This is a genomic window from Nocardia sp. NPDC058499 (assembly GCF_042719915.1).
Lineage (GTDB): Bacteria > Actinomycetota > Actinomycetes > Mycobacteriales > Mycobacteriaceae > Nocardia.
In genome coordinates, this window is the sequence record NZ_JBHXMZ010000014.1 from 1 (window position 1) to 113,287 (window position 113,287).

Sequence of the window (113,287 nt, forward strand, 5' to 3'; positions counted from 1 at the left end):
GCCCGGTCCCATTCCGAACCCGGAAGCTAAGCCTGCCAGCGCCGATGGTACTGCACTCGACAGGGTGTGGGAGAGTAGGACACCGCCGGAACATACTTTCACGAAAGGGGACCCAGTTACTGGGTCCCCTTTCGGCGTTTCTGTACGGGATTTCGACCCGTTAGACTTGGGGTGAGTACATGCTCACCGTTATCGATTCACCTGATTTTCATTTGAGAGAGGGATCCGCCGTGCCGGAACAGAGCGATGGCCGGAAACCGTTCCGGCGTAATTCTTCCGGAGCGGGGAACGGGTTCCGGCGGGCTGGTGAGGGCGCAGACGCGCCTCGTTCCGGCGGCGAGAAACCCGGTGACGGCCGGTCGGCCGGCGGTGGACGGGGAAATTTCCGGCGTGAGGGCGGTTCGTCCGGCGCGGCCCGAGGGGATCGTGGCGGCAGGCCCGGAGCGGCCGGCGGTAGCGGGGGCGAGGACAACCGTGGCTCTTTCCGCTCCGATCGCGGTTTTCGGGCCGATCGGGGCCGCGCGGAACGGCCGGGTCCGGCGGGGGAACGTGGCAGCAGGTCCGGTGGGGAGAAGCCCGACCGCGGGTCTGGGGAGCGAAGCGATTACCGGCCTTCGGAACGCACCGATAATGGCGGTGGCGACCGAGGGCGGCGTGACTTCGGCGGACGCGGTGGACCACGTTCCGGTTCCGATGATCGCCGGTTCGGTGCCCGTGGCGGGGCCGACCGTGCCGACCGCGGAGCCGGCCGTAATTATGAGACGGGCGCGTCGTCGGGCCCGTCCCGGGACAGTGGTCCGGGCGGTCCGCGCCGTCGGGGCGGTGAGGGCGCAGCCCGGGGAGCCGATCGGCGGCCACCGCGTCCGGACGAGCCGGACCTGCCCGAAAATGTCCAGGCAGGCGATCTGGATTCCACCATCCGGCGCGATCTGCTGAGTCTGGACAAGGGCAACGCGGAAACCGTGGCACGCCATCTGGCCATGGCGGCGCAACTACTCGACGACGATCCCCGCCTGGCCCTGGCGCATGCGCGGGCTGCCCGGCAGCGGGCGGGCCGGATCGCGGTGGTCCGGGAGACGGCCGGTGTGGTGGCGTATCACGCCGGTGAGTGGGCCGAGGCACTGTCGGAGCTGCGTGCTGCGCGGCGGATGGCGGGCGGCGCCGGACTACTCGCGGTTATGGCCGACTGTGAACGCGGTCTGGGCCGGCCGGAGCGCGCGATCGAGATCGGCCGCAGCGACGAGGCCCGGTCGCTGACCGGTGACGACGCGATCGAGCTGCGTATCGTGGTCGCGGGTGCGCGGATGGACCTGGGCGAATACGACCAGGCCGTGGTCACCCTGCAGACTTCCGACCTCGATCCGGCTCGCACCGGGTCCGGGCCCGCGCGGTTGTTCTACGCCTACGCCGACGCACTGGTCGCGGCCGGGCGCACCGAGGAAGGGCTCACCTGGTTCTTCAATGCTGCAGCCGCTGACCTCGATGGCGAAACCGATGCCGAAGAACGTGCCGCCGAGTTGACCGGGGGCTCCTGACAACGGCTGGGCCGGGACGACGGCGTAGCAGTGCGCTGCCGAAGCAGAAGTCATGAGGGCCGACACAGGACTCCCTCGCCCCAGTCGGGTCTGATTCGCGAAAAGGCCGCCGAGAGGGGTTGTGCCGATGCGCGCCCGCAGCACTGTGCTCATCCACCGAGATTTCCGCAGCCGGGAATCGGCCGACGCATGCCGGAACGAGCAGCTGCGTGCGCAGTGCCTCTGAATGTTCCGGAACGGAATCGGCCGATAGGCAGGGCGACCATCCGGGGCTCTTCCGCCTCGGTCCGGATCAAGCCGGTGTGATGGACCAGTTGAGTTCTGTGCGCAGATCGGCGGGGTCCATATGGGGGTTCGGCTCGGTGACGTAGACCTCCCACCGGGTGCCGGCCGGGATCAAGTCTTGGGAAGTGATCCAGGAGCGCAGCCGGTCCCAGCTCTGGTCCAATCCGTCGAACGATCCGTGGTGCACGAGGCGAGCTGTTCGCCCGGACGGGAGCACGCCGGCCACGACCTCCGCTTCCGGCTGGATCGGGCGGTCGACCGGGAAGCCGACGGTGATTTCCATGGATCGGTCGCCGACGGTGCCGTAGAGCGCGAGGGCGGGACCGGTGATATTCACAGCCTGGGTGTCGAGTACAGCGGCGAGACGTCCGAATGAGGTATCGAAGAAAGTGGTGATCTCGTCCGGGGACACTCGGCCGTGGACCACCGCGAGTTTCGCTTCGGCGACGTCTACAAGATCCGGTTCGGTGCCTCGCGCAAGGGATTCGTGGACCACATGTCCTCCACAGTGGGTGTGGCGGTCGCGCGGGTCGCGACCGCGGGTATCGCTGTTACGACGCTGCTCTCCGCGCAAACTCATCGCTGTGCGGGTCGCCGGATTCGCGACCCGCGATCATTCTCCCGTCCGTGCGTCCGTGCGTCCGTGCGTCCGTGCGTCCGTGCGTCCGTGCGTCCGTGCGTGGAGTGCCCGTCGGACGCAAGAGGGGGACGACGTAGGGTCCGAGTGTGCGGGATGTGAGTGGAACGCGGTTGCGGGACGGGTACGAGGCGCTGCTGCTGGATCTGGACGGGACGCTGTATCGCGGGTCCGAGGTGATCGAGGGCGGTCCGGCCGAACTTGCCGGTGGGGGGCAGCGGCTGGTCTACGTCACCAATAATGCGAGCCGGGCGGCGGGCTCGGTGGCCGCTCATCTCGCCGAAATGGGATACCCGGCTGCGGAAGCCGATGTGGTGACCAGTGCGCAGGCGGCGGTGCGGCTGCTCGCCGGCCGGGTCGAGCAGGGGGCGGAGGTGCTGGTGGTCGGTACCGACGATCTGGCGGCCGAGGTGAAGGCGGTGGGGTTGCAGCCGGTGCGGCGGGCCACGGAAACCGTGGCGGCGGTGGTGCAGGGACATTCCCCGCAGACCGCGTGGCCCGATCTGGCCGAGGCGTCGTACGCGCTGCGGGCGGGCGCGGTGTGGGTGGCCGCGAACACCGACCGGACTCTGCCGAACGAACGGGGCCTGGCACCCGGTAACGGGGCCATGGTCGCGGCATTGCGGGCCGCTTCGGACCGGGAACCGGTGGTGGCGGGCAAACCCTATGCTCCGTTGCTGGAGAACGCCCTGGACCGGGCCGGGACCCGGGCCGCGCTGGTGGTGGGGGACCGGCTCGACACCGATATCGACGGCGCCGAGAACGTGGCGGTGGACTCACTGCTGGTGCTGACCGGCGTCAGCACCATCGAGGAACTGACCGGGTCGCCCACCGACCGGTGGCCGACCTATATTGCCGGCAGCCTGGCAGCGCTGAACAGTGCGCCGGTGCCCTGCGATATCGGCGACCTCACCGCCGTCCGGCGAGAACTGGATGCCCGGCCGGGCCGGGCCCTGAGGGTACGCGCGCCCCGTTCGGAAATCCGATAGCGTTGACCTCACGATGACTACCCCGACTCCTCGCCCGAACACCCCTGGTGCCGCCCGGGTGCCGCTGCCCGGTCAGCATCTGCCCGGGGTGGCCGGCCACGGCGACCTCGCCGACCCGGACAAGATTCGCACCGAAGTTCGTGAACTGCTCGCCGAACTCGCTGACCGGCCGGCCGGCGGCGCACCGGGGGACGAATCCGCCGGAACCGACCTGGCCCGCCGCGCGCATATCCTGGAGCAGGCACACGAGGTGCTGGTCCAGGCTCTGGCGACGGTGGACAAGATCTGAGGTGGCCAGGCGGGCGCGGGTGGACGCGGAACTGGTCCGCCGCGGGTTGGCGCGGTCACGCGAGCATGCCGTGGAACTGGTCGGTGCCGGGCGGGTACTGATCAACGGTGCGGTGGCGGTGAAACCGGCGACAGCGGTGGAAACCGGGACACCCTTGGTGGTCAAGGAACAGGTCGACGAGGTGGCCTGGGCGTCGCGCGGGGCACATAAACTGCTGGGCGCGCTGGAGGCTTTCGAACCGCGGGGGCTGGCGATCGCGGACCGGCGTTGTCTGGACGCCGGGGCGTCCACCGGCGGGTTCACCGATGTGCTGCTCAGTCGTGGGGCGCGGGAAGTGGTGGCCGCCGATGTCGGCTACGGGCAGCTGGTGTGGCGGTTGCGGACCGACGAGCGCGTACATGTGCTCGACCGGACCAATGTTCGCTCGCTGACACCCGACGGTATCGGCGGGCCGGTGGACCTGGTGGTCGCCGATCTGTCGTTCATTTCGCTGGCCCTGGTCCTGCCCGCGCTGGCGGCGTGCACGGCGCCCGGCGCCGATCTGGTGCCCATGGTGAAACCGCAGTTCGAGGTCGGTAAGGAACGGGTGGGGTCGGGCGGCGTGGTTCGTGACCCGCAGTTGCGGGCGGAGGCGGTATGCGCGGTGGCCGCCACGGCCGCCGAACTCGGGTTGCGGACGGTGGGTGTGGTGGCCAGCCCGCTACCGGGGCCCTCCGGGAATGTCGAATACTTTCTGTGGTTGCGCCGGGAGGATATACCCGGCGATTCGGCAGGCGAGGTGGCGAAGATGGTGCGGCTGGCGGTCGAAGAAGGCCCGCAATGAGTGCGGATACTCCCCGGACCAGGGAGATCCTGCTGGTATCGCATCCGGGTCGCGCCGAGATCAGTGAAACGGCGCATCGGGTGGCGAAGATCTGCGCGGAAGCGGGGATCGGGTTGCGGGTGCTCGCCGACGAGGCCTACAGCACCCGGTTCGAGTCCGGCGCCGAACCGGTCACCGAATCCGGGGGCTATCCGGTGCAGGTGGTCGCGCACGAGCCGGACGCGGCGCTGGGCTGCGAGATGGTGCTCGCGCTCGGCGGTGACGGCACGCTGCTGCGGGCCGCGGAACTGGCCCGGCACGTCACCGTCGCGGTGCTCGGGATCAATCTGGGCCGTATCGGTTTTCTCACCGAAGCCGAGGCCGAACACCTCGACGAGGCGCTCGCCCAGGTGGTGCGCCGCGACTACCGGGTCGAGGAACGGATGACCATCGATGTCAGCGTCCGGCTCGACGACGAGATCATCGAGCGCGGCTGGGCGTTGAACGAGGCCAGTATCGAGAACGCCGCGCGGATGGGCGTTCTGGAAGTGGTGCTGGAAGTCGACGGGCGGCCGGTGTCGTCGTATGGCTGCGACGGAATTCTTGTCGCGACCCCCACCGGTTCCACCGCCTACGCTTTCTCTGCCGGTGGGCCGGTGGTGTGGCCGGAACTGGAAGCGCTGCTGGTGATTCCGAGCAATGCGCATGCCCTGTTCGCCCGGCCCCTGGTGACCAGCCCGGACTCCCGGATCGCGGTCGAATCCGTTGCCACCGGCCCTGATGCGATAGTTTTCCTGGATGGCAGGCGCACCCTCGCATTGCCGCGAGGCGGCCGGGTCGAAGCGATCCGTGGTGCCGAGCCGGTGCGGTGGGTGCGGCTGGATTCCGCGCCGTTCGCGGACCGGATGGTGCGCAAGTTCGAGCTGCCGGTAACTGGTTGGCGGGGCCGGCGGCGAACGGAGGGCACACGTGCTGACAGAGATACGAATTGACGGATTGGGCGTTATCTCCACGGCCACCGCGCAATTCCATGAAGGGCTGACGGTGCTCACCGGGGAAACCGGGGCGGGCAAAACGATGGTGGTCACCAGCCTGCACCTGCTCAGCGGGGCGCGGGCGGATGCCGGCCGGGTGCGGCTCGGTGCGAATCGTGCCGTGGTGGAGGGCCGGTTCACCCTCGACGAAGTGAACGCGACCGCGCGCGGTGACGCGGAGCAGGTCCTGGAAGCAGCGGCAGCCGTTGCGGACGAGGACGGTACGGTGATCGCGATCCGGTCGGTGGGCAGTGACGGCCGGTCCCGGGCGCATCTGGGGGGGCGCGGGGTGCCGGCGTCGGTACTGGCGGATTTCACCGCACCGTTGCTGACCGTGCACGGGCAGAACGACCAGCTACGGTTGCAACGGCCCGAACAGCAGTTGCGGGCGCTGGACCAATTCGCGGACGCGGCGGTGGGGCCGCTGCTACGCGAATACACCGAGCAGCGGCGGGCCTGGCTGGACGCGCGCAACGCGCTACTGGAACGTACGGCGCGCAGCCGGGATATGGCGGTCGAAGCGGAACGTCTCACCCAGGCGCTTGCCGAAATCGACGGCATCGCACCCGAACCGGGCGAGGACGAGCGTCTGGTCGCGGAGATCCGCCGGCTCAGTGATCTGGATTCGTTGCGGGAGGCGGCGGCCACCGCGCACGAGGCGCTGGCCGGGCCGGAGGACGATCCGGGGGAGAATGCCGGCGCGCTGGATGCGCTGGGGGTCGCGCGGTCGCGGGTGGAAGGTTCCGAGGATCCGGCGCTGTCGGCCCTGGGGCCGCGGCTGGCCGATGCGATCGCGGTGGTGGTGGACCTGACCACGGAATTGAGCGGGTACCTGTCGGATCTGCCGTCGGACCCCGGTGCGCTGGATTCCATGCTGACCCGGCAGGCCGAACTGAAATCGCTGACCCGCAAGTATGCGCCCGATATCGACGGGGTGCTCGCCTGGGCCGACGATGCGCGGACGAAGCTGGAATCGCTGGATGTATCCGAGGAGGCGCTGGCGGCGCTGGCTGCGGAGGCCGAGGCGGGCGCGGATCGAGTGCGGGCCGTGGCGGTCAAACTGTCGCAGGCACGTACTACGGCGGCCGGTGAGCTGGCCGCGGCGGTGAGCGAGGAACTCGGCGGGCTGGCGATGGGGAAGGCGCGGCTGGACGTCGAGGTCCGCCCGGTACCAGCCGGGCCGCAGGATTCGGCGCCGCTGCTGATCGACGGCACCGAACTCCATGCCGGGCCCGGCGGGGTGGACGAGGTGGAGTTACGGCTGGCGGCGCATTCCGGGGCGCAGTCGCTGCCGTTGAACAAGAGCGCCTCCGGCGGTGAGCTTTCCCGCGTGATGCTGGCGCTCGAGGTGGTGCTGGCGGGTAACGAGCACGGGGTGACCATGGTGTTCGACGAGGTCGACGCCGGTGTCGGCGGCCGGGCCGCGGTCGAGATCGGGCGGCGGCTGTCCCGGCTGGCCCGCACCCATCAGGTGATCGTGGTGACCCATTTGGCGCAGGTCGCGGCGTTCGCCGATACACATCTGGTGGTGAACAAATCCGACGACGGTGAGGGTGCCGTGGATTCGGGGGTCCGGGCGCTGACCCAGGACGAGCGGATCGTGGAACTCGCCCGGATGCTGGCGGGGCTCGACGACACCGAAACGGGTCGCGCGCACGCCTGGGAACTGCTCAATATCGCCCGCGCCGAACGGATGGCGGCGAGCTGATATACTCGGCCGCACGGGTGTCAGGATTCGCGTTGCGCAGTACAGGGTGCGGCAGGGCGGAAGTTCTTGCGGGTGATCAGGTGTCGTTCTGGTGCGTCGCAGCCCGGTGGGTCGATCACTCACCGTGCCCGCAGCCGCCGAGGCTGAACCGCGGAGGATTGCCGGGGCGGAGGCACGATTAGTCGGATTTGCCTATTTCCCGCCGGGCGCACCCGGGCCGGGCTTACTCCGCCACGACAGCGATATCCGCTACACGCCCGTCGAAGGCGGCTGGTACCGATTCGTCCAACGGTTCTGAATCTTCGGGGCGTTTAGTAGTGGGTGCGGTGGTGATGCCCGGCCCGGGTCAGTGGCCGGTCAGCGGACGGCTTTGCGGGCGCCGGCGATGAACTGGTTGATGAGGCCTTTCAGGCCGATCTCCAACGCCTTGGCGGGGACGGGCAGGGAGGGGTCGGAGGTCATGGTGTAGGTGACGCGGGTGCCGTTGCCGGCGTCGGCGAAGGTGATGACGCCGGTATGGCTTTTCACCGGAGCGCCCTTGACGATCTTGTACTCCATCCGCTCGTTCGGTACCAGGGCGGTGATCTCCTCGACCACGCCGACCGGTCCGGCACCGATCTTGTGCTGGGCGCCCACACCCTCGCGTTCGGTCTCGCCCGGTCGTACGAGCGTGACGTTCACGGCGAGGTAGGGGCTGATGCTCTCGCGGTCGGCGAACAGCCGGTACACGGTCGCCCGCGGGGCGGCGATCACGGTGTCGACGGTGGTGCTGGCCATGGCGTCTCCTCTTCGAATAGCTGTGCCCGGCAGCATACGGCGCGCCCGGTGCGGCTTCCGCGTCCAGCCGACCCGGTGCGCGCGCCCCGCGAGTAGCTGTCCGATTGCTCGAGTGAGCGAATGGAGGGCCGGTCAGCGGCGTGTCTCCACCGAAGGTTGAGGGTTTACCGACATCATCGCTACATGAGGATGCTGGCGCTGCTGTCGAAGAACTCCGAGACACTGCCCGGCCGGACCGGGACCGCCCGGGTCGACCGGGATACCCGGCGGCTACTCGCGCGGATCGGGCCTGGTGATATAGCCGTTCTCGATGAAATGGATATCGATCAGTCCCTCGCCGACAAGCTCGTCGCCGCGGGGGTTTCGGCGGTGGTGAACACCTCACCGTCGATCTCCGGCCGATACCCGAACGTCGGACCCGAAGTTCTGGTCGCAGGAGGTGTGCTGCTGCTCGACACCGTGAGCTCGGATGCCTTCGGCCGGATCAAGGACGGCGCGCGGGTGCGGATCGAGGACGGCGTCGTCTACGCCGATCGGTTCACCCGTAAGGAACCCGAGGTGCTGGTCGAATGCCTCGAACTGGATGAGGACGCGATCGCGGAACGGATGCGGGAAGCGCGTAACGGGCTCGCCGAGCATCTGGAATCGTTCGCCGGTGACGCGCTGGAATTCATCCGGACCGAATCCTCGCTGCTCATGGACGGTATCGGCGTGCCGAAACCGGATCTGGTGCTGAACGGCAGACAGGTAGTGGTGGTCGGGGTGGGGCCGGGTCATGCCGAGGAGCTGAAGAAACTCAAGCCGTTCATCAAGGAATACTCGCCGGTCCTGATCGGTGTGGGTGGCGGTGCCGAGACACTGCGGCGGTCGGGGTACCGGCCGGATCTGATCGTCGGCAATCCCGACGAACTGACCGCCAAAACGCTGACCTGTGGCGCCGAGTTGATCATCCCGGCAGACCTCGACGGCCGGGCCGAGGGATTGGAGCGGGTGAAGGAACTGGGTCTGGGGGCGATCACCTTTCCGGGCTCGGGGTCGCCCGCCGATCTGGCCCTGCTGCTCGCCCACCATCACGGTGCGGCGCTGATCGTGACGGCGGGTGCGAGCGCCTCACTGGAGGAGTTCTTCGATCGCGGCCGCCGCGACAGCAACCCGGCGACCTTCCTGACGCGGTTGAAGGTCGGGGAATCGATCATGGATGCCTCTGCGGTGGCGACGCTGTACCGCAACCGTTTCTCGGGTGTGCTGGCGGCGCTGCTGGTGCTGGCGGTGCTCGGGGCGGCGATCGTCGCGATCCTGGCGGTCGGGCACGGCAGTGAGATGCTCGCGGGGGCGCAGGACATGCTCACCCGGGCCGAGCTCTGGGGCCGGGAGGTGCTGGGCCGGTCCGGATAGTTCGGCCGCGGCGTGACTCGACACATCGCGACGGGGCCGCGGCCGAGACCGTACCGCCGATGACTACCATCGCCCGGCACGGCGGCAGGGGTTCTCGTGTACGTGTCGATGGGTCGCTCTCGGCCTGGTAACGGCCTCTGTGTGGGTCCGCGAACAACGTGGCAGGCCGGTCAGGGTTCCGGAAGTGGCCGGGGCGGTCGGCCCGGAGTCTTCTCGAACGTGACCGGTTGGGGTGACCTGCGGGAGGGGGACTGCCCACGCGTCGACATGACGTTCCGGCCGGCCGGGGGCCCTGGCGGACTTGTCCTGATCGGTGTTCCCGGCCGTTCTTCTGGGGGACGCACTTGGGCTGGCGGGCCGGCGAGCAGCGGGGCGCGGGGTGTGGTGCGCAACTCTTCAGCATTCGGATGCGCCCGGGTGGTGCGTCGCGGAAACTTCGGTGCGGGACTGCGGGTGTGGAGGAAGTGGCCGGTGGTGCCGCCGGGGCGGAAGTGGAACCGCGGACGTGCCGTTGTTGCAGTGTCCGGGTGGACCGGGTGGGCGATCGGGTGGTTAACGGGGAGTGGCGGTCGTTCACCGGGCGGGTTTCGTGTTACTGTGAAGACCCGTGGGTCATACACGGATTCAGGCGCGCACAGCCACCAAACACATCTTCGTGAGCGGTGGTGTCGCCTCTTCACTCGGTAAGGGTCTCACCGCCTCCAGCCTCGGTCAGTTGCTGACCTCGCGGGGGCTACGAGTCACCATGCAGAAGCTCGACCCCTATTTGAACGTCGATCCCGGCACCATGAATCCGTTCCAGCACGGCGAGGTGTTCGTGACCGAGGACGGCGCCGAGACCGATCTCGATGTGGGGCATTACGAGCGGTTTCTCGATCGCGACCTGTCGAAGGACGCCAACGTCACCACCGGGCAGGTCTACTCGTCGGTGATCGCCAAGGAACGGCGCGGCGAATACCTCGGCGATACGGTGCAGGTGATCCCGCATATCACCGACGAGATCAAGGCGCGCGTCCTGGCGATGCGCGGGCCCGACCTGCAGGGGCAGGAACCGGATGTGGTGATCACCGAGATCGGCGGAACGGTCGGCGATATCGAATCGCAGCCGTTCCTCGAGGCCGCCCGGCAGATCCGGCACGATGTCGGCCGCGACAATGTCTTCTTCCTGCACGTTTCGCTGGTGCCGTATCTGGCACCGTCCGGTGAGCTCAAAACCAAACCCACCCAGCATTCGGTGGCGGCGCTGCGCAGTATCGGTATCCAGCCCGACGCGCTGATCCTGCGCTGTGATCGCGAGGTGTCGGCGGGGCTGAAGAGCAAGATCGCGCTGATGTGCGATGTGGAGGTCGACGCGTGTATCTCCACACCGGATGCGCCGTCGATCTACGACATCCCGAAGGTGCTGCACCGGGAAGGGCTCGACGCGTACGTGGTGCGCAAGCTCGGCTTGCCGTTCCGTGATGTCGACTGGACTGTCTGGGGCGATCTGCTCGACCGCGTGCATGCGCCGCGGGAAACGGTGGAGGTCGCGCTGGTCGGCAAGTACGTCGACCTGCCGGATGCGTATCTGTCGGTCACCGAGGCGCTGCGGGCGGGTGGTTTCGCGCACCGCGCGAAGGTGAAACTGCGCTGGGTGCAGTCCGATGATTGCGAAACCCCGGCCGGGGCGCAGGCCGCGCTGCGTGATGTGGACGCGGTGCTTATTCCGGGCGGGTTCGGGATCCGCGGGATCGAGGGCAAGGTCGGTGCGATCCACCACGCCCGGACCCGGAAACTGCCGTTGCTCGGGTTGTGTCTGGGATTGCAGTGCATGGTGATCGAGGCCGCGCGTTCGGTGGGACTCGACGATGCCAATTCCGCCGAATTCGAACCCGAGACCGAACACCCGGTGATTTCCACGATGGCCGATCAGGAACAGGCTGTGGCAGGCGAGGCCGACCTGGGTGGCACCATGCGGCTCGGCGCCTACCCCGCGGTACTGGAGAAGGGGTCGGTGGTGGCCCGGGCCTACCGCGAGAACGAGGTCTCCGAACGGCACCGGCACCGGTACGAGGTGAACAACAGCTACCGCGACAAGATCGCCACCAGCGGGCTCCGGTTCAGCGGGACCTCGCCGGACGGGCATCTGGTGGAGTTCGTCGAACTTCCCGGGGACGTCCACCCGTTCTTCGTGGGCACGCAGGCGCATCCGGAGCTGAAGAGCCGGCCCACCCGGCCGCATCCGCTGTTCGCCGAGCTGATCGCCGCCGCGCTACGGTACAAACTGGCCGAACGGCTTCCCGTGGACATTCCCGGTGAGCAGGAAGAGCAGGAAATGGCTGCCGCCGAGCAGGCCTCGTGACCGGCGCGCAGCCGGCGCCGGGCAGCCACGCCTTCCGCACCGTGGACAGTCGGCTGGTCTACAACGGGGCCATTGTGGCGCTGCGGCTGGATCAGGTGGAGATGCCAGGCGGGCGGGTCGTGGAACGCGAGGTGGTCGAGCATCACGGCGCGGTCGCGGTGGTCGCGGTGGACGACGACGGGCAGGTCGTGCTGATCCGCCAGTACCGGCATCCGCTCGGGGAGCGGCTGCTCGAACTGCCGGCCGGGTTGATCGATATCGCCGGGGAGGATCCGCTCGCGGCGGCGCAGCGCGAACTGGCCGAGGAAACCGGGCTGGCCGCGCGGGAGTGGTCGGTGCTGGTGGATGTGGCGCTGTCGCCGGGGTTCACCGACGAAGCGTTGCGGGTGTATCTGGCGCGCGGGCTGACCGAGACCGACCGGCCCGCACCCGAACACGAGGAAGCCGATCTGGAACTGGTGCGGATGCCGCTCGGCGCGGCTGTCCGCGCGGCGCTGGCCGGTGAAATCGTGAACGCGACGGCGGTCGCCGGACTGCTCGCGCTGAGCGCCGCCGACGCCGCGGACCTGCCGCTACGCCCGGCCGACGCGCCGTGGCCGGGGCTGCCGAGCGCGCTGTTACGGCGCCAGGCGGCGCAACGGAACACGGACTGAGGGCGGGTATGCGGTGCGCGAGGCCGATATCTACCTGGACCATCTCGCGGTGGAGCGGGGTGCCGCCCGCAGCACACTATCGGCGTACCGGCGCGACCTCGGGCGGTACCGGGAATACCTGAAAGACCGGGGTATTGCCGACCTCGATGCGGTCCGCGAAACCGATATCGGGGAATTCGGGATCGCCCTGCGCGCGGGCGACGACAGGCATCCGCCGCTGGCACCGGGATCGGTCGCGCGGGCATTGATCGCGGTTCGCGGGCTGCATCGATTCGCTGCCGCCGAGGGCCTGGTCGGTACCGATGTCGCCCATGCGGTGAAACCGCCGATGGTGGGGCAGCGGCTGCCGAAGGCGCTGCCCGTGGACCAAGTGCTGCGGTTGCTGGAGTCGGTGGGCGCGGATACGGCGGCCGGCGGGGACGCGGGCGCCCGTGGGCTCCGCGATCGCGCACTGCTGGAACTGCTGTATTCGACGGGTGCGCGGATCTCGGAAACCGTCGGCCTCGATCTGGACGACCTCGACCTCGAGGGGCGCGCCGTCGTGCTGCGGGGGAAGGGCGGTAAACAGCGGATCGTCCCGGTGGGGCGGCCCGCCCTGGCGGCCGTGGACGCCTACCTGGTGCGCGGACGGCCCGTATTGGCGTCGAACGGTCGTGCCGGGGTGCGGGCCCCGGGGGCGGCGGCCGCGTTGTTCCTCAACGTCCGCGGCGGCCGGTTGTCCCGGCAGAGTGCCTGGCAGGTGTTGCAGCGCGCCGCGGAACGTGCCGGGATCACGGCCACGGTTTCCCCGCACACCCTGCGGCATTCGTTCGCCACCCACCTGCTCGACGGCGGCGCCGATGTGCGGGTGGTGCAGGAACTGCTGGGTCACGCGTCGGTCACCACCACCCAGATCTACACAATGGTCACCGTGGGGACCTTGCGCGAAGTCTGGGCCACCGCCCACCCCAGGGCACGATGAGCGGCTCCCGGTTCGCCGGCGCCGCAATATCACAGAACACGCCGGTTGACACACTGGGCGCCGGAGTGCTGTCAACGGGTAGCGTCTAGAAGGAGCCGGACCGTGGCGAAAGCGAGACCGTGCCTTGATCGGCCTCGTTACGCTCTACGAGGTGACGGGCAGGAACGTATAAGGAGCAGCGGATCGTGACGACAGCCGGAGCGGCGGAACCGCCCAAGGGCACCGAGAACGATGAGCGCGCCACATCCGTGTGGGGGGCGGGCCCCGAACCTCCGCCCGCCGACGCCGCACTGGGTCCCACGGGCCGTCCGCTACGCCCGGTGCCGGATCCGACCGAACCGTCGCATCAGGGCAATGCGCTCATCGTGGCGATGTGTAACCAGAAGGGCGGGGTCGGTAAGACCACCTCGACCATCAACCTGGGTGCCGCGCTGGCCGAATACGGCCGCCGGGTGCTGCTGGTGGATCTCGATCCGCAGGGTGCGTTGTCGGCGGGTCTGGGAGTGGCACACCACGACCTGGATCTGACCGTGCACAACCTGCTGATCGGCGCACCGGTCGGAGTCGACGATGTGCTCGTGCAGACCAAGGTCGAGAACCTGGATCTGCTGCCGAGCAATATCGATCTGTCCGCGGCGGAGATCCAGCTGGTGAACGAGGTCGGCCGGGAGCAGTCGCTGGGGCGGGCGCTGGAACCGATCCGCGACCGCTACGACTACATCCTCATCGACTGCCAGCCTTCGCTCGGCCTGCTCACGGTGAATGCCCTCGCGTGTTCGGACGGCGTGATCATTCCGATGGAATGCGAGTACTTCTCGCTGCGCGGGCTGGCTCTGCTCAACGATACGGTGGAGAAGGTGCGGGACCGGTTGAACCCGCGGCTGAGCCTCTACGGCATCGTGGTCACCATGTTCGATGCCCGGCTGTTGCATTCCCGTCAGGTGATGGCGCGCGTGGTGGAGGTGTTCGGGGAACTGGTGTACGACACCGCGATCGCGCGGACCGTCCGGTTCCCGGATGCGAGTGTGGCCGGTGAACCGATCACCACCTGGGCGCCGAAATCCAGTGGTGCCGAGGCCTATCGCGCGATGGCACGGGAAGTCATCCACCGGTCGGGTCGGTGAGCGCGGCAGCACCCGCACCTGCACCGTCGAGTACCAGCGAACCCGGCGACACCTCGGCCGCGGATAGTGAGAAAACCGGGTTCCATCTGCGGCTCAGTAATTTCGAGGGCCCGTTCGACCTGCTGTTGCAGTTGATCTCGCAGCGCCGTCTCGATGTGACGGAGGTGGCGCTGCATCAGGTCACCGACGAATTCATCGCCTACACCAAGGCACTCACCGCGGGGCTGGCCCAGCCCGGGAATTCGCTGCGCACCGATAAGATCCTGGATCAGACCACCGAGTTCCTGGTGGTCGCCGCGACCCTGCTGGACCTGAAGGCGGCGCGGCTGCTGCCCTCGGGAGAAGTGACCGATCCCGACGATCTGGAACTGCTCGAGGCGCGGGATCTGCTGTTCGCCCGATTACTGCAATACCGGGCGTTCAAACAGGTCGCCGAACTGCTCGGCGAACTCGAGGCGGCCGCACTGCGCCGGTATCCGCGGGCGGTGGGTTTGGAGGAACGGTTCGCCGGCTTGCTGCCGGAGGTCCAGCTCGGGGTGGATGCGGCCGGATTCGCGGAGATCGCCGCGGCGGCGTTCCGGCCGCGGCCGGTGCCGACGGTGGGCCTGGACCATCTGCACGCGCACACCATATCGGTCGCCGAACAGGCCACGCTGGTACTGGAACGCCTGCGCGCCCGCGGTGAGGGCGTCTGGACCACATTCGCCGATCTGGTGTCGGATTGCGCGGCGCCGATCCAGATCGTGGCGCGATTCCTGGCGCTGCTCGAGCTGTACCGGGGCAAATCGATCGAATTCGATCAGCCCGATCCGCTGGGCCCGCTCGCGGTCCGCTGGATCGGCGACGAGGCCGAGTCGGCGCCGGTCGCCATCGAGGAGGACTACGGATGAACGAGCCGAGCCCGGAGACGGCAGCGGAGCATGAGCACGGCAGGCCCGCGGCCGTCCCCGGCGAATCGGGCCCGGAGGCGGCCGTGCGCAACCTCGCCGGGCCTTCGGTCACCGGCGCCGAGCCGCCGGCCGGAGTGCACCGTGACCACGAAGAGGATTTCGCCGTCCGCAGTGGGGGAAGCACATGAGCGAGGTGGGCCGGGGAGCCGGGGCGCAGCACAACGAGGCGAAGTCTGCACCCGCCGGTAGCAGGCAGAGCGGGAGTGAGCTGGGCCCGGCTCCCGTCGCTCACCGTAGTCATGGCGGGTCGCCGCGCGGCAACGGAGGGCAGGGCGCGAGCGAGCCCGGCCGGGGTGTCGACGTACAGCCTGTCCCTGCGTGGCGAGACGAGAGTGTGACCGAATTCGCGTCCGAGTCGATGGACGACGCCGAATTCCGGGCGGCGCTCGAGGCGATCCTGCTCGTGGTGGACACCCCCGCGCCGGTAGAACAGCTGGCGAGCGCGTTGGACGAGCCCGCGAACCGGGTGGAACAAACACTGCGGGAGATGTCGGCCGAGCTGGCCGCACAGCGCAGTGGGATCGATCTGCGTTTCGCCGGGGACGGGTGGCGCTTCTATACTCGCAGCGAGTACGCACCATATGTGGAGCGTATGTTGCTCGACGGCGCCCGGTCGAAGTTGACCCGGGCGGCACTGGAGACGCTGGCGGTGGTGGCATATCGGCAGCCGGTGACCCGGGCTCGGGTCAGCGCGGTGCGCGGTGTCAATGTCGACGGTGTGATGCGCACCCTGCTGGCCAGGGGGCTGATCACCGAGGCGGGCGCCGACCCGGAAACCAACGGCACGCTCTACGGCACCACCGAACTGTTCCTGGAACGTATCGGGCTGGCGTCGCTGAACGATCTGCCGGAACTGGCGCCGCTGCTGCCGGGCGTCGACCTGATCGATGAGATCAACGACAGTCTGGAGACGGACCCCCGTTACACCAGACTGCGCAAACCCGCCGAGGACGATCTGAACCTCGGCGCCGAGGATTGACAGGAAATCGTGAATACACCCGCTCGCCGAGATGGCACACCGGATCGTAGACAACGCGGAGATCAGCCCGCCCGGGCCGGTCGCGGACGCGGCGCACCCCGCGGGGCTGGGGAGGCCCGCCGTGGCGGTGAATCCCCCCGTAACGGCCGTGGCAGTGAACCGCCGCGGACCGGCCGCAGTGGTGGAACCCGCAGTACGGAACGTGGCGCACGCAGTGACCAGGTGCGGACCGGGCGCACCGCAGGTGCGGATGCGCCGCCGGGGCGTCGCGGTACCGGCACCGGCCGGGGCGGTTTCGCAGCCGCCGGTGGGAGCGGCGCCGGTGGGCGTCGCGGTGCCGGCGCCCCGGGTCGTACCGGCTCCGCCCCGGCCCCCCGTGGCGGCTCGGCCCAGGCCGGGCGCGGCACGGCCACCGGACGTGGCGGTGCTGCGGCGTCGGGGCGTGGTTCGGGTCCGGCCGGGCGTGGCGGCCCCGCTGTCGCAGGGCGGAGCAGTTCCGCGGCCGCAGGGCGTAGTGGCCCGGCTACCGGACGTGGCGGTCCGGCCGGTGGCTCGCGGACCGGTGGACGTCCGGGTAGCGGCGCTCCGACCCGCAAGAGCCCGCCCGCGCGGTCCGGTGGCGCACCGCAGCTGAACAACGCCAAACCCGCCCGCCATCAGTATGTGGAAGCGGAGGAACCCGGCCACGAGAAGATGCCCTGGGGTGAAGGTGAGCGCCTGCAGAAGGTGCTGGCCAAGGCCGGTGTCGCCTCGCGGCGCGCGGCCGAGGAGATGATCGACCAGGGGCGGGTCGAGGTGGACGGCATCATCGTGCGCGAACAGGGCCTGCGCATCGACCCCGAGAACGCCGTGGTGCGGGTGGACGGTATCCGCGTGGTGGTGCGCGAGGAGTTGGTGCATCTGGCGCTGAACAAGCCCAAGGGCTGGCAGTCCACCATGTCCGACGATCTGGGCCGACCCTGTGTGGGCGATATCGTCGCCGAGCGGATCGCCGCCGGGCAGCGGTTGTTCCATGTGGGCCGGTTGGATGCTGATACCGAGGGACTGTTGCTGGTCACCAACGACGGCGACCTCGCGCACCGGCTGATGCATCCCTCCTACCAGGTGTCCAAAACCTACCTCGCGACCGTCCAGGGCGAAGTGCACCGTTCCATCGGCAAGATTCTGCGCGACGGTGTGGAACTCGAGGACGGCCCGGCCAGTGTCGACAAATTCCAGGTCCTGGAAGTCGACGCGGGACGATCCCTGGTGAAGGTGGTGTTGCACGAGGGGCGCAAACATATCGTGCGGCGGTTGCTGGATGCGGTCGGTCACCCGGTGACCCGGCTGGTCCGCACGCATATCGGCCCGGTGGTCCTGGCCGATCAACGGCCGGGCACCCTGCGGGTTCTGGGCCGGGACGAAATCGGCAAACTCTACGAGGCGGTGTCATTGTGAACGGGGCCGAGGTGTTCGGTATGGAAGCTCCGGTCGGGGTCGTCGCAGATCCGGCGGGCGATCGGTCGCTGGTGGTGGCGATGGACGGGCCCTCGGGCACCGGTAAGTCCAGCGTTTCGCGGCGGCTGGCGACCCGGCTGTCGGCTCGTTACCTCGATACCGGCGCCATGTACCGGGTCGCGACCCTGCAGGTGCTGCGTGCCGGGATCGACCCGGCCGATTCCGCCGCCGTGATCGCGGCGGTCACCGATATGCCGTTGCGGATCGGTACCGATCCCGAGAGCGAATTGATCGAACTCGACGGTGACGATGTGCGTGCGGAGATCCGCGGCCCGGAGGTCACCGCCGCGGTTTCGGCGGTTTCGGCGGTACCGGAGGTCCGCGAGCAATTGGTGGCGTTGCAGCGCGAGATCGCGGTGAGCGCGGGGCGCGTCGTCGTCGAGGGCCGGGATATCGGCACCACCGTGCTGCCCGACGCCGATGCCAAGATCTACCTGACCGCTTCTGCGCAGGCACGGGCGCATCGGCGTAATCAGCAGAACATCGCCGAGGGCCGCGGGGACGACTACGCCGGCGTACTCGCCGATGTCGAACGCCGTGACCGCCTCGACTCGACCCGGGCGGTATCGCCGCTGCGGCGCGCCGAGGACGCGGTGCAGGTCGACACCAGCGAATTGACAATGGACGAAACGATCGACGAGCTGTACCGGGAAGTCGCCCGGCAGCTGGACCGGTCGCACGAGCGGTCGGCGCTACGCCGCCGGGGTGCGGCCGGATGAGCGGGGAGACGATGAGCGACGTACTCGCCGGCGACGGTGTGTGGAATGACGAAACCGACTGGGAGATCACCGATCTGGCCGGTGATCCGGAGGCCGCCGACCAGGCGCCGATGCCCACCCTGGCCGTGGTCGGCCGCCCGAACGTCGGGAAATCGACGCTGGTCAACCGGATTCTGGGGCGCCGCGAAGCGGTGGTCGAGGATGTGCCCGGGGTGACCCGTGACCGGGTTTCCTACGAGGCGAGCTGGGCGGGTCGCCGGTTCTGGGTGCAGGACACCGGCGGCTGGGAACCGGACGCCAAGGGATTGCAGCAGTCCGTGGCCCGGCAGGCCGAACTCGCGATGAACACCGCCGACGCGATCCTGCTCGTGGTGGACGGCGTGGTCGGCGCCACCGCCGGCGACGAGGCCGCGGTGAAGGTGCTGCGGCGCGCGAAAACGCCGGTGATCCTGGTCGCGAACAAGGTCGACGATCAGCGGGCCGAAGCCGATGCCTCCGCACTGTGGTCGCTCGGGCTGGGTGAGCCGCGGATGGTGTCGGCGGCGCACGGCCGCGGCACCGGCGATCTGCTCGACGATGTGCTCGAAGTGCTGCCCGAGACCCCGCGTGAGGGAAGCGGCGGCACCGGCGGGCCCCGCCGGGTGGCGCTGGTCGGGAAACCGAACGTCGGCAAATCCAGCCTGCTGAACAAGCTCGCCGGTGACGAACGGTCGGTGGTGCACGATATCGCCGGCACCACCGTCGACCCGGTGGACTCGCTGGTGGAACTGGGCGGCAAGGTGTGGCGGTTCGTCGATACCGCCGGTCTGCGCCGCAAGGTCGCCAATGCCAGCGGAACCGAGTTCTACGCGTCGCTGCGCACCAAATCGGCGCTGGAGGCCTCCGAGGTCGCGATCATGCTGGTCGACGCCTCCCAGCCGATCACCGAACAGGATCTGCGGGTGATCAGCCTGGTCGCCGATTCCGGGCGGGCGCTGGTACTGGCGTTCAACAAATGGGATCTGGTGGACGAGGACCGCCGCCTGCAACTCGATCGCGAGGTGGACCGCGACCTGAACCGTGTGCCGTGGGCGCAGCGGGTGAACATCTCCGCGCATACCGGCCGGGCGGTACAGAAACTGGTGCCGGCCATGGAAACCGCGCTCGAATCCTGGGACAAACGGATCCCGACCGGCCGGTTGAACACCTGGCTGAAAGAAGTGATCGCCGCGACCCCGCCGCCCATGCGCGGTGGCCGGCTGCCGCGGGTGCTGTTCGCCACCCAGGCGACCACCCGGCCGCCGACCTTCGTCCTGTTCACCACCGGCTTCCTGGAGGCCGGTTACCGCCGGTTCCTGGAACGGCGGCTGCGCGAAGAATTCGGGTTCGACGGGTCGCCGGTGCGCATCTCGGTGCGAGTCCGGGAGAAGCGTCCCAGGAAATGAGTCCGAGTGTGCTGCAGCGTCTGCAGCACGGTTAGCGGATCTCTCGCGTGCAGTGTGGTTTATCCCCTCGGCGTATCGACCCCGAGGGGACACACGCATGCCCTGCTGCGCCCCACGCCGGACGAGGTGCTTCCGCGGTCACCGATGGCGTGTCGGCAGTGCCTCGGCGGTGGTGAGGTGGTGGCGGGTGGGCACGTTGCGCGAGGCGCGTAGTTCGGCGCGGGTTCGGGGGCGGGGTTTCGGTTCGCGGCCGCAGCCGCAGGGTTCGTAGCCGTCGTAGCGTAGTCCGGTGGCCAGGACCGCGGCCACTACCGACCAGCCCGCGCTGTCGTGCCGGCGTGGGGCAGCGAAATCGTGGCCGGCGTTGTGCATTCCGGTCGAGCACCGGGGGCAGCGGGGCGGGCCTGCGCTGCGGTGTGACGTGGGAACCCATCGCTTCTGCGAGATCCGGCATGGCGGGCATACGTAGTGGGTGCGGTAGCGGTGGTCCCTGTCGTCGCACATGGAGTGACGGTAGCGTGGCCGGATAGTGGGCCGCACCGCGATATGGTCCGGCCGTTCGGGGAGTGCTGTACGCCGAGCGAGGAGAGCTGATGGTCGGTCGTCGTAGCCGGGCGGTGTCGGTATATCTTCGGCTGTCCCGTAAGCGTGGGATGGACACTGCCGAGAAGGCGCGGGTGGCGATGGCCGAGCCGCCGGGAGATCACGCGCCGCCACGAGGACTGCGGCGGCGCTACTCGATCGCCTGCCGTACCGTCGGCGGTTTTCCGAGTTACACGGTGATGCCGCGGGCGGGCCGGGAATCCGGTGCCGCGGTGATCTATCTGCACGGTGGCAGCTTCTTCCGGGAGATCAGCTGGTGGCATTGGCGGTTCATCGGACGGCTGGCGGCGGCAGGGCATCGGGTGGAGGTGCCCATCTACCCACTGGCTCCGCGCCACACCTACCGGGACGCGCGCCCCTACCTGACCGAGGTCTACCGGGATGTGCTGAGCGAATTCGATCCCGCGCGGGTGGTGGTCGCCGGGGATTCGGCCGGCGGGACCCTCGCGCTCACGCTGGCCCAGTCCCTGCCGGAGACTGGTCTGCCTGCGCCCGCACGGTTGATCCTGCTCTCGCCGTGCCTGGATATGCGGTTGTCGAACCCCGAGATCGACCGGGTCGAAGCCGTGGATCCGTGGCTGGCGCGCCCCGGCCTGCTGGAGGCGGGGCGGGTCTGGGCCGGCGGGGATGCTCTCGGTCTCCCCGAGTTGAGCCCGATCAACGGCCCGCTGGACGGATTACCGCCGACCGATCTCTACATGGGTACCCACGACATCCTGCACCCCGACGCGCGGCTGTTCGCCGAACGTGCCGGTTCGGCAGTACGTTTCACCGAGGTGGCCGGTGCCTTCCACGTCTATCCGCTCGTTCCGGTCCCCGAGGCGGGGCCCGCGATACGGGCGATCCTGGCCGCAGTGGCACATTGTGACGGGCGTTCGGCGGCCCCGGAGCCGGAACCGCGACCCCGCCACGGGAACTCGTGAACGGCCTGTGAACGACCATGGAAATCGGCTGTTTCGACCGTGACGGTGCATCGCGCGGCAAAGGGCGGTACCGTACCCCGGCGTGACTACTTGTCTGCCATCGAATCACCCGAGGCGGGAGCCGTAATGACTGTCGAGCCGCCGATCGAGGACGATGTCACGCAACTGGCCCAGCGCGTCGAACACGCCCGCAACCGACTGGCCTACCAGTTCGATCCCGCGCTCACCGAGGCGCTGTCGGAAACAGAGCTGCATGCCGAACGTGAACTCGCCGAGCGTATCCGCGAGCAAGAGCGCGGACAACGCTGGAAGGAGATCCAGGCTGTCGCCGCGGCGAACGACCGGGCCAGACAGACCACCGAGCAGATCGAGAAGGCGGATATGCGCGACCTCTTGCTCGCCCGTAAAGCCATCGCCGCGCAGCGCCGGGAATCCAGCCCGCACGCCAAACTGGCCTCGCTGTACCGGCATCGGTCCTGGTCGTTGCGCGCACTGGCCGGTGTGGTCGCTGCGGGCATGTTGTGGTCGGCGGTCAACGTCCAGCAGAACATCGCACCCACCGGCCCCAGCGATCCCCTGTTCTGGTTCAGCTACCTGCTGGAGGGGATGATCAGCGTCTGCCTGATCATCATCATGATCGGCACCAACAAGGTGGCCGAATGGGGCGTGGTCAACAACCGAAAGCAGACCGCGGCCGCCGAGATCGCGCTGCTGGCCCTGACCGTCGGGCTCAACACCTATCCGTATCTGCGAGTGGGTGACTGGTACGACGTGGGCGTGCACGCCGTGGCGCCGGTGATGATCGGTGTCGCGCTGCTCATCCACGACGCGGCCAGCGCCCGCTACGGGATGGCGATTCTGCGGGCCACCGAACAGGTCTGCGGGTTGCCCGATCCGGCCGCGCAGATCCGCAACAGCCTGCCGCGGGTCACGATGAAACTCGACCCCAATGCGGGTGAGGCGCGGGCACTGCCGACCGGCGATACCGCCGCGACGCAACCGGCGGCGCTCGAATCCGGTGCGAAGAATGCCGGTGCGGGGTCGTCGGCCTTTCGCTCGGAGGGCAAATCCGGTGACGCCGGGAAGAAGCGGGCGGGCGATCTCGCCGACGTGACCTCCGGCCTGATCGGGCGTACGAGTTCCCTGCTGGACGAGATGGCCACGAATTCACCTTTGTTCGACGAGCCCACGGCCAAGAACTCCGAGGTCACCGACAAACTGCCGATCAGCAATTCGACGAGCGCCGCCGTCAGGAAACTGGACCGGGCCAAGCAGGCCGGCGCGGCGGGGAACGGCTCGGGCGAATCGGGTGCCAAGGGCAAATTGTCCGGTGACAAGGAGACCGACGAGTTCCTCGAGGTCGTGCGGTCCTCCGACGGCTACGACACCGGTCAGTTCCGGGTCGCCGACATCCTGGAACAGGAACTCGCCGAACTCCAGGCAGAACGGCGTAAGGCCCGGTCCGGGCGGGCCCGCAGCGGCTCCACCAACGGGGCCTGAGCGCCGCTCACCGGCTCGCGCCGCGGGGTCGTCGCGTCGTGGGTTGCGCGCTACCGTGAGGGTGACGGTGAGGAGGCACGATGTCGGAGCGCAAACCCGCGGGAGTCGACTTCGAATCCTGGGTCGACCGGAAGATCCGCGAGGCCACCGAGCGGGGCGAATTCCAGAACCTCCCCGGCGCCGGGAAACCGCTGCCCGGTGCGGGGAGCCGGTACCACGACGAAAATGCCTGGTTGCGGGATTACCTCCGGCGTGAAGGGGTGAGCGGGGATGTGGCCCTGCCACCGTCGCTGCAGCTACGCCGGGAGGTGGAGCGGTTGCCCGAAACGGTGCGTGAGCTCACCACCGAAGCGCAGGTGCGCGCCGCCGTTGCCGAGCTCAACCGGCGGATCGTGGACTGGTTGCGGGTGCCGACCGGCCCGCAGGTGCCGGTCGCCCCGGCCGACGCCGAGGAAGTGGTCGCGGGCTGGCGTGCCGCGGACGGACCCGGCGGAGGGCAGCCCGGTGCGCAACCGCCCGCGCAGCAACCGCAGCGGAACCGGGTGCGCGGGCCGGGGCCCCGGCGCCCGTGGTGGCGCCGGATCCGCCGGGACAGCTGAGGCGATCCCACCCGGAGCGCCGCCCCGGTGCGGTTGTATGGGGGTATGGATTCACGCACGCTCGCCGACCGGATCGAGATCACCGATCTGCTCACTCGCTACGCCACCGCCGTCGACGACAAGGACTGGCCACTGTACCGCTCGGTGTTCACCACCGACGCGCAGATCGACTACAGCACGGCCGGCGGGCCCACCGGGGATGTGGACACGGTCGTCGCCGGGCTCACCGAACAATTGGGGCTGTTCTCCCGGACCCAGCATTTCATCTCCAATATCGCGGTGGAACTGGACGGTGACACCGCGAAGGTCCGCGCCATGTTCTTCAATCCGATGATCGTCTCTCCGGGTAAGCAGTTCACCTGCGGTGGCTGGTACAACCACGATCTGGTGCGCACCCCGGACGGCTGGCGCAGTACCCGGCTGGTCGAGGACGCGGCCTGGTTCGACGGGCTGGAGGCCGCTTTCACCTGACCGGTGATCCGAGGCACTCGATCCGTGGGTTACCGCCGGATTGAAGGCTCCGGAGCCGGGTACGCGGGCGATATCCGACCGAGCAACCGAGATTCGGAGGTGGATATCGTGGCCGAGCACAAGAGCGCACGCGAGGGCATCGAAGGTGCCGTCGAGGGCGCGAAGGGCAAGGTCAAGGAGGCCGCGGGAGCGGTTCTCGACAACGACTCCTTGCGCACCGAGGGCAAGGCACAGCAGGACAAGGGCGAATCGCAGCGCGCTGCCGCCGAGAAGGAGAACGAGGCGCAGCAGGAACGTCTCGAGGCCGCCGATGCCGAACAGCGTCAGCGGGCCCAGCAGGACCCGGGCCACGGGCAGACGGTGGCGCCGACGCCGCGCGACGTCTGAGCCGGTAGGGCCCGGCGGGGCGTCGCTTCGCCGGGCCGGAGTGAACTACGGCGACCTCACAGAGGTCGCCGTAGTTGCGCGGGGTGGATTTGTGAGGTCGCCGACCGACGCGCCGACAGTGTCGTCGCAGGTAGGCACTGGCAGCATCGTCGCAGGTAGCGGGTCGCAGACAGTAGTGGTGGGCTCCGATCTGCATCCCCCGCCCCGCGACATCTACCGATCGCGGCTCCGAGTGCGAGTCCGGCTGAGTGATTCGCCGGCTCCGGTCATCTCCTACCCGATCACGCCACATCTGAGCCGATTCGGTGGCATCGTCCGGTGGGGTCATCCGGTCTGCTCGCCGCGCCGGTGTGTTTATGCGCTACAGGTACCTGTCGCGGTCCTGGTCGGCGCCGCTCTGGCTCTTTCCTGCAGTGGCATGGCAGAACGGACGAGCGAGGGGCGACCGCTGCCTGCTCGGACAGCTGGGCGGAAACCGTCAACCGGATACGGCTGTCCGGCCGCGGGCTGCTGTGCTGCCCGCGCCGGGTTGTAGTTCGTAGACGGCGAAAGCCTTACCGATCACCGGCTGGGCGACATTGCGCACCCGGATACCGCCCGGGGTGCTGCCACGCTCGGTACCGGCATGGGCGTGGCCGTGTACGGCCAGATCGGCTCCGTGGGTGTCGATGGGTTCCCCCAGGAGGTACGAGCCCAGGAACGGGTAGATCTCGCGTGGCTCCCCGTGCAGGGTGTCGCTGACGGGGGAGTAGTGCGTGAGTACGACCGTGATATCGGTATCGAGTTCGGCCAGCGCGGTATCCAGTGCCGTCGCCAGCTCGATGGTGTGGCCCGCGAATTCGCGCATCAGCCGCTCCCCGAACACGCTCGCGCATTTACCGGCGAAACCCCCACCGAAGCCCTTGGTGCCGGCGATACCGAGGGTCGTGCCGTCGATATCGAGTGTGGTGGCGGTGCCCTCCAGGACGGTGATCCCGCATGATTCCAGTAGACCGGTCATTTCGGCCGCGGCATCACTGTGATGATCGTGGTTGCCCAGGACCGCCACCACCGGGACCCCGACCTCGGCGAATTCGCGCGCGACGACCTCCGCTTCGGCCGGGGTCCCGTGCTTGGTCAGATCGCCGGCCAGCAGCAGCACATCGGCCAGCGCCGGTAGTTCGCGCAGTGCGGGCCGCAACAGTCCGCGCGAGTCGGTTCCCAGATGGACGTCTCCGACAGCGGCGATACGCATCGGCACTCTCCCTTCCGATATCAGGTACCGAGGTCTTCGCTGCTGCCCGGCCGGGCCGCCGCGGTGACGTGCACATCATTGTGAATCGGCAGGTCAGGGGCGATATCGTGCACCACTTCCTCGAGCATCAGCCGCCGCTGCGCGGTACTCACCTCGCCGTCGAGAACGACCACATCGCCACGGATCCGGACCTGCACTCCCTGTTCGGCCGTGCGCGGATCCTCGGCCAGCGCCCGATGGAGTTCGGCGGCGAGATACTCCGGCGGCCGTGGCCGGGAGGAATGCGGGTTACCGGACATCTACTGCGCCTTTCCGGTGGTATGCGAAGGTGCGGTGGTTTCGGCGATACCGAGATCATCGATCAATCCGAGGAACGCTTTCGCGTACGGCGAATGCTCGGTCTGGGCGCGCACTGCGGGCCAATCCACCTGTTCGCGCAGATCGCGGGAGATCCGCAGCAGCGGGCTCAGATCGAGCCGGTGCGCGTCGAAGACGAGCAGTTTGTCGATCAGCAGATCGGTGGCGTCGACCACGGGCGCCACGGCGGGACCCACCCGCATGACCTCGGCCCGGCCCAGCAGCGCGTCGTCGACCTCCCGGTTGTTGGGCCGGTGGATGATATCGATCAGGGTGTCGCCGTCGTAGGCCTTCGTCAGCCAATCCTCGGCCGCATCCACCATCCGCAACCCCGCGCGTGCCAGTTCGCTGCGCGCCCGGGCGCTGTCCTCGGGCTTGACGAACAGATCGACATCGTGGTCGGAGGGCGGTCCGCCCCGCGCGTACACGGCGCAACCACCCGCCACGGCGAAAGGTATGCCCTCTTGTTTCAGGGCGTTCGCGGCCCGGGTCAAAGCGTGCAGCAACTGCTCCTCCGTCGGAACCATATTCGGCGGCTACCCGGGCATCGCGTTGCTAATCAACCGGCGAACGGCCGATCGCCCGTTGATCCCGCAGGCTGTCGCCGTTGGCGGGATGCCCGGTCGCCGGAACTGCCGGCAGTTCAGCCCAGCGACGCGATCAGCACGATCGCCACCACTGCGAACACCGCGACGAGCGCGATCACAGCGACCACCGCGGCCACCCCGGTCGGTGGGAAACGGTGGCTGGTCCGCGGTTCGGGCGCCGAAAGCCCCGAGGTCTGTGCGGTATCGGGCGGGGTGGAACCCGAGGGCACCCCGCCACCGGGTTCCAGGTCCGGAGTCGCGGCCGGATCGGGGTCCATCGAATTCATGAGCGCTTCCCCACTTTCGGTTGTCGCCGGGCGCGCCCGGCGGGGTCGGGTCGCCGTCCGCCCGGTCCGCGGACAACTACCGGTGTGAGGGCCGGTGAGACGGCGGCGAGGATCGTTCGTCACACCATGCGCGGCGCGTACCCGTTACCCCGCCACCCAATCGGGTCGCGCCGGGAAGCGTCAGCGGCGGTCGCAGCGGCGGTGCCGGCGGTGGCTCGTATCGCACAGTGGATAGGTTCGCGACCGTTTGCACAGGCAGAGCGCGACGAGAAAACGGTCCGCGTGGATTACCGCGCCGTCGGCGGTCACCAGTTCTACCGGGCCGTCGACCAGCGCGGGCCCGTCCTCGGTGAAAACGATCCGGGTCGGTTCGGTTACCTCATCGTGTTCGGTCGGCACGGATCACCACCAACTCCTCGTGCTGCTGACCGGGCCGGATCAGGCCGTGGTCGCGCAGCCAGCTGCTGCGGCGGGCCAGTACCGGGCCGAAGGGGATCACCGTCCGCGCGACCACGGTCGCCTTCAGGCCGCCGCTGCGGAGCTGGCGCAGGCTGGTCGCGGTCCCGGAGAGGGCCGAGTGGACCATCAGGGCCGTGCCGCCCGTGGTCAGCAGGCGCGGCATCATGGCGCACAGCGGATCGAGCAGGGAGCGCCCGTGCCGGCCGGCGTCCCAGGCGCGGGCCGCCCGGCAGGCGGGCCGCGGTTCGTCGCTCGGCACATACGGCGGGTTGGCGACGATGACATCGAATGTCCGGCCGGAGACCACCTCGGTGATATCCCCGCACAACAGCTCCAGCCGCACACCGTGCAGCCGGCTGTTCAGCCAGGCCGAGGTGACCGCGGCCCGGGAAAGGTCCACCGCGGTAACCGCCGCCGCACCCGTGCGGGCGGCGTGGATCGCCAGTGCCCCCGTCCCGGTGCAGGCGTCGAGCACCCTGGCCCCGGCGGGTAGCGCCGCTTCGGTCATCGCGCGGGCCAGCAGCCAGGTATCGGGCTGCGGCCGGTACACCCCGGGCGTACGAACCAGCATCGGGCTCACCCGGCCTCGGGGCGCAGCGAACTGTCACCCGCCCGCCAGCAACTCAGCATCGCCTCGGTGCAGCGGGTTTCGAGCAGTTCGGTCGCCTGGATACCGAAGACCACCGATTCGGCGAGTTCGGGTTCGCGGGCGAGCAGATCGGCGAGTACATCGCGTCGTACGACCTGTTCGTGCACGGCATCCGCGGTGACGTGTTCGGTGTAGAACCGCACACAGTCCGGATGCGCCGAGAACCGCTGGAGTGCCTCGACGATGACCCGTGAGGCGGGGGAGGAGCTGATCTCCACCGCCGCGAAATGCCCCACCAGGGCGCCACGCAGCGACCGGTGGAGCCCGAACAGCGACATCATGTCGACCAGCGTCAGCATGGGGGCCGGTACGACGTCGAGATAGTGCAGGTAGCCGTCGGCCAGGCCGGCGCCGCGCAGCAGGTCGGCGTAGAGGCGGGCGTGGATCCGGTCGCCGTGTCCGCCGCCGAATTCGTCGAACTCGACCGCCACCAGCGCGGCCTTGGCGCGGCCGCGCAGCCGCGGAATCACCCAGGCGACCGGATCGGCTTCCTTGTGGTGGTAGATCGAGCGCTGGACGAAATATTCGCGCGCCTGTTCCCAGGTGCCCTCGTCGCGCAGCCAGGCGGGGGTACCGCCGGCTGCGGGCGCGGTCAGCAGCCGATCCAGTTCCGCGGCCACATCGTGGCCGCCGGGGACCTCGGCGCGTAACGCGTCGGAGAACCGGCGTTCCAGGTCCCGTCGCAACCCGAGCAGGCCACTGTCCCACTCCCATTCGGGGTCCACCTCGCGGAACCCCTGATAGTGCAGTTCGTAGCAGGTGTGCAGGGCCAGCTGGAGATCGTCGCCGAAGGGGTCCAGCTCCGGCGGCGCCTGGGGTACGGGGCTGCCGGGTGCGGCCGGCAGCAGCGCCACCAGATCGGCGGACAGCGGCCCCCGGGGCGCGGGCAGGCGTATTCCCCGGGCGAGGGTGGCCGGGGCGGCGAGTGTTTCGACCATGGATTCACCTTTCGTGGCGACGATGTCGTCGTCCGTGCGCACCGCGGGGGATCAGCGGTGGATCAACCGGCCGGGTACTGCGTGGTGCGCAGCAGCCGGGCCAGATGGGCGGCGTTACGCGCCGCCGTGGAGTTCGTCGATGCGACGGCGTCGGGTGTGCGCTCGAGGTCCAGATAGTCCACCCCGCTCATCGCCTCGCCGTTCCAGTAGGTCGCGCCCTGGGCGGGGACGGTGAAGCCGATATCGTTGAGCCCCTGGAAGACGTCGGCGACGATCTTGTGCGCGCCGTCCTCGTTCCCCACCACGGCCGCGACCGCGACCTTGCCGAACATCGCGGGCCGCCCCGCGTCATCGGTTTCGGAGAGTTCGGCGTCGAGCCGTTCCAATGCCCGCTGTGCCACCGAGGACATGTGCCCGAGCCAGGTGGGAGTGCAGAACAGCAGGATATCGGCGCCCGCGACCCGGGCGCGGATATCCGGCCACTGGTCGCCGTCGCCCTCGTCGGCGCTCACACCCGGCCGGATATCGTGGTCGACCAGCCGGATCACCTCGCCGGTCACCTCGTGTGCGGTGAGCTCGTCGAGCAATTGCCGGGCGATCCGGTCGCTACTGGATTCGGCCGGTGATTTCTTCAGCGTGCACACCAGTGCGACTGCGCTCAGAGAAGCCATCGTCGTATGAACCTCCGCTCCTGCCGTGGTGCCCGAGCCGGGGCCGGCTCCCGTTGCCCCCGCAATAGCCGCCCCGGCGCGCGGTAAACGTCTCCGGTCGCGACCGTGACCGCGCCCGGTGTACAGGGTCGGCGACTCGTGCCAGAATGAGAGCGGTTGAAACACACAGCCGAACCCGGTGCGGCGTATGTCGGCAGTCGGGCTCTCCGGATGAGCGCTCCGCTCGTCCGGTCGCTGGTCCCGACCGGGTATGCCAACCGGAAATCCCCTACGCAACGGACGGGATTCATATGTCGGTAACCACCGCCCTGCACCAGATCGAGCAACACCGGGGAAACGATCCGCGCACCGCAGCCGCCGGCCGCATGTGGTCGCGCCGCAGTACCGAATATCCCGACTGCCTGATCGCCCGGGTCGAGGGTGAACTCGACGCGGTCGGGCTCGACGACTTCCGTGCGCTGCTCGGGCACAGTCGACTCGACGGTTGCCGGGTGGTCGTGCTGGATCTGCGCGCTACGACGTTTCTGTGTATCCGTGCCGCATCGGCGCTGTCCGGTGCGAAGAGCGACGCCTGGCGCCACGGGGTCGAATTACGTCTGGTCAGCGGTCGCCACGATATCGAGCGAGCGCTCCAGATCACGGGCGTCCGCCACCAATTCCGCTATTTTCCGACACTGCGCACGGCGCTGACAGGCTGAAACCGGGATACCGACCACCGCCGGAGGGACCGGCGGTGGTCGGCGTATGTGCGGAGGTCGCCCGGCCGGATCGCGGCAAGGTGTGACGCAATACGAGAGCGGATTCCGCCGGCCGGACCATAGGGCTCGATCCACGCTCGGAAGGATTCCCGAAGTGGGGTGCCACCCGTTTCTGGTTCGCCGAACAACGATGGGAATCAGGGGCGCGCCCAGACGTCCGGCTGCCCGCCCGATCCGCTGGAGCCGGAAACCGAGCGACCTCGCCGCAACTGCGCTCCGAACTGTGCACGCTCGACCCCGTCACATCGGCTCTGCGCACTGAATTCGACCATATTGTGCCGACCGTGCACGAGCGCATGGATCGGATTCAGCGCAGGCTCGCGGTTTCGGCCCCCTGATGCGGGGTACCAGCGCATGTGACAATCAGGCCGAGACAGATGCCGCGGCGTCGCCGCTGGGTCAATGCCACTTGTGGCCCCGGAGGCGCCCCCGGCCCGCGGGCGGGCCGTAGGAACGAGGTGGTGGTGGTGCGCATGGTGGACAGCGTCTCCGACTCTGTGGAAACGACTTCACGGGATACGACGACCGTCGGCGTGCGGGTACCGGCCGAGCACGAGCAGTTGGTGATGCTGCGCGCGCTGGCCGAGACGGTGGCGCTGATAGCCGATTTCGGTTTGGACGAGGTGACCGATATCCGATTGGCCCTGGACGAGGTGGCCACCTCGTTGATCGCGGGCGCCGTTGCCGAGTCGACACTGAGCTGCGACTTCGATTATGACGAGCACCGGATGACTGTGCGCGTAACCTCGACAGCGGCGACCGAATCGCTCCTCGATCAGGAAGGGTTCGGCTGGCATATAGTGCGGACCCTCACGCGTGGGGTCGGCGTCGTGCAGCATCCCTACGACGTGGCGAGGGGTGGATACCCGACCGATGTCGAATTCAGCTGGTACCGAGGGGGCGCCGATGGCGCATGAGGCACCGCGTATCGATCCGGGGCCTTCACGTCGCCATCGTGGCACCGACAGCTACGACGATATCGAGCCGTTGTTCGGCGAAATGGCCGCCGCGCCCGAGAATTCGGCGCAGCGGGCGGCGCTGCGCGCGGAAATACTCGACCGATGCCTGCCGCTGGCCGAACATATCGCCCGGAAGTTCTCCGGTCGCGGCGAGGCCTACGACGATCTGCTGCAGGTGGCCCGGCTGGGTCTGCTGAATGCCGTCGAACGCTTCGATGTCGCCCGCGGCTCGTCGTTCCTGTCGTTCGCCGTGCCGACGATCATGGGCGAGGTGCGCCGCCATTTCCGGGACAACACCTGGTCGGTGCGGGTGCCTCGGCGGGTCAAGGAGATCCAGCTGAGCTTGGGACCCACGATCGAGATCCTGTCCCAGCGGCTCGGCCGGGTGCCGCGGGCCCGGGAGATCGCCGACGAACTCGAGATCGATCTGGTGGAGGTGACCCAGGCGCTGATCGCGGGTAACGCCTACCAGACCTCCTCGCTGGACGCCCCCGCCGGTGAGGACGGCGAATCCGCCGCGCCGGCGCTGGTGGATTCGCTGGGGAGCGAGGAAGCCTCGTACGGCTGGCTGGAGGACTATCTGGCTGTCGAACCGTTACTGGGCGAGCTCTCCGATCGGGAACGCCAGGTGCTGCGGATGCGTTTCTTCGAATCCAAAACGCAGTCCCAGATCGCCGAGCGACTCGGTGTCTCGCAGATGCATATCTCCCGGATACTGTCGCGGACCCTGGGGTGGCTGCGGGAGGAAGCGCTGCGCGATTGACGCGCCTCGGTACGCCGGCGACGGGCCCCCCTCGTCCGGTTCCGGGTGGTCCGCGAGCGGATCAGTGCCGCACCGCTGCGGAATCCGTCGTGCGGGCATGCACACCGCGCAGGTAGGCGGCCTGCCCCGCGTGCTGCAGGTCGTCGGCGATCACGCTGATCAGTCGCACGCCCATGGTCACCGGCGGATTCCAGGCCTCGTCCACGACTTCGTCCAGGTCGCTGTCGGTGAGGTTGCCGACGAAGCGCAGGGTGTGGGCGTGGACGGCATCGTAGTAGCCGGTGAGCAGCTCCGCCGGGGCCTGGATCCTGGAGACATCGGCCGGGGTATCCCCGTAACCGGTCGCGGCGCGGTCGATGGGGAGGTCGAAACGTTCGAACCAGCCGCGCCCGGTCCAGAAGGATTCGCCGCCGGTCAGTTCCGCCAGATGTTCGTCCTGGACCCGGGTGAGATGCCAGATCAGCCAGGCGATCGAATTGGCTTCCGGGTCGGGCCGGTAGTTCAGGGCCTCGTCGTCGAGTCCGTCGACCGCTTCGTGCACGACCTCGCGGATCCGTTCGAAGGCATCGGTGAGCATATCGGCGCTGTTCATGGATTCTCCGTCGCTCGGTGGGGGAGCGGCGCTGCGCTGCGGCGGGCCGCTTCCCGCGGTCGGCTCTGATTCTGTTTCCGGAAGCAGTACCACCGCCGGGCGCCGGCAAACCGGCCGGTCGCGCGCCGACGGTGCAGTGCTGCGTGCGCCGGGTCGCCGCCGTTACGCAAAAGTGGAACGTGTTCTTGTCCTGGGGGGCGGTTGGTGCCAAGGTGAGCTCATGGATCTGCAGGCACTCGAAGAAATCCGCACTCTCAAGTATCGGTACTTCCGGACTCTGGACCTGAAACAGTGGGACGATTTCGCCGCCACCCTGGACCCGGAGATCGAGGCCCGCTACGGCACGCATGTGATGGGCAAGGAACTGATCTTCGACAGCCGCGAGGAGGTGGTCGATTTCATGCGCAAGAACACCGGTCCGAGCATCGTGACCACCCATGTCGCCCACCATCCGGAGATCGTCGTCGACGGTGACACCGCGACCGGCAGCTGGCTGTTCGAGGATACGGTGATCGCCACCGAGTTCAATGTCCTGATCCGGGGTTCCGGGTACTACACCGACCGGTATCGCAAAGGTGCGGACGGTATCTGGCGGATCGCCGCCACGTCCTACGTCCGGATCTACGAATCCTCGCAATCGCTGGCCGATACGCCCAGTCATACCCTGATCAGCAATATGTGGGCGCCGGCCGGCGAAAAGTAGGGCTCACGGTACGAGGACCGCGCGTCCGCGGATACGCCCCTGTTCCAGCAGTGCGTAGGCGTGGGCGCCGTCCTCCAGCGGGAACTGTTGCGTACGGGCCTCGATCCTGCCCGCCCGGGCGAGGGCGATGCTGTCGATGAGATCGCGTTTGGTGCCGCCGTAGGATTTGCGGACGGTCGCGCCCCACGGCAGCCCGGGGCCGCCCGCGGGACCGGCGGTTATTCCGGGATCTCCGTCGCCCAAGCCGATCATCCGGTACGCGCCGTTGGGGCCGACGCTACGCACCGAGAGCTGGGCGGTGGCGTCCACCCCGACGAAATCGAATACCGCCTCCGCGCCGCGGCCGCCGGTCAGCTCCAGGATCCGGTCGGCGGTATCGTCCCCGGCCGTCAGGACCTCGTGTGCTCCGCATTCGACGGCCAGATCCCGTTTGGCGGCGTCGGTATCCACCGCGACGATCCGGGTCGCGGTGAGGGCGCGCAGGATCTGGATCCCGACATGGCCAAGGCCACCGGCGCCGATCACCACCGCGGTTGACCCCGGATACAACTGATCGCGGGCGCCGCGGATGGCGTGATAGCTGGTGAGGGCGGCATCGGCCAGCGGCGCCGCGGCCACGAAATCCATATCGCCTATGGGCACGAACGAACTCGCGGGGACGGCCACGTATTCGGCCATACCGCCGTCGGGGCCCAGGCCGGGGCACGGCGGCATGGCGACCCGGCCCGCCGCGCGGCATACGTTCTCGTTACCGCTCGCGCACTCCGGGCAGTTCCCGCACGACCAGCACAGATACACAATCCCGCGTTCCCCGGTCGTATACCCCTCGACCCGGTCGCCCAGTGCGGCGATCGTGCCCGCGATTTCGTGGCCGAGGATCAGCGGTTCGTCGCGGACCTTGAACGGCAGGTGCAGGACGTGCAGGTCGGAGTGGCAGATTCCGGAGGCGCCGACCCGGATCAGTAGTTCACCGGGGCCGGGTTCGGGTATCGGTACATCGCGTATCTCGAGCCGGCCGGGTTCGGTGAGTTGCAATGCGCGCATGGGGTTTCCTTCGGTTCCGGCCGTTGTGACGTGCCTCACAAAGTAGGCCCGACAGCCGGTCGCTGACAAGGGTCGATATTTCTTGACACGCGTCAAATATGACCCTACGGTTCGAGTGACCGGCATCACTGCCGGACGGTCTCCGTCGGGCGACCGAACACGCAGGAGGTCCTATGCCGAACCCCACCGTCGCGGTCATCGGGGCCGGAATCAGCGGTTTGACCACCGGGAAAATGCTCGGCGACTACGGGATCGCCTATAGCTGTTTCGAATCCTCGGACCGGATCGGCGGTAACTGGGCGTTCGGGAATCCGAACGGGCATTCCAGCGCATACCGCTCGCTGCATATCGATACCTCGAAGTACCAGCTGTCGTTCCGGGACTATCCGATGCCGGATTCCTATCCCGATTTCCCGCACCACAGCCTGATCAAGGAATACCTCGAGGGCTATGCCGCCGCCTTCGACCTGAAGCGGTCCATCGAATTCGGCAACGGTGTCCGGCACGCCCGCCCCGTCGGCGACGGCTGGGAAATCGCGACCGAGCGCGGCGAGAATCGGGAGTTCGACCTCTTGGTCGTCGCGAACGGCCACCACTGGGATCCGCGGTTCCCCGACTTCCCGGGCGAATTCAGCGGGCAGGCCATCCACTCCCACGCCTATATCGATCCGCGGACCCCGCTGGACCTCTACGGTAAGCGCATCCTGATCGTCGGTATCGGTAACAGCGCCGCCGATATCGCCGTCGAACTGTCCTCCCGGGCGATGGACAACGACGTCTGGCTGTCCACCCGGTCGAGCGCGTGGGTGGTACCGAAATATTTCGCCGGCACCCCGGCGGATCGCTATTTCCGCACCGTGCCCTATGTTCCGCTGTCCTGGCAGCGCAAACTCGTCCAGACGTTCACGCCCTATATCTCGGGTGACCCGGTGAAATACGGATTGCCCGCACCGAACCACAAATTCTTCGAGGCCCACCCCACCCAATCCGTGGAGCTGCCGCTGCGGCTGGGTTCCGGCGATGTGGTGGCCAAACCCGATGTGCGCCGGCTCGACGGCGATACCGTGCATTTCGCCGACGGGACGCACAAGGATTTCGACGTCATCATCTACTGCACCGGCTACAACATCACCTTCCCGTTCTTCGACCCCGAATTCATCAGCGCCCCGGACAACCGGATCGACCTGTACAAACGCATATTCAAACCCGGTGTGGACCGGCTCGCGTTCGCCGGTTTCGCACAGCCGTTCCCCACCCTGTTCCCGTTCGTGGAATGCCAGGCCCGGCTGATCGCCGCCTACGCGGCCGGGTACTACCGGCCGCCGGCGGAAGACACGATGCGGCGGGGCATCGAGGAGGACCGGCAGCGCTTCACCGGGCATATCGTGGACCGCCCCCGGCATACCCAGCAGCTCGACTACTTCGTCTACGAACGCGATCTGCGGCTCGCCGAAATACCCGCCGGTCTGCGCCGCGCCCGCGCGCACGCGGGGCACCCGGCCGGGCAGGCCGGCTGATGGTCCGCTCGCGTACCGACCGGCGCGGACCCCCGCGCGGCGAACAGCGCCGCGAAGCACTGCTGGTGGCGCTGGACGAACTGCTGCGCGATAACGGGGGCCGGCTCGAGGCCGTCGATATCGCCGAGATCTCCCGGCGGGCCGGACTGACCCGCTCGGCCTTCTACTTCTACTTCGAGAACAAGGCCGCCGCCGTGGGGGCCGCCCTCGAGGACATCTACCAAGAAGTGTTCGCGGTCAACGATATCCTCGTCGGCGCGGGAGACCCGGCGGACCGTATCGAACGCACGATCCGCGGGCTGGTGGATTTCTGGGACCGCCACCGGTATCTCTACAGCGCCGTTCTGGACGCGCGCAGTGCCTCGGCGGCGGTCCGCGAGATCTGGGAATCCGAACGCCAGGCATTCATCCCCTCGATAGCGGCCATGATCGACGACGAACGCCGGGCGGGCCGCGCCCCCGCCGGTGGTGACGCGGAAACGCTCGCCGATGTGCTGCTCCTGCTCAACGAGCGTCTGCTCGAGCGCCTCACCCTGGGGGCCGAGCTCGACCGGGAACGGTATATCGAATCAGTGGTCACAGTATGGCTGCGCTCGATCTACGCACCCGCAACCCGTCACCGCGAGGAACCACCATGACTGTGCACCACATCTCTGAGCCTGCCGCCGGACCCGCCGAACTGACCTTCCGCTCGGGCGGCGACCGGTGTCACGCCTGGCACTTCGCCGCCCGCTCGGCCGAGCTCACAAGCCCGGCCGGGCGACCGGTCGCGGTGATGGCGCACGGTTTCGGCGGGACGAAGGATTCCGGTCTCGCACCGTTCGCCCGCGCCTACGCCGCCGCCGGAATCGACGTACTCGCCTTCGACTTCCGGTACTTCGGTGCCAGCGGCGGCGACCCCCGGCAGCGGGTCCGGATGGCCGATCAGCTCGCCGACTACCGGGCAGCGGTTACCGCGGCCGCCGAACTTCCGGGGGTCGATGCGAGCCGGATCGTGCTGTGGGGGGTCTCGCTGTCCGGCGGCCATGTCTTCGCCGCGGCCGCGGCCGCCCGGGCCACCCCGGAAAAATCGGCCACCGCGCGGGCCGCACTCGCGGCGGTCGTCTCGCTCACCCCGCTGGTGGACGGCCGCGCCGCGGCCGCGCTGGCCATGCGATCCGGCGGCGTCGCGGCAACACTGCGGGGTGCCGGAACCGCCGTGCGCCGGCAGCTGGACGCAGTGACCGGCGGACCGGGCCTCATCCCGCTGGTCGGCCGGCCCGGGGAGGCGGCGGCACTGGCGCTGGAGGGCTGGTACGAGTCCTACCGCGCCCTGGCCGGGCCCACCTGGCGTAACGAAATCGACGCGAGTGTGCTGCCGCAGCTGGCCGGCTACCGCCCGGCCCGGGCGGCCGCCGGTTTGCAGCTGCCGGTCCTGGTTCAGATCGCCGATTTCGACCGCGGTGCGCCCCCGTACGCCGCGGCGAAAGCCGCCTTCGCCGCCCGGGCCGAGGTCCGGCACTATCCCTGCGACCATTTCGGGGTCTGGCCGGGCAACCCCTTCTTCGAGCCGGCCGTGGGGCATCAGCTGATGTTCCTGCGCCGCCACTTGGCGCCCGACCGGCCGGAACCGGCTTCGGCATAGCGGGCGACAGTGTCCGGCCGTGCGGCAGATGACTCCGGCGAGTCCGGACCGGCACATCTGCGGCCCGGGCCGGCGGCGACGGCATCTCGCATGAGGGCAACGGAACCTGCGGTAGCGTCACGCGTACCCCGCGTGATGTGAGACACGACAAATTGCAGGCAGGTAACGCCAGATGTGAATGGCCTTACGGTCATGAGGATTCGGCATATCGTCGTGCGGGTAATACACGGGACCGGCGGTGGTTTCGCGGCTGCCGGCCCGCGAGTGAGACACAGGAGCAGAATGAGTGCCAAAACCGAACTCGTCCGCGAACTGAACGGGCCCACCGCAGCCTCGGAGATGCTCTCCGACCAGGAGATCGAGGATCTGCTCGGACTGTTCCGCAGCGCCCAGCAACAGGAGAAGGAACTGCTCATCGAGGCGGTCAACGGTATGATCCGCTTCTTCCCGCCACCGTTCAAAACGATCACGCGCCGGATCATGTTCGGGGATCTACTCGAGAAATGAGCGATCTGGTCACCCGCGCGCAGATGATCCTGCTCGCGCGCACACTCCATGTTCCCGTCGAACGGATCGCCTATCTCGAACGGCTCGGCGCCGATCACCTGCACGAACTCGAGCAGCGGATTTCCGGGCGGATCTTCGAGTACCACGGCGAAATGTTCAAACGGATCGGCCGCCTGATCCCGATCATCCCGCTGCAGGTATCGCTGCCCTTGGTCCAGCGCATCGTGCCACCCATGATGACCGGACGCGCGGCCGGTGCCGTCGGCGTCGAGTACCCCGATGCCGCCGCCGATACGCTCACGATGCTCAAAACCGAGTACGCGGCGGACTGCACACCGTATGTGGATCCCAAGGCGCTCGGCGAACTGGGCGATATCATGGCGGCCGAGCCGCTGGTCGCGATCGTGAACGAGGTCCTGCGCCGTAAGGATCACATCACCGCCGGGCCGTTCCTCGAGTACGCCTCACCGAAGATGGTCGAAGCCGTCGAACGGGGAACCCTCGATGACGAGGGCATCATCTTCTCCGCCGCCTACGCCTACTCCGCCTCCGCCGTCAGCAACATACTGCGCCAGTTGCTGGATGGTGGATCGCAGCGGATTCCGCGGATGATGGAGAACGTCCTGGCCGGTTCGCCGGAACTGCAGGAGGCCGCGGTCTCGGTGATGTCGCGCGCCGAAGCGGATGTGGTCTTCCGGATCGGCGATATCCTGTTGTCCCTGGCCACACCGGAATCTCTGGGCAAACTCGCGGCGCACACCATCCAGCGGGGCGCGGCGCCGGAACTGATGACCTTCGTCTCCAAATTCAGCCGGCCCGGGCTGCAGCGGATGGCGATGAACCCGATTTTCGCCAATACCGCCGCGCTCATCGCCATCGTCGAATCGTTGATCGTCGCGTTCAAACCCGGCCCGTGGAAAGGGCTGCTGCTGCTGGCCGAACGAAGCCATCCCGATGTGCAGCGGTACGTCGCCGGGCTGGTAGCCCGGATGCCGGTGGCGCAGATCTCGGAACTGCCCTCCGTGGCCAACGCCGACGATCTATGGCCCGAACTGCTGCGTTTGCTGGCCGTTGCCGAGGAGCCCGCGCAGCGGCGCATCGGCGTGGTGTGGGCGCAGCTGCCGGCGGAGCGGCGCGCGGGACTGCACCGGCGGATAGCCGAGCTCGAGTTGGACGGCCGGCTGGCCGGGATCGTCGAAGAGGTCCCCAACGTGTCGGTGGAGGAGGTGTTCTACCAGCGTCGGCGGCGCATCCGGCGACGTGGCGCGGCCTCCGACAGCTGGAGTGTGGCCTGATCGGTGGGTCGTATCCGCCGCGGATTTCCGTCCGGAATCGGCGCGTCTACGGCGAATGCGGCCCATGAATCATCGAACTTCAGTACCGTCGAATAGTTCTCTTGATCTTCGCTCTGGATTTGCTGGCCCCGCCGGATCGGCGGCGGATCGAGAAAAGAGGTCGGTACGAGATGAGCAACGGATATTTCTTTCACCGGATACGCCGGATGGCCGCACTCACCGGTGTCGCGGCGGCGGTGCTGGCGCCGGCGGCACCCGCCTTCGCCGAGCCGCTGTGGCCCAACGGGCCCAACGTCCCCGGGGTGCCGGCGATCATCCCGGCCGAGGCCCCGTGCTCACCCGCGGCGCGGGCCTGCCTGCGGCTGTCGACGAACGAGGTCTGGCTGATGGACAACGGCAAGGTGGTCTACGGGCCGACGCCGATGTCGCACGGAATGGACGGCTACGAGACCCCGCCCGGTGTATTCGACGTGGACTTCAAACGCCCCTACCACTGGAGCACCATGCATCACGCGCCGATGCACTACGCGGTGTTCTTCAACGGCGATATCGCCTTCCACATCGGGCCGACGGAAGCCGAGTCGCACGGCTGCATCCGGTTGACCGAGCCGGGCGCGATCGCGGTCTACCACTATCTGAACCCGGGCGATGTGGTCGAAGTGGTCCCCTGACCGGAGTGCGGACGCCGGCCGGGCCGCAAGTGTCCGACCCGGTCATCGATGTGCTCGCGCGATTTCGTACGCTTGGCCGATGTGGATCATCGTGGCTGTATCAGTAATCAGTTGCCTGCTCATCGCCGTCGGCTTCGCGCTCGGCCTGCCGGACTGACACCGATTCGGCCGGCCCGAAACGCTACCGGTTCGCTACGGGCGGACCGGTAGCTGTCGTTCCGGCATCGAATACCGCGGTCAGTCCCGAACGGGCGGCGCTTCGCCCTCGGCTTCGGGTTCGGGCCGGGCGACGGCCACCGGGCGCAGCCGGGCCCAGGTCAAGAAGGCGACGGCCACAACGAGCATGCCCAGGCCCGCCCACAGGTTCACGTTGATACCGCCGGTTTTGGCTTCCTCGGCGGCGGTGTCGTGGACGAGACCGGTAACCACCAGGATGATGCCGTAGAGGCCGAGCAGGCCGCCGACGATGGTGCGGATATCGAAGAGCACGGTCGTTGTCCTATCCGGTCACGATATTGAGGATGATCACGAGTATCAGCGCGATACCCGCCAGCAGCACCGGCCGCTGATACCAGGGCAGGGTGGCGGCTTCCGGATCGGTACGCATTTCGCGCGGTGTCTCCGAATACACCAGCCCCACGAGTTCGGCGGCGGGTTTCGGTGCGGTCACCATGGTGACGGCCACGCTGACGAGGATATCCACCACGAAGGCGGCGCCGGCCGCGACGAAGCTGACGCCCTGGCCCGACAGCGAGAACACGCCCGTCTCGTTCAGCACGAAGATGGTGACCGCGACCGCGGTGCCGGCCACCAGGCCCGTCCAGCCGGCCGTCGGGGTCATCCGTTTCCAGAACATGCCGAGGATGAAGGTCGCGAACAGGGGCGCGTTGAAGAAGCTGAAAAGGGTCTGCAGGTAGTCCATGATGTTGCTGAACCCGCCCGCGATGAACGCGGTGAAAATCGCCGCGACGGTGGCGCCCACGGTCGCCAGCCGGCCGACCGTCAGGTAATACTTATCGGACCGGTCCTTGACCACGTACTGCTGCCACAGGTCGATACTGAACACCGTGTTGAAGGCCGACACATTGGCTGCCATCCCGGCCATGAACGCCGCCAGCAGACCGGCCAGCCCCACACCCAGCAGGCCGTTGGGTAGCACTTCCTTCATCAAGTACAGCAACGCATCGTTGTAGGTGACATCGCTGTCGACATCCGGGTTCGCGGTGACGGCCTGTTTGTACTCGGCCATCTGCGGTACCAGCACGGCGCTGATCATGCCCGGAATGATCACGATCAGCGGGATCAGGATCTTCGGGTAGGCGCCGATGATCGGGGTGCGGCGGGCGGCGGCGATGGAATGCGTTGCCAGCGCCCGCTGCACCTCGACGAAGTTGGTGGTCCAATAGCCGAAGGAGAGCACGAAGCCCAGGCCGAAGACGATGCCGAGGATGGACAGGAAATCGTTGGCGAAACCGGACAGGGCGTTACCCGGCCAGGAATCCAGCTGTTCGGGGCCGCCGGGGGACGTGGCCACCTTGTCCTCCAACCCGGACCAGCCGCCCACCCGGTGCAGGCCGATCAGGGTGAGCGGCAGCAGGGCGGCCACGATGACGAAGAACTGCAGTACCTCGTTGTAGATCGCCGCCGACAGGCCACCGAGGGTGATGTAGGACAGTACGATCACCGCCGCCGCGATCACCGCGACCCACAACGGCCAGCCGAGCAGCACATTGAGGATGGTGCCGAGCAGATAAAGGTTGACCCCGGCGATGAGTACCTGGGCGATCGCGAAACTGAGCGCGTTCACCAGATGCGCGCCGGTGCCGAAGCGACGGCGCATGAACTCCGGCACACTGCGCACCTTCGAGCCGTAGTAGAACGGCATCATCACCACGCCCAGGAAGAGCATGGCCGGTACCGCGCCGATCCAGAAGTAATGGAAGGCGGGGAAACCGTATTCGGCGCCGTTGGCCGACATACCCATGATCTCGACCGCACCCAGATTGGCCGAGATGAACGCCAGGCCCGTCACCCAGGCGGGCAGCGACCGCCCGGACAGGAAGAAGTCCATACTCGACGAGACGCGTTTGCGGGCCAGTAGGCCGATACCGAGGACGAAAACGAAATAGAGCGCGACTATCGCGTAGTCGACAGCTTGGGCGTCGAGTCGCAGCACCTCACCTTCCGCGAAAGTGGAGACGACTTCCTGGGAATCTTCGAACTGCGGCATACGACGTTCTCCTCGAAGCGGCCACGGGCAACCGCGTGCGGTTCACCGCATCGGCACCACCGATGGCCGGCCGCACTACCAGATCGGCTCTGGTGCATAAAACGTACCGCGCGTGCCGGTGGCTCGGGCTGTGTTGATCAAAGCCGGGCGTGTCAGTCGGGCGCCGTACTCCGGTGGGCCGGTTCGGCCTCGGCTGATATGCATAAATGCGTACGCATGCGTGCGGGCGCAGCCTCTCGTGCACGGTGCCGCGGGTTGCTACCATTGGCGACGGCGCATCCAAACACGTTGTGCGCCAGGGGTTTAGACCATCCCTGGCGCCGACGTGGTGTGCGTGGGTTTCGTGGTCACCGAAGTAGGGGTTGCCGTGATTGTACGCGTGCAGAGTGCCGAATTGTCCGGCGTGCAGCGCTTCGTCCTCCGGTTGATCGGTGACTGGGGTGCGGGTTCCGAGCGTATCGGCGGAATCGCCCTGCTCGGTTGTCCGTTGCCCCGGCCACGCCGCCGCTCCACCACGACGGCCGACCTGCTGATCTGGACCCCGTACGGGTGCACGCTGGTGTTACTGGCGGATTTCGGGTCGGTCCAGCACGGCGTTCTGGACACGCCGCCGGCCGGCCGGTGGCAGGTCGGTGAGCGTGCCGCGGATCTGCGCACAGGAGCCGGGGCCGTCAATCCGCTGCAGCGGGCCCGGCGGCAAAGAGCCGAGCTGACAACGATATTCCGCCGGGCCGGTGTGCCCGAGCAGATCGATGTGCTCGTGGTCCTGATCCCGAAAACCGGGTCACGCATCACCTGGACCCGGCCGCCGCAGGAGGCAGGCGAAGAAACGATCATGGCCCGCATCGGGCAATCGACGGGATTCACCGAGTATTTCCAGCGCTCGCCCGACCGGCCGGTGCGCGTGCGCGCCACCGATATCGCCCAGGCGTTCGCGGCGCTCGGAGTTGCGCTGTCCACGCCGGACCCCGAGGAGATGGCGGCCGAAGGTTTCGTGATGACGGCGGCCGACACCCTGACCGGTACGCCCACGCCGGCGGATTCGGCGGCCCGGTTGTGGAAAACGGGGCTTCCGCTGTTCGGAGGATCCCGCCGCCGAGCGGCCCAGCCGGACATCGCGTTTCCTGGACTTGTTACCGGCGGAGACGAGCGGGTGGGATACGCCGGCGCCGTGCCCAGTTCCGGGACAGCCGGGATCTTCGAAAAACGGGCACCGCACGACACCGCCCCGAATTATCCGGCCGATCGGGAGCCGGCTTCCGATCGGCCGGATGCGTTGCCGGACGCATCCGGTGCGCGGCCCCGTATGGGTATGGCCTTCGTTCCGCAACAGGACCATTCGGATGCGTCCGTGGGCGAGTTCTCTACGACCGGCTTCGACGGGTCGGATACGGACGCGGATGTCGAGCCGAGCGGTCCGGCGGGGCAGCCGCTGTCGGCTTCGGACGACCGGCCGGGATCGGAGGAACAGCCGGAGATTCCAGGCGAAACCGGCTCGGGCCGGTTGCCCGGGAAAACACCGAGCCATCCTGGCATTACGGCTGTGAAGGTGCACTCGCAGCGGCAGGCGGACGCTGCCGCGACGACCGACCGGCAGAGTGGGGAGGGATCTGCGGCAGACCCTGCGGAGGAGGTCGCTCGAACAACCGGCCGGGGAGGGGGACGCAGCGATCGGACCCCTGGAGCGGTGCGACGTCGACGGCGGAACGGCCGCCGGTGGATCGGGCTTCGGATCACACGTCGGGGCCCGGGGTATCCGCGGCAGCCGACACCCGTTCCGGGCGGCAGGCGGGCATGGTGCCGGTGCGCGGCCTACGCGGACTACTTACCCGGACCACAGCGGCAGGAGTGGAAGATGCGCTGCGCCCGGGTGTACGCGGTGCGTCGGCGCGCGAGGAGGAGTCGCCGGTTTCGGCCGGGAAGTCTCGAATCGGTGGGGAAACAGCCCGTCCGGGGGTGACGTCCGGAGGCCCGGCCGAACGACCGGCGACCCGGACTCCTGGGCGCGGGGGGCGAAGCTCCACACGTGTCGCGGTAGGTGTCCGGCGTGGGCGTGCCGGTATTCGGCAGGCTACGGACCGTAGGCGGGTCCACGGCATGGTTGTGCATTCGGCAGGCGGTCGACGGCGGCCGGACCATGAGCAAGCGGTAGTGGGCCTGCGGGCGCCGGGACACCGGGTGCCAGGGACCGAAGCCGGGCAATCGGGGGAGAAGGCGGGCGGTGGCCGTGGTGCGCGATATGCGGCGGCACTCGGGGCGGCGGGGGCGGTGCTGGCGTTGGTGGCCGGCACTGTGTTCGCGGCGTCCGGGTTTGCCCGGTTCGAGGTGGCGGAGTACGGCGCCCTCTGCCACAACAGGGGCGGTACGACGGTCGCCGCGCCGTACGCGGTGGCGGGGCCCAGCCCTGTGCATCTGGCCGGGAAACTTTCCGAGATCACCACGTTCGGGCCGTCGGCGGTGTGGCATCCCGTCGACGCGCGGTCGGTGCAGCTGGTGGCCTGCGTATCGGAGGGGCGGCTCGGGGAGCTCGTACGGACCTGCCAGTATCCGCCCGCGCCCGGTCATCCGGTCGGCCGGACGCTGAACCTGTTCGCGATGGCGTACCGGCTCAGCGTGTACGAGGCCCGAACCGGGAACCGGCTGGCGGCGATCGACCTCACCGGTGAACAGTTCGCGCACGACCCGGCGGTGACGGAATCGGACGAATGCCGGGCGGCCACCGGCGCGCCGGAGGAGGGACTGCCGGGGCGGCGGTACAGCCGGTTGTCGCATCAGCAGATCCAGCGTGCACTCGCCCCGTTCGTGACTCCGGCGGCTCCCCATGTCCAGGCGGCTCGCTGATCGGTCGAGGGCCGGACATCGAGCAGCCCGGCCCGGCAGTGCCGGCGTACCCGCGGCCGTCGCCGCCGTCGACACCGGCCTCCGGCCGGCCGGTGGGCGCTCGGTTCAGGAGGTTTCGGGGCGATCGAGAACCTCGCGCAGGACGGCGGCGAATGCCTCGGGCTCGCCGGCCATTCCGAATTCGCCGCCGGCGAAGCCCGCGTGTCCGCCCGGGAAGACGACGGCCTCGTCGCCGAGGGCGGCGGCGAAGGCGATGGCGGCGCGGGCACACAGTTCGCCGGCCGAGGCGCGGCCCGTACCGAGCACGATCCGGGTGGGGGCGGCGGCGAGTGCCGCGGGATCGTGTTCGTGGCCGCAGCAGGACAGCAGATGCGGGCCCACCATCGGGTCGTTGCGGGAGCCGTCGTCGGCAGCGGGGAGACCGAACTGGGCGGGGTCGGGGGCGGGCCGGTCGGTGTAGTCGGCGGACAGCGGGCCACGGTGCGAGATCAGGGTGATGAATTTCGCCATGGCGGGGCCGAGCCCGGCCCGCTGGTAGGTGGCGGTGATATCGGTGGAGACGGCGAGTATCCGGTTACGGTCGGGCAGGAACTGGACAGTCGGTGGTTCGTGTGCGACCAGGGTGCGTACCAGTTCACCGTGCCGGGCCACGAGTGTGAGCGCGTTGACCGCGCCGCCGCTGCTGCCCAGGATATCGACCGGTCCGGCCGCGAGCGCTTCGATGATGCGGCGGATATCGTCCGCGTGTTCCTCGGGTGTGCCGGAGGTGGTGCCGTCGTCGCGGATGCTGCGGCCGATACCGCGCGGGTCGTAGGTCGCCACGGGCCGGTCGGTGAAGTATTCCGCCAGGGTGCCGAAGCCGGTCGCTTCCATCGGGGAGCCCACCATCAGTAGTGGGGTGAGCTCACGTCCGTGCAGCTCGCCGCGAATATCGTAGGTGAGGGTCGCGCCGGAGGCGGCCAGTGTGCGGGTTTCGATATCGGTCATCGCAGTCCTTCGGGAGGTCGGGGGACATATCTGCAGACGGTGCGGGCGGCGCGAATTGATCGGTGGGTCGCTGGGGTGCGGACTACGCTCGGACTTGCCGTCCACTGCCGCGCCGTGATCGGTACGGCCGACCCCAGGAGATGCACCACCGTGGCCAAAGGTTCGATTCTCATCACCGGCGCCAGTTCTGGTCTGGGTGCCGAGATGGCGCGCCAGTTCGCCGCGCTCGGCTACGACCTGGCGCTGTGTGCCCGCCGGACCGGACGACTCGACGAACTCGCCACCGAGATCGCGGGCGCGTATCCGGCGGTGCGGGTCCGGACGGCTGCCCTGGACGTTACCGATTTCGATGCCGTGGCGCGGGTGTTCGACGAGTTCGCGGCCGAGTTCGGACGTCTGGACCGGGTGATCGTCAACGCCGGCCTCGGCAAGGGCGTGCCCTTCGGGAAGGGCGGTGACCGGCCGAACCGGCAGACCGCGATCACCAATTTCCTCGGTGCCATGGCGCAGATGGAAGCCGCCATGAAGATCTTCCGGGCGCAGGGCGGCGGTCACCTGGTGGTGATCTCGTCGATTTCCGCGCTGCGCGGGATGCCCAAGACGATGACCAGCTATGCGGCGAGTAAGGCCGGTGTGGCGGCTATGGCCGAAGGTATTGCCGCGGAAGGGGTTCCGGGGGTGGATGTCTCCATCATCTTCCCGGGCTATATCGCCTCGGAGATGAACGAGAAGGCCGCCCACCCGCCGAAATTCCTGGTCGATACCCAGACCGGTGTGCGTTCGATGGTGTCGGCGATCGAGAAGCGCCGGTTCAAGGCCTACACCCCGGCGTGGCCGTGGGTTCCGTTCGGTTACGCCATGAAGGTGCTGCCCCTGCCGATCGTGCGCCGGATCGCCGGTATCTGAACCGGCGCCGGTCGGCAAGGGGCAGCTCGCCCGCAGACCGGCCGTGCTACCCGCGTGTAGTTCGCGGGACTGCGGTTCGATTTCGGCGGTGTGCAGACCGGGCGGTGCTCCGGTACCGCTGTCCGCCGTCGTCGACTCGGCACGTCGATCCGTGGCGGTCCTGGCCGCCGGAGCGGCACCGATGCGGACACCAGGCCCTGGGTGCCGGTGCCGCCGGAGCGGTGCTAACGCGGTTCGCTGGTGACCTCGACAGCGTTGACGGCGGCCGACAGTTCGGCGAGTGCCTGGACGATTTCGGTCAGCCGTTCCGCGCCCACCTGTTTCGCGAGGCGGGCGGCGAATTCGGCGTGCCGTGGGCCGATGCGGTCGATCGCCGCCTGGCCTGCCGCGGTGACGGCCACCAGTTTCGCGCGCCGGTGTGCCGGATTGGGCCGGTATTCGGCGAGGCCGCGGTCCACGAGTAGATCCGCGATCCGCTGGACGCTCTGGCGGGTCACGCCCATGGTGCGGGCGATACCGGCCACCGGTAGCGGTTCGTGCAGGACCGCACCGAGAACCTGCCACCATGCGGCGGTGAGGCCGGCGGGCTCGGCCAGCTTTTCGGCCAGGGCGAGGAACTGGCCGTTGAGCCGGAACGAGGTGATGGCGGCGGTGCTGAACAACTGCTGTTCGGAGTTCTCCATTGCGGGCGCCGGGGTCAGACTGCGGCCTGCCGGGCTTCGTATTCCGCCAGGACCGCGTAACCGGCCGGGTCGCCTTCGCCGAACAGCCGGTACCAGCCGTCGAGTACGGCGGGTTCGTAGATATCCAGGGCGGCGAGTACTTCGCGGGCGAATTCGAACGGTGCGGTCGAGTTGGCGGTGATGACGCCGCGGTCGGTGACGGCCGGTTCATCGGTGTAATGGTTGCCGCCGGCGTAACCGCTGGCAGCCAGATATTCGGCGACGTTGCTGGTGTGTGCACGGTCGTCGAGCAACCCGGCCGCGGCGAGTCCGAATGTCGCGCCGCAGATCGCCGCGACCGGTACTCCGGCGGCGGTGAACTCGCGGGCTTTGTCCGCGAAGGCGCCCAGATCGCCGCTGTCCCAGCCGTCGGCGCCGGGCAGGATGAGCATGGCGCTGTCGGCGGGGGACAGATCGGCCAGGGCGAGGGCGGGCAGGATCCGCATTCCGCCCATCGTGGTGACCGGTTCGGTGCCGGCGCCGACCGTGCGGATGCGGTACCGGCCGGGTTCGCGGTGCCAGTTGCCGTTGTTGATGTGTGCGGTGGCCGCGCCCACTTCCCAGTCCGCGAGGGTGTCGTACACGGCCAGGTGGACGGTCTTCGGAGGCATGACAATATTCTGTCAAAATGACAGTATGTTGTCAACATGGTCAGAGGCCCGGGGCTCCGCCGATCACCTTGTCGTTTTCGAAGGCGGCGATCTCCTGCGCCGAATACCCGAGTTCGCGCAGCACCGCGTCGTTGTCCTGTCCCAGCAATGGAGCGTGCGCGCGGTGATAGCGCGCCGGACCGGCGGAGAAGCGGGCGGGGACCGTGCTGTGGCGTGCGGTGGGATTGATCGGATGAGGGACCGGTTCGAAGAAGTTCCGGTGGCCGAGCTGGGGGATCTCGGTCTGCCGGTGCGGTTGCCGGACCTCGGCGACCGGAACACCCGCCGCCCAGAGCACGTCGACGATCTCGCCGGCCGGGCGTCCGGCGCACCACGCGGACAGGTGCTTATCGATATCGTCGTGATGGGCGCGGCGGCCCGCGGCCGTACGAAACTCGGGTGCCGATGTCCAGCCGGGCTCACCCAATGCCGCGGTGAGTGCCGCCCACTGCTCGTCGGTCGCGACGGCCAGGGCGACCCAGTTGTCGGGCCGGCCGAATTCGTCGACCCCGGCCGCGCGGTACAGATTCTGCGGCGCCGCATGCGGCCCACGATTGCCGTCGCGTTCCAGCAGTGTGCCGTAGGCGGAGTATTCGATGACCTGTTCGGCGGTGATGTTCAGCGCCGCGTCCACCATGGCCGCTTCCACGAGAACGCCCGCGCCGGTGCACCTGCGGTGTTCCAGGGCGAGCAGCACACCGACCAGCGCGTGCACGCCGGCGTTCGGGTCGCCGAGGCTGTAGGGCTCGACGGGGTTCTGATCGGGATAACCGGTGCGCCAGGTCAGCCCGGAGGCATCCTCGATCACGTAGGCGAAGGCCGGATTGTCCCGCCACGGCCCGTCGAGCCCGAAACCCGGCATGCGGACCATGATCGCGTCGGGTCGCAGGGTGCGGACGGTGTCGTAGTCGAGGCCGATCTGTTCGATCACCCGCGGGGTGTAGTTCTCCACGAGCACATCGCAGGACGCGACGAGGCGGCGCAGGATTTCGCGGCCGGCGTCGGTGCGGAAATCGACGGTGATGCCGCGTTTATTCGTATTGAGGCCGGAGAAGATCCCGGATTTCTCCCACCACCGGTCCTCGTCGACCGGGACACCCGCGATGAGCCGGGTGCCGTCGGGGCGCTGGGCCGATTCCACATGGATCACTTCGGCGCCCTGCAGCGCCAGGTAGTGGGTGCACGACGGGCCCGCCCAGAAGGTGGTCATATCGAGTACGCGCAGACCCGCGAACGGAAGCGGCTGCGCGGCGCCGGTGGGTGACCGGCGGGCAGCGGAGTCGGCAGTATGCCTGCGGGCAGTATCTGCGATCTGTCGATAGTGGTCGGTGTGTTCGCCGAGAGCGGGCGCCGGTTCGGGGGAACGCAGCAGTGCGGGGGCGGTTCGGAACGGCGGGCCCGGTTGGACGAATCCGGCCCGGGGGTTCGCGGTGAAGAACTCCCGGGCCCGGTGCTGGTCGATCTCGGCGACATCGGCGCCGCTGACCACGGGACTGTTGGGAATCCGGAATGCCGTGGCCAGTTCCCGTATTTCGGCCACTGTATGCTCGGCGAACCAGGCGGCGATCTCGCCGGCCTTCTCGTTGGTGCGTTCGGTGATCGCGGGGGTGGGATCCTCGTCGATCCATTCCGGATGACCCACCATGACGCACAGATCGAACCACTGCTGCGCGGTACCGCAGCCCACCGCGATGAGTCCGTCGGCGGCGGTGGCGACGCCGGGCCGGCTCAGCCGGCGCTGAGTGCGGAAGGGCCGGTTCACGGTGTCGTAGAAGGAAACCGGATAGTACGACAGGCCCAGGATCTGGGTTTCCAGCATCGACAGATCGACGAGTTCACCGGTTCCGGTGCGCAGGGCGCGGTGCCGGGCGGTCAAGGTCGCGGCCGCCGCATGGGCACCGGCGAACCATTCGCCCACCTCGCCGCCGATATGAATCGGCGCACGCTCCGGTGCGCCGCGGCCCAGCCCGACGAGTCCCCCGGACCAGGCCTGCAGGGTGAATTCGGTGGCCGGCCGCCCGGCCCACGGGCCGTCGAGACCGAACGGGGTGATCGCGGTGACCACGAGGTGGGGGTGGCGCTCCCGCAGCTCCGCCGGTGCGAAACGCGGATCGTCGCCGGGATCACCGCCGGGCGACCAGACGACGGCGTCGGCGTCGGTGAGCAGCGCGTCGAGCAGTTCGCGGTCCTGCGCGCGAGACGGATCGACGACGACGCTGTGCCCGGCCCCGGCGAGAAACTGGAACAGCGCGCCGTCGACGCCCGGCGCCGGTGTCGCGTCCGAGGATGTCCGGCGGCGGAGGGTAACTCCCTGCGGCGGCTCCGCGAAGATGATTCGGGCACCGGCGTCGGCGAGCAGCTTCGTACAGTAGACGCCGGCGATACCACCGGCCAGTGTGACGACGGTGTACCCGGCGAGCACCCCGTTCCCGGCGCGACCGTCGCCGGGTGCCACGTCCTGCTTCGCTACGGTGTCACTTCTGCCGCGCCCGGTATGGGTGCGCGAGCCGCCCGCCGGCGGCTCGGCGGTGGGCTCCTGAGGCATGTGGGCTCGCTTCCCGCTGGGCGGTAGGGCGAACAGCCCTCCGCAGGATTTTCGATCACCCCGCCGGTCGGGGCGATATGGGTCCGGTGCTCGGGTACTCGATGGATGCGCACGGCAGCAGGGCCGATCACCGCCGGCGTGCCACCCGCTGACCCGGTGAGTGAGGTGCCGGGGCACGCGCGCTGCCGGTCCCGGCATGCCGGGACCGGCCTACCGGCGGTGGCGAAGCTCGCGCTCGCCCGATGATTTCCCGGGGAGATCGGATTCCGTCGCCCACTATTCGGCTTTCCGCCGGCCCGACCTGCTGAGCCGGAACTCCGGTGGGAAGCGGCTGTCGTTGTCCTTGACCGAGTTGTTCAGGCCGTCGTCGAAGGCGTTGTCCAGCATCAGATCGTTGTCGTCGGCGTGGATATGGCCGCCCATCGATTCGAAGAAACCGCTGAGCAGGCTGCCCATGTATTCGCCCTGCTGCTGTTTCATGATCTCGAAGAACACCTTCTGCATGAACACCGTGTCCGTGGGCCGGTTACGGGCACAGGCCAGGGCGTATTTCGCGGTTTCGGCCTCGAGTTCGGCGCGCGGGACCACGCTGTTGAGGAAGTTGCAGTCGGCCATTTCCGCCGCGGAAAACGGGCGGCCGGTGAACACCATCTCCTGGAATTTGCGCAGCCCCATGGTCTGCGCCCAGGTCCACATCCGCGGTCCCCACCCGTAGTACCGGAACGAGGGGTGACCGAACAAGGCGTCGTCGGCGGAGATCACCAGATCGGCGTCGGCTGCCTGGTAGAAATGCCAGCCGTAGCAGTAGCCCTTCACCTCGACGATGCTGATCTTCTTGAACTCCTGCAGGCTCCGGCAGCCGGCCTGCGCGTTGGCGTACCACTGGCTGATACTGGCGCCGTGCCGGAACGATTCCTTCGGCGGGTACCGCACCTCGTCGGGGCCGATCTTGTATTCGCTGAGCCGTGGGCCCTGGTCGGGGTCGTTCTGGACGGCCATGAATTCCCCGAGATCGGCGCCCGACCCGAAATCGTCGCCGGCGCCGCGGATCACCAGGACTTTGACCTCGTCGTCGATACTGGCCCGGTGGATGAGGTCGCCGTAGCGCAGCCGCGCGGCCATGGTGGGGGCGTTGAGTTGATCGGGACGGTCGAAGGTGATGGTTGCGATACGGGTCGCCGGATCCTTCGAATACCGGATGATCTCCTCGGCGCTGGGCGCGTCCGGGTTCTGCCCAGCTTCCGCCGCGCCTGAGTTCGGTGCCGTACCGGCGGCGTTGTTCCCGGCTCCGTCGTCGGGCATTTCCGCGGCTCCTTCGCTTCCGGCTCGCGCGCCCGCGGCCGGTTTCCGGGTGGTCACTGCTGCCCCCAGTGCGGACTCGACGTCAGCACCTGTGGTCCGTCGTCACCGATGAGTACGGCGTCGCGGCCGAATACCGCGCCGGCACCCTCGGCCCAGACATAACCGGTGACGGCCAGGACCATCCCGGGTTCGAGCTGCTCCGCGTCGGCGGTACCGCGCAGTGCCGGTGCCACGACCGGCGGGTCGAAGCCCATACCGAGCCCGCGGGCGACCGGCACGGCGGGCAGGGGTTCACCCGCGTCGAGGTAGGCATCCAGGAGCCCGGAGGCGGGAGCGCCGGGAAGGCAGGCCTGTAATAATCTCTCCCACAATCGGTTCCAGCGGCCATACAGTTTTTCGACCGCCGGGGTGACCGGTCCGACCGGCCAGGTCCGCCCGACCTCACCGATATATCCGTCGCCGAGCACGCCCGAGGAGAAGGCGACCAGATCGCCCTCCTGGACCCGCCGGTCCGCGCTCGCTCGCCGCCACGGATGGTCGCGGGCTGTCACCCACGCCGCATCCTGGGTGGCGGGTGTGCTCACTCCGCCGGCCGCGCAGGCCTCGAGCAGTACGCCCGCGAGCCCCTGTTCGGTGACTCCGGGCGCGAGCTGTGCCAGGGCCGCGGCCAGACCCTGTTCGGCGACCCGCAGCCCGGCGCGCATCGTCTCGATCTCGGCCGCGGTCTTGATCCGCCGCGCCGCCCGGAACGCGAGTTCGCCGTCGACGATCTCGGCATTCGGGAACGCCACGGGCAGCAGCTGGGCGAATGCCGGTGACAAGGCGTCGGTGCCGACCCGCCGTGCCGTGCTCGCGCCGTCGATATCGCGCAGAACCGCGATGAGATTGCGTGGATCCCACATGGTTTCGTACAGGTTCTCGTGCGGGATGTCCTCGGGAATCCCCTCGTCCCAGGTGCTGTGCAGGTGGACCGCACCGGTCTGCCGCATCAGCAGGGCTACCGGGCCGAACGGCCGGGTCCCGGCGACCCACAGCTGGGGTGCCCCGGACAGGTAGCGGGCATTGGCCTGCCGTCCGGCGATCAGCACATCGAGATCATGGGCGTGCATCTGTGCCAGCACACGCTCGCGGCGCCCAGCCCGCAGCGCGCGATCGTCCGGCAGGATTTCAGTCGCCATAGGGGGCATAGGTGTAGTCGGTGAGAGGCATCCAGCCTCCGTCGGTTACCACCACGATCTCCTCACTGCGATAGCCGCCGGTGCCGTCCTCCCACACCACGGGTTCCAGGACCAGCACCATGCCGGGTCGGAGCACGAAATTATCGTCGAATTCGGCGCCGAGATCGGTGCCGATCATCGGCATCTCGGCGGCGCTTACGCCGATTCCGTGCGAGATATAGAAATGCGGCAGCCAGGGGCGTTGCCCACCGGCCGCTTCGGTGGCCGCCCGGGCGAGCTGCCCGGCGGTGGCTCCGGGGCGGATCTGCGCGAGGACTGCTTCCAGGATGTGGCGCCACTGCCGGTACTGCGCCTGCTGGCGGGGTGTCGGGTCCTGTCCGACGATCCAGGTGCGCCCGAAATCCGAGCAGTAGCCGTTGTAGGTGATGCTGACATCGGTCCACAGCACATCGCCGGCCTTCAGCTCACGTTCGGTGGTGAGCAGGGGCAGCGCGAGATCCCCGTGGGTGGTCCACACCCCGTCGGCTTTGCTGTCCGGCATGACCTGCCAGATGGCGTCGAGCATGGTCGCGGTGGCACCGAGTTCGAACGCGCGGCGCACGAACCCCGCGGACAGATCGATCTGGCGGACGCCCGGCGCCAGCGACGCCTGGACGTCGACGACGGCTTCCTCGGTGATCCGGCAGGCTTTGCGGATACAGGACAGTTCGTCGGGTGTTTTGATCAGCTTGGCGGGTCCGATCACGGTGGCGGCGTCCACCGGCTCGGTACCGGGGAAGAGCCGGTCTCGCGCGCGCAGCATGGCGCCGGTGAATTCGTCCACCGCGACGGTGGCGCCCGGCCGCACCAGTTCGGTCAGTTTCCGGCCGAAATCCGCTACGCCCTCGTCGAATTCGAGGTACACCGGCGGATGCAGGTGATCTGCGGGCAGTTCGGATTCCGCCGCCGCGCCCGCCCGGAACGGCAGGAACAGATGCGGCCATTCGTCGTCGGCCGTCACCACCGCCACCGGCCGTTCGACATGGGCCAGGCCCGCATCGCCGAGCGGCCAATTGGCTCCGGTCGCGTAGACGACATTGTTGTTCAGCAGCAGGATCGCCGCGTCGATCCCGCGTTCGGCCATGGCCGAACGCAGGCGGGCCCCGGTCTCCCGGCGCATCCGCGCACGGTCCGGGAGATCCGGTATCTCGATCGCCGCGGTCGTCGCGGCGGGAAACGCACTCATCGAATAGGGTCCTTCTCGGCGTCGCGCGGGCTAGACGCCCAGGAATTCCTTGATATTTCCGCTCACGATGCGCGCGGCCGCCTCGGGACCGACGGCCTCGACGACCGAGGCCAGGGATTTCTCCGAGTAGCCGAAGGTGCTCTCGTTGTGCGGGTAGTCCGACGACCACATCACCCGGTCCACGCCGATCTGGTCGATGATGGCCAGGCCCAGCGGGTCGACCATGAACGAGGCCCGCATATGGTTGTCCCAGTAGTGGCGGACCTCGTGGTCCAGCGGCCGGTTGTACATATGCCGGTAGGAAGCGTGCATATGTTCGGCGTCCTGCAGGGCCGAGGCCACCCAGTTGATACCGCCCTCGAACCACCCGATCTGCAGACCGGGATGCCGGTCGATGATCCCACTGAAGATGTACTTGGAGAACAGTTCCCGGAACGGGGCGACATTGTGCATCATCCCGACCACCACGCTGTTCACCTCGCAGGGCGCGGACAGCGGAGATTCGCCGATATGGTGCGATACGGGTATCCCGGATTCCTCGATGGCGTCCCACACGCCGATCATCGAGGTGCTGCCGTAATCGATGACGGCGCCGTCGTCGTCCTTACCGGCCGACAGCGGCAGCAGGAAAGTTTTGAGCCCCAGCGCTTTCAGTTCGGTGAGGGTCCGGCGGGCGCCGTCGGCATCCCACCAATTGATCAAACCGACCCCGTACATAGCGCCGCCGGAGCGTTCCTGCACTTCGGCGATGTATTCGTTGTAGATGCGGAAACAGCGTTCGCGGACGGCTTTGTCCGGGTAGAACAGCAGCGCGAGCAGGGAATTGGGGAAGGCCAGCTCCTTGTCGATCCCGTCGGCGCGCAGATCCGCGCTCCGGGCCTCGAGGTTGGCGCTGCCGGAGCCGTCCAGGGGGTCGTACTGCATCAGGACCCGGCTGAAATCCCCGGGCAGGAACGATTTTCCCTTACGCCCGATCTGGTAGGCCCCCTCCTCGTACCACACCCGCGGCGCCTTGTCCCGCAGCTCCTCGGGAAAGCGTTCGTAGAAGATGTCGTCGGCGAGCGAGATGTGGTTGTCGGCGGAGAAGACCTCGGTGCCGGCAGGTAGTCCGAGGCTGCCCTCGGCCCGGCCCCGGCGGTCCTTGGGTGGGCCGAACCCCTGTGGGGGGTAGAGCGGGGCGCTGCTGGGCGAAGTCGGCATCGTGACCCTCCAATGGATCGTTTGATTCGCGAATTTGCCGTCGGCGGTCGTGCCCGGGGCCACCGACCGTCGACGCGGCGGTCATACCGGACCGCTATGTCGTCATGTCCGCCGCGCCGACGGAGCGGGCGACCGGAAGCCGGGTGGCTGACCCGCCAAGCTGAAAACGACATTATCACAATAGGAGAGTGGCGTTCTACGGCTTCGGGTCGATTGACTCATTACAGCCCGGTTGAACCAGGGAGAATGCTATTTTCATGAGGGGGTCCGAACGGACGTCGACGGGACCTTCGAGGGGTCGATTCGCGTATCGCGCCGACCTCGGGCCGCAGGTGAAACCCTGTTGCGGCAGCAACTTCTTTGTAACCCTTGTCACAGGCCGGAAACCAACCTACTGTGTGTTCACTAGGTTTGTCAGATCGGGGTTCGGACCATGACAGCTCCTCGTCCCTATGCCTCACTCCTTGCCAAGGGGGAGGACCGCAGGCAGCGAATACTCGCCGTAGCCCAGCGTCTCCTCACTCGCAACGGCTGGCGCAGCACGACGCTGGCGCAGATCGCCGGTGACGCCGGAGTGACCTCCGCGGGGCTACTGCATCACTTCTCCTCCAAAGAGCAGCTGCTGCACGCTGTCCTGGACGCCCGCGACGCCGAGGACCTGGAGGACGCCGATATCGCCGGTGATCTCATCGTGGAGATCCGCAAGGTCGTCACCAGGATGGAACGTTCTCCGGAGCTGGTCGGCACCTTCGTCGTCCTCCTCGTCGAGAACCTCACGCCCGAGGCGCCACTACACGATCGGATGCTCGATCGGTGGCGCACGGCCGTCGAACTCGTCACCCAGGCGATTCGGCGGGGCCAGGACAGCGGCCGGTACCGGCGCGATATCGATCCGCGGATGCGTGCGGTCGAGATCGTCGCCTTTCTGAACGGAATGGAGATCTCGTGGCTGCTCGATCGTTCGATCCCGCTGGCCGAAGTTTTCAACGGTTACACCGAGTCGCTGGCCCGCGACTTGGCGGCGAAGGAGATGTGATGAGGTACCGGCTCGATGTGGTGGCGGCAACCGTGGCCGATGCGGTCCAGTTCGCCGGCGGATGGTTGTTCGACCGTTCGGTGGCCGGGTGGGAGGTGACGGTCCTGCTCGCGCAGCCGTCCGATATCCGCCCGCTGAAAATCCTCGGCGCCGAGGTGCGCGAGCTCGACTCCGTGCTGGCGACCGAGGTGCCGGGGCGACTGCCGCAGGCGCTGGCGGTGAACGCCGATGTCTGCAGTAGAGACGGCCGGGCGCGTAAAGGTGTCTTGCGGGCGCTGGAGGATCGCGGGATCGAGGTCGTCGTCTGGGGTGACGGCTGGCCGGCCGGGCAGGATCACGGTGTCGACCCGGTACTGCACCGTCTGAGTTATGCGGCCCGCGCATTCAAGGCGCAGGCTCTGGTGGCGGCCGGACTCTCGGCTGCCGCGGTGACGCCCAGCGAGATATTCCGCAGTGGCGCCATGGAATACGCGCCGGTCTGCGCGGATCTCGTTCCGGCGGTCTGACGCGCAGGGGTGGTTAGGAACGGCGGGCGTGGGTCCGCCCCGATATCCATGAGATGAACGACGGCCGGCCGGCCGGGTCGGTAGGTGATGGGCTGACCCGGACAATGGTCACTGGGGATGCGGCCGAGGCGGGGTTCCGGGGGCCTTCGCCGGTGACGGCCAACGATTTTTACGGTGTTGCCGAGGGGTTTTCTGCGGATTTATCCGTTGTGTTCCGCCGGGGTCTGCACGCAATTGTGCGAATTCAACGGATCGGCGTGCTCCGGGTAAACGCGCCGGGCAAATTTTGAAACGTTGATCTTCACGATTCTCTGGGGTGTGCGAGGCGGGATTTCCCACCTCGGAGCCGGTTTCGTGGGGTTATCATGCCTGCTTGCAGGCTTTTCGGCCGATGGTCGCCGTAGGCGCGCCGAGCCTTGCTGGTGGTTTCCGGAAACTTGCCCGCAAGTATTGTGTTCTCGACTATCGGATGTCATCCTATTCGAAATTGAGAATGACATTTCCGCACCGAGAGATGTGACAGCAGCACCGACTGGGACGGCACAGCCATCGGACCGAAAACGCCGGCCGCAAGCCGCAATCGAACTCCGTAGCCGCAGACCGTGGGCTGCCCGTCATGCCGCGGTTCGTTCGCGAGCCGCCCCGACTCGGTGGAAACGCGCGCCGGCGTATTCCACCGAGCGTCGATCGTTCGACAGGAGTACTTCGATGACGAATTCCGCGGCATGTCGGCCACCGCATCCGATGTCGTGAGGCCGGTATGACCATCCGAACGCCCTACCTGGTCCGGCTGCGAGACCGTTTCGAGGGCCCACTGCAGACAGTGGGTGGCCTGTTCGCCATGACCGCCGACGCGGTGCGATTCGCCTTCCGCCGCCCGTTCCAGACCCGGGAATTCCTCGAACAGTCCTGGTTCATCGTGCGGGTCTCGCTGGTTCCCACTCTGCTGGTGGCGATTCCGTTCACCGTGCTGGTGAGTTTCACCCTGAACATCCTGCTGCGCGAACTCGGCGCCGCGGACCTCTCCGGCGCCGGCGCCGCCTTCGGCGCGGTGACCCAGGTCGGCCCGATGGTCACGGTGCTCATCGTGGCGGGGTCCGGCGCCACCGCCATGTGCGCCGATCTGGGATCGCGGACCATTCGCGAGGAGATCGCGGCCATGGAGGTCCTCGGGATCGACCCGGTGCAGCGGCTGGTCACGCCGCGCATGCTGGCCTCCGGCTTGGTGGCGCTGCTGTTGAACAATCTGGTCTGCATCATCGGGGTGCTCGGCGGCTATGTGTTCTCGGTGTATGTGCAGGATGTGAATCCGGGCGCGTTCGTCGCCGGGATCACCCTGCTCACCGGTATCAACGAGGTGGTCATCTCGTCGGTGAAAGCCCTGCTGTTCGGCCTGGTCGCCGGGATCGTCGCCTGCTATCGCGGACTGATCGTCACCGGTGGCGCGAAAGCGGTGGGTAACGCGGTCAACGAGACCGTGGTCTATGCGTTCATGTCGCTGTTCGTCATCAATGTGATGGTCACGGCGATCGGCATCCAGTTGACGACCGGATGAGGGGAGGGATTCGATGACAGCCTCCGAGGTGCTCACCACGCGGTACCCCGTACTGATCCGCCGGCTGCGTAAACCGGTGGACGTACTCGGCCGGGTCGGCGATCACGCGATCTTCTACGTGAAGGCGCTGGCGTTCGCGCCGATGGCGGCCTGGCGCTACAAACGCGAGACGGTCCGGCTGATCGCGGAGATCAGTATGGGAGCGGGCACGCTGGCGGCGTTCGGCGGCACGGTGGTGATCGTCAGCTTCCTGACCCTCGCCACCGGTGGCACCCTCGCTGTACAGGGGTACAGCTCGCTGGGCGATATCGGCATCGAGGCGCTCACCGGCTTCCTGTCCGCGTTCATCAATGTCCGGATCTCCGCGCCGGTGGTCGCGGGTATCGGTCTGGCGGCCACGTTCGGGGCCGGTGTCACCGCGCAACTGGGCGCCATGCGGATCAACGAGGAAATCGACGCGCTGGAATCCATTGCGATCGAGCCGATCGCGTATCTGGTCGGCACCCGCATCATGGCCGGGATGATCGCGATCACTCCGCTCTACGCCATCGCGGTGATCGCCTCGTTCCTGGCCAGCCGGTTCACCACGGTGGTGATCCTGGGCCAGTCCTCGGGACTCTACGACCACTACTTCGCGACCTTCCTCAACCCGATCGACCTGCTCTGGTCGTTCCTGCAGGCAATCCTCATGGCGATCACGATCCTGTTGATCCACACGTACTTCGGGTTCTTCGCCGCCGGCGGGCCGTCGGGTGTGGGCACCGCGGTGGGCAATGCCGTGCGGACCTCTCTGATCGCGGTCGTCTCGGTGACGCTGCTGGTCTCGCTGGCGGTGTACGGGTCCAACGGAAACTTCGAGCTGTCGGGGTAGGGATGGCGCTGGTGGGAAACGAAACACAACCGTGGGCGGCCGCGCCCCCGCCGCCGGACGCACCGCCGCCGCGGCGGCCCGCCGGACGGCGGCGCTGGGCCGGCCGGCTGAAACCGCTGGCCCGCCCGGTCGCCGGTCTCGTGGCGATCGCGGCGGGTATGGCGATCGTGGTACTCGCGGTGACCCTGTTCCGGGGTGGCTTCGCCGATACCGTCGCGGTAACCGTGCACGCGCCACGCGCCGGTCTGGTGATGTACCCCGACGCCGAGGTGAAACTGCGCGGAGTGACCGTCGGCGCCGTGGATTCCATCGTCGAACGGGCCGACGGCACCGCGGAGATCGAATTGGCCATCGACCGGGGCAATCTCACCCGGATACCCGGCGATGTGACCGTGGATATCGCCAGCACCACGGTATTCGGGGCCAAGTACATCCAGCTGGTCCCCCCCGAGCAGCCCGCTTCGGGGCACCTCGAGGCGGGGCAGGTGTTCGACGCCGAAAACGTGACGGTCGAGATCAACACGGTGTTCGAACAGCTCACCCGGGTACTGGGCGAGATCCAGCCGGAAAAGCTCAACGAAACCCTGGGCGCGCTGGCCACCGCGATGCGCGGCCGCGGTGACCGGGTGGGCCAGATGATGGTGGACCTGGAGGCGTTCCTGGCGAAACTGGAACCCGGGCTGCCCGCCCTGCGCGCGGATCTGGCGATGGCGCCCGAGGTCACCCGGACCTATGCGGACGCGGCGCCCGCGCTGCTGGAAACCGTCGGCAACGCGACACAGTTGAGCCGGACCGTGGTGGAAGAACAGCAGCAACTCGATGTGCTGTTGATGAGCCTGATCGGGCTGGCCGATACCGGCAACCGGGTGGTGGGAGAGAGCGGGCCCGGCCTGGTGAGTGCGATGGATGTCCTGGCACCGACCACCGAGTTGACCAACCGCTATCACCAGGCGCTGACATGCGCATTGGACGGACTGGGTTACCTCTCCTCGGTGACCCCGGTGCAGGTGCCGGGCATCGGATTGTCGGCGAACTTCCTCTGGGGTGTCGAACCGTACCGCTACCCGGAGCATCTGCCGAAGGTCGCGGCGTCAGGTGGTCCGCAGTGTTCGATGCTGCCCGTCGCCTACGAGGATTTCCCGCCGTTCGTGGTCACCGATGTCGGGGCCAACCCCCAGGCCGGGCCATTCCGGTCCGGGCTGACGCTGAACACGGCCTCGCTCGCCGAGGCACTGTTCGGACCCGCCGCCGCGGGGAAGGGGGCACCCCGATGAACAACCGCAATACGCCGCTGCTGAAATTCGGTGTCTTCGCCGCGATCATGGTGGTGCTCTCGGCCTGCCTGATCATCGTGTTCGGCGAATACCGCAGTGGCTCCACCACTGAATACTCGGCGGTTTTCGCGGATTCGTCCGGATTGAGCACCGGGGATACGGTGCGGGTCGCCGGGGTCGTGGTGGGGTCGGTGCGCGGGGTCTCGCTGCGTGACGATCACCGGGTGCGGGTGGAGTTCGATGCCGACCGCTCGCTGTCGCTCACCAGCGGCACCGAAATCGCGGTCCGGTATCTGAACCTGGTCGGCGACCGCTACCTGGAAATCACCGACCGTCCCGGGAACGAACTACCCGCCGGCGGTGAGCTACCGATCGAGAACACCACCAGTGCCCTCGATCTGGACCTGTTGCTCGGTGGCCTGAAACCGGTGATCCAGGGGCTCAACGCCCGTGATGTGAACGCCCTGACCTGGTCGTTACTGGAGATCGTGCAGGGCAAAGAGGGCACCGTGAACTCCATCCTCGGCCGCACCGCCTCCTTCTCCGCGGCCCTGGCCGACAACAACGAGATCGTCGAGCAGTTGATCGACAATCTGAACACCGTGATGACCACCCTCGCCGACGAAGGCGGGCAGTTCTCGGGATTGGTGGACCGGCTCGAACAACTCATCACTCAGCTCAGCAACGAACGCGACCCCATCGCCTCCGCCATCGATTCGCTGGAGGCCGGCACCGCCACCGTCGCCGATCTGCTGAACCAGGGCCGGGCCCCGCTGGCGGGCACGATCGACCAGGTCAACCAGCTCGCCGCGAATATCGACGGCGATAAGGAAACCCTCGATACCGCCCTGCAGAAAGCGCCGGAGAACTTCCGGAAACTGGTGCGCACCGGGGCCTACGGCAACTTCATCCAGTACTACCTGTGCGATTTGACGCTGCGGGTCAACGATCTGTCCGGGCAGGTCGTGGAGATACCGGCCGCCGTACAGACCGACGGAAGGTGCGCTCCCTGAGATGTTTCGATACCGCGGAAAACACCTACTGCGGCACGGCCTGGTCGGCATCGTGCTCATCGTCTGCATCATCTCGCTGGGCCTGCAATCGCAGCAGGTGATCGCCTGGGGGACAACGGTCCGCTACCAGGCGGTGTTCGAGGAAGCCGGCGGATTGGAGGCCGGCGACGAAGTGCACGTCTCGGGATTCAAGGTCGGCACCGTCACCGAGGTGGAGCTCGACCGTGGACAGGCGCGGGTGGTGTTCACCGCCGGCGATTCGGTCTCGCTCGGCGCGGACACGGCCGCGCAGATCAAAACGGGATCGTTGCTGGGCAAACGGATCATGACGCTGGTCTCGCACGGCGACGAACGGCTGCGCCCGCTGGACACCATCCCGGTCGAGCGCACCTCGTCGCCGTATTCGCTCACCGACGCACTCGGCGATCTGACCACCACCACCGCCGCCATGGACACCGATTCCCTGAACAGCTCACTGGATATGCTGTCCACCACGCTTGATTCGATCGCACCGCAGCTCGGCCCGGCCTTCGACGGCCTCTCGGAACTGTCGAAATCGATCAATAGCCGCAATACCGCGCTCGGTGATCTGCTCACCGCCTCGCAGGAGGTCACCGGGATCCTCGCCGATCGCAGCGAACAGTTGAACACCATGCTGCTCAATGCGAACAGCCTGGTCGGAATGCTCGACGAACGCCGCCAGGCGATCGCCACCCTGCTGGCCAATACGGCGGCCGTCGCCGATCAGCTCACCCAGCTGGTCGCCGACAACGAGGCCGAACTGGGGCCCGCCCTGGACCGGTTGAACTCGGTGGCCGAAGTGCTGCAACGTAACCGGGACAATATCGCCAAGGCCATTCCGGGCCTGGCGAAAACCTCGCTCACCCAGGGCGAGGCGGTCTCCGGCGGCCCGTTCTACAACGCCTACGTCGCCAACCTCATCCCGGCCCAATGGATCCGGCCGTTCGTCGACGCGGCGTTCGGCGGATCGGTCCCGCAACCACAACCCGCACCGCAACCGGGAGCGCCACGATGAAGCGGACACTGATCATCCGGCTGGCCGCGGGCGCCCTGGCGGTGGCGGTGCTGGCCGCCGCGTTCGTCGTGGTGAACCGCACGCTGTTCGCGCCGTCCACCGTGCGCGCCATCTTCACCACCGCCACCGCGATCTACCCCGGTGACGATGTCCGGGTTTCGGGGGTGAAGGTCGGCACGATCGCCGCCATCGAACCCCGCGGCGCCACCGTGGAAATGACGATGCATATCGACCGCGGCGTGGATATTCCGGCCGACGCCGGCGCGGTGATCGTCTCCCAGAGCCTGGTGGATTCCCGCTACGTCCAGCTCACCCCCGCCTACCGCGGCGACGGCCCGACCATGGCCGACGATACGGTGATTCCGCTGGAACGCACCGCGATCCCGGTCGAATGGGATCAGATCAAAACCCAGCTCACCCGGCTGGCCACCGAGCTCGGGCCCGACGGCGACCAGACCTCCGGGCCGGCCGGGCGGTTCATCGACAGCGCCGCCGACGCGCTCGCCGGAAACGGTGACAAACTGCGGCAGGTGCTGTCCCAGCTGTCGGGGGTCGGGCGCATTCTGGCCGACGGCAGCGGCGATATCGCCTCGACGATCGAGAACCTGCAGACCTTCGTCACCGCGCTACGCGACAGCAATGTGCAGATCGTGCAGTTCCAGAACCGGCTGGCGACCCTGACGAGCGTGCTGTCCGACAGCCGCTCCGACCTCGACGCCGCACTGTCCAACTTGTCCATCGCGGTGGGTGAGGTGCAGCGGTTCGTTTCGGAGAACCGGGACAAGGCCGCCGAACAGGTCGGGCGGTTGGCCGATGTCACCCAGAACCTGGTGAACAACCGCGGCGAACTCGAAGAACTACTGCATATCTTCCCCACCAGCCTGGCCAACTTCTACAATATCTACAACCCTGATACCGGCACCGAGGCAGGGGTTTTCGTGCTGAACAACTTCTCCAATCCGATCGAATTCGTCTGCGGCGGTATCGCCAGCGTGGAGAATATCGGCGCCGAGGAAGCGGCGCGTAAATGCCGCGACTACCTCGGGCCGGTCCTCGGACTGTTGAACTTCAACTATCTGCCGGTCCCGGTGAATCCCGCCCTCGGACCCTCGGCGGATCCGAAGAATGTCATCTACAGCGAACCGCATCTGGTGCCGCCGGCGCCCGCCGCCCCGGCCGCGCCGCCACCACCGCCGCCCGGACCGCCCGTGCCCTCGCTCGCCGACATCCTTTTCCCCGGCGGGCGGTGATCATATGGCGAAATCCGGACGCAAGAGGAGAGTGCGCAACGCCGTGTTCGGTTGCGTATGCGTGGCATTGACGGCCACCGGCTGCAATTGGGACGGCGTCAATTCGCTACCGCTACCGGGTGCCACCGGTCGCGGTCCGGACGCGACCGTGCTGTACGTGGAGATGGCCGATGTCGGTACGCTCACCCCGAATTCGCCGGTACTGATCGACGATGTGGTGGTCGGCAGTATCGGCGATATCACGGTGGAGAACTGGCACGCCCTGGTGGAAGTGTCCATCCAGCCCGGTCAGGTCGTGCCGGCGAATGCGCAGGCGCGAGTCGGTCAGACGAGTCTGCTGGGTTCGATGCATCTGGCGCTGAACCCGCCGCCCGGGCAACCGCCGCAGGGACAACTGGCGCCCGGGTCGCGGATCGAACTCGACGACACCGGCACCTACCCGTCGACGGAGCAGACGCTCGCCTCACTGTCGGTGGTGGTCAATGGTGGTGGGCTCGGCCAGATCGGCGATATCGTCGGCAGCCTCAGCGCCGCCTTCGAAGGCCGGGAGACGAATATCCGGGCCCTGCTGGACCGGCTCGATGTCTTCCTGGGCACCCTCGACAACCAGCGCGCCGATATCGTGGCCACCATCGACGGCCTGAACCGGCTCGGCGGCACCTTCGCCGCCCAGCGTGATGTCCTCACCGAGGCGCTGCACAAGATTCCGCCCGCCCTGGATGTACTCATCGCCGAACGACCCGATCTGGTCACCGCGCTGGACCGGCTGCGCACCTTCAGCGATACCGCCAACGGGGTGCTGACCGCGGCGCACGACGATCTGCTCACCAACCTGCGCAACCTGGAACCCACCTTGAAGGCGCTCGCCGATGTGGGACCGGATATCAACTCGGCGCTCCAGTTCGCGACCGTGTTCCCGTACGGGCAGTACCTCGTCGACAACGGGGTCCGGGGCGATTTCATCAACCTGTTCGCCACCGTGGACCTCACGATTCCGCGGTTGCGCCGGGAACTGCTGCTCGGCACGCCGTGGGGTGATCCGACCGCGGTCATCCAGGCCGCCGTCGGCGATCCGGGCTACGCCGAACAGACCAAGAATCCCCTCGGTTTCGGTATCGCCCCGCCGCCGGTCGCACCCGCCCCGGCACCGCCGCCCGCCCCGGCCCCACCGGCGCCTGCCCCGGCTCCCGTGCCGCCGCCCGCGCCGGCACCGCCGCCCGTGCCCGGCCTGCCGTTCCCGCTGCCGGAGATCCAGCTACCCCAGATTCCCGGGATTGGAGGCGGCTGATGCTGCTGTCCCGTTTCGTCAAAGCCCAGCTGATCATCTTCAGTGTTCTCTCGGTGATCGGGCTGGTGGTGATGTCGGTGATGTACATGCGCCTGCCGACTCTCGCCGGTATCGGCACCATCGGGGTCACCGTCGAACTTCCGGAGGCCGGCGGCCTGTACCGCTTCGGCAATGTGACCTACCGCGGGATCCAGGTCGGCAAAGTCACCGGGGTCGAGCTGGAGGGCGACGGTGTCCGCGCAACGCTCGCGATCGACGGTTCCTACCGGATCCCCACCGACCTGACCGCCGAGGTGCGCAGTGTCTCCGCCGTCGGCGAACAGTACGTGGATCTGCTGCCGCGCACCGATTCCCCGCCCTATCTCTACGACGGCGCCACCATCGAACGCCGCGATACCGCGGTACCGCAACCGGTGGGCCCGATGCTGGACAAACTCAGCGCCCTGGTGGACACGATCCCCAAGGACGATCTCCGGCGCCTTCTCGACGAGATGTTCGCCGGTGTCAACGGCGCGAGCTACGACCTCGATTCGCTGCTCACCTCCGCCGAGAAACTGACAGCCGAGATGAACGGCGTCGGCGATGCCACCAGAACCCTCGTGCAGGACGCCCAGCCACTGCTCGACTCACAGGTGCAGACCGCCGACGCGATCCGCATCTGGACCCGCGCCACCGCCGATGTCACCGGTCAACTGGTATCCAACGACCCGGAGATCCGCACCGTACTGCATTCCGGCCCGGCCTTCGCCGACGAGGTGTCGGCGCTGCTGGATTCGGTGGATCTGACACTGCCGGTGCTGCTGTCCAACCTGACCTCGGTCGGGCAGCTCGGCGTCACCTACAACGCGGGCCTCGAACAGCTGCTGGTCCTGCTCCCGCCCGTGGTCTCGCTGGTCCAGGCCGTCCAGCCGACCAAGAATGCGTCCGGTCTGGGTATCGGTGACTTCCGGGTGAGCGGTGTCTCCGACCCGCCCGCCTGTACTGTCGGCTTCCTCCCGCCCTCGGAATGGCGGTCCCCGCAGGACACCACCACCATCGACACCCCCGACAACCTGTACTGCAAACTGCCGCAGGACCATCCGGTCGCGGTCCGCGGTGCCCGCAACATCCCCTGCGCCAACGATCCGACCAAACGCGCCCCGACCGCGGCCATCTGCAACAGCGACCAGGAGTTCGTGCCGGTCGCACCAGAACAGCCGGTGGTCGGTCCGTACCCCCGCGATCCCGAACTGGAAAGCCAGGGCATCCCGCCGGATTCGCGTTTCGACCCGCCCCCCGGCAACGCCCCCGCAGCCGCGACGAACCCGGCCCCGGCGGCCGCGCCCGCGGTCGCCTACGCCCAATACGACCCGGACACCGGTGAATACCTGGCCCCGGACGGACAGTTGTACCGCCAGACCGACCTGGTAGCCGACAGCCACGGCAGCTGGGAGGACATGCTCCCGCACTGAGGCAGAGCAACAGTCTGCCTGTTTGTCGAAACGATGATGCACTGAGAACTTCCGGTGCCCAGCGGTATCTTCTCGGGCACCGGTTCGTGCCACCTCTGTTCTCCCGGTGCGGGAAGGAGTCATCGATGACCACCGACCGAACGCTGCTCCGGATCGGCGAGGCAGCTCAGCTCAATCACGGTGGACAACGGGAAGAGGCACGTCTGCTGCTTTCCGCCATTTGGGACGAGATCGGCGGTGAGGAGGGCGATCCCTTATACCGCTGCACGCTCGCGCATACGATGGCCGACACACAGGACGACCCCGGTAAGGAACTGCTCTGGGACCAGCGCGCACTCACCGCCGCCGACCTGGTTACCGACGCGCAACTGGCGCAGGCCGGCGTGCCCGTTTCCGCGGCAGGTCTGTATCCGTCGCTGCACCTGAACCTGAGTGAGTGCTACCGCAAACTCGGTGATCTCGGCCGGGCCCGCGAACACCTGCGTCATGCGCAGGACACCATCGGAGCACTCGGGGACGACGAGTACGGACAGCTGATCCGAGACGGCCTGGAGCGGCTGACCGAGCAGCTGCGCTGATCTGGCAGCGCAGCTACTTCGCGACAGGGCCCGCCCGGAGTCGGTGGTCAGCTGCGGGGCAGACCGAGGATGCGCTGGGCGATAATATTGCGCTGGATTTCGGAGGTGCCGCCCGCGATGGTTCCGGAGAAGCTACGCAGATACCGTTCGAACCAGCTCGGTGCGTGGTCTTCCAGGTTGAGCAGGCTGTGCTGTGAGGTGACCGTGGGATGTTCGAGACCCTCGGCGCCGGCGGCGTCGAGGGCGGCTTCCAGACCGCGCTGCACGCTTTCCGAACCCAGCAGTTTCAGCACCGACAGCGCGGCCACGTCCGCTTCGCCGCGGGATTCTTTGGCCAGCGCCGTCGAACCGAGCAGTTCGAGGGCCTGCAGGTCCATGACCACGCCGGCGAAACGGTCGATCTCGAGTTCGGTGCGCGGCCGGAAATCCTGTACCAGCATGCGCAGGCGTTGCGCGAAACTCATCCACAGCAGGGTGCGTTCGTGGCCGAGTGAGCCGGTGGCCACCGTCCAGCCCCGGTTCAGTTCGCCGACCAGGTTCTCCACCGGGACCCGGGCGTCTTCGAAGAACACCTCGTTGAAGTCCAGATCGTCGCCGGCGCAGGCCGAGGCGAACGGGCGGCGGCGGACACCGGGCGTATCGGTGGGGATCAGCAGGACCGAGATGCCCTTGTGTTTGGGGGCGTCCGGATCGGTGCGGACGAAGGTGAGGATCACATCCGAATCGTGGGCGCCCGAGGTCCAGACCTTCTGGCCGTTGACGACGAAATGGTCGCCGTCGCGGACCGCGCGGGTGCGCAGGCCGGCCAGGTCCGATCCGGCGCCGGGTTCGCTCATGCCGAGGGCGGCGGGCATTTCCCCGCGCAGGATCGGTACGGCCCAGCGCTGCTGCTGTTCGGGAGTGCCGAAGGTGATGAGGGAGGCGGCGATGATGCCCTGTCCCTGCGGGTTGCAGCTTTCGTAGATCTTGCGGCGCCCGAGTTCCTCCCGGTGCACGTACTGCTGCAGAACCGTGGCATTGCGGCCACCGAATTCGGGTGGGTATCCGGGGACCAGCCAGCCGTGGTCGAACTGGGTGCTCTGCCAGGCGCGTGACCATGCGGGCACGTGTGAGCTCGACTGCGGGCGCTCGGTGGCGACCGCCTCGGGCGGCAGATGCTCGTCGAGGAACGCGATGAACTCGGCGCGGAACTCTTCCACGTCCTCGTCGAAAGTCAGCTGCACTGTGTACCTCCTTTGGCCAAATATGAGAATATCATTCTCGCAACCGGATATTCTAGTTTCCGCGGCCGGTGGCCGGACCGGGCAACGGGTCCACTCCGGTGGTTCCCGCCGCGGTACGAGTGAGCGGCCGGCGCGCAACCGTGCGGGCCGATCGACGGATACGGCAATCGGGAGGTACGGCCATGCGGAGTACCGGTAGCGGGCTGACCCTGCAGCAGCGGATCGATGCGCGTTCGGTGCGCACCACCAAACTGTTCGGCAGCGCGCAGGTGCAGCGCTTCCTGGATGCGGCGCGCGCGCTGATCACCCAGCGGGGCAGTACCGATTTCACCATGCACGAGGTGGTCGACGAGGCGGGTCAATCGCTGCGCAGCTTCTATCTGCTCTTCGACGGGAAGCACGAATTGCTGCTGGCTCTCTACGAGGAGGCGATCGCCAAGGTGGCCGGTCAGATCCGGGAAGCCACCGGAAATGATGCCGATCCGCTGGACAAACTCCGCACGGCGGTGGAACTGCTGTTCGAGTTCTGCCGGCCCGACCCCGGCGCGCATCGGCCGCTGTTCACCGAATTCGCACCCCGGTTGCTGATGTCGGATCCGATCGAGATCCAGGTCGCGCACGCGTCGCTGTTCGAGTTGCTCGCCGATCTGGTGGATGCTGCCGATGTCGCGGGGTACCTACGTGCGGGGACGCGTCCGCGGCGGCTCGCGGCCATGACGCTGCAGACGGTGATGTTCGTGGCGCAGGGGGCCCGATCCGATGACGGTGCCCATCCGATCACTGCGACGGAAGTGTGGAACCTGTGTGCGTTCGGCGTGCTGAGCAGGGGTGTCCGGGGGTGAGTGCGATACGGACCGGCCGGTTGGTCGATTCGGGCTCCCGGGCCAGCGGATATGTTATTCTCGGTTTTCGAGAATACCGATATCACTACCGGCCGGGCGCTGTATCGCGGCGCCCGGCATTCAGGAAGTAGTCGCATGAGTATTTCGCTACTGCTGGATATGGCGGCGTCGAACAATCCCGATCGGGCGGCCGTCGTATCGGGCGAATCGCGGTGGACCGGCGCCGAACTGGACGCGCTGGCCCACGGGGGAGCGGGCGCTATCGCCGGCTCGGGGGCCCGCAGTGTCGCGTACGTGGGTACCGGCGGAGCGCTCCTGCCGCTGCTGATCTTCGCCTCGGCCCGGGCCGGTGTGCCGTTCACGCCGCTGAACTACCGCCTCAGCGGCGATAAACTCGCCGAACTGATCCACCGGCTCGACGCGCCGCTGGTGATCCACGACGACGCCTACACCGACGCCGTGACGGGCCCTGCCGAACTGCTCTGGGATTCGGCGCGTTTCCTGGCGGCCGCTCGCGATACCGAACCGGCCGGCACCGAACCCGACCCTGACTCACCCGCCGTCGTCCTGTTCACCTCCGGGACCACATCGCAGCCCAAAGCGGTCGAACTCTCGCACAACAACCTGGTCAGCTATATCACCGGCACGGTGGAATTCGCCTCCGCCGCGGACGACGATATTTCGCTGATCTGCGTCCCGCCCTACCATGTCGCCGGGGTGAGTGCCGCGCTCTCGAATCTCTACGCCGGTCGCAAAATGGTCTACCTGCGCAGTTTCGATCCGCGCGAATGGATCCGGCTCATCGAGACCGAACGGGTCACCACCGCGACGGTGGTCCCGACCATGCTGGACCGTATCGTCAGCGCGCTGAAAGCCACCGGGTCGGAGCTGCCGACCCTGCGCACCCTGGCCTACGGCGGCTCCAAAGTCGCGCTGCCGCTGGTGCGGACCGCATTGGAACTGCTGCCGGAAGTCGGCTTCGTCAATGCCTACGGGCTCACCGAAACCAGTTCGACCATCGCCGTACTCGGCCCCGACGACCACCGGGCCGCGCTCGCCTCCGGCGACGAGAAAGTTGCGCGGCGACTCGGTTCGGTCGGGCAGCCGGTACCCGGGATCGAGGTGCAGATCCGCGACGAGAGAGGCACGGTTCTGCCGGCCGAGGTCGCCGGGGAACTGTTCGTCCGCGGTCCACAGGTATCCGGGCGGTACACCGGGATCGGTTCGGTACTCGACGCGCAGGGCTGGTTCCCGACCAAGGACCTCGCCGTACTCGACGCCGACGGCTACCTGTTCATCCACGGCCGCAGCGACGACACCATCATCCGCGGCGGTGAGAACATCGCACCCGCCGAAATCGAGGACGTACTGGTGGAACATTCGGCCGTGCACGACTGCGCAGTAGTGGGCGTCGAGGACGCCGAATGGGGGCAGATCATCGTCGCGGTCGTGGTCCCCGCCGAACCCGGCCGGACCCCGGACCCCGAAGAGCTGCGCGGCTATGTCCGCTCCGGACTACGCGGTTCCCGCACCCCCGACCGCGTGGTGTTCCGGCCCGAACTACCCGCCACCCCGACCGGGAAGATCCTGCGGCGCGAACTCGTCGCAGAACTCACCCGCGAAACCGCCGGCGCGTAGCCGCCGCACGCGAAAGGAAGAAGATCATGGCCAAAACCGGGACCCGGCTACGGAGTCAGGTGTGTACTACCGAGGTGATCATCGTCCGGGCCGCCGACAGCCTCGACGATCTGCGGGCCGGCGGCGTACCGATGGTGCCCATCGACAGTGGCGCGGCCCCTTCGGACGGTGGTCCGCAGCAAGGTTTCGCCGACGGCAACCTGATCGGCAAACGCTACGTCGACGACCAGGGCGCGGAGGTCCTGGTGACCAAGGCAGGTGCCGGCACCCTCAGCGTGGGGGCCACACCGCTGACCATCAAGGAAGCAAAGCCGCTGCCCGCAAGCGACTGAGAGTGATCGAGGTGGGATAGATGCCCGAAACCGCCACCGACCCGCTGATCCTGGCGGCCGAACAAGCCGATGCCGAGGCAGCGGCGGCGGAAGCCGAGGCGCTGGCCGCGCAGGCGTCCGCGACCGCGGCCCGGGCTCGGGCCCGGGCCGCGAAACTGCGACGCGAGGCAGGGGAGCACCGCGCCGTGGCAGCTGATGCGGAGAACGCGGAGTCCGGCAGCGCCGCGGTGCCGGCGGATTCGGGGGTATCGGATCCCGCGCCCACCACGGATCCGGGTGCTGTCGCCGAGACCGCTGCGGTCGCGGATGAATCAGAGGAGGGCGGTGCTGCCGCCGCATCGGGCACCGCGGCGCCGCCGTCGTCCGGGGCGAAGACGCCGTCGCTGTCGAAAGGTACCGGTTCGGCGTCGACGGCCGCGCACGGTGGCACCGCGCCGGGTACGCCCCCGGAGCGCGATACCGCGACAAGTTCGGGTCCGCACGGCGATATGTCGGACGAGGACGATCACCTGAGGCTTACCGCGACGTCGCCCGCAAGTGGCGATGCATCGAAAAGTGCTGGTTCCGACGGTGATACCTCGGTGGGGCCCGGTTCGAGTAACGGTGCTTCGACAGGCTCCGATTCCGGTGCCGGTGGCGTCACGAAGAACCGTGCCCCGAAGGGCGTGGGTAAGGTCGCCGGCCGGTTGGCGGCCGCGGGGCGACGGGCGAAATCGAGTACGGTGCGGCGGCCGAGTGCCCGGATGGTTGCCCGGGCATTGGTGGCGGTGATTGTGCTCCTCTCCCTGATGGCCGGGGGATATTCGATGTGGAACCATCAGCAGATCACCGCGGCCCAGGCGCGGGAGGACGAGTTCCTCAATGCCGCCCGGGAAGGTGTTATCGCGCTCACCACCCTGGATTCCGGTAAGGCCGCCGACGATGTGAAACGCGTCCTCGACCATTCCACGGGTGCCTTCCGCACCGATTTCCAGACGCGGTCGGAGGATTTCACCAAGGTCGTGGAGCAGTCCAAGGTCGCGACCCAGGGCGAGATCACCGCGGCCGCGGTCGAATCCATGACCGACGAATCGGCGGTCGTGCTCGTCTCGGCGGTCTCGCGGGTCACCAACACGGCAGGCGCGCAGCAGGAACCACGGGTGTGGCGGCTCAGCGTCACCGTCACCCGCGAGGACTCGGAGTTGAAGATGTCGAAAGTGGAGTTCGTACCGTGAGAATCCCCAGCCTGCTCCGTAAGGTCCGCCGGTCCCCGGAACCGGTTCTGCTCACCCTGCTGGCCGTAGTAGCGGTGGCCCTCGCCGCCGCGCTGCTGGTCTTCCAGTACCGGCCCGATTCCCGCGGTGACGCGGCGAAGAACGACGTGCTCTCCGCCGCGACCGAGGGCACCGTCGCCCTGCTGTCGTATTCCCCCGAATCGCTGGACCAGGATTTCGCGTCCGCCAAATCGAGGATGACCGGCGATTTCCTCAACTACTACACCCAGTTCACCGAAAAGGTCATCGCGCCCGCCGCGAAGGAGAAATCGGTGAAAACCTCCGCGAGCGTCGTGCGTTCGGCGGTCGCCGAAATACATCCCGATTCGGCGGTCGCGTTGCTGTTCATCAACCAGACCACCACCAGCGCCGAGAAACCCGATCCGGCGCTGGCCGCCAGTAGCGTCCGGGTGACGCTGTCGAAGGTAGAAGACTCATGGCTGATCTCGTCGTTCGATCCCGTCTGAGCACCGGCGACCCGGGCCGCGCGGCCCGGGCCCGGGCCGAAGCGCCGGTACTCGTCACCGTCTATCCGGTCCTCGACTACTTCTCGGTCTGCCCACGCTGCGGCTATACCGCCGAAGCGTCGACCACGGTGCACACCTTCGCCGACGGCACGACCGACAGCGAAACGCATATCACCTGCGGAATGCCCTGCGGCTGGCAGGAAACACGCTGACCGCACGAGGGCACGGGGTCGATCCGGCCGCTACGACTGCCTAGTGTGCCGAGGTTCGCCGGAGTTTGGTGTTGACGAATTCGCCTGCACCCCAGCGTCCGAGTTCACGTCCGTAACCGGAGTGGTTGACACCGCCGAAAGGCAGGCCGGGCAGTGTGGTCCCGTGTTCGTTGATGTAAGCCATTCCGACGTCGAGACGGTCGGCGACCTCCGCCGCCCGTGCGGTATCGGTGCTCCACACCGACCCGCTCAGGCCGAACTCGACGTCATTCGCGAGCCGGACCGCCTCATCGGCCGAGGAGACCTTGTAGACCATCGCGGCCGGGCCGAAGATCTCCTCCGAATAGGCGGCCATCTCGGGGGTGATCCCGGTGAGAACAGCAGGTCGGAGGAATGCTCCGTCGCCTTCGATGGGCGAGCCGCCCGTGTGCAGTGTCGCGCCCTGGCGTACGGCGGTGCTGATCTGCTCGGCGACTGTGTCACGCGCGGAAACGGAGGACAACGGCCCCACGTCGGTGTCGGGGTCCGACGGATCGCCGACGACCGCGCGATCGAATTCGTCCACCAATCCGCGGACGAAGTCGTCGTAGAGGTCATCGACGACGATGAATCGTTTGGGTGAATTGCACGCCTGGCCCGCGTTCGACAGGCGAGCCCGTGCGGCGGTTCGGACCGTTTTCGCCATATCCTCGGTATCCAGCAGGATGAACGGGTCGGAACCCCCGAGTTCGAGAACCGATTTCTTGAGATTCTTCGCGGCCTCCGTCGCCACCGCGGCGCCGGCTCGCTCGCTCCCGGTCAGTGACACCCCGCGGATCGCCGGATGCGCCAGTAGTTCGGCAACCTGACCGGCGCTCGCGTACACATTGATGTACGCGTCCTCGGGAACCGAGGAATCGTGCAGTACATCGGCCATGAGCCTCGAGGAGGCAGCGCAGATGGACGCGTGCTTGAGAATAATCGTGTTACCCAGCAGCAGGTTGGGTGCGGCGAAACGGGCCACTTGGTAGTAGGGGTAATTCCACGGCATCACGCCGACCAAAGGCCCGATCGGCAATTTCTGAACCAACGATTCGTCGGCGCCCTGGGGGTCGAGCTGTTCGGGCGCCACCAGGTCGGGGCCGTTCTCGGCGTACCAGCGGTAGATTGCCGCGGCGAGCTGTACCTCGCCGACGGCCTGCTCGGTGGGTTTTCCCATCTCCCGGGTGATGGCGGCAGCCAGTTCGGTCGATCGCTGCTCGTACAGATCGGCGGTTCGGGCCAGCGCAGCGGCTCGTTCGGTTACCGGGGTGAGCCGCCAGCGCTCGAATGCCTCGGCAGACCGTTCGGCGACCTCGGGAATCTGTTCATCGGCCAACCCAGGAAACTCTTGCTCAGTAGTACCTGTGGCCGGGTTCGTCGTCACATAAGTACTCATCACACGATGCTACGGAAGCCGGAACGAGGAGCGGGCAGGCCGCGGACCGCTATTCCTGCGCGGTTTCCGGCGCAGCGGTTCCGGCGTGCCCGGCCCCGTGCCACTGTTCGGGCAGTCTGGTGATGGCGTGCACCGGGCAGTCGAACAGCGCGCGCGTGACCGCAGCTTCATCCGTCGGTGCGATGACCGGGTCGCCGGCCAGGGAGGCGTAGCCCCAGTCGTCGAGGGGGAAGTGGTCGGGGGCGTGTTTGGCGCAGATACCGAAACCATCGCAGACTGTGCGGTCCAGTTTGATCTTCACAGCAAAGCCTCCGTTTCCACCTGGTATGGAGCGCGGTCGATGGCGGGTCCACCCGCGCAGTCCGGACAGTGATTGTCGAGATGGGCGGCGGTTTCCCGGGGGAAGCGGTCCAGCAGGCTCGCCGCGCTATTGCAGGCGGCGTCGAGGGTGCCGCAGGCGCCGCGGCCGCGCAGGACCGTCGACCAGCGGCGCAGGCGGTCCAGGTCGTCCTCGGCGGCGCGGCCCTCGGCCAGCGCGGTGGCGGCGGCCGCCATGGCGGCGGTGCCGTTGAAGCAGGAGCCGCACTGCCCGGCGTTCTCGCGGTCGAAATAGTTCAGGACCGCTGCCGCGACGGCGACCGGGCATTCCTCGGTGAGGACAGCGAGGGCTCCGCAACCCAGGCCGGAACCGGCGCGGCGCAGAGTTTCGTGGTCGAGGGTCAGACTGGTGAATGTGCGGTCGAGCAGGCCGGTGAAATATCCGCCGACCAGGGCCCCGCGCACCGAATCGACCGGGATGCCGTGCAGGGCGAGCAGATCGGTGACAGGTAAGCCGTAGGGAAGTTCGTATAGAACCGGTGCCCGGTGCGCGGCGGTGACGGTGGCCAGGAAGGTGCCGGGGGAGAGCGCGGTGCCCGCGGCGCGGTACGCGTCGGCGCCCCAGCGATCCAGGAAGGGCAGGTTGGCGAGGGTTTCGACATTGCTGACCAGCGTGGGCAGCCCGGCCACACCGGCTTCGTAAGGCCGTGGCGGTTTGTCGGTGGGTACCGCGCGACCACCGTTGATCGCCTGTACCGCGGCGGTTTCCTCACCCGCCACGTACCCGGGATCGACCCGTACCACAGCGAGTTCCGGGCCACCGGGCACCGCGCCGCCGAGCTCGTCGAGTGCCGCGACCACCGATCGTTCGGATTCCGGGTCCGATACGTAGACGTACCCGCGCCGGGCGCTCACCAGTGCGGCGGCCAGCCGGATGCCGTCGAGCACCAGATGCGGGCGGTTGCGCAGCAGCCAGCGGTCTTTGAAGGAGGCGGGTTCGCCCTCCTCACCGTTGGCGACGACAACGGTTTCCGTCCAGCCGGCGGGCGCGCCGGCACCGGCCGGGCTCGCGGCGCGGACACTGTTCACCTTCACCGCGAACGGAAACCCGGCGCCGCCGCGCCCCCGCAACCCGCTGCGTTCGACGGCATCGGCCAGCGCGGTAACCGCGCCGATCGGCCGGTAACCGCCGCTGTCGCGGTATTCGTAGGCAGTCTCGACCCCGGTAGCGAGCCGCAGCAGCCGTGGCTCGCTACCGGGGTACGGAACCACCGTCAGACCCCCGGCCGACGAGAAGGTGTGCTGCATCGTGCCTCCTGACCCGTACGCGCCGGTTAGGCTCGTCGGCATGCGAACTGCGGTGTTGCGGGTGAATATCGATCCGGCCGGGGAACTCACCGGTGAATCGCTGGCCCGTGGTATGGCGGAACTGGCTGCCGCGCTCGCCGAAACCGGCGAAGTCCTGGAGAAGGATCTCGGTGCGGCCCCGCGGTCGCGGCGGGAGGTCCAGGTGTTGCTCGATACCGGGGACGCGTCGGCGGATGCGGTGCGGGTGGCCGAAATCTGTGCCCGGGTGTTCGGTACCGAACCGGTTGCGGGTGTCGTCACCTATGTCAGTCGCGGTACCGATGCCGACGCGTACGGGGTGCTGGCCGGGTTCGGGCTCACCGGGGAGATCATCCGGGTGCCGGGCAGCGACGGCTACGACATCCTGCAGGTGCGTTTGCGTGAGGCCGATCTCGAGCGGGTCCCGGAGAGCCGGATCCACACCGCGCTGGAGGCCTCGACGAACTGTGAGGTCCGGATCAGCACGGTGTGACGCCGCGGGGCACAAGGTCATCGGTCGCCCAGGAATTTCAGGATCTCCGGGGCGGCCAGCACCCAGGTGTCGAACATGTTGTACTGCTTCGCCCGCCCCTGCGCACGGTCCTCCATGGCGCGCTCCCAGGCGTCCTCGGGCCACGGGGGGTCGATCAGCGTCGAGCCTTCGATCAGGCAGTGCACCTCGAGCGAGGTGCGTTTCGGATGGTCCATATCCTTCGCGCCACCGCGGATGATCAGCGTGGGTACCTGGATCCGTTCGAACATCTCGTCGTCCACGCCGGGGATCGTCTGACCCGGTTTCGGTACGTAGGCGTTGAGCCAGCGCAGTGAGAGTTTCACGAACTCGTCGGAGTCCAGGGCGCGCAACCGCTGTTCGTTGGCCGGGTTCTCCGCGATCAGCTCCTGCCATTCCTTCATCCGCAGCAGGCCCTCGGTCCCCAGCGCCCGCACCGTCTGCAGGCTGGGCAGGACGTAGTAGGCGCCGAGGTTGAACGTGCCGTAGACCCCGCCGACGATATTCCACAGGACGAGATCGGTGACGAGCTCGGGGTACAGCATCGTGGTGAGCATCGAATCCCGCGCACCGCCCGATCCGCCGGCCAGGATCACCGGTCCGGTACCCAGTTCGGTCAGCAGCCCGCGCAGGGTTTCGGCGCGCATATGCGATTCGGTCTGCCCGTAGAACTGCACATCGGAGGCACCGCAGTTGGGCCGGTCCCACAGCAGGACCCGGTAGCCGCCGGCGACGAGGGCCTCGGCCAGCGGTCGCAGCCCGGGTATCTCTTTGCTGTACCGGCCGCCGGGTGTGAGCACGATGAGATCGCCGGTGTCACCGAGGATCTCGTAGACCACCTTGCCGCCGTTGACCGTTGCCGTGGGCATTGCACACTCCTGCCAAGGGTTCGGGGAGCCGCCCGGTGCGGGAACTCCCGCGGCCGGGCGAGTGAGCGGCCGGCCGGGATCTGCTGTTCGGTTCAGGCGGTGACCAGTACGTCGTCGCCGACGACCCGCACCGGGTAGGTGCGGATACTCCATTCGGGTTTCACCGCGGTGGTACCGGTGGCGAGTTCGAACCCCCACTGATGCCACGGGCAGTAGATGAATTCGTTGTCCCGCACCATCACCGAATCACCGGGTACCGATTCGTCCACCACGGTGCGGCCGCGCGCCCGACCCGAACACAGCGGGCCGCCCTCGTGCGGGCAGTAGTTGGCGATCGCGTAGAAGGTCCCGTCGACGTTGTAGACGCCCACCCCGTGCCGCCCGATAGGCACCACTTTCGACGAACCGGGCGGGATCTCGTCGACGGTGGCGACGATATGCTCCCGTCCTTGTGCCAGCCGCGGAGCGGCTCCGTGCGCCGGTGCGGGACTGCCGCCGCGTGCCTCGGTGTTGCTGTCGGCGGACGCTGCCGAGTCGATGGCTATACCGCCGGAAAGCTGGGCGGAGGCACCGGATCGATTTCCGGGGGCCGCGGGGGAAGCCTCGGGTCGTTCAGTGGAGCTGCCGGATTGCTCCCGGGACGGTGCAGCGCCGCGGGGTGTCGCCGGTGAGCTCGGGCCCGGAGAACGCAGGGGAGCTTCGTTTCCGTCCGCCATCAGTGCACCCGTACCTGTCCGGGCAGCGCCGGTACGGTTTCCGGCAGGTGGTAGGTCTCGATACCGTTGCGGAACATCACCTTTTCGCGTGCCGCGGGCGGGAGATGTTTCACCAGCCAGCGCGGGTCGTCGAAGGTCCAGTGCGGGTAGTCCGAGGAGTACAGCAGGATCTTGTCCGCCTCCATCCATTCGAACGCCCGGGTGAGTTCGGTTTTGTCCTCCGGGTAGTCCAGCGGCTGAGTGGTGAACTTGATGTGTTCCTTCACGTACTCCGACGGTTTCCGCGTGATCGACATGAACGTGCCGCGGGCCGCATAGATGGCGTCCATCCGCCACATCAGCGGCAGGATCCAGGTGAAGGCGTGCTCCACGAAGACGATGCGCAGCGCCGGGAAGCGGTCGAAGACCCCGTCGAAGATCAGGCTCATCACCTGGTTCGCCGCGAGCAGCGAGTAGGTGACCATGAAATCGTGGTTGTAGCTGGGGAAGCCGACCGGCGGCATGGGCATGGTCTCGTAGGCGCCGCGGCTGAGATGGCAGCTCACCGGCAGATCGTGTTTCACCGCGGCGGCCCAGATGGGGTCGTAGCGGGCGTCGCCCCACGAAGGCCGTGGTTCGGCCTTGATGAGGATCTGCGCCATGTACGGATGTCCGGCCCACTGCTCGATCTCGGCGACCGCGGAGTTCGGATCGTCGATCGCCACACAGATCGATCCGCGCCAGCGCTGATGCCAGTTGTTGTGTGGGTCCAGCCACTGCGCGTTCAGCCAGCCGTTGACCCCGGTCGCCATTGCGGCGGTGGCCTCGGGCAGGCGGGTTGCCTTCACGGTCGGCTCGAGGATCACGATATCGGAGCCGGCGTCCATGATGAGCTGGCGGAACGCCATATCCGGGTCGCTACCGGGGAATTCGCCGTTCTCCGGGAACGTATCGACCCGCATCGCCTTCGAATGCGCATAGTCGGGCGCGTCGTAGATGATCGTGTCGCCGACACGATGACTGAGAAAGAACGAACTGCGCCATGGTTCCGGGATATGTTCCACCAGATCACCGCGGCGGGGGACGGGGTGGACATCGGAATCGACGACGCGCACCGGAACCAGTTCCGTGGAGGGAACCCGGGCCCGGTCCTGGGCCATTGTCATAACGCCTCCTCGAGCACCATTGCGGGAAGGTCCGGCCGGCCGCACCGCGACCGCGGAGCAGACATCAGCCGACCGCCGTGACGGCATCTACATCGATGCTGTACAGCTGCGCGGCATTTCGCCAGTACAACTTTTCGCGCTGCTCGGTGGTCAGCGCGGCCGGCAGGATGTCGGTATCGCCGGAGTGCCAGTGCGGATAGCTGGATCCGAACATCACCATCTCGTCCTTGCCGGTGAAGTCGAGCCATTCCCCGGCGAAGGGAGCATCGCCGGGACCGTCGATCGTGGCGTGCACGAAATACACATGTCCGCGCAGGTAATCGCTGGGCATCCTGGGTGCCCACGGCGTCTGTTCGAGGTGTGGCCGGCCGAAGGTGTCCATCCGCCAGGTGAACGGGGTGAGCAGATCGGCGCCGCCGTCGCCCCAGACGAATTTCAGGTCCGGGTATCGCTCGAAAACGCCCTCGGCGATCATATTCATCAGGTGATAGATGTAGTTCAGCCCCATGAACCCGAAGTACTGCTCATAGGTGCGTGGATGGCCGGACGGTGTCGGTGGGAGACCGATACTTTCCCCGGTCTCGATATGGGTGGCGACCGGTAGGTTCGCCGCCGCGGCGGCCTCCCACAGCGGCCAGAACTGCGGTTTTCCGTACACTTCGCGCGATTGCAGCGGGATACCGAGCTGGACGATGCGGGGGTGATCACCCAGCCGGTCGATTTCGCGCAGTGCGCCGCTGATGTCCTCGGGATTGACGCGCAGGGTGCCGCGGAAGCGCTCATGATAGGTGCCGCTGTCGAGCCAGCGCGACACCATCATATCGTTGTGGGCGGACAGTACTGCAGTGGTGAGGTGCCGGTCGGGCAGGATACCGCGGGTCATCGGATGCAGGACGGCTACATCGACACCGCGTTCGCCGAACAACTGCTGCCCCACGAACTCCGGGTCCGAACCCGGGTACCCCTTATGTGGCCCGCGGGCGCCTGCGACGTATTCACCGCCGGGGGCGCCGTACCAGTCCATCTCCGGGTCGGGGATGCCGCGGCTCTTGAACGGCTCGCGCAGATGGTCGCGCATATCGTCGTTGGAGCGGAAGAAAATATGCACGCTGGTATCGATCACCGGGGTGCGGGTGCCGTCGGGCAGTTCCTTCATCGCGGTCCTCGTCGGGAAATCGAGAGTGCCGGCCGGACCCCGCGGTATCGGCCGGCACCCGTGGTCAGTACTGGAAGTCGATCACCGCGGCTTCGGGCCGCTCGGTGACCGGCGCGGCGAGGCCCTGCTCATCGCAGATCCGCTGCAGATGGTCGAGGGTTTCGTCCAGGCCGGGGCCGCGGCGTGCGCCGGGAGTGAAGGTGGCCGGCAGGTTCCGCATCCCCTGGATGACACCGATGGTGTCGTAGTGCACCGTGCCTTCCGGGTCGCATTTGTAGTCCGGCATCCGGTCCAGAACCGCCAGCAGCATGGACTTGAACACCGTCCGCGCCACATTGGATCCGATGCACCTGTGCACGCCCAGTCCGAAACTGAAGTGCCGGTTGCCCTTCCGGTCCATGACGATATCGTCGGCGTCGGGGAAGATGCTCTGGTCACGATTGGCCATCGCCCAGGACAACCACAGCCGTTCACCCTCTTTGAATTCGGTGCCCTGATAGGTGCAGTCGTCGGCGATGGTGCGGCCGTCGCCCGGGGCGGGTGTGAAGTAGCGCAGGAATTCCTCGGTGGCGGAGTCCAGCAGGTCCTCGCGATCACGGCTGAGTTCCTCGCGCTGGTCCGGATTCTCCGACAGCCATTCGAGGGAATGGGCCGTGAGCGCGGTGGTGGTATCGAAGCCGCCACCGATGAGCAGGCCCATCATCCCGAGTAGTTCCATATCGGGGGCGGGCTCACCGTCGATGCGCAGTTCGACGAGCGCCTTGATGAGGCCGGGCTTCGGGTTGCTCTTGGCCTCGTGCAGGCTGGTGAGGATATCGATACCCATGGTCCGGTGCATTTCGGCGACCCGGGGGGCGTCGGGGGAGTCCTCCGGTGTGTATACCGAGGCGTGTACCGGATCGCTGTACACCGACCACTTCTTCAGTGGGATGCCCAGCATCGCCAGGGTCAGTACGGCGGGGACGATATTGGCGAGATCGTCCACGAAATCGATACGGCCGGTCTCGATCTTCTCGTCGATACTGGCCCGGACGATCTCGTCGATGAACGGCTGCCAGCGTTTCACCGCGGCGGGCGACAGGTACGGATTGAGGATCGAGCGGTAGGTGCGGTGTTCGGGATCGTCCATCTCCAGCATGCCGCCGCGGACCAGCGCGGCCCGCTGCGCCTTCGGAATCGAGATGCCCTGGTAACCGCGGCGTTCGTTGTGCACATCGTGGTCGACCGACACCTCGGGGCAGCGGGCGAGTTCGAAGACCGCGTTACCGCCCGCGGCGACCCAGTGCCCGCTGTAGGTATCCGACCACGCCACCGGGCATTTCGCATGCATCTCGTGGGTGATCTCGGAAAATTTCTCCCGGTACTCGGGAGTGTGCCGGTCGAAGTGGTACCGATTCTGCTTGCGCTGGTCGTTATCCGTAGATGTCACGGTTTGTTGTCCCTTGCTGGTCACTGATCGGCGAACCTTCGCCGGGGGCCCGGAACTCTGCGCCGCTCCGGGAATCGTCGGATTGCCGACTCGCCACCGGGCCGGCGGCGGGCGCGTCGATCGCCTGCGATATGCGCGCGCCGCCTGCGCCGGGGTGGCCGGGTGCGGCTCACATCTTGTGGTCGTACCACTTCAGGTAGCCGCCACCGTCGACGCGCATCTGCATACCGGTGACGAAGCGGGCTTCGTCGGAGACGAGATACAGGATGGCGTTGGAGATATCGACCGGCTCGATCCACGGGGTCTTCATGGCCTGCTGGACATGGAAGGCGGGTTCGGCGTCGGCGCGGGTCGGGTTCTCCAGATCCGGGCGGAACGACCGGTACATGGGCTCGCTCTGCAGCATGTCGGTATTGCAGTTGGTCGGGTGTACCGCGTTGGCGCGGATACCGCGGGGCGCCAGGTGCCGGGCGATATCGAAGATGTAGTACGACAGTGCGCGCTTGGAGTGCACGTAGGCCATACCGCCGAGATCCGCTCCCGGATTGTCCATCTTTCCGGTGTCGATCATCGCGGCGGTGGAACCGGTGGCGATGATGGACGCTCCCTCACCGAGGTGGGGGAGCGCGGCCTGGATGGCGTTGATGGTGCCGACGAGGTTGGTGTTGATGACGTCGATCCACGCCTGGATATCGGGCTGACCCTTCATCCCGGCGACACCGGCCTGGGCGATGACGATATCGAGCTTGCCGAATTCGGCGACACCGGCGTCCAGTGCCGCCTTCAGCGCGACGGCATCGCGGACATCGGTCTGGGTCGCGACGATACGGCGTCCGGTCTTCTCGACCAGGCGCACGGTTTCTTCGAGGTCTTCGGGTGTGGCCAGCGGGTAACCGATGGTCGACATGTTCTGGCACAGGTCGACGGCGATGATATCGGCGCCTTCCTCCGCCAGTCGTACGGCGTGGCTGCGGCCCTGACCGCGCGCGGCGCCCGTGATGAATGCGACCTTGCCCTCAACACGTCCCACAGCATTCCCTTTCGATCTGTTGTCGAGATACCTGCCCGGGTGTGCCGGACCGCGGGAAGCGGTGGCACGGGGCAGGGTGCGCGGCGAGTGCCGCGCGGCGATCCGGCCGCGGCCCCGATGCGGTGTCGACCCAGCGCCGCCGGGTACCGGTTGCGGACATACGGCTGTTCTCGTATGCGAAAAGAACTGCGTTTTCGCATACGAGAACGGTACTCTACCCGTGGGGTCGGCGGCAAGGTTTTGCGAGAAGCCCGGCCGGATGCGTCGATTCGAATCGGCCCGCCGATTCGGGTGCTCTACCTCGCATGATGGCTTCAGCGCTCGGACGCCGATCGGCGATTTCGGCATTTTCTTTGCAAGAGAATTGAATTTTCATCAGCCGGCGGTGCCTCCCGGGCCGGCCGGGACGGTGGTCGATGACTCCGGCGGCGCGAAAGGGGTGAACGGTTATGACGATCCGAGGCGTACGAGGTGAGCACCGATGACCCGCATCGTTCCGGGCGACCTGCGGCAGCGCTACGAATCGGCCGGCTGGTGGACCCGCGACACCATGGGGGATCTGCTCGGCCGCTCGCTCGCGGCCGCGCCCGGCACGGCGTTCCGGGTGTATTCCGATATCCGGCCGTGGCAGGGCACATTCGCCGACGTGGAACATCTCGCGCGACGCCTGGCCGCGGGGCTGCGTGCTCGTGGCGTGGGGCCCGGCGATGTGATCGCGTTCCAGCTGCCGAATTGGATGGAGGCCGCGGCGACCTTCTGGGCGGCGTCGTTCCTGGGGGCGGCGGTCGTCCCGGTCGTACATTTCTACGGTCCCGCCGAACTGGCGCATATCCTGCGCGTTTCGCGACCGAAGGTATTCGTCACCATGGCCGAGTTCGGCCGCCGGACCCATGATCCCGAGCTGACGGCGGAGGTGCCGATCGTCGGTGTGGTGGGTAGCGATTTCGACGAGCTGCTGGCCGCGGACCCGATGCCGGGTGTGCTGCCGGCGGATCCGGCCGGCCCCGCGCTGATCGCCTTCACCTCCGGTACCACCAGCGCACCCAAAGGGGTGGTGCACAGTCATCAGACCCTCGGCTGTGAATCGCTCCAGCTCGCCGAACGCAACCGCGACGATCGTGGTGAACAGCTCACCGCGACCCCGGTCGGTCATTTCATCGGGATGGTGGGCGCGTTCCTGCTGCCGGTACTGCACGGCCGTCCGGTTCATATGCTCGATGTCTGGGATCCCGGCCGTGCGCTGGCCCTGATGAAGGGGCAGGGGCTGGTAGTGGGCGGCGGGCCACCGTATTTCGTGACCAGCATGGTCGAACACCCCGATTACACACCGGAGCATCTTGCCCATATGAAGTATGTCGGGCTGGGTGGTTCGGCGGTGCCGGCCGCGGTGACGCGCATGCTCACCGAGCTGGGTGTGGTGGCGTTCCGCGCCTACGGCAGTACCGAGCATCCGTCGATCACCGCCTCGGCGCTGGACGCGCCGCCGCGGGAACGGCTCGATACCGACGGCCGGGCGATGCCCGGGGTGGAGATCCGGATCGCGCCGGACGGGGAGATTCTCAGCCGGGGCCCGGATCTGTGCCTGGGATACACCGATCCGGAGCTCACCGCGCGGGTCTTCGATGACGAGGGCTGGTACCACACCGGGGATATCGGAGTGCTGGATTCGTCCGGATGCCTGACCATCACCGATCGCAAGGCCGATGTGATCATCCGCGGTGGCGAGAATGTCGGCGCGCGTGAGGTCGAGGATGTGCTCGATGCGATGCCGCAGGTGGCCGAGTCGGTGGTGATCGCCCTGCCCGACAGCCGGTTCGGTGAGGTAGTGGGGGCTGTGCTGCGCCTGAATCCGGGCTGTGTGCTGCCTTCGCGAGCCGAAGTGCGCGCGTTTTTCGAGCGGGCAGGGGTTGCACGGCAGAAGTTGCCGGCGCGGTTGTTCGAGGCCACGGACTTCCCGCGGACCCCCAGCGGCAAGATCCAGAAACATTTGGTCCGGAAGGGTATTGCGGCATCCATCCTGCGAGAATAAGATTCTCAAAAAGGGAGATTAGCGTTTTACGCGAGTCGGTCCGGCTCGTGCCCCGCACGACAGCCCGCCGGACCGGCGCCCCCGACTCCGCCTGCTCGCCGAAAGGACAGCGCAGTGCCATCGCACCAGTCGCCGGTTGCCGGATCCGATCCAACGATCTGGGACGAACAGACCGATATCGTCGTCCTGGGCACCGGTGCCGCCGGGCTCACCGCGGCGCTCACTGCCGCAGTCGAAGGTGCCGCGGTGGCATTGTTCGAGAAGGCGCCCACGGTCGGCGGAACCAGCGCGGTCTCCGGCGGATTGGCCTGGATTCCCGCGCATTCGCGGGCCGAGCGCGAACTCACGGTCGCCGACGCCTTGGCCTATCTCGGTGCGCAGTCACTGGATTCGATGGACGACGAACTCGTCGAGGTGTTCGTCCGCACCGGTGCGCGGATGCTCGATTACGTCGAACTGCACAGCGGTGTGAAATTCGAAGTGGCCGAGGGTTTTCCCGACTACAAACCGGAGCTCCCCGGGGGGCGGCCCACCGGCGGCCGGTCTATCGGCCCGGCCGCCTACGACCTGGCCCGGCTCGGAGAATGGCGGGAACGCCTCACCACATTCCCGCTGGACTGGAGCAATGTCGGATTCGACGCCGAAACCCGGGCTCGGCTGCGCGCCGTCCTGGGGGATGCGTCCGCCGATGTCTGTGTCGCCGGTCAGGCGCTGGTGGCGGGGCTGCTCGAGGGTGTGCTGGCAGCGGGGATCACGCCGCGTACCGGTGCGCGCGGGGTGGAACTGATCGCGGAGAACGGGGCGATCGCCGGGGTACGGGTCACCGTCGACGGGCGGGAGATCGCGGTCCGGGCGCGGCGCGGCGTGGTACTGGCGACCGGTGGTTTCGAATGGGATGCCGGATTGGTCAAATCGTTCCTGCGGGGGCCGATGACCGGGCCGGTATCGCCGCCGAACAACACCGGTGACGGACTGCGGATGGCGATGGCGCACGGTGCCGACCTCGGCAATATGGGTGAGGCCTGGTGGGTTCCGGTGGTGCAGCTGCCGGGCGATACGATCGACGGCCGGCAGCGCAGTCGCAGTGTCCGGCTGGAACGCACCCGCCCGCGCAGCATCATCGTGAACCGGGCCGGGAAACGGTTCGTCAACGAAGCCGCAGAATACAACTCGATGGCGGGCGCCTTCCACTACCTCGATCCGCGCGGCGGCTACGTCAACAATCCCGGCTGGATGGTGTTCGATGCCGAACATCTGCGCCGGTACGGATTCCTGGGTGTGGAACCGGGGGGCGCGGCACCGGAGTGGTTCTGCGAATCGGCCGACCTCGCCGAACTCGGCGCCCGGACCGGTATCGATCCGGCGGGCTTGCAACGCACGGTGGCCGACTGGAACCGGGCGGTGGCGGCCGGATCGGATCCCGACTTCGGCCGCGGCGCCAGCGAATACGACGGCTACTGGGGGGATCCCGATGCCGAAACCGTCGCGGGTCGCACGTTGGGGCCCGTCGATACCGGCCCGTACTACGCCGTTCCGGTGACGGTCGGCGCCATGGGCACCAAAGGCGGGCCGCGTACGGATCGCGACGCCCGGGTCCGGCATATCGGCGGTGCGGTCATTCCGGGGTTGTACGCGGTCGGCAATGCGATGGCCGGGGTGACCGGCCGCGCCTACGGCGGGGCCGGCGGAACCATCGGCCCGGGCATGGTTTTCGGGTTCCGGGCCGGATACAACGCGGCCACCGGCGAGTCGGCGGAGGGCTGAACCCGTCCGTGCCCCGGGCGTGCGGGGCGGGAGATCGGCGTGGGCCAACGGAGAGAGCGGAAGGTAGCAGTGTCGGAATACGAGAGCGTGTGGTGCGATCTGCAGGGGGTCGCGTTCAGCCAGGGATACCTGGATGTGGCGGGAGTGCGGACGCGCTACCTGCACGCCGGTGACCGGAACAAACCGGCATTGGTCCTACTGCACGGGTCCGGCGGGCACGCCGAGGCCTATATCCGGAACCTGGCGGCGCATGCCGAGCATTTCTCGACCTGGTCGATCGATATGCTCGGGCACGGTTATACCGATAAACCCGGGCATCCACTCGAGGTCGAGCACTATGTGCGGCATCTGATCGCGTTCCTGGACACCATCGGCGCTCCCCACGCGCATATCAGCGGCGAATCCCTGGGCGGGTGGGTGGCGGCCCGCGTCGCCTGCGACCATCCCGGCCGGGTGGACCGGCTGGTCCTCAACACCGCGGGCGGTTCGCAGGCCGATCCCGAGGTGATGGCGCGGATAGTGACCCTGTCCATGGCCGCGGCCGCCGAGCCCACCTGGGAGACGGTGCAGGCCCGCATCAAATGGCTGATGGCGGATAAATCCAAGGATTACGACGATATCGTCGCGAGCCGGCAGCGGATCTACCGGCAACCCGGATTCGTCGACGCCATGCGCGACATCATGGCGCTGCAGGATCCGCAGATCCGGGCCCGCAACCTGCTGGGCGCGCGGGAGTACGGGGCGATCACCGCACCGACGCTTGTGGTGTGGACCAGCGACGACCCCACCGCCGACGTCACCGAAGGTAAACGGATCGCCTCGATGATCCCCGGCGCCCGGTTCGAGGTGTTGCCGGACTGCGGGCATTGGCCGCAATACGAGGCACCGGCGGCGTTCAACGCCCTTCATCTCGAATTCCTGCTGGGTGGTTGATATGGATACCGGTAACGGCAGCACTCCCGCCCGCTACGACGTTGTCGTCGTCGGCGCGGGACCGGTCGGGCTGACCCTCTGCAATATGCTCGGCCGCTACGGTGTCCGGACACTGCTGGTGGAGGAACGACCCGCTCTCATCGACTACCCGCGCGGTGTCGGTATCGACGACGAATCGCTGCGCACCCTGCAATCCACCGGGTTGGTGGAGCAGATCCTGCCGCATACCAACCCGAACCAGATCATGCGTTTCGTCGACGGTGACCGGCGGCTGCTGGCCGAGATCGCGCCCACCGACCAGCAGTTCGGGTGGCCGAAACGCAGCGGTTTCATCCAGCCGCTGGTCGATGCCGAACTGCTGCGCGGCCTGGACCGGTTCGACTGTATCGATATCCGCTGGGCCACCGCGATGACCGACTGCCACGACGCCGGCGACGAGGTCCGGGTGCGGTTGGACACCGCCGACGGGCCGGAAACCGTTCATGCCCGCTATGTGGTGGGCAGCGACGGCGGGCGCAGCGCCACCCGGCACGCCATGGGCGTGAGTTTCGAGGGCACCACGTCCTCGACCCGCTGGCTGGTGGTCGATATCGACGGTGATCCGCTCGGACATCCGAACGTCGAGGTCGGGGCGGATCCCGTGCGGCCGAACGTCTCCATCTCACTGGCGCACGGGATCCGCCGCTTCGAGTTCCTGCTGCATCCCGGCGAAACCGATGAGGAGGCCGAAACCCCGGAATTCCTGGCCCGGCTGCTCGCACCGTTCGTCCCGCACCCGGAGCGGCTGGATGTGATCCGGCGGCGCGTCTACACCCATCACTCCCGCATCGCCGGTGAATTCCGGAAGGGCCGGTTACTGCTGGCCGGGGACGCCGCGCACCTGATGCCGGTTTGGCAGGGGCAGGGCTACAACAGCGGGATCCGGGACGCGGCGAACCTGGGCTGGAAGCTCGCGGCCGTCGCGTCGGGCCTGGCCGGTGATGCCCTGCTCGATACCTACGACCAGGAGCGGCGCAAACACGCCCGCGCGATGATCGACCTGTCGACCATGGTCGGGCGGGTCATCTCGCCGACGAACCAGCGGGTCGCCGCGGTCCGGGATGTGGCGGTGCGTGCGCTGGCCGCGGTACCGCCGTTGAAACGCTACGTCCTGGGGATGCGGTTCAAACCCATGCCGCGCTACGACCGCGGCGCGGTGGTCCACGGCTGGTCCCGGTCACCGAATTCGGCGGTCGGCACCCTGTTCGTCCAGCCGCGAGTGGCCACCCGGGCCCGGCCCGACGTGCTGCTCGACGACACCCTCGGGCCCTGGTTCGCGGTGCTGTGCTGGAACAACCAGCCGCGCAAGGTACTGGGGGATATCGAGTTCGCCCGCTGGAAAGCGCTGGGCGCCCGGTTCGTGGAGGCCCGGCCCGCCACCCAGTTGCACTGGGCCGGCCACGACGACCCCGATGTGCTGGTGGTCGGCGATCACACCGGCGCGCTGAAGAAATGGTTCGACGGCCAGCTCGATTCCGTGCTGTTCCTGCGCCCGGACCGGTTCGTGGCCGGCGCCTCTATCGCCCAGCACGCCCCCGAACTCGGTGCGGCACTGCGGGACACGCTCACTCTGACCCCGGGAGGTACCGATGCCGCTGGCCGTATGCTGCGTCTCGCACAGCCCGCTCCTTGAACTCCCGGGACCGGGCCGCGAGCTGCTGAGCGAGATCGGCGGGGCCCTCGATCAGGCCCGGGAATTCGTGCGGAACTTCGATCCCGAACTGGTCGTGCTGTTCGCGCCGGACCATTACAACGGGTTCTTCTACAAACTGATGCCCCCGTTCTGTCTGGGCACCGCGGCGGCCGGTGTCGGGGACTACGGCACCCACTCCGGCCCCCTGAACGTTCCCGGGGAGCAGGCGCTGGCGCTGGCCGAGGCGCTGCTCGAGGCCGGCATCGATATCGCCACCTCGGCGGAGATGTCGGTCGATCACGGCACCGTGCAACCGCTGCAGCAGCTGTTCGGAGACGTCACCGCCCGGCCGGTGATCCCTGTCTTCCTGAATTCGGTCGCGACCCCGCTCGGGCCGCTGCGCCGGGTGCGGGCCCTCGGGACCGCGGTCGGGCAGCATCTCGCGACCCTCGGGAAGCGGGTACTGGTGCTCGGCTCCGGCGGACTGTCGCATGATCCGCCCGTTCCGCAGCGCGCCACCGCGCCGCCGCCGGTGCTGGAGCGGATCGTGCACGGCCGGCCCATGACCACCGAACAGCGACAGGCCCGGCAGACCGCGGTGATGGCGGCGGCAGCGGAATTCACGGCCGGGGACGGGCCGCTGCAACCGCTCAACCCGGACTGGGACCGGGAATTCCTCGAGCTGGTCGACACCGGAGGTCTGGCAGCCGTCGACAGCTGGTCCAACAGCGAGATCACCCGTACCGCAGGGAATTCCGCGCACGAGATCCGGACCTGGGTGGCGGCCTTCGCGGCCCTCGCGGCGCAGGGCGCGTACCGGACCACTGTCCGGTACTACCGGCCCTCGCCCGAACTGATCGCCGGATTCGCCATCCGCACCGCGCGCCCGGCCGACCCCGGGTAGCCCGCCGCCGCCACCCGTATCGACCACCCGAAGAAAGGTAAGGACATCGTGACCACGGAGGAACCGGATACTGCCGGCGCCGAGGAGTCCGGCGCCGGCTACGACGAAACCGTCGATGTGCTGGTGGTGGGGTCCGGCGGTGGCGGGATGTCGGCCGCCCTGAAGGCCGAGGCCGACGGCCTCGAGGTCCTGGTCGTCGAGAAGGGCGCGAAATACGGTGGTTCCACCGCGCTGTCCGGCGGCGGTATCTGGGTGCCGAACGCCCCCGCTCAGCGCCGGGCCGGTTTCGAACTGGACCCGGAGGCGGTCGTCGAATACCTGAAGACGATCACCGGCGGGCTGGTCACCGAACAGCGGCTGCGGATGTATGTCGAGAAGGCCCCGGAAATGATGGCTTTCCTCGAAGAGCGCAGCGACTGGATGCAATTCATCTGGAAACCGGGATATGCCGATTACTATCCGGAACTCGAAGGCGGCTCAGGGCAGGGCAGCACCATCAACGTCCCGCCGATAGACACCCGTGCGCTGGGGTCCGAGGAAAACGAACTGCTCGAACCACTTGCCCTGGCGCCCAAGGGAATCTGGCTGGGGCCCATGGATCTGCGGCTGTTCTATCAGGTGCGGCAGAACTGGCGCGGTAAAGCGGTACTGCTGAAACTGATCTGGCGGATGGTGCGTGCGCGGATCTTCGGCGATCGGATCGTCACCATCGGGCAGTCGCTGATCGCCCGGTTGCGGCTCGCGTTGAAAGAACGCAATATCCGGCTCTGGCTCGGCGCACCGATGCAATCGCTGCTCGCCGACCCGGACGGCCGGGTGACCGGCGCGGTGGTCGAACGGGACGGTGCGCAGATCCGGATCCGGGCCCGCCGCGGGGTGATCCTGGCGACCGGCGGTTTCGAACGCGATATGGACCGGCGGCGCGCGGAACTACCGGAGGTGGACACCGACTGGAGCTTCGGTAACCCGCTGAACGTCGGCGACGGTATTCGCGCCGGGGAAAAGGCCGGCGCCGCCACCGAGCTGATGGACGAATCCTGGTGGTTCCCGGCGGTGCAGTGGCCGGACGGCCGGATGCAGTTCATGCTCAACGAACGGATGATGCCCGCCCAGTTCATCGTCAACGGCGCGGGCGAGCGGTTCATCAACGAAGCCGCACCCTATATGGACTTCGGCCACGCCATGATCGAAGGTCAGCGGGCCGGAACCACCCATATCCCGTGCTGGCTGATCACCGATAAAAGGTCCTGGCACCGGTATGTGATCTGCGGGCATCTGCCGATCCCCAAGGTGCCGTTCGCGCCGGTCCCGACCGGTGGGAAGGTCCCGCAGGCCTGGCTGGAATCGGGGGTCGTGGTGGAAGCGGGATCCTGGGGCGAGCTCGCGCGCAAGATCGATGTCCCCGCCGGCAACCTCGAAGCCACCGCCGAGCGGTTCGGCGAACTGGCCCGTAAGGGTCACGACGACGATTTCGGGCGCGGCGACAGCGTCTACGACAACTACTACGGCGATCCCACTCTGCCGAACCCGAACCTGTATCCGATCGGGAAACCGCCCTACTACGCCTTCCGGATCGTGCTCGGCGATCTGGGCACTTCGGGCGGGTTGCGCACCGACGAATACGCCCGGGTGCTGCGCGCCGACGGCACCGTGATCGACGGCCTGTACGCGACCGGGAACTCCTCGGCGGCGGTGATGGGCCGCAGCTACGCCGGCGCGGGGGCCACCATCGGGCCGGCGATGACCTTCGGATACGTCGCGGCCCAGCACTGTGCGCAGCGTGAGTCATCCGAAACCGAAACGATCGAATCCACCGGAGGTAACCGATGAAAATATCCCTCTTCTACGAGTTCGCCCTGCCGCGGCCGTGGACCGACGACGACGAATTCCAGATGTTCCAGGACGGGCTGGACGAAGTAGAAGCGGCGGATAAAGCCGGGTTCTCCACGGTCTGGCTCACCGAGCACCATTTCCTGGAGGAGTACTGCCACGCCACCGCGCCCGAGATGTTCCTCGCCGCGGCCAGCCAGCGGACGAAGAACATCCGGCTCGGTTTCGGTGTCATGCATCTGCCGCCGGGAATCAACCATCCCGCCCGCGCGGCGGAACGAGTGGCGACCCTGGATCATCTGTCCGGCGGCCGGGTGGAATTCGGTACCGGTGAATCGTCGTCGGTGGCCGAGCTCGGCGGGTTCAATATCGACCCGGCGGATAAACGCGCCCAGTGGGAGGAAGCCCTCGAGGTGACCGTCCGCGCGATGACCGAGACCCCGTTCAGCGGGTTCAAGGGCGAGCACATCACCATGCCGCCCCGCAATATCATCCCGAAACCGCGGCAGACCCCGCACCCGCCGCTGTGGGTGGCCTGCACCCGGCCGTCGTCGGTGCAGATGGCGGCCCAGAAGGGTATCGGTGCACTGAGTTTCGCCTATACCGGGCCGGAGGCGCTCGGCGAGCGTGTACGCGGCTACTACGAGGAATTCGAGAACGCCGCCGCACCCTCGGTACCGCAGATGAACCCGAATATCCTGGCCATCGGCGGTGACCTGTCGATGATGGTGGCCAAAACCGATGAAGAGGCGGTCAAACGCCTCGGCGTGGGCGGCGGGTTCTTCTCGTTCGGCATCATGCACTACTACATGACCGGTATGCACACCCCCGGCCGCACCGGCGTATGGGACAGCTACCTGGACGCGGTGAAGGAAGACGAAACCCTCGCCTACGGTCCCGGTCGCGGTGCCATCGGCGGCCCGGAGACGGTGCGCGAATTCCTGCGCGGCTACGAGCAGAGCGGGGTCGACGAGATCATCTTGCTGCTGAACCCGCGCAGCCATGAAGGAACCATGGAATCCATCGAGATCATGGGCAAAGAGATCCTGCCGGAATTCATCGAACGCGATGAGGCCGCCCGGGCGGAGAAGGCCAAACGGCTCGAGCCGGTCCTGGAAAAGGCCGAAGCGCGGCGGCGGCCCTGGGCAGTGCCGGAATTCGACGAGAGCTATTCGATCGGCGGCCTGCCCACCGGCCGCGGCGGAAAATTCACCGCCAGCGAGATCCCCGAGGCCATGGCCGAGATCAACGAAGGCCGGGTGAAGGCCGCGCAGGCCCTGAAGGAACAGCAGGGCTGAGCGGCAGCAGCGGGAGAGGAGAGCGCGGTGCCCGAGGTGGATTCGATCGGCCGGCGGTGGCGTTACGACGGTAAGCGGGTGGTGGTGACCGGCTGCGCCTCCGGGATCGGTGCCTGCCTGGTGACGCAGTTGCGGGATCTGGGCGCCGAGATCGTCGGACTCGACCGGTTGCGCCCGGGTACCGAACTCGACGAGTTCCACGAGATGGATCAGGCGGATCCGTCGTCCATCGACCGGGCCGCACGCTTGATCGGGACCGAGGTCGACGTCCTGTTCAATATCGCCGGAGTCTCCTCTGGTATCGGCGACCCGTTGCGCGTCGCCACCATCAATTTCCTCGGGATGCGGCATTTCACCGAAGCGCTCGTCCCGCATATGGAACCGGGCTCGGCGGTGGTCAGCGTCTCCTCGCTGGCCGCCTCCGGATACCTGGAAAACCGCTGGGCGGTCAACGGATTGCTGGAAACCACCTCGATGGAGGAGGGAATCGCCTGGTGTACCGCGAATCCCGAGGCCATCGCGGACGGCGGCTACCGGCTGTCCAAAGAGGCGATCATCCTCTACACCGTGCGCCGATCGGTGGAACTCGCGCGGCGCGGTATCCGGATGAACTGCACCGGACCCGGCGTCACCGAAACCCCCATCCTGGACCAGCTGCGCTCGGCATACGGCCAGGACTATCTCGACGGGATCCCCAAACCGCTGGGCCGGTCCGCCGATCCCGTCGAACAGGCGTCCGCACTGCTGTTCCTGGGCAGCCGCGCCGCCGGATACATCACCGGCCAAGTGCTGTGGGTCGACGGCGGCAACCTCGCCGCGCGGCTGGCCGGCGAACTGGCGGGACCGCCCCCGCACACCACCGGGGCGGGCTCGCCCGAATCCGCCGGGGCAGTCCCGGGCGAGCGGAAATAAGCAGCTGGAAGGAACAGGCAACGTGGCATCTCTGACCGATTTCTACAAACTCGGTGACTCCGTCCGTAACTGGGGCCGCTGGGGCGCCGACGACGAACTCGGCACACTGAACTTCATCACCCCGCAGAAGGTCGCCGCCGCGGCCGGACTGGTCCGGCACGGAAAAGTGTTCCCGCTGGGCATCGACTTCGGCTCCAACGGCCCGCAGGGCGCCTTCAAATTCCGGGCCAATCCCACCCATGTGATGACCGTCGACGGCGGCGACGCCGAAACCCTGACCGAATACGGTCCGAAATGGCTGCAGAATTCGGTGGCCGGCGAACTGGCCGGATTCTTCGCCGACAATCCGTTCCGGTTCAACGACGATATGCTCATCATGCCGCTGCAGGCCGCCACCCAGTGGGACGCCTTCTCCCACGTCTACTACGACGACAAGCTCTACAACGGTTTCCCGGCCGATTCGGTCACCAGTATGGGCGCCTTCCACTGCGGTATCGAAAAGGTCGACAGCAAGGGGATCACGAGCCGCGGTGTCCTGCTGGACCTGGTGAAATACCGTGGCGCGGAAACTTTCCTCGAGGTCGGCGAACCGATCACCGGCGACGAACTCGACGAATGCGCGAAACGCCAAGGCGTGACCGTCGAATCCGGCGATATCGTGCTCGTCCGCACCGGCTGGTGGAACCGTTTCCTCGAAGCCGGTGACGGTGCCGAACCCTATTCGGGCCTCGACTGGACCTGCGCCAAATGGCTGCACGACCACGAGATCGCCGCCGTGGCCGCCGACAACCTCATGGTCGAGAATCCCATTTCGGGGGTCGAGGGCACGTTCCTGCCGATGCATATGCTGTGCCTGCGCGATATGGGCCTGATGCTCGGCGAATACTGGGATTTCACCGCACTGGCCGCCGACTGCGCCGCCGACGGCGTCTACGAATTCCAGCTCATCGCTCCGCCGCTGCGCGTAGTGGGCGCGGTCGGTTCCCCGATCAACCCGATCGCCATCAAATAGGAGCGGTGATGCGCTGGGAACCGGACCGGACAGTGAGTGACAACAGTCAGGGGCACCGACGATGACCGCGGGAAGCACAATGATGGATCGGAACGCACCGGAGACAGATCGGCAGCCGTTCGTCGTCGGACTCGGCGGCACGCTACGCGCCGGATCCTCGACCGAGCGAGCGCTGCGGCACTGCCTGGACGCCGTCGAGCAGCGCGGTGGCCGCACCGCGTTGTTCAGCGGGGAACAGATCAATCTGCCGATGTACAACCCGCACGAGCCGGCGCGCACCCCGCAGGCCGAGGCGCTGGTGGAGGCGTTGCGCGCCGCCGACGCGGTGATCGTCGGCTCGCCCGGCTACCACGGTGCCATCTCGGGCCTGGTGAAGAACGCCCTCGACTACGTCGAGGATATGCGCACCGATCCCACGGTCTACCTGGACAACAAACCCTGGGGCTGTATCACCTGCGCCTACGGCTGGCAGGCCGCCGTCGGAACACTGGGCCAGCTGCGCGGGATCGGGCATGCGCTGCGGGCCTGGCCCACACCGATCGGGGTCGCGATCAATTCGGCCGACAAGATCTGGGACGACACCGGCGCCCTGATCGACACCGGTGTGCAGGGTCAGCTCGAACTGCTGGCGATGCAAGTGCTCACGAGCGCCAAGCCGATCGGCACGGCATGAGCGAGTCAGGCCCGGAGGCGGCAGCGGAGCGTAACCACGGAGGGCCCTCGTTCATGCCCCATAGGCACGGCATGAGCGAGTCAGGCCCGGAGGCGGCAGCGGAGCGTAACCACGGAGGGCCCTCGTTCATGCCCCATAGACACGGCATGAGCGAGTCAGGGCGCCCGGGGGCGGTGGCTTCCGGATATGAGCATCGTTCGATCGAGGTCGACGGGCTGCGTACCCATTTTCTCGAAGCGGGCGCGGGCGAGCCGGTTGTGCTGCTACACGGGGGCGAGTTCGGTGCGAGTGCCGAACTGGGCTGGGAACACGTCATTCCCGCGCTCGCGCAGCGTTACCGCGTACTGGCCCCCGATATGCTCGGATACGGCGATTCCGCGAAAGTCGTCGATTTCACCGACGGCCGCGGAATGCGGATCCGGCATATCGTCCGTTTCTTGGCCGTCCTCGGTATCGAATCCGCTTTCTTCGTCGGTAATTCGATGGGTGCGGTGAATCTGCTCGCCGATACGACCGCCACGAATCCGCTGTTGCCGGTGCGCGCCATGGTGACCATCTGCGGTGGCGGCCAGATCCAGGCGAACGAGCATATGCGCGCCCTCTACGATTTCGACGCCACCCTGCCCGCCATGCGCGCGATCGTCACCGCCCTCTTCGCCTCGCCCGCGTACCCGGCCGATGAAGACTATGTGCGGCGCCGGTTCGACTCCGCCACCGAACCCGGTGCCTGGGAAGCCATCGCGGCCGCTCGCTTCCGTCGCCCGGGCGCGCCGACACCGCCCGCACCGGGCGACCGGCCGTTCGAACGGATCCGGGTGCCGACACTGGTACTCGAAGGTGGTGCCGACAAACTTCTGCCCCGCGGCTGGGCCGCCGAGGTCGCCGCCCGGATCCCGGAGGCCGAATCCGCGGTGATCGCCGATGCCGGTCATTGCCCGCAAATCGAACGCCCGGACGCGGTGAACCCCCTGCTCCTGGATTTCCTGGGTCGGCAGACGCGAGCCGGAACGGCAACGCAGTACGCACACAGCGGATGAGCCGGCGCACGGAGGAGGAGCAGGGGTTTGGTGACGAAAGGATATGCAGCGCATGGGTAACGAATTGGCGGGCAAGGTCGCGGTGGTGACCGGCGGCGCGTCCGGACTGGGCAGTGCCATGGTCGAACGGTTCGTTGCCGAAGGCGCGCGTGTGGTCGTCGGTGATATCGACGCCGAGAAGGGGCAGGTCCTGGCCGACCGCTGTGGGGCCGCCGCGCGGTTCCGCGTCACCGATGCCGGCGATCCCGGCCAGGTCGCCCAGCTCGTCGACCTCGCCGTTCGCGAGTTCGGCGGCCTGCACATCATGTGCAACAACGCCGGTATCTCCGGGAAGATGCACAAAAGCATCCTGGACGACGATTTCGCCGACTTCCAGCACGTGATGTCGGTGAACGTGCTCGGCGTCATGGCCGGTACCCGGCTGGCGGCCCGGCATATGGCGGACAACGGCGGCGGATCGATCATCAATCTGTCGTCGGTGGGCGGCGTGCAGGCCGGCGGCGGCGTGATGACCTACCGCGCTTCCAAAGCCGCGGTCATTCATTTCACGAAATCCGCGGCCATCGAACTCGCCCGGTACGACGTGCGGGTGAACTGTATCGCCCCCGGAAATATCCCCACCGACCTGCTGGCGAAGGCGTCGAGCACCATGTCGCCGGAGAAAGCGGAACGGATGACCCGCGCCATGCGCGACATGATGAACCGCGACCGCCCACTGCCACGCGAAGGCACCCCCTCCGATGTCGCCGAGGCCGCGGTCTACTTCGCCGGCGACCGATCGCGCTACCTGACCGGCACTGTCCTGGCCGTGGACGGCGGCACCACCGCCGGCAAACCCGTGCTGCGACGCAGTACCGAGGCGGCCAACGGTTCCGCCGCCGCGAAATCTTGAGCGGCCCCAGCCCCGACCACCTTCACCCGAGAAAGAGGACCTCATGAAAGTGTCCGTCGAACAAGGGAAATGCATTGCCGCCGGGCACTGTGTGATGGCGGCCGACGCGGTATTCGATCAGCGCGAGGACGACGGCATCGTCGTGCTGCTGGACGAGAACCCACCGGACGATCTCGCCGACGAGGTGCGCGAAGCCGCCGCCGTCTGCCCCGCCATGGCCATCCACGTCCACGAGGAGTGACAATGACGAACACGTCTGAGTCCGAGACCCATGCCGCCTCCGATACCGGGGCGATCCTGGAGTATCCGATGGAACGGGCCGTAGGCTGCCCGTTCGCGCCGCCGCCGGAGGTACTCGGGCTGGTGACCGCACGTCCGCTGTCCCGCGTCCGGATCTGGGACGGCAGTACCCCGTGGCTGGTCACCGGTTACGCCGAACTCAAGGCGCTGATGTCCGACCCGAGGATCAGTACCGACGATCACCAGCCCGGTTTCCCGCATTGGAACGAGGGCATGCTCGATATGGTGAACCACCGGGCCCGCTCCGTATTCAATACCGACGGGGAGGAACACAGCCGATTCCGCCGGATGATGACCAAACCGTTCACGGTGAAACGGGTCGACGCACTGCGCCCGGCGATCCAGCAGATCACCGACGACCATATCGATGCCATCCTCGCGGGCCCGCAGCCCGCGGATCTCGTCGAAGCGCTCGCCCTGCCGGTACCTTCGCTGGTGATCAGCGAAATGCTGGGCGTGCCCTATGAAGACCACGAATTCTTTCAGCAGCACGCGACGACCGGTGTATCGCGTTTCGCCACCGCCGAGGAATCGGCGAAGGGACGAGTGGGTCTGGCCCGCTATCTGATCGATCTGATCAAAACCAAAATGGCGAATCCGGCCGAGGATATGGTCACCGAACTCGCCGAACGGGTCACCGCCGGCGAGATCTCCATGAAGGAAGCCGCCCAGATCGGCACCGGTGTGCTCATCGCCGGTCACGAGACCAGCGCGAATATGATCTCGCTGGGCACACTCGCGCTGCTGGAGAATCCGGACCAGCTGGCTTTGCTACGCGATACCGACGATCCCAAGGTCGTTGCCAACGCGGTCGAGGAACTGCTGCGCTATCTGAGCATCATCCAGAACGGGCAGCGGCGGGTCGCCCTCGACGATATCGAGATCGGCGGGCACACCATCAAGGCCGGTGAGGGCGTGATCATCGACCTCGCGCCCGCGAACTGGGACCCGAACCAGTTCCCGAACCCGGACACCCTCGATCTGACCCGCCCCGCCCGCCTGCATGTCGGTTTCGGCTTCGGCCCGCACCAATGCGTCGGCCAGCAGCTGGCCCGCGTGGAATTGCAGATCGTCTTCCGGACCTTGCTGAAACGGATCCCGTCCATGCGGCTCGCAATTCCGCTCGACGAGGTCGAATTCAAACACGACAAACTGGCCTACGGTCTGTACCGGCTGCCGGTGACGTGGTGAACCCGAACAACTGCGCCGAAAGGAGACTCAGCTGTGACGACCACCGCGCCCACTGATGTCTACTACGACCCCTACGATGTCGAGCTCAATGCCGACCCGTATCCCATGTTCAAGCGGATACGCGAGGAAAAACCGCTGTATTACAACGAAACCCACGATTTCTACGCGCTGAGCCGGTTTGCCGACGTGAATGCCGCGCTGATCGACAAAGACATCTTCAGCTCGGCTCGTGGCGCGATCATCGAACTGATCAAGGCGAATATCGAAATCCCGCCGGGCGTGCTCATTTTCGAGGACCCGCCGATCCACACCATGCACCGCAAACTGCTGTCGCGGATGTTCACCCCGCGCAAGATCTCCGCACTCGAGGCGAAGATCCGCGAATTCTGCTGCCGGAGCCTGGACCCGCTGGTCGGCACCGGGAAGATCGATTTCATCGCCGATCTGGGCGCCCAGATGCCCATGCGCACCATCGGTATGCTGCTCGGCATTCCGGAAGAGGATCAGGAAGCGGTCCGCGATTTCGCCAACGAGCAGATGCGCACCGAAGAAGGCAAACCCATGAAGGCCTCCACGGAGGGGATGGTCAGCGGCGAGCTCTTCGAGAAGTATGTCGACTGGCGCACCGAACACCCCTCCGACGATATTATCTCCGAGCTGTTGAACGTCGAGTTCGAAGACGAAACCGGCACGCTGCGCCACCTTTCCCGGGACGAAATCCTCACCTACATCAACGTCGTCTCCGGCGCCGGGAACGAAACCACCACCCGCCTGATCGGCTGGGCCGGGAAAGTCCTGGCCGAACACCCCGGCCAGCGCCGGGAACTCGTCCAGAACCCGTCCCTGATCCCCGCCGCCGTCGAAGAACTACTCCGCTTCGAACCCCCGGCCCCGCATGTCGCCCGCTACGTCACCCGCGATATCGAATATCACGGGCAAACGGTCCCCGAAGGCAGCGCCATGATGCTGCTCATCGGCGCCGCCAACCGCGACCACCGCCACTTCACCCCCGACGGAGACGTTTTCGATATCCATCGTGAAAGCAAACCCCACCTGGCGTTCAGCGTCGGCACCCATTTCTGCATGGGCTCGGCGCTGGCCAGGTTGGAAGGCCGGGTCGCCCTGGAGGAAATCCTGAAACGCTTCCCCGAATGGGAGGTCGACCTGTCGCAGGCGAAACTCTCACCCACCTCGACAGTCCGCGGCTGGGAGAGCATGCCGGCCTCCTTCTGACCTGGTACCGAACCTGGGGTCGGAGTGGTCGATCACTCCGACCCCGCATCGGCGCCGCTCGTCGAGCAGTCCTGTGTCAATGCCGACAGTGGTTTACCGTATGCGGCGACCGCCGCCTTTACCGCGATCTGTTATCCCGGGGTGGCCTGTTTCAGCTTTGGTCACCCATAACGTCCGCCGCTGCTCGTCGATCGCATACCAGATCCGCGCCCCGCTGGTGACTTCATACTGCCACTGCTCCAGTTCGGTGCCCTCGATTTTTACTTCGCTCAGGGTCGCCTTCAGCCGGTGCTGACGGCCTGGATTCTGCACGCTCCGTGGTTCGGAAGTTATTGCGACCCATGCGCGATCCAACGCGTCGACCGCCTGTCGTTCCAGTTCGGACCAGCCACGCGCGGCCTCCGTATTGTGCAGTAACACCCGCCACGGTTTGGGTCGATGAACTTCGTCGCCTCGCTTGTGACGGATCATTTGTGTCTGCCCGGTCGCTCGACCTCCACGAAATCAGCAGCATCGAACGGACCGCTCAGCTGTGCTACCAGCGCCGGGTCTGTGTAGATCTCCGCCGTGTGCTTCCACGCGATCAGGTCCCTGAGGAACGGAAGGTAATGTCCCGTATCCGCTCCGGCGAGCAGGTCGTCGAGGAGCTCTCCGATAGCTTCGGGACGGTGTTCGGCCGGTAGCCAGCGTAGCCAGGGTAGTTCTTCGGCCAGCACATCCTCGGCCAGTTGGCGGTTCGCTTTCGCGACCAGGCCGAGCGACCGGGCGGCAAGTTGCAGCGCACCGTCCATGGCGCGATACCGCTCATCGCGCATCAGGACCACGTTCTCGGCGTCTCTGCGCTCCAAGAGCACATCGGCGTCTGCGAGTAGTGGGAAGACCGACGTTTGCTTCCGTACCAACTCGCTGAACGGCAGGCTCTTCATTGCGCTCATCGTCCCAGCCTACACGGTGCTGAAGTAGTTCAGTACTATCCGAAGGTCGGTCAGGGGGTCGCTCGTCGCCGATCGGCCGCGTTCGGCCGGAATCGGCGGGACTTCCAATCGGACCGGCTCGGCGGCTCGCGCGCGATCGTCGGCGCTCACGGCCGGTAGGTCTGCGGTTTGCCCTTTACGCTGGGCTGATGTTCTTCATCTTCGGTTTCGGGACCAAGCGGCAGAACCTGGGCTTCGGGCAGACACGGACCTGTCCGCGTTGCCACAACACGACTCAGTGGCAGCGCGTGCGGGAGTTCAAGCAGTTCACGTTGTTCTTCGTACCGGTCGCCCGGTGGAAGCGCCGTCAGTTGGAGGTCTGTGGTATCTGCGGCGCCGCGATCGAAGCCTGACAAAAGCACCGGCCGCGTTCGTCGTTGCGCTGCCCGGTGCGTGCGCGAGGGCGATACCGCTGCCGTGCCGGCAACTCTCACCGGATCAGAGCGCCGCGACCTGCTGCTCCAGTACGGCCCGAATAGTGGCAGGCTCGACCGAGCCGTGTGGGGTGACGGCGTCCAGCGAGAGGCCGGAGATGAGTGCGGCCAGGTGTACGGCGTGGTGTTCGGGGGCGGGGGTGCCGGTGGCGGCCAGGGTGTCGACGAGGACCTGGCGTAGGTCCGCCGCCATCTGCCGGACGACGGGTTCGAACGCGAGGTTGATACGTGCGGCGGCGATGACCTCCATGAGGATGACCGCTTCGCGGTGCCGTTCGTCGTCCAGAGGGACCAATTCTTCGAGCAGTCGCAGCAGGTGGCGTTTCGCCGCAGCGCGGTCGCCGGGCGGCGTGGTGGTGTGGCGGCTGAGGCGCCGGCCCATCCGGTCGCCGACTTCGGTGGCCACTGCCACGACCAGGGCTTCGTGGTCGGCGAAGTAGTGGCGCACCGAGCCGATATTCAACCGGGCTTCGGCGGCGACTTTGCGGAAAGTCGCGGCGGAGGGGCCGCCGGTCACGATGAGGTTCAGGGCGGCATCGACGATATGGCGGCGTCGAGCATCGGCATCGATCCGGATAGGCACGGGCACAGTCTAGAAAACCGCTTTCGGGTTACATCACGCATGTGATACAAAATCGGCGGTACGACATCCGACCACCGAGGAGAGCCGATCATGGACGAGGCCGAAGCCGTAGCCGCCAACCGTGCGAACTGGGACGAACGGGCCGATGTGCACCGGCGGTCCGAGATGTACGACGTCGATGCCTTCCTGGCCGACCCCGAGGACGTCTCCGTGGTGGTGCGCAACGACCTCTCGGTGCTGACCCCGCACCTGCCGGAAACCGGTATCCAGCGCAGATCCCTGCTCCACCTGCAATGCCACATAGGCACCGACACGGTGTCCTGGGCCCGCCTCGGCGCGGTCGATGTCCACGGTCTCGACTTCTCACCCAATTCGCTGCACCATGCCGACCGCATCGCCCGGGCCGACGGCCGCGAGATCACCTGGGTCGAAGGCGATGCGCGGTACGCATCCGCGCTGATCGAGCGGCAGTTCGATCTCGTCGTCACCAGCGCCGGCACCATCATCTGGCTGCCCGACCTTGTCGGCTGGGCCCGCTCGATCCACGACCTCCTCGCCCCCGGTGCGGTGTTCATGATCCGCGACGACCATCCGATCCTCGGAGCGATGGACTTCGAGCCCTGGCAGATCACCGACGACTATTTCGGCGGAACCGGCCGCCGGACCTATACCGATTCGGGTAGCTACACAGACAACTCGGCCGGGCAGATAACCCAGGCCACGGTCCACGAATGGCGGCACGACCTCGGCGAGATCATCGGTTCGCTGCTGACCGCCGGCCTGCGGATCGAAGCGGTCCACGAGCTGCCGTACATGGATTGGCGCGCCTTCCCCGATCTCGTCCCTTGCTCGCAGGGCTGGACCCTTCCGCCCGGCGCGCCCCGGATTCCGCTGAACTTCGCGGTAGTGGCCCGGCGAGTGTGACGGTGGCCGGTCAATTGAGTTCTCGACGCCCGCTCCGCAGTGAGAACGATCAAAGCGCCACCATCGGGACTCGGCCAGGCGTGGCGAAACACTGACTTCTGGACCGATCAGCGTCCTTGCCTACTCATGTGCCTCGAATATCTGCTGGTTGGGCACGTTGCGCAGACATAAGCCGATGGCCAGGGCTGCGGTCGCCAGGACAGCGGCGCCGAGGCGGGCGGCAACGATGAACCCATCGGTGTACGCGGCGAACGCCTGCTGGAGGAATTGCGCCGAAACCGCGTCCGGCAGGCTCCGGGCGACGGCAACAGCCGCTCCGATGGATTCGGCCGTGTTCTCTGCCGATGTGGGGTAGGCGTGCATCGCGGCGCCGTAGATCGTTGCGGTGACAGCGCCGAGAACGGCAATACCGAGTGCGCCTCCGAATTCGCTGCTCGTCTCCGCGAGCGCGGATGCGGCACCTGCCTTCTCCGGCGGCGCCGTGGCCAGCACGAGGGTGGTCGCCAGGGTGGCGGTCAGGCCGACTCCGAGCGTCAGCGCGCTGTAGCCGGCGACCAGTGTGCCGATATGTGAGCTCGGAGTGACGAAGCTGATGCCGGCAAATCCGGCGGCTGCGATCAGGAGCCCGAGGGCGACCAGGATCCCTTGAGGGGTGGTTCGCGCAAGCATGGAGGCACAAGCCGCACCGAGGAAACTTCCGGCGACTGTAGGCAGCATCCACAATGCGGCCGTCAGTGGCGTGTAGCCGAGAACGGTCTGGGTGTAGCTCGCCGTCAGCAAACCCGTCCCGGCAGCGGCGAAGACAACGACAGCGTTCGACAGGATCGAACCAGCGAACGCGGGCCGGCGAAGCAGGCGTAGATCGATCATGGGGCTGTCGGCAGTCAGCTGACGTGCTACGAAGAGCGCGAAGAAGGCCGCACCGACCATGATCGGTACAAGGGCAATCCAGTCGACGCCGCCCTCGGCCATCTTCTTGATGCCATAGACGATCGGCAGGATCCACGACGGCGTCAGTGCCGCGCCGAGGAGATCGAATCGGCCGGGCTCCGGGTCGCGGGACTCGCGAATCAGCAGCGGTGCGACGATCAACAGCAACACCATGACCGGGACGTTGACGAGGAAGACCGAACCCCACCAGAAATGCTCCAGTAGAAGACCGCCGATGATCGGGCCGATCGAAACACCGCCGATGAATGCGCTGGTCCAGACCCCGATGGCGAGGCGTCGTTGAGTCTCGTCGAGGAATATTCCGCGGATGAGCGATAAGGTGGACGGCGCAAGAGTCGCGCCGCCCAAGCCGAGAAGAGCACGCGCGGCGATGAGCATCTCCGCGCTGGAGGCGAACGCGGCCAGGACCGAGGCGGCGCCGAACGCCGACGCGCCGATGATCAGCAGTCTCCGTCGCCCGATCCGGTCGCCGAGGTTGCCCATGGTGGTCAACAGGCCGGCCATCATGAAGCCGTAGATATCCATGATCCAAAGCAGCTGGCCGGCAGTGGGGTTCAGGTCCGCGCTGATCGACGGTGACGCCATGAACAGTACGGAGAGATCCATCGAGGCCAGCAGCGCGGGGAGCGCCAGCACTGCCAGTCCGGCCCAGTCACGAGGGGATGCGTCGATGCGGGCCGGGCTGTTCACCGGTCGCCGCCCGCAATCTCCTGCACGGTCGCCAGCAGGCGCTTCCGCTCGTCGGGGCCGAGGTAGTATCCGTCGACGACAACGGCATGGATTCGCTGCGTATTTCGGATATCGGCCAATGGATCGGCATCCAGAATCACCAGGTCGGCCACACGGCACTCCTCGACCGTGCCGGCCCAATCCTCGCGACCCAGGAACCTGGCAGGTTCCAGGGTCGCGCATTGCAGGGCCCGCAGCGGGGTCAAGCCGGAGGCGACGAGTTGCTGGAGTTCGAAGTGTAGACTGAAACCGGGAAACAAGCCGGGGCCGACCGAATCCGTGCCGGCGAGCAACCGGACCCCCGCCTCGGCCATGGCACCCACGGTCACACGGCGCCAGTCGAGCAGATCGCTGTAATACGCGGCTTCCTCGGCGACCGGCCGCCGCCGCAGTAGATATGTGTTCTGAGGAAGTCCCAGGACTCCGGAGTGTGCGGGACCAGGTAGTCCATCCGTTCGTCGCCGAGCCGGAACGACTCGGGCCGATCGACGACCGCGTGGACCGCAAGGGTCGGCGTGCACGCGACATCGGCCGCTATGAGCCGTTCGAACACCGAACCCGCCGCAGCGTGGTCGTACGAGGCGATACCGTCCGACTCGATCTGGCCGACCTGGCGTAACCAGCTGCCGAGGTGGAACTCCGGAGACGTCTCGATCCCGGCCAGCGCGGCTTCGAGCCGCTCGACGTCCGATGATGTCGCAGCCCAGATGCCGAACATGTGCTCGAATGATCGCTGACCTGATTCGATTTGCTCCAAGAACGGCACATTGTCCGATCGATGGCCGGCTACGGGGATATCCCGGCGGTGTGCCTCGGCAAGAATTGCCCAGTATGCGTCGGGCGCGAGCCGGGAGTAGACCTTGATGAAATCCGCGCCGGAGTCGATCGCCTCGGATACGGCCCGTCGTGCCTGTCCGGGGGAGCTGATGGTCACGATCGGCGTATCGGGGACATCGGACCACAAGCCGGGGTTGCCGTCGAGGAGGGGGCTGGCGATGGTCATCCGTGGTCCGAGTATCTCGCCGGACTCGATCTTCTGGCGGATCCGGTGAAGCACCGGCCGGCCCCACATCTCCCGTACGGCGGTTACGCCATTGGCGACGTACAAGCCGGCGAAGTGCCTCGGGTCATCGGTCTCCGATTCACTGTGCACGTGCATATCGGTGAGACCCGGGATGAGGTACTTGCCTCGTAGATCATGCACGTGAGCTCCGGCCGGAATCGGAACCTGCGCCGACGGCCCCACCGTCGTGATCATGCGGTCGATCGCGATCACGGTCTGGTCGGGCCGTGGCGCAGCACCGGTAGCGTCGATCACTGTAGCGCCGACGTATGCAACGATCTCGGTATGTGTCATGAGTACAGCGTATTTACGCACTAGTCACACGAAAGTCCATGCAGTGCACTTCCTTTTACTGTTGGTCATCAGCGCGTCGAAAGGAAAGTCAGCGCCCATTCCGCCGGCCCGGTGCACTAGTACACTTTTCGATGTGTCCGAATCGAATGACCTCCCATCGCAGCGAATTGCGGCAGCGTTGCGGCAGAAGATCGTCAGCGGAAAGCTCGGGCCGGGTGATCGGATTCCGTCCACCCGCCAGCTCGTACGTGACTGGGGAGTGGCCATGGCGACGGCGAGCCGCGCCTTGGCGATCCTTCGGGACGAGGGGTTGGTAACCACCCGGACCGGTTCCGGCACCGTGGTCCGTGGTGGCCACGGGACAAGTCGCCCGGCCCTCACTCGGAATCGAGTCCTCGGCGTGGCTGTTCAGATGGCCGATCATGAAGGCCTGGAAGCGGTGTCGATTCGCAAACTCGCCGGCGTGTTGAAAGTGTCCCCCATGTCGTTGTACCGGCACGTTGCAGGGCGCGACGAGCTGGAGACTTTGATGGTCCGCACCGTTTTCAAGTCGAGTCCGCTACCCGACCCCATGCCTGCCGGATGGCGCGAGCGACTCGAATCAGTCTATCGACGGCAATGGCGGCTGTATCGGGCTCATCCCTGGCTCGCGGAGCTGACCTTGGTGACCCGTCCACCGCTGGCCCCGGAGGCCATGCTGCATACCGAATGGGCCCTCGAAGCCCTCGCCGAACTACGGCTCGACGCGCCGACACGAGTCCGCACCGCATTGGCCCTGGCGGCGCTGGTTCACGGCCTGGCTCTGGGGGTGCTGCACGAAGTCCGCGCCGAACAACAGAGCCGCCTGCGCAACGAAGAGTGGTGGGCGACAATCGACGCCGAAGCATCCGAATTGCTCCATGGCGCCGACTTCCGCCGGCTTGCCGAACTGAACATGCTGCCCACTGAAACATTCGGCCTCAGAGGGGTGGACGAAACATTCGAACTCGCCCTCGGGCACTATCTGGACGGGCTCGAGGCCCGGCAACAGTATCGCCGGCAGCGTCCCTGATTTCGGGGGGTGCCGAAACCCGCGGCGGGTACGTGCTGGTAGGAAACCGGATCGCCCACCACGGTGCTCTGGTGCCGACTGCTTCAGTCGAGGAACATATCGGGAATCGGATTCGCGCCGCCGCCGTATTCCGACAGGTCGGTGCGGCCCGACTCGAGAAGCGCCGCGGCATCGATGTAGGTGTTGCCGGTGTTGAACTTGGCTTCGCGGGAGAGGATTTCGGCGGCCGCATCGCCCATGATCTGCGGGCTGCGCGAGGATTCCAGCAGGTTCGTGCCGTCGGGCAGGTTCGCGACCGCGGAGGTCGCGATATAGGTCTGCGGCCACAGGCAGTTCGCGGCGATTCCGGCCTCGGCGTATTCCGCGGCCCAGCCGAGCGTCAGCAGCGTCATCCCGTATTTCGAGAGTGTGTAGGAGGGATGGGCGCCCAGCCAGCGCGGGCTGGTGTTCAGCGGCGGCGCGACGGTGAGGATATGGGGGTTCGGGGCCTGGCGCAGATGCGGTAGGCAGGCCCGGGTCAGTAGGAAGGTGCCGCGCAGGTTGATCTGCTGCATCAGGTCGAACTTCTTCGCCGAGAGGTTCTCGGTGGGGTCTGTGGCGATGGCGCTGGCGTTGTTCACGCAGTAATCGATGCGGCCGAAGCGTTCGAGTGCGGTCTCCACGACCCGCGCCACATCGGCTTCCTCCCGCACATCGCCCACGACGGCGGCCGCCTTACCGCCGGCCGCCTCGATATCGGCGACCGCGGTGTGCACGGTGCCGGGCAGCTTCGGATGGGGTTGTGCGGTCTTGGCCAGGAGCACCACATTCGCGCCCCGGCGTGCCGCGGACAGGGCGATGGCCAGTCCGATACCGCGGCTGGCGCCGGAGACCACCAGGGTCCGGTCGGTGAGGTTCTGCTGCTCGGTCGACATATCTCTCCTGGTCGATTACGCGTTCCCGCGAAGCGGTATTGGCATTCTCATTTTCTGCAAGTATCGTATTCAACGATGAACGATGCAGTCCATACCTCCTCGGGTATCCCGCTCGAACCGGTCTACGGGCCGACCGACCGGCATACCGAACCGCCCGCGCCCGGCGCGTTTCCGTTCACCCGGGGCAACTACGCCACCGGTTACCGGGGACGGCTGTGGACCTTCCGGCAGTACTCGGGATTCGGCACGGCCGAAGAGTCCAACCGGCGCTATCGCTATCTACTCGACCAGGGCGGCACCGGTTTGTCGGTCGCCCTGGATCTGCCCACCCAATGCGGTTACGACTCCGACGATCCCGAAGTGGGGGAGGAGGTCGGGCGGGTCGGTGTCGCGGTCGATACGCTCGCCGACGCCGAAATCCTGTTCGACGGCATCCCGCTGGACAAGATCAGCACCAGTTTCACCATCAACGGCACGGCCGCGATCCTGCTTGCCTTCTATGTGGCGGCGGCGGAAAAGAAGGGGGTGCCGCGCGAGAAGCTCACCGGCACCATCCAGAACGATATCCTCAAGGAATACGCCTCCCGCGGTACCTGGATCTGGCCGCCGCAGCCCTCGCTGCGGTTGATCGCCGACACCATCGAGTTCTGCGCCGCGGAGGTGCCGCGGTTCAACGCGATCTCGGTGGCGGGCGCGCATTTCCGCGATGCCGGCGCCACCGCCGTCCAGGAGATGGCCTTCACTCTCGCCGACGGTGTCACCTATTGCGATACCGTCGTCGAACGCGGCCGGATGAGTATCGAAAAGTTCGCCCCGCAGATCTCGTTCTTCTTCTACACGCACGGCGATTTCTTCGAAGAGGTCGCGAAGTATCGGGCGGGTCGCCGCCGCTGGGCGACCATCGTCCGCGAACGCTACGGCGCGACAACGGATAAAGCGTCGATGTTCCGGTTCGGCTGTGTGGCCGGCGGTGCCTCGCTCTACGCCCCGCAGGCCCAGAACAACCTCGTCCGCATCGCCTACGAGGCAATGGCCGCAGTGCTCGGTGGCGTGCAGTCGATGTTCACCGCGGCCTGGGACGAACCGTTCGCGCTCCCCAGCGAGGAATCGGCGACCATGGCGCTGCGTACCCAGCAGATCCTGGCCTACGAAACCGGTGTCACGCGGGTGGCCGATCCGCTGGGCGGCTCCTATTTCGTCGAGGCCCTCACGGACAAGACCGAAGAGGCCATCAAGGAGATCATGACCGACCTGGACAACCGGGGCGGAATGGTCCGCGCGATCGAAGACGGGTATCTGCAGGGCCTGATCGCCGACGAAGCGTACAAGCTGCACCAGGAGATCGAATCCGGTGCGAAACCTGTGGTGGGCGTGAACAAGTTCGTCTCCGACGAACCGGCACCGGAGATCTCCACCTACGAACTGGACGCCGAGGGCCGGGAAACCCAGTTGAAACGGCTGGCCAAAGTGAAGGCCGAACGGGATTCCGCCGCTGTGCGCGACACCCTGGCCGCGCTGTCGCGGGCCGCGGAAGGAGACGACAACCTCATGCATCGTCTGATCGACTGTGCCAACGCGTATTGCACGGTGGGCGAGATGACCGCCGCCCTCAAACAGGTGTGGGGCGAATTCCAGCAACCGGTGGTGTTCTGATGGCCGCGCGTGTATTGGTCGCGAAACCCGGTCTGGACGGCCACGACCGGGGTGCGAAGATCGTCGCCCGCACCCTGCGCGACGCCGGATTCGAGGTGGTCTACACCGGGATCCGGCAGCGGATCGAGGACATCGTCTCGATCGCGGTGCAGGAAGACGTGGCCGTGGTGGGTTTGAGCATCCTGTCCGGTGCCCATGTGGCCCTGACGAAACGAGTGGTCGATGCCCTGCGCGCCGCCGACGCCGGAGATATCGCGGTGGTCGTCGGCGGCACCATCCCGCAGGGCGATATCGAGAAGTTGCAGGAGGCGGGTGCCGCCGCCGTGTTCCCGACCGGCACCCCGCTCGATGTCCTGGTCACCGCAATGCGGGAGCTCACCGGGGCCACGGCCCCGTCCTGATCTCCTGGACGCCCGGCGTCCGGGTTCGGAGCCGCCGCCGTGACGGTAGGCGGCGGCTCCCCTTGATTCGATTGTGAGAGTGGAGGAACCGTGCGTATCGGTGTGATGATCGGTCCCGAGCGCGGCGATACCGCGCGTAAGGCCGCCCGGATGGTCGACGACATCAAATGGGCCGAATCGGCCGGTATGGATACCGCGTGGATTCCGCAGATCCCCACGGATTTCGACGCGCTGGTGACGGTCGCACTGCTCGGTGCCGCAACCGAGCGGATAGAACTCGGTACCGCGGTGGTGCCGTTACAGGCGCAGCACCCGATTGCCCTCGCCCGGCAGGCGTTGTCCGCACATGCCGTGGCCGGCGGCCGGCTCGCGCTGGGTGTGGGGCCTTCGCACCACTGGATCGTGCAGGACATGCTCGGTCTGCCCTATGAGAAGCCGGCCGCGTACTCGCGTGACTATCTCGAGGTGCTGAATCCTGCGTTGAACGGCCCCGGAACGGTGGACGTCTCGAACGGCAGCTTCACTGTGCACAACCAGCTGGACCTCGGACCGGTGGCCCCGCTGCCGGTGATGATCGCGGCGCTCGGTCCGGTGATGCTGCGGATCGCGGGCGAGCACACCGACGGCACGATTCTGTGGATGGCCGATGAACGTGCCATCGCCGACCATGTGGTTCCCCGGATCACCAAGGCCGCCGCCGATGCCGGTCGTGTCGCCCCGCGGATCGTGGCCGGCCTGCCCATCTGCCTGTGCGCTTCCGGTGAGATCGATACCGCCCGCGACCGCGCCAACCGCATACTCGGCGAAGCCGAGGTTTCCCCGAACTATCAGCGACTCCTGGAAAAAGGCGAAGCCAAGGATATCGGCGATATCTGCATCGCCGGTGACGAGGAAGCCATCGCGGATGGGCTGCGCCGCTATGCGGAAGCCGGTGCCACCGACCTGTCCGTGCGCCTGCTGCCCATCGGCGACAACCGCGACGAACTGGTCGCCTCCAAACGCCGGACCCGCGAAATGATCGCGCAGATCGCGAAAGACCTGCGATGAAGCGATCAGTCCGCCCTCGCCACGGTTTCCGGGATACGCGCGAACCCATGCCCGCGGAGCTGCGGTGATGCGAGATACCCGCCAACGCTTCGGCCTGCGCCGACGGCATGAACCCGCGCCGAAGGAGCCTCGGTGATGCAATACCTCCGCTTTCGCCAAGGCCCGCGCGGGCCGTATCAACTCGCGCCCGAGGAGTTCAGATGAATACGGGGCCCTTGAGCGGTATCCGGGTGCTCGAGGTGGGCACCATGCTGGCCGGCCCCTACGCCACCATGATGCTGGCCGATCTCGGGGCCGAGGTCACCAAACTCGAACCGGCCGGCGGTGATATCTCCCGCAAGGTCGGCGATTCCTACTTCGCCAGTCTCAATCGCGGCAAGCGCAGTATCTGTCTGGACCTGGCCTCGGCTGCCGGACAGCGCCGGCTGGGGGAGCTGGCCGCCGAATCCCACGCGCTCCTGGTGAATCTGAAGCCCTCGGCCATCCGCAAACTGGGCCTGACCTACGAGGCGCTGCGGCACCACAACGAACGCATCGTCTGCGTCGCCCTCACCGGTTTCGGGCTGGACAACGGTGACGATCCCGCGTTCGACTACGTGGTTCAGGCCGCCACCGGCATCGCCGCCCTCACCGGCGACCCGGCCGGCCCGCCCACCCTGCCCGGCTACTCATCCGCCGACAACTCCACCGGCCTCACCGCCGCTCTCGGCCTGCTCGCCCAGATCGTCTCCGGTAACGGCGGCCAGATCGATGTATCCCTGCGTGATGTGATGCTCTCCCAGCTGAACTACCACGCCGCCGCCTACCTCGACAACGGTATCGAGCCCCAGCGGCGCCCACACGGCGCGCACTCTTACTACGTTC

The 113,287-nt window shown here is 67.4% G+C and carries 114 protein-coding genes, 1 rRNA gene and 1 pseudogene (1 of these 116 cut by a window edge); 76 read left to right on the plus strand and 40 right to left on the minus strand.

What is annotated here, in order from left to right:
* Positions 1-91, plus strand: a 5S ribosomal RNA gene (gene rrf / locus ACFWPH_RS30195); the annotation flags it as partial.
* A 550-nt stretch (positions 92-641) separates the two neighbouring features.
* Positions 642-1,535, plus strand: a pseudogene (locus ACFWPH_RS30200) (hypothetical protein); the annotation flags it as partial.
* A 292-nt stretch (positions 1,536-1,827) separates the two neighbouring features.
* On the opposite strand, the gene ACFWPH_RS30205 reads toward ACFWPH_RS30200, so the two are convergent.
* On the minus strand, positions 1,828-2,400 hold the full coding sequence (locus tag ACFWPH_RS30205; protein WP_378755602.1) for a GyrI-like domain-containing protein: 573 nt from the start codon (positions 2,398-2,400) through the stop codon (positions 1,828-1,830).
* Between the two features lie 146 nt (positions 2,401-2,546).
* Here ACFWPH_RS30205 and ACFWPH_RS30210 point away from each other — a divergent pair, with 146 nt between their 5' ends.
* From ACFWPH_RS30210 to recN, 5 genes are read left to right on the plus strand one after another with little or no spacing between them, the layout of a single operon-like run.
* Positions 2,547-3,446: an HAD-IIA family hydrolase gene (locus tag ACFWPH_RS30210; RefSeq protein ID WP_378755603.1), complete on the plus strand. Its 900-nt coding sequence runs from the start codon at positions 2,547-2,549 to the stop codon at positions 3,444-3,446.
* Between the two features lie 13 nt (positions 3,447-3,459).
* The gene (locus ACFWPH_RS30215; RefSeq protein WP_378755604.1) at positions 3,460-3,735 is read left to right on the plus strand and encodes a hypothetical protein; all 276 of its coding nucleotides are present in this window, start codon (positions 3,460-3,462) and stop codon (positions 3,733-3,735) included.
* 1 nt (position 3,736) lies between these two features.
* On the plus strand, positions 3,737-4,558 hold the full coding sequence (locus ACFWPH_RS30220) for a TlyA family RNA methyltransferase (RefSeq protein WP_378755605.1): 822 nt from the start codon (positions 3,737-3,739) through the stop codon (positions 4,556-4,558).
* The gene (locus ACFWPH_RS30225) at positions 4,555-5,529 is read left to right on the plus strand and encodes an NAD kinase (RefSeq protein WP_378755606.1); all 975 of its coding nucleotides are present in this window, start codon (positions 4,555-4,557) and stop codon (positions 5,527-5,529) included. Before ACFWPH_RS30220 ends, ACFWPH_RS30225 begins: the two co-directional genes overlap by 4 nt.
* The gene (recN, locus tag ACFWPH_RS30230) at positions 5,507-7,279 is read left to right on the plus strand and encodes a DNA repair protein RecN (protein WP_378755607.1); all 1,773 of its coding nucleotides are present in this window, start codon (positions 5,507-5,509) and stop codon (positions 7,277-7,279) included. Before ACFWPH_RS30225 ends, recN begins: the two co-directional genes overlap by 23 nt.
* Before the next feature lie 357 nt (positions 7,280-7,636).
* On the opposite strand, the gene ACFWPH_RS30235 is transcribed toward recN, so the two are convergent.
* Positions 7,637-8,056, minus strand: a complete 420-nt coding sequence (locus ACFWPH_RS30235; protein WP_378755608.1) for an SRPBCC family protein — start codon at positions 8,054-8,056, stop codon at positions 7,637-7,639.
* Positions 8,057-8,239: 183 nt separating this feature from the next.
* Between ACFWPH_RS30235 and steA the strand changes: the two genes are divergently transcribed.
* From steA to der, 11 genes are all read left to right on the plus strand, one after another.
* Positions 8,240-9,451, plus strand: a complete 1,212-nt coding sequence (gene steA / locus ACFWPH_RS30240; protein WP_378755609.1) for a putative cytokinetic ring protein SteA — start codon at positions 8,240-8,242, stop codon at positions 9,449-9,451.
* Positions 9,452-10,058: 607 nt separating this feature from the next.
* Positions 10,059-11,792, plus strand: a complete 1,734-nt coding sequence (locus ACFWPH_RS30245; protein ID WP_378755610.1) for a CTP synthase — start codon at positions 10,059-10,061, stop codon at positions 11,790-11,792.
* Positions 11,789-12,445: an NUDIX domain-containing protein gene (locus tag ACFWPH_RS30250; protein WP_378755611.1), complete on the plus strand. Its 657-nt coding sequence runs from the start codon at positions 11,789-11,791 to the stop codon at positions 12,443-12,445. Before ACFWPH_RS30245 ends, ACFWPH_RS30250 begins: the two co-directional genes overlap by 4 nt.
* Before the next feature lie 13 nt (positions 12,446-12,458).
* Entirely contained in the window at positions 12,459-13,406 is a 948-nt protein-coding gene (locus ACFWPH_RS30255) for a site-specific tyrosine recombinase XerD (RefSeq protein ID WP_378755612.1), read from the plus strand.
* A 248-nt stretch (positions 13,407-13,654) separates the two neighbouring features.
* Positions 13,655-14,530 carry a ParA family protein gene (locus tag ACFWPH_RS30260; protein ID WP_378755738.1) on the plus strand — a complete coding sequence of 292 codons (876 nt, stop codon included), beginning with the start codon at positions 13,655-13,657 and terminating at the stop codon, positions 14,528-14,530.
* A complete protein-coding gene (locus ACFWPH_RS30265) occupies positions 14,527-15,420 on the plus strand; it encodes a segregation and condensation protein A (RefSeq protein ID WP_378755613.1) in 894 nt (297 codons plus the stop codon). The genes ACFWPH_RS30260 and ACFWPH_RS30265 overlap by 4 nt, the downstream gene beginning before the upstream one ends.
* Positions 15,417-15,608 carry a hypothetical protein gene (locus tag ACFWPH_RS30270; RefSeq protein ID WP_378755614.1) on the plus strand — a complete coding sequence of 64 codons (192 nt, stop codon included), beginning with the start codon at positions 15,417-15,419 and terminating at the stop codon, positions 15,606-15,608. Before ACFWPH_RS30265 ends, ACFWPH_RS30270 begins: the two co-directional genes overlap by 4 nt.
* 230 nt (positions 15,609-15,838) lie before the next feature.
* Positions 15,839-16,459 carry an SMC-Scp complex subunit ScpB gene (scpB, locus tag ACFWPH_RS30275; protein ID WP_378755740.1) on the plus strand — a complete coding sequence of 207 codons (621 nt, stop codon included), beginning with the start codon at positions 15,839-15,841 and terminating at the stop codon, positions 16,457-16,459.
* A gap of 222 nt (positions 16,460-16,681) precedes the next feature.
* Positions 16,682-17,896 (plus strand): pseudouridine synthase, encoded by a 1,215-nt coding sequence (locus ACFWPH_RS30280; protein WP_378755615.1) that lies wholly within the window; start codon positions 16,682-16,684, stop codon positions 17,894-17,896.
* A gap of 20 nt (positions 17,897-17,916) precedes the next feature.
* Entirely contained in the window at positions 17,917-18,675 is a 759-nt protein-coding gene (gene cmk, locus ACFWPH_RS30285) for a (d)CMP kinase (protein WP_051157413.1), read from the plus strand.
* A gap of 11 nt (positions 18,676-18,686) precedes the next feature.
* Positions 18,687-20,099 (plus strand): ribosome biogenesis GTPase Der, encoded by a 1,413-nt coding sequence (gene der, locus ACFWPH_RS30290; RefSeq protein ID WP_378755741.1) that lies wholly within the window; start codon positions 18,687-18,689, stop codon positions 20,097-20,099.
* A 138-nt stretch (positions 20,100-20,237) separates the two neighbouring features.
* On the opposite strand, the gene ACFWPH_RS30295 is transcribed toward der, so the two are convergent.
* The gene (locus ACFWPH_RS30295) at positions 20,238-20,471 is read right to left on the minus strand and encodes a hypothetical protein (protein ID WP_378755616.1); all 234 of its coding nucleotides are present in this window, start codon (positions 20,469-20,471) and stop codon (positions 20,238-20,240) included.
* Between the two features lie 221 nt (positions 20,472-20,692).
* Between ACFWPH_RS30295 and ACFWPH_RS30300 the strand changes: the two genes are divergently transcribed.
* The 5 genes from ACFWPH_RS30300 to ACFWPH_RS30320 all read left to right on the plus strand — a co-directional run bounded on the left by ACFWPH_RS30300 (position 20,693) and on the right by ACFWPH_RS30320 (position 24,582).
* Positions 20,693-21,625 (plus strand): alpha/beta hydrolase, encoded by a 933-nt coding sequence (locus ACFWPH_RS30300; RefSeq protein WP_378755617.1) that lies wholly within the window; start codon positions 20,693-20,695, stop codon positions 21,623-21,625.
* Positions 21,626-21,751: 126 nt separating this feature from the next.
* A complete protein-coding gene (locus ACFWPH_RS30305; RefSeq protein ID WP_378755618.1) occupies positions 21,752-23,125 on the plus strand; it encodes a hypothetical protein in 1,374 nt (457 codons plus the stop codon).
* 80 nt (positions 23,126-23,205) lie between these two features.
* Complete coding sequence (locus tag ACFWPH_RS30310) at positions 23,206-23,724, plus strand: DUF1992 domain-containing protein (RefSeq protein ID WP_378755619.1); 519 nt, start codon at positions 23,206-23,208, stop codon at positions 23,722-23,724.
* Positions 23,725-23,769: 45 nt separating this feature from the next.
* Positions 23,770-24,195: a nuclear transport factor 2 family protein gene (locus ACFWPH_RS30315; protein ID WP_378755620.1), complete on the plus strand. Its 426-nt coding sequence runs from the start codon at positions 23,770-23,772 to the stop codon at positions 24,193-24,195.
* Positions 24,196-24,303: 108 nt separating this feature from the next.
* On the plus strand, positions 24,304-24,582 hold the full coding sequence (locus ACFWPH_RS30320; protein WP_051157414.1) for a CsbD family protein: 279 nt from the start codon (positions 24,304-24,306) through the stop codon (positions 24,580-24,582).
* A 478-nt stretch (positions 24,583-25,060) separates the two neighbouring features.
* Here the strand turns inward: ACFWPH_RS30320 and ACFWPH_RS30325 are convergent, their stop codons facing one another.
* The 8 genes from ACFWPH_RS30325 to ACFWPH_RS30360 all read right to left on the minus strand — a co-directional run bounded on the left by ACFWPH_RS30325 (position 25,061) and on the right by ACFWPH_RS30360 (position 29,764).
* A complete protein-coding gene (locus tag ACFWPH_RS30325) occupies positions 25,061-25,816 on the minus strand; it encodes a metallophosphoesterase (protein ID WP_378755621.1) in 756 nt (251 codons plus the stop codon).
* A 20-nt stretch (positions 25,817-25,836) separates the two neighbouring features.
* A complete protein-coding gene (locus ACFWPH_RS30330) occupies positions 25,837-26,115 on the minus strand; it encodes a BON domain-containing protein (protein WP_378755622.1) in 279 nt (92 codons plus the stop codon).
* Entirely contained in the window at positions 26,116-26,700 is a 585-nt protein-coding gene (locus tag ACFWPH_RS30335; RefSeq protein WP_378755623.1) for a nucleotidyltransferase family protein, read from the minus strand.
* A 116-nt stretch (positions 26,701-26,816) separates the two neighbouring features.
* Positions 26,817-27,047 carry a DUF6480 family protein gene (locus ACFWPH_RS30340; RefSeq protein WP_378755624.1) on the minus strand — a complete coding sequence of 77 codons (231 nt, stop codon included), beginning with the start codon at positions 27,045-27,047 and terminating at the stop codon, positions 26,817-26,819.
* Between the two features lie 180 nt (positions 27,048-27,227).
* Positions 27,228-27,446: a CDGSH iron-sulfur domain-containing protein gene (locus tag ACFWPH_RS30345; RefSeq protein WP_378755625.1), complete on the minus strand. Its 219-nt coding sequence runs from the start codon at positions 27,444-27,446 to the stop codon at positions 27,228-27,230.
* Positions 27,427-28,077: a HemK2/MTQ2 family protein methyltransferase gene (locus ACFWPH_RS30350; protein WP_378755626.1), complete on the minus strand. Its 651-nt coding sequence runs from the start codon at positions 28,075-28,077 to the stop codon at positions 27,427-27,429. Before ACFWPH_RS30350 ends, ACFWPH_RS30345 begins: the two co-directional genes overlap by 20 nt.
* Positions 28,078-28,082: 5 nt before the next feature.
* The gene (locus ACFWPH_RS30355) at positions 28,083-29,093 is read right to left on the minus strand and encodes an iron-containing redox enzyme family protein (protein WP_378755627.1); all 1,011 of its coding nucleotides are present in this window, start codon (positions 29,091-29,093) and stop codon (positions 28,083-28,085) included.
* A gap of 62 nt (positions 29,094-29,155) precedes the next feature.
* Positions 29,156-29,764, minus strand: coding sequence for a flavodoxin family protein (locus ACFWPH_RS30360; RefSeq protein ID WP_378755628.1), 609 nt, complete (start codon positions 29,762-29,764; stop codon positions 29,156-29,158).
* Between the two features lie 290 nt (positions 29,765-30,054).
* Here ACFWPH_RS30360 and ACFWPH_RS30365 point away from each other — a divergent pair, with 290 nt between their 5' ends.
* The 3 genes from ACFWPH_RS30365 to ACFWPH_RS30375 all read left to right on the plus strand — a co-directional run bounded on the left by ACFWPH_RS30365 (position 30,055) and on the right by ACFWPH_RS30375 (position 32,244).
* Positions 30,055-30,462, plus strand: a complete 408-nt coding sequence (locus tag ACFWPH_RS30365; RefSeq protein ID WP_378755629.1) for an STAS domain-containing protein — start codon at positions 30,055-30,057, stop codon at positions 30,460-30,462.
* 533 nt (positions 30,463-30,995) lie between these two features.
* Positions 30,996-31,439: an ATP-binding protein gene (locus ACFWPH_RS30370; RefSeq protein ID WP_378755743.1), complete on the plus strand. Its 444-nt coding sequence runs from the start codon at positions 30,996-30,998 to the stop codon at positions 31,437-31,439.
* The gene (locus tag ACFWPH_RS30375) at positions 31,429-32,244 is read left to right on the plus strand and encodes a SigB/SigF/SigG family RNA polymerase sigma factor (protein WP_378755630.1); all 816 of its coding nucleotides are present in this window, start codon (positions 31,429-31,431) and stop codon (positions 32,242-32,244) included. Before ACFWPH_RS30370 ends, ACFWPH_RS30375 begins: the two co-directional genes overlap by 11 nt.
* Before the next feature lie 61 nt (positions 32,245-32,305).
* On the opposite strand, the gene ACFWPH_RS30380 is transcribed toward ACFWPH_RS30375, so the two are convergent.
* A complete protein-coding gene (locus tag ACFWPH_RS30380) occupies positions 32,306-32,836 on the minus strand; it encodes a DinB family protein (protein ID WP_378755631.1) in 531 nt (176 codons plus the stop codon).
* A 220-nt stretch (positions 32,837-33,056) separates the two neighbouring features.
* Here ACFWPH_RS30380 and ACFWPH_RS30385 point away from each other — a divergent pair, with 220 nt between their 5' ends.
* The gene (locus ACFWPH_RS30385; RefSeq protein ID WP_378755632.1) at positions 33,057-33,539 is read left to right on the plus strand and encodes a nuclear transport factor 2 family protein; all 483 of its coding nucleotides are present in this window, start codon (positions 33,057-33,059) and stop codon (positions 33,537-33,539) included.
* Between the two features lie 3 nt (positions 33,540-33,542).
* On the opposite strand, the gene ACFWPH_RS30390 is transcribed toward ACFWPH_RS30385, so the two are convergent.
* Entirely contained in the window at positions 33,543-34,583 is a 1,041-nt protein-coding gene (locus ACFWPH_RS30390) for an NAD(P)-dependent alcohol dehydrogenase (protein ID WP_378755634.1), read from the minus strand.
* Between the two features lie 173 nt (positions 34,584-34,756).
* On the opposite strand from ACFWPH_RS30390, the gene ACFWPH_RS30395 reads away from it, so the two are divergent.
* The 6 genes from ACFWPH_RS30395 (at position 34,757) to ACFWPH_RS30420 (ending at position 40,197) form a co-directional block, all read left to right on the plus strand.
* Entirely contained in the window at positions 34,757-36,100 is a 1,344-nt protein-coding gene (locus ACFWPH_RS30395; protein WP_378755636.1) for a flavin-containing monooxygenase, read from the plus strand.
* Positions 36,100-36,738, plus strand: a complete 639-nt coding sequence (locus ACFWPH_RS30400; protein ID WP_378755638.1) for a TetR/AcrR family transcriptional regulator — start codon at positions 36,100-36,102, stop codon at positions 36,736-36,738. The genes ACFWPH_RS30395 and ACFWPH_RS30400 overlap by 1 nt, the downstream gene beginning before the upstream one ends.
* Positions 36,735-37,724 carry an alpha/beta hydrolase gene (locus tag ACFWPH_RS30405; protein ID WP_378755640.1) on the plus strand — a complete coding sequence of 330 codons (990 nt, stop codon included), beginning with the start codon at positions 36,735-36,737 and terminating at the stop codon, positions 37,722-37,724. Before ACFWPH_RS30400 ends, ACFWPH_RS30405 begins: the two co-directional genes overlap by 4 nt.
* 282 nt (positions 37,725-38,006) lie before the next feature.
* Positions 38,007-38,231: a hypothetical protein gene (locus ACFWPH_RS30410; RefSeq protein WP_033246829.1), complete on the plus strand. Its 225-nt coding sequence runs from the start codon at positions 38,007-38,009 to the stop codon at positions 38,229-38,231.
* Positions 38,228-39,526 (plus strand): hypothetical protein, encoded by a 1,299-nt coding sequence (locus tag ACFWPH_RS30415; protein WP_378755641.1) that lies wholly within the window; start codon positions 38,228-38,230, stop codon positions 39,524-39,526. Before ACFWPH_RS30410 ends, ACFWPH_RS30415 begins: the two co-directional genes overlap by 4 nt.
* Positions 39,527-39,696: 170 nt before the next feature.
* Complete coding sequence (locus ACFWPH_RS30420) at positions 39,697-40,197, plus strand: L,D-transpeptidase (protein WP_280418371.1); 501 nt, start codon at positions 39,697-39,699, stop codon at positions 40,195-40,197.
* A 237-nt stretch (positions 40,198-40,434) separates the two neighbouring features.
* Here the strand turns inward: ACFWPH_RS30420 and ACFWPH_RS30425 are convergent, their stop codons facing one another.
* A complete protein-coding gene (locus ACFWPH_RS30425) occupies positions 40,435-40,686 on the minus strand; it encodes a hypothetical protein (protein WP_378755643.1) in 252 nt (83 codons plus the stop codon).
* A 10-nt stretch (positions 40,687-40,696) separates the two neighbouring features.
* Complete coding sequence (locus ACFWPH_RS30430; protein ID WP_378755644.1) at positions 40,697-42,427, minus strand: sodium:solute symporter family protein; 1,731 nt, start codon at positions 42,425-42,427, stop codon at positions 40,697-40,699.
* A gap of 367 nt (positions 42,428-42,794) precedes the next feature.
* Between ACFWPH_RS30430 and ACFWPH_RS30435 the strand changes: the two genes are divergently transcribed.
* Together ACFWPH_RS30435 and ACFWPH_RS30440 are read left to right on the plus strand one after the other, a co-directional pair.
* Complete coding sequence (locus ACFWPH_RS30435; RefSeq protein WP_378755645.1) at positions 42,795-44,387, plus strand: hypothetical protein; 1,593 nt, start codon at positions 42,795-42,797, stop codon at positions 44,385-44,387.
* Between the two features lie 218 nt (positions 44,388-44,605).
* Complete coding sequence (locus ACFWPH_RS30440) at positions 44,606-45,268, plus strand: hypothetical protein (RefSeq protein ID WP_378755646.1); 663 nt, start codon at positions 44,606-44,608, stop codon at positions 45,266-45,268.
* A 105-nt stretch (positions 45,269-45,373) separates the two neighbouring features.
* On the opposite strand, the gene ACFWPH_RS30445 is transcribed toward ACFWPH_RS30440, so the two are convergent.
* Positions 45,374-46,255, minus strand: a complete 882-nt coding sequence (locus ACFWPH_RS30445; protein ID WP_378755648.1) for an alpha/beta fold hydrolase — start codon at positions 46,253-46,255, stop codon at positions 45,374-45,376.
* A 150-nt stretch (positions 46,256-46,405) separates the two neighbouring features.
* Here ACFWPH_RS30445 and ACFWPH_RS30450 point away from each other — a divergent pair, with 150 nt between their 5' ends.
* Complete coding sequence (locus tag ACFWPH_RS30450; protein ID WP_378755649.1) at positions 46,406-47,161, plus strand: SDR family oxidoreductase; 756 nt, start codon at positions 46,406-46,408, stop codon at positions 47,159-47,161.
* Positions 47,162-47,385: 224 nt separating this feature from the next.
* On the opposite strand, the gene ACFWPH_RS30455 is transcribed toward ACFWPH_RS30450, so the two are convergent.
* The 7 genes from ACFWPH_RS30455 to ACFWPH_RS30485 form a co-directional block, all read right to left on the minus strand.
* A complete protein-coding gene (locus tag ACFWPH_RS30455; RefSeq protein WP_378755651.1) occupies positions 47,386-47,844 on the minus strand; it encodes a MarR family winged helix-turn-helix transcriptional regulator in 459 nt (152 codons plus the stop codon).
* Between the two features lie 14 nt (positions 47,845-47,858).
* Positions 47,859-48,494 carry a type 1 glutamine amidotransferase family protein gene (locus ACFWPH_RS30460; protein WP_378755652.1) on the minus strand — a complete coding sequence of 212 codons (636 nt, stop codon included), beginning with the start codon at positions 48,492-48,494 and terminating at the stop codon, positions 47,859-47,861.
* A gap of 40 nt (positions 48,495-48,534) precedes the next feature.
* Positions 48,535-51,078 carry a CoA transferase gene (locus ACFWPH_RS30465; RefSeq protein ID WP_378755653.1) on the minus strand — a complete coding sequence of 848 codons (2,544 nt, stop codon included), beginning with the start codon at positions 51,076-51,078 and terminating at the stop codon, positions 48,535-48,537.
* 276 nt (positions 51,079-51,354) lie between these two features.
* The gene (locus ACFWPH_RS30470) at positions 51,355-52,380 is read right to left on the minus strand and encodes an enoyl-CoA hydratase/isomerase family protein (protein ID WP_378755654.1); all 1,026 of its coding nucleotides are present in this window, start codon (positions 52,378-52,380) and stop codon (positions 51,355-51,357) included.
* A 53-nt stretch (positions 52,381-52,433) separates the two neighbouring features.
* The gene (locus ACFWPH_RS30475) at positions 52,434-53,558 is read right to left on the minus strand and encodes a M24 family metallopeptidase (RefSeq protein WP_378755655.1); all 1,125 of its coding nucleotides are present in this window, start codon (positions 53,556-53,558) and stop codon (positions 52,434-52,436) included.
* A complete protein-coding gene (locus ACFWPH_RS30480; RefSeq protein WP_378755656.1) occupies positions 53,548-54,783 on the minus strand; it encodes a M24 family metallopeptidase in 1,236 nt (411 codons plus the stop codon). Before ACFWPH_RS30480 ends, ACFWPH_RS30475 begins: the two co-directional genes overlap by 11 nt.
* Positions 54,784-54,813: 30 nt before the next feature.
* The gene (locus tag ACFWPH_RS30485; RefSeq protein ID WP_378755657.1) at positions 54,814-55,983 is read right to left on the minus strand and encodes an amidohydrolase family protein; all 1,170 of its coding nucleotides are present in this window, start codon (positions 55,981-55,983) and stop codon (positions 54,814-54,816) included.
* A 433-nt stretch (positions 55,984-56,416) separates the two neighbouring features.
* Here ACFWPH_RS30485 and ACFWPH_RS30490 point away from each other — a divergent pair, with 433 nt between their 5' ends.
* The 11 genes from ACFWPH_RS30490 (at position 56,417) to ACFWPH_RS30540 (ending at position 67,841) form a co-directional block, all read left to right on the plus strand.
* Complete coding sequence (locus ACFWPH_RS30490) at positions 56,417-57,019, plus strand: TetR/AcrR family transcriptional regulator (RefSeq protein WP_378755658.1); 603 nt, start codon at positions 56,417-56,419, stop codon at positions 57,017-57,019.
* Positions 57,019-57,525 carry a hypothetical protein gene (locus ACFWPH_RS30495; protein WP_280416252.1) on the plus strand — a complete coding sequence of 169 codons (507 nt, stop codon included), beginning with the start codon at positions 57,019-57,021 and terminating at the stop codon, positions 57,523-57,525. The genes ACFWPH_RS30490 and ACFWPH_RS30495 overlap by 1 nt, the downstream gene beginning before the upstream one ends.
* 760 nt (positions 57,526-58,285) lie before the next feature.
* The gene (locus ACFWPH_RS30500) at positions 58,286-59,080 is read left to right on the plus strand and encodes an ABC transporter permease (protein ID WP_280416251.1); all 795 of its coding nucleotides are present in this window, start codon (positions 58,286-58,288) and stop codon (positions 59,078-59,080) included.
* A 13-nt stretch (positions 59,081-59,093) separates the two neighbouring features.
* Complete coding sequence (locus tag ACFWPH_RS30505; protein WP_280463449.1) at positions 59,094-59,951, plus strand: ABC transporter permease; 858 nt, start codon at positions 59,094-59,096, stop codon at positions 59,949-59,951.
* Positions 59,952-59,962: 11 nt separating this feature from the next.
* A complete protein-coding gene (locus tag ACFWPH_RS30510) occupies positions 59,963-61,225 on the plus strand; it encodes an MCE family protein (protein WP_378755659.1) in 1,263 nt (420 codons plus the stop codon).
* Positions 61,222-62,238: an MCE family protein gene (locus ACFWPH_RS30515; RefSeq protein WP_378755660.1), complete on the plus strand. Its 1,017-nt coding sequence runs from the start codon at positions 61,222-61,224 to the stop codon at positions 62,236-62,238. The genes ACFWPH_RS30510 and ACFWPH_RS30515 overlap by 4 nt, the downstream gene beginning before the upstream one ends.
* Before the next feature lies 1 nt (position 62,239).
* On the plus strand, positions 62,240-63,274 hold the full coding sequence (locus ACFWPH_RS30520) for an MCE family protein (RefSeq protein ID WP_378755661.1): 1,035 nt from the start codon (positions 62,240-62,242) through the stop codon (positions 63,272-63,274).
* A complete protein-coding gene (locus tag ACFWPH_RS30525; RefSeq protein ID WP_378755662.1) occupies positions 63,271-64,524 on the plus strand; it encodes an MCE family protein in 1,254 nt (417 codons plus the stop codon). Before ACFWPH_RS30520 ends, ACFWPH_RS30525 begins: the two co-directional genes overlap by 4 nt.
* Before the next feature lie 4 nt (positions 64,525-64,528).
* Positions 64,529-65,812, plus strand: a complete 1,284-nt coding sequence (locus ACFWPH_RS30530; RefSeq protein ID WP_378755663.1) for an MCE family protein — start codon at positions 64,529-64,531, stop codon at positions 65,810-65,812.
* A 2-nt stretch (positions 65,813-65,814) separates the two neighbouring features.
* Positions 65,815-67,263: an MCE family protein gene (locus ACFWPH_RS30535; RefSeq protein ID WP_378755744.1), complete on the plus strand. Its 1,449-nt coding sequence runs from the start codon at positions 65,815-65,817 to the stop codon at positions 67,261-67,263.
* A gap of 125 nt (positions 67,264-67,388) precedes the next feature.
* Positions 67,389-67,841, plus strand: coding sequence for a hypothetical protein (locus tag ACFWPH_RS30540; RefSeq protein WP_378755664.1), 453 nt, complete (start codon positions 67,389-67,391; stop codon positions 67,839-67,841).
* A 47-nt stretch (positions 67,842-67,888) separates the two neighbouring features.
* On the opposite strand, the gene ACFWPH_RS30545 is transcribed toward ACFWPH_RS30540, so the two are convergent.
* Positions 67,889-69,064, minus strand: coding sequence for an acyl-CoA dehydrogenase family protein (locus tag ACFWPH_RS30545; RefSeq protein ID WP_378755665.1), 1,176 nt, complete (start codon positions 69,062-69,064; stop codon positions 67,889-67,891).
* A 182-nt stretch (positions 69,065-69,246) separates the two neighbouring features.
* On the opposite strand from ACFWPH_RS30545, the gene ACFWPH_RS30550 reads away from it, so the two are divergent.
* The 6 genes from ACFWPH_RS30550 to ACFWPH_RS30575 all read left to right on the plus strand — a co-directional run bounded on the left by ACFWPH_RS30550 (position 69,247) and on the right by ACFWPH_RS30575 (position 73,808).
* Entirely contained in the window at positions 69,247-69,906 is a 660-nt protein-coding gene (locus ACFWPH_RS30550; RefSeq protein ID WP_378755666.1) for a TetR/AcrR family transcriptional regulator, read from the plus strand.
* 135 nt (positions 69,907-70,041) lie between these two features.
* On the plus strand, positions 70,042-71,544 hold the full coding sequence (locus ACFWPH_RS30555; RefSeq protein WP_378755667.1) for a class I adenylate-forming enzyme family protein: 1,503 nt from the start codon (positions 70,042-70,044) through the stop codon (positions 71,542-71,544).
* Positions 71,545-71,570: 26 nt separating this feature from the next.
* Positions 71,571-71,876 (plus strand): hypothetical protein, encoded by a 306-nt coding sequence (locus ACFWPH_RS30560; RefSeq protein WP_378755668.1) that lies wholly within the window; start codon positions 71,571-71,573, stop codon positions 71,874-71,876.
* Positions 71,877-71,896: 20 nt separating this feature from the next.
* Positions 71,897-73,090: a hypothetical protein gene (locus ACFWPH_RS30565; RefSeq protein ID WP_378755669.1), complete on the plus strand. Its 1,194-nt coding sequence runs from the start codon at positions 71,897-71,899 to the stop codon at positions 73,088-73,090.
* A complete protein-coding gene (locus ACFWPH_RS30570; RefSeq protein WP_378755670.1) occupies positions 73,087-73,596 on the plus strand; it encodes a twin-arginine translocation pathway signal in 510 nt (169 codons plus the stop codon). The genes ACFWPH_RS30565 and ACFWPH_RS30570 overlap by 4 nt, the downstream gene beginning before the upstream one ends.
* Complete coding sequence (locus ACFWPH_RS30575; protein WP_378755671.1) at positions 73,566-73,808, plus strand: hypothetical protein; 243 nt, start codon at positions 73,566-73,568, stop codon at positions 73,806-73,808. Before ACFWPH_RS30570 ends, ACFWPH_RS30575 begins: the two co-directional genes overlap by 31 nt.
* Before the next feature lie 40 nt (positions 73,809-73,848).
* On the opposite strand, the gene ACFWPH_RS30580 is transcribed toward ACFWPH_RS30575, so the two are convergent.
* From ACFWPH_RS30580 to ACFWPH_RS30590, 3 genes are read right to left on the minus strand one after another with little or no spacing between them, the layout of a single operon-like run.
* A complete protein-coding gene (locus tag ACFWPH_RS30580; RefSeq protein ID WP_378755672.1) occupies positions 73,849-75,225 on the minus strand; it encodes an NAD-dependent succinate-semialdehyde dehydrogenase in 1,377 nt (458 codons plus the stop codon).
* Between the two features lie 49 nt (positions 75,226-75,274).
* Positions 75,275-75,526, minus strand: a complete 252-nt coding sequence (locus tag ACFWPH_RS30585; RefSeq protein WP_378755673.1) for a ferredoxin — start codon at positions 75,524-75,526, stop codon at positions 75,275-75,277.
* On the minus strand, positions 75,523-76,851 hold the full coding sequence (locus ACFWPH_RS30590; protein ID WP_378755674.1) for an NADH-ubiquinone oxidoreductase-F iron-sulfur binding region domain-containing protein: 1,329 nt from the start codon (positions 76,849-76,851) through the stop codon (positions 75,523-75,525). The genes ACFWPH_RS30585 and ACFWPH_RS30590 overlap by 4 nt, the downstream gene beginning before the upstream one ends.
* A gap of 40 nt (positions 76,852-76,891) precedes the next feature.
* On the opposite strand from ACFWPH_RS30590, the gene ACFWPH_RS30595 reads away from it, so the two are divergent.
* Entirely contained in the window at positions 76,892-77,362 is a 471-nt protein-coding gene (locus tag ACFWPH_RS30595) for a hypothetical protein (protein WP_378755675.1), read from the plus strand.
* Positions 77,363-77,379: 17 nt separating this feature from the next.
* Here the strand turns inward: ACFWPH_RS30595 and ACFWPH_RS30600 are convergent, their stop codons facing one another.
* The 6 genes from ACFWPH_RS30600 to ACFWPH_RS30625 all read right to left on the minus strand — a co-directional run bounded on the left by ACFWPH_RS30600 (position 77,380) and on the right by ACFWPH_RS30625 (position 83,725).
* Entirely contained in the window at positions 77,380-78,249 is an 870-nt protein-coding gene (locus ACFWPH_RS30600) for an alpha/beta fold hydrolase (protein WP_378755677.1), read from the minus strand.
* A gap of 92 nt (positions 78,250-78,341) precedes the next feature.
* The gene (locus ACFWPH_RS30605; RefSeq protein WP_378755746.1) at positions 78,342-78,707 is read right to left on the minus strand and encodes a Rieske (2Fe-2S) protein; all 366 of its coding nucleotides are present in this window, start codon (positions 78,705-78,707) and stop codon (positions 78,342-78,344) included.
* A gap of 257 nt (positions 78,708-78,964) precedes the next feature.
* Entirely contained in the window at positions 78,965-80,110 is a 1,146-nt protein-coding gene (locus tag ACFWPH_RS30610; protein ID WP_378755678.1) for an amidohydrolase family protein, read from the minus strand.
* A gap of 64 nt (positions 80,111-80,174) precedes the next feature.
* Complete coding sequence (locus ACFWPH_RS30615) at positions 80,175-81,266, minus strand: amidohydrolase family protein (RefSeq protein WP_378755680.1); 1,092 nt, start codon at positions 81,264-81,266, stop codon at positions 80,175-80,177.
* 64 nt (positions 81,267-81,330) lie between these two features.
* Entirely contained in the window at positions 81,331-82,695 is a 1,365-nt protein-coding gene (locus ACFWPH_RS30620) for a cytochrome P450 (RefSeq protein WP_378755681.1), read from the minus strand.
* A gap of 169 nt (positions 82,696-82,864) precedes the next feature.
* Positions 82,865-83,725, minus strand: coding sequence for a mycofactocin-coupled SDR family oxidoreductase (locus tag ACFWPH_RS30625; protein ID WP_195058230.1), 861 nt, complete (start codon positions 83,723-83,725; stop codon positions 82,865-82,867).
* A 481-nt stretch (positions 83,726-84,206) separates the two neighbouring features.
* On the opposite strand from ACFWPH_RS30625, the gene ACFWPH_RS30630 reads away from it, so the two are divergent.
* The 15 genes from ACFWPH_RS30630 (at position 84,207) to ACFWPH_RS30700 (ending at position 101,405) form a co-directional block, all read left to right on the plus strand.
* Complete coding sequence (locus ACFWPH_RS30630; protein WP_378755682.1) at positions 84,207-85,754, plus strand: AMP-binding protein; 1,548 nt, start codon at positions 84,207-84,209, stop codon at positions 85,752-85,754.
* 114 nt (positions 85,755-85,868) lie between these two features.
* The gene (locus ACFWPH_RS30635; protein ID WP_378755683.1) at positions 85,869-87,518 is read left to right on the plus strand and encodes an FAD-dependent oxidoreductase; all 1,650 of its coding nucleotides are present in this window, start codon (positions 85,869-85,871) and stop codon (positions 87,516-87,518) included.
* Between the two features lie 69 nt (positions 87,519-87,587).
* A complete protein-coding gene (locus ACFWPH_RS30640; protein ID WP_378755685.1) occupies positions 87,588-88,451 on the plus strand; it encodes an alpha/beta fold hydrolase in 864 nt (287 codons plus the stop codon).
* Position 88,452: 1 nt separating this feature from the next.
* Positions 88,453-90,123, plus strand: a complete 1,671-nt coding sequence (locus ACFWPH_RS30645) for a bifunctional 3-(3-hydroxy-phenyl)propionate/3-hydroxycinnamic acid hydroxylase (protein ID WP_378755686.1) — start codon at positions 88,453-88,455, stop codon at positions 90,121-90,123.
* Complete coding sequence (locus ACFWPH_RS30650; protein WP_378755687.1) at positions 90,080-91,027, plus strand: 3-carboxyethylcatechol 2,3-dioxygenase; 948 nt, start codon at positions 90,080-90,082, stop codon at positions 91,025-91,027. Before ACFWPH_RS30645 ends, ACFWPH_RS30650 begins: the two co-directional genes overlap by 44 nt.
* Before the next feature lie 48 nt (positions 91,028-91,075).
* Positions 91,076-92,857 carry an FAD-binding protein gene (locus ACFWPH_RS30655; RefSeq protein ID WP_378755688.1) on the plus strand — a complete coding sequence of 594 codons (1,782 nt, stop codon included), beginning with the start codon at positions 91,076-91,078 and terminating at the stop codon, positions 92,855-92,857.
* Entirely contained in the window at positions 92,854-94,155 is a 1,302-nt protein-coding gene (locus ACFWPH_RS30660) for an LLM class flavin-dependent oxidoreductase (RefSeq protein ID WP_378755689.1), read from the plus strand. The genes ACFWPH_RS30655 and ACFWPH_RS30660 overlap by 4 nt, the downstream gene beginning before the upstream one ends.
* Before the next feature lie 27 nt (positions 94,156-94,182).
* Positions 94,183-95,067, plus strand: a complete 885-nt coding sequence (locus ACFWPH_RS30665; RefSeq protein ID WP_378755690.1) for a coniferyl-alcohol dehydrogenase — start codon at positions 94,183-94,185, stop codon at positions 95,065-95,067.
* Positions 95,068-95,089: 22 nt separating this feature from the next.
* Positions 95,090-96,079, plus strand: a complete 990-nt coding sequence (locus tag ACFWPH_RS30670; protein WP_378755691.1) for a cyclase family protein — start codon at positions 95,090-95,092, stop codon at positions 96,077-96,079.
* A gap of 79 nt (positions 96,080-96,158) precedes the next feature.
* Positions 96,159-96,752 carry an NADPH-dependent FMN reductase gene (locus ACFWPH_RS30675; RefSeq protein WP_378755693.1) on the plus strand — a complete coding sequence of 198 codons (594 nt, stop codon included), beginning with the start codon at positions 96,159-96,161 and terminating at the stop codon, positions 96,750-96,752.
* A 146-nt stretch (positions 96,753-96,898) separates the two neighbouring features.
* Positions 96,899-97,789, plus strand: coding sequence for an alpha/beta fold hydrolase (locus tag ACFWPH_RS30680; protein WP_378755694.1), 891 nt, complete (start codon positions 96,899-96,901; stop codon positions 97,787-97,789).
* Positions 97,790-97,841: 52 nt separating this feature from the next.
* Positions 97,842-98,681, plus strand: coding sequence for an SDR family NAD(P)-dependent oxidoreductase (locus tag ACFWPH_RS30685; protein ID WP_378755696.1), 840 nt, complete (start codon positions 97,842-97,844; stop codon positions 98,679-98,681).
* A gap of 43 nt (positions 98,682-98,724) precedes the next feature.
* Positions 98,725-98,922, plus strand: a complete 198-nt coding sequence (locus tag ACFWPH_RS30690; RefSeq protein WP_280416826.1) for a ferredoxin — start codon at positions 98,725-98,727, stop codon at positions 98,920-98,922.
* A gap of 2 nt (positions 98,923-98,924) precedes the next feature.
* Complete coding sequence (locus tag ACFWPH_RS30695; protein ID WP_378755697.1) at positions 98,925-100,172, plus strand: cytochrome P450; 1,248 nt, start codon at positions 98,925-98,927, stop codon at positions 100,170-100,172.
* A gap of 33 nt (positions 100,173-100,205) precedes the next feature.
* Entirely contained in the window at positions 100,206-101,405 is a 1,200-nt protein-coding gene (locus ACFWPH_RS30700) for a cytochrome P450 (protein WP_378755698.1), read from the plus strand.
* A 93-nt stretch (positions 101,406-101,498) separates the two neighbouring features.
* Here the strand turns inward: ACFWPH_RS30700 and ACFWPH_RS30705 are convergent, their stop codons facing one another.
* A complete protein-coding gene (locus ACFWPH_RS30705) occupies positions 101,499-101,876 on the minus strand; it encodes a hypothetical protein (protein ID WP_378755699.1) in 378 nt (125 codons plus the stop codon).
* The gene (locus tag ACFWPH_RS30710) at positions 101,873-102,340 is read right to left on the minus strand and encodes a hypothetical protein (RefSeq protein WP_378755700.1); all 468 of its coding nucleotides are present in this window, start codon (positions 102,338-102,340) and stop codon (positions 101,873-101,875) included. The genes ACFWPH_RS30705 and ACFWPH_RS30710 overlap by 4 nt, the downstream gene beginning before the upstream one ends.
* 188 nt (positions 102,341-102,528) lie before the next feature.
* Here ACFWPH_RS30710 and ACFWPH_RS30715 point away from each other — a divergent pair, with 188 nt between their 5' ends.
* Positions 102,529-102,732 (plus strand): zinc-ribbon domain-containing protein, encoded by a 204-nt coding sequence (locus ACFWPH_RS30715; protein ID WP_378755701.1) that lies wholly within the window; start codon positions 102,529-102,531, stop codon positions 102,730-102,732.
* Positions 102,733-102,817: 85 nt separating this feature from the next.
* On the opposite strand, the gene ACFWPH_RS30720 is transcribed toward ACFWPH_RS30715, so the two are convergent.
* Positions 102,818-103,396, minus strand: coding sequence for a TetR/AcrR family transcriptional regulator (locus ACFWPH_RS30720; protein ID WP_378755702.1), 579 nt, complete (start codon positions 103,394-103,396; stop codon positions 102,818-102,820).
* Positions 103,397-103,486: 90 nt separating this feature from the next.
* Here ACFWPH_RS30720 and ACFWPH_RS30725 point away from each other — a divergent pair, with 90 nt between their 5' ends.
* On the plus strand, positions 103,487-104,320 hold the full coding sequence (locus ACFWPH_RS30725) for a class I SAM-dependent methyltransferase (protein ID WP_378755703.1): 834 nt from the start codon (positions 103,487-103,489) through the stop codon (positions 104,318-104,320).
* 120 nt (positions 104,321-104,440) lie between these two features.
* Here the strand turns inward: ACFWPH_RS30725 and ACFWPH_RS30730 are convergent, their stop codons facing one another.
* From ACFWPH_RS30730 to ACFWPH_RS30740, 3 genes are read right to left on the minus strand one after another with little or no spacing between them, the layout of a single operon-like run.
* On the minus strand, positions 104,441-105,961 hold the full coding sequence (locus ACFWPH_RS30730; RefSeq protein WP_378755704.1) for an MFS transporter: 1,521 nt from the start codon (positions 105,959-105,961) through the stop codon (positions 104,441-104,443).
* Positions 105,958-106,329: an amidohydrolase family protein gene (locus ACFWPH_RS30735; protein WP_378755705.1), complete on the minus strand. Its 372-nt coding sequence runs from the start codon at positions 106,327-106,329 to the stop codon at positions 105,958-105,960. Before ACFWPH_RS30735 ends, ACFWPH_RS30730 begins: the two co-directional genes overlap by 4 nt.
* Positions 106,326-107,357: an amidohydrolase family protein gene (locus ACFWPH_RS30740; RefSeq protein ID WP_378755706.1), complete on the minus strand. Its 1,032-nt coding sequence runs from the start codon at positions 107,355-107,357 to the stop codon at positions 106,326-106,328. Before ACFWPH_RS30740 ends, ACFWPH_RS30735 begins: the two co-directional genes overlap by 4 nt.
* Positions 107,358-107,490: 133 nt before the next feature.
* Between ACFWPH_RS30740 and ACFWPH_RS30745 the strand changes: the two genes are divergently transcribed.
* Positions 107,491-108,408: a TetR/AcrR family transcriptional regulator C-terminal domain-containing protein gene (locus tag ACFWPH_RS30745; RefSeq protein WP_378755707.1), complete on the plus strand. Its 918-nt coding sequence runs from the start codon at positions 107,491-107,493 to the stop codon at positions 108,406-108,408.
* 83 nt (positions 108,409-108,491) lie between these two features.
* Here the strand turns inward: ACFWPH_RS30745 and ACFWPH_RS30750 are convergent, their stop codons facing one another.
* The gene (locus tag ACFWPH_RS30750; RefSeq protein WP_378755708.1) at positions 108,492-109,322 is read right to left on the minus strand and encodes an SDR family oxidoreductase; all 831 of its coding nucleotides are present in this window, start codon (positions 109,320-109,322) and stop codon (positions 108,492-108,494) included.
* 75 nt (positions 109,323-109,397) lie between these two features.
* Between ACFWPH_RS30750 and ACFWPH_RS30755 the strand changes: the two genes are divergently transcribed.
* The 4 genes from ACFWPH_RS30755 to ACFWPH_RS30770 form a co-directional block, all read left to right on the plus strand.
* Positions 109,398-110,975: a methylmalonyl-CoA mutase family protein gene (locus tag ACFWPH_RS30755; RefSeq protein ID WP_378755710.1), complete on the plus strand. Its 1,578-nt coding sequence runs from the start codon at positions 109,398-109,400 to the stop codon at positions 110,973-110,975.
* On the plus strand, positions 110,975-111,376 hold the full coding sequence (locus ACFWPH_RS30760) for a cobalamin B12-binding domain-containing protein (protein ID WP_378755711.1): 402 nt from the start codon (positions 110,975-110,977) through the stop codon (positions 111,374-111,376). The genes ACFWPH_RS30755 and ACFWPH_RS30760 overlap by 1 nt, the downstream gene beginning before the upstream one ends.
* Before the next feature lie 90 nt (positions 111,377-111,466).
* Positions 111,467-112,423 (plus strand): LLM class F420-dependent oxidoreductase, encoded by a 957-nt coding sequence (locus tag ACFWPH_RS30765; RefSeq protein ID WP_378755712.1) that lies wholly within the window; start codon positions 111,467-111,469, stop codon positions 112,421-112,423.
* A gap of 200 nt (positions 112,424-112,623) precedes the next feature.
* A protein-coding gene (locus ACFWPH_RS30770; RefSeq protein ID WP_378755713.1) for a CaiB/BaiF CoA transferase family protein crosses the window boundary here: on the plus strand, positions 112,624-113,287 show its 5' portion. 383 nt of this gene lie beyond the right edge of the window; the window shows 664 of its 1,047 coding nt (coding positions 1-664); the start codon lies at positions 112,624-112,626; the stop codon falls past the right edge of the window.

Excerpts from the sequence above, each read along its gene's own strand:
- ACFWPH_RS30410 (WP_033246829.1), top strand. The coding sequence starts at position 38,007 with ATGAGTGCCAAAACCGAACTCGTCCGCGAACTGAACGGGCCCACCGCA.
- ACFWPH_RS30695 (WP_378755697.1), top strand. The coding sequence starts at position 98,925 with ATGACGAACACGTCTGAGTCCGAGACCCATGCCGCCTCCGATACCGGG.
- ACFWPH_RS30710 (WP_378755700.1), bottom strand. The coding sequence starts at position 102,340 with ATGAGCGCAATGAAGAGCCTGCCGTTCAGCGAGTTGGTACGGAAGCAA.
- ACFWPH_RS30380 (WP_378755631.1), bottom strand. The coding sequence starts at position 32,836 with ATGAACAGCGCCGATATGCTCACCGATGCCTTCGAACGGATCCGCGAG.
- ACFWPH_RS30305 (WP_378755618.1), top strand. The coding sequence starts at position 21,752 with ATGACTGTCGAGCCGCCGATCGAGGACGATGTCACGCAACTGGCCCAG.
- ACFWPH_RS30395 (WP_378755636.1), top strand. The coding sequence starts at position 34,757 with ATGCCGAACCCCACCGTCGCGGTCATCGGGGCCGGAATCAGCGGTTTG.
- ACFWPH_RS30325 (WP_378755621.1), bottom strand. The coding sequence starts at position 25,816 with ATGCGTATCGCCGCTGTCGGAGACGTCCATCTGGGAACCGACTCGCGC.
- ACFWPH_RS30400 (WP_378755638.1), top strand. The coding sequence starts at position 36,100 with ATGGTCCGCTCGCGTACCGACCGGCGCGGACCCCCGCGCGGCGAACAG.
- ACFWPH_RS30415 (WP_378755641.1), top strand. The coding sequence starts at position 38,228 with ATGAGCGATCTGGTCACCCGCGCGCAGATGATCCTGCTCGCGCGCACA.
- ACFWPH_RS30295 (WP_378755616.1), bottom strand. The coding sequence starts at position 20,471 with ATGCACAACGCCGGCCACGATTTCGCTGCCCCACGCCGGCACGACAGC.
- ACFWPH_RS30270 (WP_378755614.1), top strand. The coding sequence starts at position 15,417 with ATGAACGAGCCGAGCCCGGAGACGGCAGCGGAGCATGAGCACGGCAGG.
- steA (WP_378755609.1), top strand. The coding sequence starts at position 8,240 with ATGAGGATGCTGGCGCTGCTGTCGAAGAACTCCGAGACACTGCCCGGC.
- ACFWPH_RS30595 (WP_378755675.1), top strand. The coding sequence starts at position 76,892 with ATGCGAACTGCGGTGTTGCGGGTGAATATCGATCCGGCCGGGGAACTC.
- ACFWPH_RS30715 (WP_378755701.1), top strand. The coding sequence starts at position 102,529 with ATGTTCTTCATCTTCGGTTTCGGGACCAAGCGGCAGAACCTGGGCTTC.
- ACFWPH_RS30370 (WP_378755743.1), top strand. The coding sequence starts at position 30,996 with ATGGTGGACAGCGTCTCCGACTCTGTGGAAACGACTTCACGGGATACG.
- ACFWPH_RS30350 (WP_378755626.1), bottom strand. The coding sequence starts at position 28,077 with ATGCTGGTTCGTACGCCCGGGGTGTACCGGCCGCAGCCCGATACCTGG.
- cmk (WP_051157413.1), top strand. The coding sequence starts at position 17,917 with ATGGAAGCTCCGGTCGGGGTCGTCGCAGATCCGGCGGGCGATCGGTCG.
- ACFWPH_RS30565 (WP_378755669.1), top strand. The coding sequence starts at position 71,897 with ATGCCCGAAACCGCCACCGACCCGCTGATCCTGGCGGCCGAACAAGCC.
- ACFWPH_RS30485 (WP_378755657.1), bottom strand. The coding sequence starts at position 55,983 with ATGCCGACTTCGCCCAGCAGCGCCCCGCTCTACCCCCCACAGGGGTTC.
- ACFWPH_RS30505 (WP_280463449.1), top strand. The coding sequence starts at position 59,094 with ATGACAGCCTCCGAGGTGCTCACCACGCGGTACCCCGTACTGATCCGC.
- ACFWPH_RS30330 (WP_378755622.1), bottom strand. The coding sequence starts at position 26,115 with ATGTCCGGTAACCCGCATTCCTCCCGGCCACGGCCGCCGGAGTATCTC.
- ACFWPH_RS30390 (WP_378755634.1), bottom strand. The coding sequence starts at position 34,583 with ATGCGCGCATTGCAACTCACCGAACCCGGCCGGCTCGAGATACGCGAT.
- ACFWPH_RS30430 (WP_378755644.1), bottom strand. The coding sequence starts at position 42,427 with ATGCCGCAGTTCGAAGATTCCCAGGAAGTCGTCTCCACTTTCGCGGAA.
- scpB (WP_378755740.1), top strand. The coding sequence starts at position 15,839 with ATGGACGACGCCGAATTCCGGGCGGCGCTCGAGGCGATCCTGCTCGTG.
- ACFWPH_RS30600 (WP_378755677.1), bottom strand. The coding sequence starts at position 78,249 with ATGCCCACGGCAACGGTCAACGGCGGCAAGGTGGTCTACGAGATCCTC.
- ACFWPH_RS30525 (WP_378755662.1), top strand. The coding sequence starts at position 63,271 with ATGAAGCGGACACTGATCATCCGGCTGGCCGCGGGCGCCCTGGCGGTG.
- ACFWPH_RS30725 (WP_378755703.1), top strand. The coding sequence starts at position 103,487 with ATGGACGAGGCCGAAGCCGTAGCCGCCAACCGTGCGAACTGGGACGAA.
- ACFWPH_RS30740 (WP_378755706.1), bottom strand. The coding sequence starts at position 107,357 with ATGACACATACCGAGATCGTTGCATACGTCGGCGCTACAGTGATCGAC.
- ACFWPH_RS30550 (WP_378755666.1), top strand. The coding sequence starts at position 69,247 with ATGCGGAGTACCGGTAGCGGGCTGACCCTGCAGCAGCGGATCGATGCG.
- ACFWPH_RS30495 (WP_280416252.1), top strand. The coding sequence starts at position 57,019 with ATGAGGTACCGGCTCGATGTGGTGGCGGCAACCGTGGCCGATGCGGTC.
- ACFWPH_RS30540 (WP_378755664.1), top strand. The coding sequence starts at position 67,389 with ATGACCACCGACCGAACGCTGCTCCGGATCGGCGAGGCAGCTCAGCTC.
- ACFWPH_RS30610 (WP_378755678.1), bottom strand. The coding sequence starts at position 80,110 with ATGACAATGGCCCAGGACCGGGCCCGGGTTCCCTCCACGGAACTGGTT.
- ACFWPH_RS30340 (WP_378755624.1), bottom strand. The coding sequence starts at position 27,047 with ATGAATTCGATGGACCCCGATCCGGCCGCGACTCCGGACCTGGAACCC.
- ACFWPH_RS30385 (WP_378755632.1), top strand. The coding sequence starts at position 33,057 with ATGGATCTGCAGGCACTCGAAGAAATCCGCACTCTCAAGTATCGGTAC.
- ACFWPH_RS30520 (WP_378755661.1), top strand. The coding sequence starts at position 62,240 with ATGTTTCGATACCGCGGAAAACACCTACTGCGGCACGGCCTGGTCGGC.
- ACFWPH_RS30630 (WP_378755682.1), top strand. The coding sequence starts at position 84,207 with ATGACCCGCATCGTTCCGGGCGACCTGCGGCAGCGCTACGAATCGGCC.
- ACFWPH_RS30675 (WP_378755693.1), top strand. The coding sequence starts at position 96,159 with ATGATGGATCGGAACGCACCGGAGACAGATCGGCAGCCGTTCGTCGTC.
- ACFWPH_RS30420 (WP_280418371.1), top strand. The coding sequence starts at position 39,697 with ATGAGCAACGGATATTTCTTTCACCGGATACGCCGGATGGCCGCACTC.
- ACFWPH_RS30475 (WP_378755655.1), bottom strand. The coding sequence starts at position 53,558 with ATGGCGACTGAAATCCTGCCGGACGATCGCGCGCTGCGGGCTGGGCGC.
- ACFWPH_RS30760 (WP_378755711.1), top strand. The coding sequence starts at position 110,975 with ATGGCCGCGCGTGTATTGGTCGCGAAACCCGGTCTGGACGGCCACGAC.
- ACFWPH_RS30335 (WP_378755623.1), bottom strand. The coding sequence starts at position 26,700 with ATGGTTCCGACGGAGGAGCAGTTGCTGCACGCTTTGACCCGGGCCGCG.
- ACFWPH_RS30300 (WP_378755617.1), top strand. The coding sequence starts at position 20,693 with ATGGTCGGTCGTCGTAGCCGGGCGGTGTCGGTATATCTTCGGCTGTCC.
- ACFWPH_RS30645 (WP_378755686.1), top strand. The coding sequence starts at position 88,453 with ATGGATACCGGTAACGGCAGCACTCCCGCCCGCTACGACGTTGTCGTC.
- ACFWPH_RS30405 (WP_378755640.1), top strand. The coding sequence starts at position 36,735 with ATGACTGTGCACCACATCTCTGAGCCTGCCGCCGGACCCGCCGAACTG.
- ACFWPH_RS30755 (WP_378755710.1), top strand. The coding sequence starts at position 109,398 with ATGAACGATGCAGTCCATACCTCCTCGGGTATCCCGCTCGAACCGGTC.
- ACFWPH_RS30480 (WP_378755656.1), bottom strand. The coding sequence starts at position 54,783 with ATGAGTGCGTTTCCCGCCGCGACGACCGCGGCGATCGAGATACCGGAT.
- ACFWPH_RS30575 (WP_378755671.1), top strand. The coding sequence starts at position 73,566 with ATGGCTGATCTCGTCGTTCGATCCCGTCTGAGCACCGGCGACCCGGGC.
- ACFWPH_RS30515 (WP_378755660.1), top strand. The coding sequence starts at position 61,222 with ATGAACAACCGCAATACGCCGCTGCTGAAATTCGGTGTCTTCGCCGCG.
- ACFWPH_RS30685 (WP_378755696.1), top strand. The coding sequence starts at position 97,842 with ATGGGTAACGAATTGGCGGGCAAGGTCGCGGTGGTGACCGGCGGCGCG.
- ACFWPH_RS30530 (WP_378755663.1), top strand. The coding sequence starts at position 64,529 with ATGGCGAAATCCGGACGCAAGAGGAGAGTGCGCAACGCCGTGTTCGGT.
- ACFWPH_RS30490 (WP_378755658.1), top strand. The coding sequence starts at position 56,417 with ATGACAGCTCCTCGTCCCTATGCCTCACTCCTTGCCAAGGGGGAGGAC.
- ACFWPH_RS30460 (WP_378755652.1), bottom strand. The coding sequence starts at position 48,494 with ATGCCTCCGAAGACCGTCCACCTGGCCGTGTACGACACCCTCGCGGAC.
- ACFWPH_RS30500 (WP_280416251.1), top strand. The coding sequence starts at position 58,286 with ATGACCATCCGAACGCCCTACCTGGTCCGGCTGCGAGACCGTTTCGAG.
- ACFWPH_RS30455 (WP_378755651.1), bottom strand. The coding sequence starts at position 47,844 with ATGGAGAACTCCGAACAGCAGTTGTTCAGCACCGCCGCCATCACCTCG.
- ACFWPH_RS30310 (WP_378755619.1), top strand. The coding sequence starts at position 23,206 with ATGTCGGAGCGCAAACCCGCGGGAGTCGACTTCGAATCCTGGGTCGAC.
- ACFWPH_RS30680 (WP_378755694.1), top strand. The coding sequence starts at position 96,899 with ATGAGCGAGTCAGGGCGCCCGGGGGCGGTGGCTTCCGGATATGAGCAT.
- ACFWPH_RS30205 (WP_378755602.1), bottom strand. The coding sequence starts at position 2,400 with ATGAGTTTGCGCGGAGAGCAGCGTCGTAACAGCGATACCCGCGGTCGC.
- ACFWPH_RS30560 (WP_378755668.1), top strand. The coding sequence starts at position 71,571 with ATGGCCAAAACCGGGACCCGGCTACGGAGTCAGGTGTGTACTACCGAG.
- ACFWPH_RS30690 (WP_280416826.1), top strand. The coding sequence starts at position 98,725 with ATGAAAGTGTCCGTCGAACAAGGGAAATGCATTGCCGCCGGGCACTGT.
- ACFWPH_RS30650 (WP_378755687.1), top strand. The coding sequence starts at position 90,080 with ATGCCGCTGGCCGTATGCTGCGTCTCGCACAGCCCGCTCCTTGAACTC.
- ACFWPH_RS30375 (WP_378755630.1), top strand. The coding sequence starts at position 31,429 with ATGGCGCATGAGGCACCGCGTATCGATCCGGGGCCTTCACGTCGCCAT.
- ACFWPH_RS30235 (WP_378755608.1), bottom strand. The coding sequence starts at position 8,056 with ATGGCCAGCACCACCGTCGACACCGTGATCGCCGCCCCGCGGGCGACC.
- ACFWPH_RS30555 (WP_378755667.1), top strand. The coding sequence starts at position 70,042 with ATGAGTATTTCGCTACTGCTGGATATGGCGGCGTCGAACAATCCCGAT.
- ACFWPH_RS30315 (WP_378755620.1), top strand. The coding sequence starts at position 23,770 with ATGGATTCACGCACGCTCGCCGACCGGATCGAGATCACCGATCTGCTC.
- ACFWPH_RS30615 (WP_378755680.1), bottom strand. The coding sequence starts at position 81,266 with ATGAAGGAACTGCCCGACGGCACCCGCACCCCGGTGATCGATACCAGC.
- der (WP_378755741.1), top strand. The coding sequence starts at position 18,687 with ATGAGCGACGTACTCGCCGGCGACGGTGTGTGGAATGACGAAACCGAC.
- ACFWPH_RS30705 (WP_378755699.1), bottom strand. The coding sequence starts at position 101,876 with ATGATCCGTCACAAGCGAGGCGACGAAGTTCATCGACCCAAACCGTGG.
- ACFWPH_RS30225 (WP_378755606.1), top strand. The coding sequence starts at position 4,555 with ATGAGTGCGGATACTCCCCGGACCAGGGAGATCCTGCTGGTATCGCAT.
- ACFWPH_RS30355 (WP_378755627.1), bottom strand. The coding sequence starts at position 29,093 with ATGGTCGAAACACTCGCCGCCCCGGCCACCCTCGCCCGGGGAATACGC.
- ACFWPH_RS30215 (WP_378755604.1), top strand. The coding sequence starts at position 3,460 with ATGACTACCCCGACTCCTCGCCCGAACACCCCTGGTGCCGCCCGGGTG.
- ACFWPH_RS30580 (WP_378755672.1), bottom strand. The coding sequence starts at position 75,225 with ATGAGTACTTATGTGACGACGAACCCGGCCACAGGTACTACTGAGCAA.
- ACFWPH_RS30750 (WP_378755708.1), bottom strand. The coding sequence starts at position 109,322 with ATGTCGACCGAGCAGCAGAACCTCACCGACCGGACCCTGGTGGTCTCC.
- ACFWPH_RS30360 (WP_378755628.1), bottom strand. The coding sequence starts at position 29,764 with ATGGCTTCTCTGAGCGCAGTCGCACTGGTGTGCACGCTGAAGAAATCA.
- ACFWPH_RS30445 (WP_378755648.1), bottom strand. The coding sequence starts at position 46,255 with ATGACCGATATCGAAACCCGCACACTGGCCGCCTCCGGCGCGACCCTC.
- ACFWPH_RS30590 (WP_378755674.1), bottom strand. The coding sequence starts at position 76,851 with ATGCAGCACACCTTCTCGTCGGCCGGGGGTCTGACGGTGGTTCCGTAC.
- ACFWPH_RS30470 (WP_378755654.1), bottom strand. The coding sequence starts at position 52,380 with ATGCCCGACGACGGAGCCGGGAACAACGCCGCCGGTACGGCACCGAAC.
- ACFWPH_RS30365 (WP_378755629.1), top strand. The coding sequence starts at position 30,055 with ATGTCGGTAACCACCGCCCTGCACCAGATCGAGCAACACCGGGGAAAC.
- ACFWPH_RS30660 (WP_378755689.1), top strand. The coding sequence starts at position 92,854 with ATGAAAATATCCCTCTTCTACGAGTTCGCCCTGCCGCGGCCGTGGACC.
- ACFWPH_RS30465 (WP_378755653.1), bottom strand. The coding sequence starts at position 51,078 with ATGCCTCAGGAGCCCACCGCCGAGCCGCCGGCGGGCGGCTCGCGCACC.